This is a genomic window from Pseudohongiella sp. (assembly GCF_040877505.1).
Lineage (GTDB): Bacteria > Pseudomonadota > Gammaproteobacteria > Pseudomonadales > Pseudohongiellaceae > Pseudohongiella.
Map to the genome: position 1 here is coordinate 1 of NZ_JBBDNQ010000019.1, position 115,080 is coordinate 115,080.

Annotated in this window: 133 protein-coding genes and 1 pseudogene (1 of these 134 only partly in view); 47 read left to right on the top strand and 87 right to left on the bottom strand. The window is 52.5% G+C overall.

Translation table 11 applies throughout. From position 1 onward, the window contains the following. Positions 1-88 precede the first annotated feature (88 nt). From WD071_RS06745 to WD071_RS06780, 8 genes are all read right to left on the bottom strand, one after another. Entirely contained in the window at positions 89-469 is a 381-nt protein-coding gene (locus WD071_RS06745; protein ID WP_368047593.1) for a type II toxin-antitoxin system VapC family toxin, read from the bottom strand. After that, on the bottom strand, positions 466-672 hold the full coding sequence (locus WD071_RS06750) for an AbrB/MazE/SpoVT family DNA-binding domain-containing protein (protein WP_368047594.1): 207 nt from the start codon (positions 670-672) through the stop codon (positions 466-468). Before WD071_RS06750 ends, WD071_RS06745 begins: the two co-directional genes overlap by 4 nt. A gap of 157 nt (positions 673-829) precedes the next feature. Then, complete coding sequence (locus WD071_RS06755; protein ID WP_368047595.1) at positions 830-1,135, bottom strand: helix-turn-helix domain-containing protein; 306 nt, start codon at positions 1,133-1,135, stop codon at positions 830-832. Next, positions 1,128-1,310, bottom strand: a complete 183-nt coding sequence (locus WD071_RS06760) for a type II toxin-antitoxin system RelE/ParE family toxin (protein WP_368047596.1) — start codon at positions 1,308-1,310, stop codon at positions 1,128-1,130. Before WD071_RS06760 ends, WD071_RS06755 begins: the two co-directional genes overlap by 8 nt. Before the next feature lie 257 nt (positions 1,311-1,567). Further along, the gene (locus WD071_RS06765) at positions 1,568-2,005 is read right to left on the bottom strand and encodes a hypothetical protein (RefSeq protein ID WP_368047597.1); all 438 of its coding nucleotides are present in this window, start codon (positions 2,003-2,005) and stop codon (positions 1,568-1,570) included. Between the two features lie 113 nt (positions 2,006-2,118). Continuing rightward, on the bottom strand, positions 2,119-2,400 hold the full coding sequence (locus WD071_RS06770) for a type II toxin-antitoxin system RelE/ParE family toxin (RefSeq protein WP_368047598.1): 282 nt from the start codon (positions 2,398-2,400) through the stop codon (positions 2,119-2,121). Continuing rightward, entirely contained in the window at positions 2,401-2,601 is a 201-nt protein-coding gene (locus tag WD071_RS06775; RefSeq protein ID WP_368047599.1) for an addiction module protein, read from the bottom strand. It lies immediately after the preceding gene. Between the two features lie 194 nt (positions 2,602-2,795). After that, positions 2,796-3,569 carry a hypothetical protein gene (locus WD071_RS06780; RefSeq protein ID WP_368047600.1) on the bottom strand — a complete coding sequence of 258 codons (774 nt, stop codon included), beginning with the start codon at positions 3,567-3,569 and terminating at the stop codon, positions 2,796-2,798. 167 nt (positions 3,570-3,736) lie between these two features. Here WD071_RS06780 and WD071_RS06785 point away from each other — a divergent pair, with 167 nt between their 5' ends. Both WD071_RS06785 and WD071_RS06790 read left to right on the top strand, forming a co-directional pair. Further along, positions 3,737-4,159 carry a putative toxin-antitoxin system toxin component, PIN family gene (locus WD071_RS06785; RefSeq protein WP_368047601.1) on the top strand — a complete coding sequence of 141 codons (423 nt, stop codon included), beginning with the start codon at positions 3,737-3,739 and terminating at the stop codon, positions 4,157-4,159. 4 nt (positions 4,160-4,163) lie between these two features. Continuing rightward, complete coding sequence (locus tag WD071_RS06790) at positions 4,164-4,388, top strand: CopG family transcriptional regulator (protein ID WP_058020445.1); 225 nt, start codon at positions 4,164-4,166, stop codon at positions 4,386-4,388. A 91-nt stretch (positions 4,389-4,479) separates the two neighbouring features. On the opposite strand, the gene WD071_RS06795 is transcribed toward WD071_RS06790, so the two are convergent. The 9 genes from WD071_RS06795 to WD071_RS06835 all read right to left on the bottom strand — a co-directional run bounded on the left by WD071_RS06795 (position 4,480) and on the right by WD071_RS06835 (position 9,816). After that, a complete protein-coding gene (locus tag WD071_RS06795; RefSeq protein ID WP_368047602.1) occupies positions 4,480-4,827 on the bottom strand; it encodes a VOC family protein in 348 nt (115 codons plus the stop codon). A 9-nt stretch (positions 4,828-4,836) separates the two neighbouring features. After that, complete coding sequence (locus tag WD071_RS06800) at positions 4,837-5,139, bottom strand: antibiotic biosynthesis monooxygenase (RefSeq protein ID WP_368047603.1); 303 nt, start codon at positions 5,137-5,139, stop codon at positions 4,837-4,839. A gap of 112 nt (positions 5,140-5,251) precedes the next feature. Further along, positions 5,252-5,728, bottom strand: coding sequence for a hypothetical protein (locus tag WD071_RS06805; RefSeq protein ID WP_368047604.1), 477 nt, complete (start codon positions 5,726-5,728; stop codon positions 5,252-5,254). A gap of 284 nt (positions 5,729-6,012) precedes the next feature. Continuing rightward, positions 6,013-6,726: a hypothetical protein gene (locus WD071_RS06810; protein ID WP_368047605.1), complete on the bottom strand. Its 714-nt coding sequence runs from the start codon at positions 6,724-6,726 to the stop codon at positions 6,013-6,015. A gap of 72 nt (positions 6,727-6,798) precedes the next feature. Continuing rightward, entirely contained in the window at positions 6,799-7,287 is a 489-nt protein-coding gene (locus WD071_RS06815) for a hypothetical protein (protein WP_368047606.1), read from the bottom strand. 100 nt (positions 7,288-7,387) lie between these two features. Beyond that, complete coding sequence (locus WD071_RS06820; RefSeq protein WP_368047607.1) at positions 7,388-7,879, bottom strand: GNAT family N-acetyltransferase; 492 nt, start codon at positions 7,877-7,879, stop codon at positions 7,388-7,390. Between the two features lie 82 nt (positions 7,880-7,961). Next, positions 7,962-8,549 (bottom strand): hypothetical protein, encoded by a 588-nt coding sequence (locus tag WD071_RS06825; RefSeq protein ID WP_368047608.1) that lies wholly within the window; start codon positions 8,547-8,549, stop codon positions 7,962-7,964. Positions 8,550-8,990: 441 nt separating this feature from the next. Beyond that, positions 8,991-9,407, bottom strand: coding sequence for a GFA family protein (locus tag WD071_RS06830; protein ID WP_368047609.1), 417 nt, complete (start codon positions 9,405-9,407; stop codon positions 8,991-8,993). Between the two features lie 103 nt (positions 9,408-9,510). After that, entirely contained in the window at positions 9,511-9,816 is a 306-nt protein-coding gene (locus WD071_RS06835; protein ID WP_368047610.1) for a hypothetical protein, read from the bottom strand. Between the two features lie 139 nt (positions 9,817-9,955). Between WD071_RS06835 and WD071_RS06840 the strand changes: the two genes are divergently transcribed. After that, entirely contained in the window at positions 9,956-10,201 is a 246-nt protein-coding gene (locus WD071_RS06840; protein ID WP_368047611.1) for a type II toxin-antitoxin system CcdA family antitoxin, read from the top strand. Further along, positions 10,201-10,518, top strand: a complete 318-nt coding sequence (locus tag WD071_RS06845) for a CcdB family protein (RefSeq protein ID WP_368047612.1) — start codon at positions 10,201-10,203, stop codon at positions 10,516-10,518. The genes WD071_RS06840 and WD071_RS06845 overlap by 1 nt, the downstream gene beginning before the upstream one ends. A 60-nt stretch (positions 10,519-10,578) precedes the next feature. Here the strand turns inward: WD071_RS06845 and WD071_RS06850 are convergent, their stop codons facing one another. The 4 genes from WD071_RS06850 to WD071_RS06865 form a co-directional block, all read right to left on the bottom strand. Further along, positions 10,579-10,866 (bottom strand): HigA family addiction module antitoxin, encoded by a 288-nt coding sequence (locus tag WD071_RS06850; protein ID WP_368047613.1) that lies wholly within the window; start codon positions 10,864-10,866, stop codon positions 10,579-10,581. Positions 10,867-10,875: 9 nt separating this feature from the next. Further along, entirely contained in the window at positions 10,876-11,154 is a 279-nt protein-coding gene (locus WD071_RS06855; RefSeq protein ID WP_368047614.1) for a type II toxin-antitoxin system RelE/ParE family toxin, read from the bottom strand. Positions 11,155-11,273: 119 nt separating this feature from the next. Then, complete coding sequence (locus WD071_RS06860) at positions 11,274-11,924, bottom strand: glutathione S-transferase family protein (protein ID WP_368047615.1); 651 nt, start codon at positions 11,922-11,924, stop codon at positions 11,274-11,276. Between the two features lie 705 nt (positions 11,925-12,629). Then, positions 12,630-12,878 carry a cupin domain-containing protein gene (locus WD071_RS06865; protein ID WP_368047868.1) on the bottom strand — a complete coding sequence of 83 codons (249 nt, stop codon included), beginning with the start codon at positions 12,876-12,878 and terminating at the stop codon, positions 12,630-12,632. Between the two features lie 216 nt (positions 12,879-13,094). Between WD071_RS06865 and WD071_RS06870 the strand changes: the two genes are divergently transcribed. Next, positions 13,095-13,517: a putative toxin-antitoxin system toxin component, PIN family gene (locus WD071_RS06870; protein WP_368047616.1), complete on the top strand. Its 423-nt coding sequence runs from the start codon at positions 13,095-13,097 to the stop codon at positions 13,515-13,517. Between the two features lie 4 nt (positions 13,518-13,521). Continuing rightward, on the top strand, positions 13,522-13,746 hold the full coding sequence (locus tag WD071_RS06875; RefSeq protein ID WP_058020445.1) for a CopG family transcriptional regulator: 225 nt from the start codon (positions 13,522-13,524) through the stop codon (positions 13,744-13,746). Positions 13,747-13,818: 72 nt separating this feature from the next. Here WD071_RS06875 and WD071_RS06880 read toward each other — a convergent pair whose 3' ends face one another. From WD071_RS06880 to WD071_RS07065, 38 genes are all read right to left on the bottom strand, one after another. Next, a complete protein-coding gene (locus WD071_RS06880) occupies positions 13,819-14,397 on the bottom strand; it encodes a hypothetical protein (protein WP_368047617.1) in 579 nt (192 codons plus the stop codon). 246 nt (positions 14,398-14,643) lie between these two features. Beyond that, positions 14,644-15,099: a hypothetical protein gene (locus WD071_RS06885; RefSeq protein WP_368047618.1), complete on the bottom strand. Its 456-nt coding sequence runs from the start codon at positions 15,097-15,099 to the stop codon at positions 14,644-14,646. A gap of 107 nt (positions 15,100-15,206) precedes the next feature. Beyond that, positions 15,207-15,593, bottom strand: coding sequence for a hypothetical protein (locus tag WD071_RS06890; protein WP_368047619.1), 387 nt, complete (start codon positions 15,591-15,593; stop codon positions 15,207-15,209). 47 nt (positions 15,594-15,640) lie between these two features. Then, complete coding sequence (locus WD071_RS06895; protein ID WP_368047620.1) at positions 15,641-16,309, bottom strand: hypothetical protein; 669 nt, start codon at positions 16,307-16,309, stop codon at positions 15,641-15,643. A 168-nt stretch (positions 16,310-16,477) separates the two neighbouring features. Further along, positions 16,478-16,891, bottom strand: coding sequence for an ester cyclase (locus WD071_RS06900; RefSeq protein ID WP_368047621.1), 414 nt, complete (start codon positions 16,889-16,891; stop codon positions 16,478-16,480). Continuing rightward, positions 16,888-17,718, bottom strand: coding sequence for a MerR family transcriptional regulator (locus tag WD071_RS06905; protein ID WP_368047622.1), 831 nt, complete (start codon positions 17,716-17,718; stop codon positions 16,888-16,890). The genes WD071_RS06900 and WD071_RS06905 overlap by 4 nt, the downstream gene beginning before the upstream one ends. A gap of 156 nt (positions 17,719-17,874) precedes the next feature. Beyond that, on the bottom strand, positions 17,875-18,246 hold the full coding sequence (locus tag WD071_RS06910; RefSeq protein WP_368047623.1) for a DUF4440 domain-containing protein: 372 nt from the start codon (positions 18,244-18,246) through the stop codon (positions 17,875-17,877). Between the two features lie 123 nt (positions 18,247-18,369). Next, entirely contained in the window at positions 18,370-18,753 is a 384-nt protein-coding gene (locus WD071_RS06915) for a hypothetical protein (RefSeq protein ID WP_368047624.1), read from the bottom strand. Between the two features lie 81 nt (positions 18,754-18,834). Further along, complete coding sequence (locus WD071_RS06920; protein WP_368047625.1) at positions 18,835-19,716, bottom strand: hypothetical protein; 882 nt, start codon at positions 19,714-19,716, stop codon at positions 18,835-18,837. 190 nt (positions 19,717-19,906) lie between these two features. After that, complete coding sequence (locus tag WD071_RS06925) at positions 19,907-21,466, bottom strand: hypothetical protein (RefSeq protein ID WP_368047626.1); 1,560 nt, start codon at positions 21,464-21,466, stop codon at positions 19,907-19,909. Between the two features lie 172 nt (positions 21,467-21,638). Continuing rightward, on the bottom strand, positions 21,639-21,968 hold the full coding sequence (locus tag WD071_RS06930) for a hypothetical protein (protein WP_368047627.1): 330 nt from the start codon (positions 21,966-21,968) through the stop codon (positions 21,639-21,641). A gap of 92 nt (positions 21,969-22,060) precedes the next feature. Further along, on the bottom strand, positions 22,061-22,477 hold the full coding sequence (locus WD071_RS06935) for a hypothetical protein (protein WP_368047628.1): 417 nt from the start codon (positions 22,475-22,477) through the stop codon (positions 22,061-22,063). A 138-nt stretch (positions 22,478-22,615) separates the two neighbouring features. After that, positions 22,616-23,155 carry a hypothetical protein gene (locus tag WD071_RS06940; protein ID WP_368047629.1) on the bottom strand — a complete coding sequence of 180 codons (540 nt, stop codon included), beginning with the start codon at positions 23,153-23,155 and terminating at the stop codon, positions 22,616-22,618. Between the two features lie 23 nt (positions 23,156-23,178). Further along, on the bottom strand, positions 23,179-23,448 hold the full coding sequence (locus WD071_RS06945) for a CopG family transcriptional regulator (RefSeq protein ID WP_368047630.1): 270 nt from the start codon (positions 23,446-23,448) through the stop codon (positions 23,179-23,181). Beyond that, entirely contained in the window at positions 23,438-23,701 is a 264-nt protein-coding gene (locus WD071_RS06950) for a BrnT family toxin (protein WP_368047631.1), read from the bottom strand. Before WD071_RS06950 ends, WD071_RS06945 begins: the two co-directional genes overlap by 11 nt. Positions 23,702-23,830: 129 nt before the next feature. Continuing rightward, positions 23,831-24,145, bottom strand: coding sequence for a hypothetical protein (locus WD071_RS06955; RefSeq protein WP_368047632.1), 315 nt, complete (start codon positions 24,143-24,145; stop codon positions 23,831-23,833). A gap of 14 nt (positions 24,146-24,159) precedes the next feature. Beyond that, positions 24,160-24,600 (bottom strand): hypothetical protein, encoded by a 441-nt coding sequence (locus tag WD071_RS06960; protein WP_368047633.1) that lies wholly within the window; start codon positions 24,598-24,600, stop codon positions 24,160-24,162. A gap of 126 nt (positions 24,601-24,726) precedes the next feature. Next, the gene (locus WD071_RS06965) at positions 24,727-25,047 is read right to left on the bottom strand and encodes a hypothetical protein (RefSeq protein WP_368047634.1); all 321 of its coding nucleotides are present in this window, start codon (positions 25,045-25,047) and stop codon (positions 24,727-24,729) included. Positions 25,048-25,118: 71 nt separating this feature from the next. Next, positions 25,119-25,418: a type II toxin-antitoxin system RelE/ParE family toxin gene (locus tag WD071_RS06970; RefSeq protein ID WP_368047635.1), complete on the bottom strand. Its 300-nt coding sequence runs from the start codon at positions 25,416-25,418 to the stop codon at positions 25,119-25,121. Beyond that, positions 25,415-25,654, bottom strand: a complete 240-nt coding sequence (locus WD071_RS06975; RefSeq protein ID WP_368047636.1) for an addiction module protein — start codon at positions 25,652-25,654, stop codon at positions 25,415-25,417. Before WD071_RS06975 ends, WD071_RS06970 begins: the two co-directional genes overlap by 4 nt. Before the next feature lie 609 nt (positions 25,655-26,263). Then, positions 26,264-26,683 carry a GNAT family N-acetyltransferase gene (locus WD071_RS06980; protein WP_368047637.1) on the bottom strand — a complete coding sequence of 140 codons (420 nt, stop codon included), beginning with the start codon at positions 26,681-26,683 and terminating at the stop codon, positions 26,264-26,266. Between the two features lie 109 nt (positions 26,684-26,792). Then, the gene (locus WD071_RS06985; RefSeq protein WP_368047638.1) at positions 26,793-27,281 is read right to left on the bottom strand and encodes a hypothetical protein; all 489 of its coding nucleotides are present in this window, start codon (positions 27,279-27,281) and stop codon (positions 26,793-26,795) included. 80 nt (positions 27,282-27,361) lie between these two features. Beyond that, complete coding sequence (locus WD071_RS06990; protein WP_368047639.1) at positions 27,362-28,117, bottom strand: hypothetical protein; 756 nt, start codon at positions 28,115-28,117, stop codon at positions 27,362-27,364. Positions 28,118-28,238: 121 nt separating this feature from the next. After that, on the bottom strand, positions 28,239-28,781 hold the full coding sequence (locus WD071_RS06995; RefSeq protein ID WP_368047640.1) for a hypothetical protein: 543 nt from the start codon (positions 28,779-28,781) through the stop codon (positions 28,239-28,241). Between the two features lie 44 nt (positions 28,782-28,825). Further along, entirely contained in the window at positions 28,826-29,872 is a 1,047-nt protein-coding gene (locus tag WD071_RS07000) for an HNH endonuclease (protein WP_368047641.1), read from the bottom strand. Between the two features lie 699 nt (positions 29,873-30,571). Then, on the bottom strand, positions 30,572-30,925 hold the full coding sequence (locus tag WD071_RS07005; protein ID WP_368047642.1) for a hypothetical protein: 354 nt from the start codon (positions 30,923-30,925) through the stop codon (positions 30,572-30,574). A gap of 168 nt (positions 30,926-31,093) precedes the next feature. Further along, positions 31,094-31,732, bottom strand: a complete 639-nt coding sequence (locus WD071_RS07010) for a hypothetical protein (protein WP_368047643.1) — start codon at positions 31,730-31,732, stop codon at positions 31,094-31,096. Positions 31,733-31,839: 107 nt separating this feature from the next. Beyond that, positions 31,840-32,589 (bottom strand): DUF2321 domain-containing protein, encoded by a 750-nt coding sequence (locus WD071_RS07015; RefSeq protein ID WP_368047644.1) that lies wholly within the window; start codon positions 32,587-32,589, stop codon positions 31,840-31,842. 142 nt (positions 32,590-32,731) lie between these two features. Continuing rightward, the gene (locus tag WD071_RS07020; RefSeq protein ID WP_368047645.1) at positions 32,732-33,598 is read right to left on the bottom strand and encodes an alpha/beta hydrolase family protein; all 867 of its coding nucleotides are present in this window, start codon (positions 33,596-33,598) and stop codon (positions 32,732-32,734) included. Positions 33,599-34,232: 634 nt separating this feature from the next. Next, the gene (locus WD071_RS07025) at positions 34,233-34,607 is read right to left on the bottom strand and encodes a DUF4440 domain-containing protein (protein ID WP_368047646.1); all 375 of its coding nucleotides are present in this window, start codon (positions 34,605-34,607) and stop codon (positions 34,233-34,235) included. A gap of 88 nt (positions 34,608-34,695) precedes the next feature. Further along, the gene (locus tag WD071_RS07030) at positions 34,696-35,631 is read right to left on the bottom strand and encodes an alpha/beta fold hydrolase (RefSeq protein WP_368047647.1); all 936 of its coding nucleotides are present in this window, start codon (positions 35,629-35,631) and stop codon (positions 34,696-34,698) included. 130 nt (positions 35,632-35,761) lie between these two features. Beyond that, a complete protein-coding gene (locus tag WD071_RS07035; protein WP_368047648.1) occupies positions 35,762-36,508 on the bottom strand; it encodes a hypothetical protein in 747 nt (248 codons plus the stop codon). Between the two features lie 88 nt (positions 36,509-36,596). Further along, the gene (locus WD071_RS07040; protein WP_368047649.1) at positions 36,597-37,286 is read right to left on the bottom strand and encodes a TIR domain-containing protein; all 690 of its coding nucleotides are present in this window, start codon (positions 37,284-37,286) and stop codon (positions 36,597-36,599) included. Between the two features lie 71 nt (positions 37,287-37,357). Then, the gene (locus WD071_RS07045) at positions 37,358-37,942 is read right to left on the bottom strand and encodes an HD family hydrolase (protein ID WP_368047650.1); all 585 of its coding nucleotides are present in this window, start codon (positions 37,940-37,942) and stop codon (positions 37,358-37,360) included. A gap of 124 nt (positions 37,943-38,066) precedes the next feature. Further along, positions 38,067-38,678, bottom strand: coding sequence for a hypothetical protein (locus WD071_RS07050; protein ID WP_368047651.1), 612 nt, complete (start codon positions 38,676-38,678; stop codon positions 38,067-38,069). Positions 38,679-38,779: 101 nt separating this feature from the next. Further along, on the bottom strand, positions 38,780-39,271 hold the full coding sequence (locus tag WD071_RS07055; protein ID WP_368047652.1) for a GNAT family N-acetyltransferase: 492 nt from the start codon (positions 39,269-39,271) through the stop codon (positions 38,780-38,782). Between the two features lie 518 nt (positions 39,272-39,789). Then, the gene (locus WD071_RS07060; protein ID WP_368047653.1) at positions 39,790-40,419 is read right to left on the bottom strand and encodes a hypothetical protein; all 630 of its coding nucleotides are present in this window, start codon (positions 40,417-40,419) and stop codon (positions 39,790-39,792) included. Positions 40,420-40,573: 154 nt separating this feature from the next. After that, the gene (locus WD071_RS07065; RefSeq protein WP_368047654.1) at positions 40,574-41,077 is read right to left on the bottom strand and encodes a DUF2938 domain-containing protein; all 504 of its coding nucleotides are present in this window, start codon (positions 41,075-41,077) and stop codon (positions 40,574-40,576) included. Positions 41,078-41,327: 250 nt separating this feature from the next. On the opposite strand from WD071_RS07065, the gene WD071_RS07070 reads away from it, so the two are divergent. After that, complete coding sequence (locus WD071_RS07070; RefSeq protein WP_368047655.1) at positions 41,328-42,287, top strand: integron integrase; 960 nt, start codon at positions 41,328-41,330, stop codon at positions 42,285-42,287. Positions 42,288-42,524: 237 nt separating this feature from the next. Here WD071_RS07070 and WD071_RS07075 read toward each other — a convergent pair whose 3' ends face one another. The 7 genes and pseudogenes from WD071_RS07075 to WD071_RS07105 all read right to left on the bottom strand — a co-directional run bounded on the left by WD071_RS07075 (position 42,525) and on the right by WD071_RS07105 (position 50,192). Next, positions 42,525-42,923, bottom strand: coding sequence for a GFA family protein (locus WD071_RS07075; protein WP_368047656.1), 399 nt, complete (start codon positions 42,921-42,923; stop codon positions 42,525-42,527). Positions 42,924-42,952: 29 nt separating this feature from the next. Then, positions 42,953-43,225, bottom strand: a complete 273-nt coding sequence (locus WD071_RS07080; RefSeq protein WP_368047657.1) for a DUF2007 domain-containing protein — start codon at positions 43,223-43,225, stop codon at positions 42,953-42,955. A gap of 14 nt (positions 43,226-43,239) precedes the next feature. Beyond that, entirely contained in the window at positions 43,240-43,890 is a 651-nt protein-coding gene (locus tag WD071_RS07085) for a LysE family translocator (RefSeq protein ID WP_368047658.1), read from the bottom strand. Between the two features lie 128 nt (positions 43,891-44,018). Then, positions 44,019-45,212, bottom strand: coding sequence for a DbpA RNA binding domain-containing protein (locus WD071_RS07090; protein ID WP_368047869.1), 1,194 nt, complete (start codon positions 45,210-45,212; stop codon positions 44,019-44,021). A 6-nt stretch (positions 45,213-45,218) separates the two neighbouring features. Continuing rightward, positions 45,219-46,331: pseudogene (locus tag WD071_RS07095) on the bottom strand (DEAD/DEAH box helicase); the annotation flags it as partial. Between the two features lie 109 nt (positions 46,332-46,440). Then, positions 46,441-47,502 (bottom strand): glycerophosphodiester phosphodiesterase, encoded by a 1,062-nt coding sequence (gene glpQ / locus WD071_RS07100; protein WP_368047659.1) that lies wholly within the window; start codon positions 47,500-47,502, stop codon positions 46,441-46,443. A gap of 242 nt (positions 47,503-47,744) precedes the next feature. Beyond that, complete coding sequence (locus WD071_RS07105; protein ID WP_368047660.1) at positions 47,745-50,192, bottom strand: DUF5916 domain-containing protein; 2,448 nt, start codon at positions 50,190-50,192, stop codon at positions 47,745-47,747. A gap of 254 nt (positions 50,193-50,446) precedes the next feature. On the opposite strand from WD071_RS07105, the gene WD071_RS07110 reads away from it, so the two are divergent. Further along, positions 50,447-50,599, top strand: coding sequence for a hypothetical protein (locus tag WD071_RS07110; RefSeq protein WP_368047661.1), 153 nt, complete (start codon positions 50,447-50,449; stop codon positions 50,597-50,599). A gap of 86 nt (positions 50,600-50,685) precedes the next feature. Here the strand turns inward: WD071_RS07110 and WD071_RS07115 are convergent, their stop codons facing one another. Then, entirely contained in the window at positions 50,686-51,084 is a 399-nt protein-coding gene (locus tag WD071_RS07115; RefSeq protein WP_368047662.1) for a hypothetical protein, read from the bottom strand. Then, positions 51,081-51,836, bottom strand: a complete 756-nt coding sequence (locus WD071_RS07120; protein WP_368047663.1) for a cytochrome b/b6 domain-containing protein — start codon at positions 51,834-51,836, stop codon at positions 51,081-51,083. The genes WD071_RS07115 and WD071_RS07120 overlap by 4 nt, the downstream gene beginning before the upstream one ends. Positions 51,837-52,378: 542 nt before the next feature. On the opposite strand from WD071_RS07120, the gene gltB reads away from it, so the two are divergent. The 26 genes from gltB (at position 52,379) to argA (ending at position 82,190) form a co-directional block, all read left to right on the top strand. Beyond that, on the top strand, positions 52,379-56,947 hold the full coding sequence (gene gltB, locus WD071_RS07125; RefSeq protein ID WP_368047664.1) for a glutamate synthase large subunit: 4,569 nt from the start codon (positions 52,379-52,381) through the stop codon (positions 56,945-56,947). 82 nt (positions 56,948-57,029) lie between these two features. Beyond that, positions 57,030-58,463, top strand: a complete 1,434-nt coding sequence (locus WD071_RS07130; protein WP_368047665.1) for a glutamate synthase subunit beta — start codon at positions 57,030-57,032, stop codon at positions 58,461-58,463. Positions 58,464-59,082: 619 nt separating this feature from the next. Next, positions 59,083-59,286 (top strand): Flp family type IVb pilin, encoded by a 204-nt coding sequence (locus WD071_RS07135; protein WP_368047666.1) that lies wholly within the window; start codon positions 59,083-59,085, stop codon positions 59,284-59,286. 89 nt (positions 59,287-59,375) lie between these two features. Continuing rightward, positions 59,376-59,819, top strand: coding sequence for a prepilin peptidase (locus tag WD071_RS07140; RefSeq protein WP_368047667.1), 444 nt, complete (start codon positions 59,376-59,378; stop codon positions 59,817-59,819). Between the two features lie 97 nt (positions 59,820-59,916). Then, complete coding sequence (gene cpaB / locus WD071_RS07145; RefSeq protein ID WP_368047668.1) at positions 59,917-60,780, top strand: Flp pilus assembly protein CpaB; 864 nt, start codon at positions 59,917-59,919, stop codon at positions 60,778-60,780. 13 nt (positions 60,781-60,793) lie between these two features. Continuing rightward, complete coding sequence (locus WD071_RS07150) at positions 60,794-62,287, top strand: type II and III secretion system protein family protein (protein ID WP_368047669.1); 1,494 nt, start codon at positions 60,794-60,796, stop codon at positions 62,285-62,287. Between the two features lie 13 nt (positions 62,288-62,300). After that, positions 62,301-62,624 carry a hypothetical protein gene (locus WD071_RS07155; protein ID WP_368047670.1) on the top strand — a complete coding sequence of 108 codons (324 nt, stop codon included), beginning with the start codon at positions 62,301-62,303 and terminating at the stop codon, positions 62,622-62,624. A 37-nt stretch (positions 62,625-62,661) separates the two neighbouring features. After that, entirely contained in the window at positions 62,662-64,137 is a 1,476-nt protein-coding gene (locus WD071_RS07160) for a pilus assembly protein TadG-related protein (RefSeq protein WP_368047671.1), read from the top strand. 93 nt (positions 64,138-64,230) lie between these two features. Continuing rightward, positions 64,231-64,662, top strand: coding sequence for a TadE/TadG family type IV pilus assembly protein (locus WD071_RS07165; protein ID WP_368047672.1), 432 nt, complete (start codon positions 64,231-64,233; stop codon positions 64,660-64,662). Next, on the top strand, positions 64,652-65,239 hold the full coding sequence (locus WD071_RS07170) for a TadE/TadG family type IV pilus assembly protein (RefSeq protein ID WP_368047673.1): 588 nt from the start codon (positions 64,652-64,654) through the stop codon (positions 65,237-65,239). Before WD071_RS07165 ends, WD071_RS07170 begins: the two co-directional genes overlap by 11 nt. A gap of 48 nt (positions 65,240-65,287) precedes the next feature. After that, positions 65,288-66,484 carry a CpaE family protein gene (locus WD071_RS07175; protein ID WP_368047674.1) on the top strand — a complete coding sequence of 399 codons (1,197 nt, stop codon included), beginning with the start codon at positions 65,288-65,290 and terminating at the stop codon, positions 66,482-66,484. Positions 66,485-66,524: 40 nt separating this feature from the next. After that, positions 66,525-67,853 (top strand): CpaF family protein, encoded by a 1,329-nt coding sequence (locus WD071_RS07180; protein ID WP_368047675.1) that lies wholly within the window; start codon positions 66,525-66,527, stop codon positions 67,851-67,853. A gap of 38 nt (positions 67,854-67,891) precedes the next feature. Next, complete coding sequence (locus WD071_RS07185) at positions 67,892-68,878, top strand: type II secretion system F family protein (protein WP_368047676.1); 987 nt, start codon at positions 67,892-67,894, stop codon at positions 68,876-68,878. 10 nt (positions 68,879-68,888) lie between these two features. After that, the gene (locus WD071_RS07190; protein ID WP_368047677.1) at positions 68,889-69,872 is read left to right on the top strand and encodes a type II secretion system F family protein; all 984 of its coding nucleotides are present in this window, start codon (positions 68,889-68,891) and stop codon (positions 69,870-69,872) included. After that, entirely contained in the window at positions 69,869-70,657 is a 789-nt protein-coding gene (locus tag WD071_RS07195; protein WP_368047678.1) for a tetratricopeptide repeat protein, read from the top strand. The genes WD071_RS07190 and WD071_RS07195 overlap by 4 nt, the downstream gene beginning before the upstream one ends. Positions 70,658-70,756: 99 nt before the next feature. Continuing rightward, the gene (locus WD071_RS07200) at positions 70,757-71,710 is read left to right on the top strand and encodes an ABC transporter ATP-binding protein (RefSeq protein ID WP_368047679.1); all 954 of its coding nucleotides are present in this window, start codon (positions 70,757-70,759) and stop codon (positions 71,708-71,710) included. Beyond that, on the top strand, positions 71,707-73,299 hold the full coding sequence (locus WD071_RS07205) for an ABC transporter permease (protein WP_368047680.1): 1,593 nt from the start codon (positions 71,707-71,709) through the stop codon (positions 73,297-73,299). Before WD071_RS07200 ends, WD071_RS07205 begins: the two co-directional genes overlap by 4 nt. Positions 73,300-73,359: 60 nt before the next feature. Beyond that, the gene (locus tag WD071_RS07210; protein ID WP_368047681.1) at positions 73,360-74,403 is read left to right on the top strand and encodes an AI-2E family transporter; all 1,044 of its coding nucleotides are present in this window, start codon (positions 73,360-73,362) and stop codon (positions 74,401-74,403) included. An 84-nt stretch (positions 74,404-74,487) separates the two neighbouring features. Further along, positions 74,488-75,297 (top strand): pyrroline-5-carboxylate reductase, encoded by an 810-nt coding sequence (gene proC / locus WD071_RS07215; RefSeq protein ID WP_368047682.1) that lies wholly within the window; start codon positions 74,488-74,490, stop codon positions 75,295-75,297. A gap of 22 nt (positions 75,298-75,319) precedes the next feature. After that, positions 75,320-75,898, top strand: a complete 579-nt coding sequence (locus WD071_RS07220) for a YggT family protein (protein WP_368047683.1) — start codon at positions 75,320-75,322, stop codon at positions 75,896-75,898. A gap of 1 nt (position 75,899) precedes the next feature. Continuing rightward, positions 75,900-77,090, top strand: a complete 1,191-nt coding sequence (locus tag WD071_RS07225; protein WP_368047684.1) for a homoserine O-acetyltransferase — start codon at positions 75,900-75,902, stop codon at positions 77,088-77,090. Continuing rightward, on the top strand, positions 77,090-77,731 hold the full coding sequence (gene metW, locus WD071_RS07230) for a methionine biosynthesis protein MetW (RefSeq protein WP_368047685.1): 642 nt from the start codon (positions 77,090-77,092) through the stop codon (positions 77,729-77,731). Before WD071_RS07225 ends, metW begins: the two co-directional genes overlap by 1 nt. Then, entirely contained in the window at positions 77,715-78,338 is a 624-nt protein-coding gene (rdgB, locus tag WD071_RS07235; protein WP_368047870.1) for an RdgB/HAM1 family non-canonical purine NTP pyrophosphatase, read from the top strand. The genes metW and rdgB overlap by 17 nt, the downstream gene beginning before the upstream one ends. A 5-nt stretch (positions 78,339-78,343) precedes the next feature. Further along, positions 78,344-79,558 (top strand): radical SAM family heme chaperone HemW, encoded by a 1,215-nt coding sequence (hemW, locus tag WD071_RS07240; RefSeq protein ID WP_368047686.1) that lies wholly within the window; start codon positions 78,344-78,346, stop codon positions 79,556-79,558. A gap of 43 nt (positions 79,559-79,601) precedes the next feature. Beyond that, positions 79,602-80,780 (top strand): acetylornithine deacetylase, encoded by a 1,179-nt coding sequence (gene argE, locus WD071_RS07245; protein ID WP_368047687.1) that lies wholly within the window; start codon positions 79,602-79,604, stop codon positions 80,778-80,780. Positions 80,781-80,873: 93 nt separating this feature from the next. After that, complete coding sequence (argA, locus tag WD071_RS07250; protein WP_368047871.1) at positions 80,874-82,190, top strand: amino-acid N-acetyltransferase; 1,317 nt, start codon at positions 80,874-80,876, stop codon at positions 82,188-82,190. Here argA and folA read toward each other — a convergent pair. From folA to rppH, 5 genes are read right to left on the bottom strand one after another with little or no spacing between them, the layout of a single operon-like run. Beyond that, entirely contained in the window at positions 82,187-82,687 is a 501-nt protein-coding gene (gene folA / locus WD071_RS07255; protein ID WP_368047688.1) for a type 3 dihydrofolate reductase, read from the bottom strand. The genes argA and folA overlap by 4 nt on opposite strands. Before the next feature lie 34 nt (positions 82,688-82,721). Further along, positions 82,722-83,516 carry a thymidylate synthase gene (gene thyA, locus WD071_RS07260; RefSeq protein ID WP_368047689.1) on the bottom strand — a complete coding sequence of 265 codons (795 nt, stop codon included), beginning with the start codon at positions 83,514-83,516 and terminating at the stop codon, positions 82,722-82,724. Further along, the gene (gene lgt, locus WD071_RS07265) at positions 83,513-84,340 is read right to left on the bottom strand and encodes a prolipoprotein diacylglyceryl transferase (protein WP_368047690.1); all 828 of its coding nucleotides are present in this window, start codon (positions 84,338-84,340) and stop codon (positions 83,513-83,515) included. The genes thyA and lgt overlap by 4 nt, the downstream gene beginning before the upstream one ends. A 15-nt stretch (positions 84,341-84,355) precedes the next feature. Beyond that, positions 84,356-86,632 carry a phosphoenolpyruvate--protein phosphotransferase gene (gene ptsP / locus WD071_RS07270; RefSeq protein WP_368047691.1) on the bottom strand — a complete coding sequence of 759 codons (2,277 nt, stop codon included), beginning with the start codon at positions 86,630-86,632 and terminating at the stop codon, positions 84,356-84,358. Positions 86,633-86,654: 22 nt separating this feature from the next. After that, positions 86,655-87,143: an RNA pyrophosphohydrolase gene (rppH, locus tag WD071_RS07275; protein WP_368047692.1), complete on the bottom strand. Its 489-nt coding sequence runs from the start codon at positions 87,141-87,143 to the stop codon at positions 86,655-86,657. Positions 87,144-87,318: 175 nt separating this feature from the next. On the opposite strand from rppH, the gene WD071_RS07280 reads away from it, so the two are divergent. Then, positions 87,319-87,990, top strand: coding sequence for an HAD family hydrolase (locus tag WD071_RS07280; RefSeq protein ID WP_368047693.1), 672 nt, complete (start codon positions 87,319-87,321; stop codon positions 87,988-87,990). Here the strand turns inward: WD071_RS07280 and WD071_RS07285 are convergent. Genes WD071_RS07285 through WD071_RS07295 form a run of 3 tightly spaced genes read right to left on the bottom strand, consistent with a single transcriptional unit; the run spans position 87,971 to position 90,256 of the window. Then, positions 87,971-88,489, bottom strand: a complete 519-nt coding sequence (locus WD071_RS07285; protein ID WP_368047694.1) for a glycine cleavage system protein R — start codon at positions 88,487-88,489, stop codon at positions 87,971-87,973. The genes WD071_RS07280 and WD071_RS07285 overlap by 20 nt on opposite strands. 37 nt (positions 88,490-88,526) lie before the next feature. Further along, positions 88,527-89,711, bottom strand: coding sequence for a sulfite oxidase (locus WD071_RS07290; RefSeq protein ID WP_368047695.1), 1,185 nt, complete (start codon positions 89,709-89,711; stop codon positions 88,527-88,529). A gap of 38 nt (positions 89,712-89,749) precedes the next feature. Further along, complete coding sequence (locus WD071_RS07295; protein ID WP_368047696.1) at positions 89,750-90,256, bottom strand: peptidylprolyl isomerase; 507 nt, start codon at positions 90,254-90,256, stop codon at positions 89,750-89,752. A gap of 37 nt (positions 90,257-90,293) precedes the next feature. Here WD071_RS07295 and WD071_RS07300 point away from each other — a divergent pair, with 37 nt between their 5' ends. The 4 genes from WD071_RS07300 to WD071_RS07315 all read left to right on the top strand — a co-directional run bounded on the left by WD071_RS07300 (position 90,294) and on the right by WD071_RS07315 (position 92,395). Continuing rightward, complete coding sequence (locus WD071_RS07300) at positions 90,294-90,959, top strand: hypothetical protein (protein ID WP_368047697.1); 666 nt, start codon at positions 90,294-90,296, stop codon at positions 90,957-90,959. 152 nt (positions 90,960-91,111) lie between these two features. Next, positions 91,112-91,531 (top strand): rubrerythrin family protein, encoded by a 420-nt coding sequence (locus WD071_RS07305; RefSeq protein WP_368047698.1) that lies wholly within the window; start codon positions 91,112-91,114, stop codon positions 91,529-91,531. A gap of 27 nt (positions 91,532-91,558) precedes the next feature. After that, entirely contained in the window at positions 91,559-92,158 is a 600-nt protein-coding gene (locus tag WD071_RS07310; RefSeq protein WP_368047699.1) for a DUF3501 family protein, read from the top strand. A gap of 63 nt (positions 92,159-92,221) precedes the next feature. Then, positions 92,222-92,395, top strand: a complete 174-nt coding sequence (locus WD071_RS07315) for a hypothetical protein (protein ID WP_294131617.1) — start codon at positions 92,222-92,224, stop codon at positions 92,393-92,395. A 47-nt stretch (positions 92,396-92,442) separates the two neighbouring features. Here WD071_RS07315 and WD071_RS07320 read toward each other — a convergent pair whose 3' ends face one another. Next, positions 92,443-93,375 (bottom strand): TraB/GumN family protein, encoded by a 933-nt coding sequence (locus WD071_RS07320; RefSeq protein ID WP_368047700.1) that lies wholly within the window; start codon positions 93,373-93,375, stop codon positions 92,443-92,445. Between the two features lie 98 nt (positions 93,376-93,473). On the opposite strand from WD071_RS07320, the gene WD071_RS07325 reads away from it, so the two are divergent. Further along, on the top strand, positions 93,474-93,827 hold the full coding sequence (locus WD071_RS07325) for a DUF6164 family protein (protein WP_368047701.1): 354 nt from the start codon (positions 93,474-93,476) through the stop codon (positions 93,825-93,827). A 50-nt stretch (positions 93,828-93,877) separates the two neighbouring features. Here the strand turns inward: WD071_RS07325 and WD071_RS07330 are convergent, their stop codons facing one another. Further along, the gene (locus tag WD071_RS07330; RefSeq protein ID WP_368047702.1) at positions 93,878-94,813 is read right to left on the bottom strand and encodes a LysR family transcriptional regulator; all 936 of its coding nucleotides are present in this window, start codon (positions 94,811-94,813) and stop codon (positions 93,878-93,880) included. A gap of 145 nt (positions 94,814-94,958) precedes the next feature. Here WD071_RS07330 and metE point away from each other — a divergent pair, with 145 nt between their 5' ends. From metE to WD071_RS07350, 4 genes are all read left to right on the top strand, one after another. Next, positions 94,959-97,262 (top strand): 5-methyltetrahydropteroyltriglutamate--homocysteine S-methyltransferase, encoded by a 2,304-nt coding sequence (gene metE, locus WD071_RS07335; protein WP_368047703.1) that lies wholly within the window; start codon positions 94,959-94,961, stop codon positions 97,260-97,262. Between the two features lie 204 nt (positions 97,263-97,466). Next, a complete protein-coding gene (ahpC, locus tag WD071_RS07340; RefSeq protein WP_368047704.1) occupies positions 97,467-98,030 on the top strand; it encodes an alkyl hydroperoxide reductase subunit C in 564 nt (187 codons plus the stop codon). A 163-nt stretch (positions 98,031-98,193) separates the two neighbouring features. Further along, positions 98,194-99,747, top strand: coding sequence for an alkyl hydroperoxide reductase subunit F (gene ahpF / locus WD071_RS07345; protein WP_368047705.1), 1,554 nt, complete (start codon positions 98,194-98,196; stop codon positions 99,745-99,747). A gap of 93 nt (positions 99,748-99,840) precedes the next feature. After that, complete coding sequence (locus tag WD071_RS07350; RefSeq protein WP_368047706.1) at positions 99,841-100,938, top strand: diguanylate cyclase; 1,098 nt, start codon at positions 99,841-99,843, stop codon at positions 100,936-100,938. Positions 100,939-100,947: 9 nt separating this feature from the next. Here WD071_RS07350 and WD071_RS07355 read toward each other — a convergent pair whose 3' ends face one another. From WD071_RS07355 to WD071_RS07395, 9 genes are all read right to left on the bottom strand, one after another. Next, a complete protein-coding gene (locus WD071_RS07355) occupies positions 100,948-101,832 on the bottom strand; it encodes an SMP-30/gluconolactonase/LRE family protein (RefSeq protein WP_368047707.1) in 885 nt (294 codons plus the stop codon). A gap of 68 nt (positions 101,833-101,900) precedes the next feature. Beyond that, positions 101,901-102,629 (bottom strand): SDR family oxidoreductase, encoded by a 729-nt coding sequence (locus WD071_RS07360; RefSeq protein WP_368047708.1) that lies wholly within the window; start codon positions 102,627-102,629, stop codon positions 101,901-101,903. Positions 102,630-102,677: 48 nt separating this feature from the next. Beyond that, positions 102,678-104,000, bottom strand: coding sequence for an efflux RND transporter periplasmic adaptor subunit (locus WD071_RS07365; RefSeq protein ID WP_368047709.1), 1,323 nt, complete (start codon positions 103,998-104,000; stop codon positions 102,678-102,680). Positions 104,001-104,002: 2 nt separating this feature from the next. Beyond that, a complete protein-coding gene (locus WD071_RS07370; RefSeq protein ID WP_368047710.1) occupies positions 104,003-107,176 on the bottom strand; it encodes an efflux RND transporter permease subunit in 3,174 nt (1,057 codons plus the stop codon). A gap of 154 nt (positions 107,177-107,330) precedes the next feature. Then, on the bottom strand, positions 107,331-108,962 hold the full coding sequence (locus WD071_RS07375) for a cation:proton antiporter (protein ID WP_368047711.1): 1,632 nt from the start codon (positions 108,960-108,962) through the stop codon (positions 107,331-107,333). A 53-nt stretch (positions 108,963-109,015) separates the two neighbouring features. Beyond that, positions 109,016-110,815 carry an ABC transporter ATP-binding protein gene (locus WD071_RS07380; protein ID WP_368047872.1) on the bottom strand — a complete coding sequence of 600 codons (1,800 nt, stop codon included), beginning with the start codon at positions 110,813-110,815 and terminating at the stop codon, positions 109,016-109,018. A gap of 67 nt (positions 110,816-110,882) precedes the next feature. After that, positions 110,883-111,137: a Txe/YoeB family addiction module toxin gene (locus WD071_RS07385; RefSeq protein ID WP_368047712.1), complete on the bottom strand. Its 255-nt coding sequence runs from the start codon at positions 111,135-111,137 to the stop codon at positions 110,883-110,885. Then, positions 111,134-111,385, bottom strand: coding sequence for a type II toxin-antitoxin system Phd/YefM family antitoxin (locus WD071_RS07390; RefSeq protein WP_368047713.1), 252 nt, complete (start codon positions 111,383-111,385; stop codon positions 111,134-111,136). Before WD071_RS07390 ends, WD071_RS07385 begins: the two co-directional genes overlap by 4 nt. A 136-nt stretch (positions 111,386-111,521) precedes the next feature. Beyond that, positions 111,522-112,259 carry a class I SAM-dependent methyltransferase gene (locus tag WD071_RS07395; RefSeq protein ID WP_368047714.1) on the bottom strand — a complete coding sequence of 246 codons (738 nt, stop codon included), beginning with the start codon at positions 112,257-112,259 and terminating at the stop codon, positions 111,522-111,524. 423 nt (positions 112,260-112,682) lie between these two features. Between WD071_RS07395 and WD071_RS07400 the strand changes: the two genes are divergently transcribed. The 3 genes from WD071_RS07400 to WD071_RS07410 all read left to right on the top strand — a co-directional run. After that, a complete protein-coding gene (locus WD071_RS07400) occupies positions 112,683-113,426 on the top strand; it encodes a hypothetical protein (RefSeq protein WP_368047715.1) in 744 nt (247 codons plus the stop codon). Between the two features lie 36 nt (positions 113,427-113,462). Further along, a complete protein-coding gene (locus WD071_RS07405; RefSeq protein WP_368047716.1) occupies positions 113,463-114,092 on the top strand; it encodes a hypothetical protein in 630 nt (209 codons plus the stop codon). A gap of 105 nt (positions 114,093-114,197) precedes the next feature. Beyond that, positions 114,198-115,080: the 5' portion of a hypothetical protein gene (locus WD071_RS07410; RefSeq protein ID WP_368047717.1), read on the top strand. Its footprint extends 359 nt past the window's final position; only the first 883 of its 1,242 coding nucleotides appear in the window; the start codon lies at positions 114,198-114,200; its stop codon lies off the right edge, out of view.

A 115,080-nucleotide genomic window follows, 5' to 3' on the forward strand; every position in this document is an offset into this window, starting at 1 on the left:
CGAGATCCGAGACTTCCATTGCGCTATCCAAAGCAGCTAGCTGCATTCGTAGGCGCCCGGCACCGAAGGCGCGAACTGCATTAGATTGTTATGTGCTTTTCTTCGACATGTACCTGACATTCTCCAACCCCTCAAAATCATTGTCCTGAGTCCAGAGCACGGCTGCGTACTTTTGAGCTGTAGCGAAGATAATGCTGTCTGCCAGGGGAAGCTTATGAAAAACACCAAATTTAGCAGCATCCATTGCAAGCTCCGAGTCCAGAGGAATCACTTTGCCTTGCTTCATATGCGCAGTAACGATCAACGCAGCTTCTTCGCCACGTTGACGCAGCACATTCTTGAAAACTTCTGTGATCGTGATACTCGGTACAAGCAACTCAGCGAGTTGTTCGATTGGCTCGGAGAACACGGCCGCGTTGCCGTCACCAGCGAAGTATGACAGCCAAGCCGATGAATCAACGACATTCATATCCGGTCATCTTCTCTAACAACAGAGGTCTCAATGCCCTCAAGAAAGCCTTTCATTTCCTTCATGGGTTTCAGAGGGATTACCTCGATCCGGCCTTGATAAGACATGATCTGGACTTTCTGCCCGGATACAATACCCATGGACTCACGAATTTCTTTAGGAATTACAATCTGATACTTTGGGGAAACAGTTACTTCTGTCATGACGGCACCTATCGATAAGACTTTGGTATTACGATACCCCTATCGATCGTGACGGTCAAGACACATAACGCCCTTGTTCTGGTGCCAGGTGGATTGGCGCAGTGGTTGCGCAAGCAAGCGCCGTGACAATTTGCCTTGGTCGCTCAGCAACAGATTGTTATGTTCGCGCTTCATTATCTGGAACAAACTCGATTTTCAGTTTGTACCCCATTGCGGCTGCATAATCGGTAAGTGTTGAGAGTTTGGGAGAGATATTTGAGCTCACACTTTCCAACCTGGAGATATTGCTTTTCTTAGTCTGCAAGATTTCCGCAATTTGCTCTTGAGTAAGGCCGGCTTGCTGCCGGAGTGCGATGAGCTGCTTACGCACTTCGTACGCCGCAGAGAGTTCGTCGTAGCTTTTCTTGACGCCCTCACGCTTTAACGCTTCTTCCTTGAAGGATTTTAATGTTGGTCTAGTCATTTTTTAACTCCTTCTTTCGTTTACGAGCCTTATCTATCTCCTTCTTCGGTGTCTTTTGAGTCTTTTTGACGAAAGAGTTCAGGATGATTATCTCCTGGCCTTTGACCGTGCAGAAAAGTGACCGGCCTATGCCTTCTTTGCCTCGAGCCCGTATCTCAAACAGCCCTGAGCCCATAGGGCTTTCCAATGGCCGGGCCGAATTTCTCAATGATTTCTGCTATATGAAGAAAGTCAGCCAATATCCCATCCGGGAATCCTAGCGTTTCCTGTCTTACCTTTTCGCAGAAAAATGTGACGTTCCATGACATGAGAAAAAGTTATCATACATGATAACAAAGTCAAGGGCTGATGGGGAGAACATAACGATCTGAATAAGGGGCGTAGCGATAGCGACGTCCCAGCGAACGGCAGTGAGCGAACTTGATTTCCTTGTTATATGCTTTGCACTTCATCTAGCAAACTCTCTAGTTTTTTTCTATGTCCGCCTAAAGCTGTGCGAACTTTGGCTTTTGCATTGGTATAATCACCAGCCTTGTCTGACTTTTCCCACCTTTCATAACGAGCTAATGCACAATCAGCTTCTTGAATAAGAGCACTTAAAGCCATTATCTCTAGTGAGCGTCTGTTCGACTCCATTGATTTATTGAGATTGTCTTGATTAGTTTTCACATCAAGAGATTGTAGCCAGACTGTAAAAATAACACCGGCTAAAGCAAGACCAGAAAAAAGTGCGTTAATGCCACCAAACATATCTCCCGCTTCCGATGCATTTGATGGAATACCATAAATCTCTGTAATTATTATTATGGATACGCCCCAAAGAGCTATGACAACAAGTGAAAGAAAAAAGAAGCCTGCAAACCTTTTCATTAAGAAATATCCTTATTTATTACTGCATATAACCGCCGTTCATAACCGGCTCGGCCGTAGGCCGTGTCCGGCGCCGGAGGCGCGAAGTTGATGACTTGGTTATCTGCGGCTGCTCAAAGAGCTCGGATCTTTGCGTACATGAAAAATCGCCGTGACAGTGATTTTTGTCCGGTAACGAAATACATTACTCGGTATGGAAAACGGCGCAAGGAAACCCGTCTCAAATTTTGATGAAATTTGCGGTAAATGAGAGGGTTTCTTAGCAGCTTGTCCAAGGCCTCTTCGATGCACAAAACGAAGTCATGCCCTAAACCAACCCGTTTATCTTCGTAGGCTGTGTATTGCTCATCAATGTCAAATTCAGCCTCTCGCCGAACCGTGAGCGTGTAAGTCATTTACTTTGACAGAATTCTGGCTTTGACCACGGACCATGGAGACCCGGCATCCTGATCGATCTCAAAATCCGCAAGCCGGCGATCTAATTCCTCTCTCTGGGGTGTAGTCACGTCGATCTCGACGCCCTCAGCAACCACGCTGTCCCACAAAGTTTCGGCAGGAATGATGCGCTCACAAACTGTAAGCGATTGTATTTCCATAGATTAACACTCATTGAAAGCACATTGATGCCTGATTTTATCATAAATTTAGCGCTGCCACGGGTAGCGTAGGAGCACATAACGCCCGCTTCAGTAGCGCCGAAACTGGAGTGCTTTTGTGTGAATGTTTGAGCGTAGCGAGTAAAAAACGCGTAGGTTTTGGCGTCTGTCGTCTGGAAGCGCTTGCTAGGGCTTTAGTTTATACGATACCGCTTACCGTCTTTTTGAATGTAAATAGGTTTTTCAGTGGTTTGAGCAATATCGAATAGGCTTTCAAAATCTTTCATTTTTACTTTGCTTGAGATAAACGCCAAGTATACGACTAAGTTCCCATAGAACGCTAACCTAGCGCAACTTGAACCATGAGGATCTTCGGGACCCAATACCCACTGAAACACTTCCGAATTTTCACCTTCGACCTTACACGGAGATAACTCCCTAGCCATTTCTGCTACAGCAAACTCTCGGTAACCTTTCCGGCCACGTTTCGTAGTCGGGACATAAAGAACTTCACAAATAATGTTACCTTCGAATGCTTTTCCATATTTGTGTTTATAAAGCCCTCTAACAATTAATGAAAAACAGTCGTGTAGCCTTTTCAAATCAGGCTTCCCCCACGCCACATCCACTTCACTTCCATCACCCAGCTGATGTACTTGTATATTTTGCCCTTTGAGAACTTTTTCCATTAAACGGCCACCTGAGCGTCGAATTGCTCTATTCACCTTAGTAAATTTATGGGACAGACCTATCTCATTGCAACCAACAATACCAGCTAAGCTTGCAAGCAAAAACTCATCATCATCGGATTTTTTTCTGTTGTGAGCATCACACGAAGGAACTGCTATTAGATCTTTCCTTAGATTAACACCAAGCTCCGTTGGAAACAGACATTTCGGAGGAACATGTTCACGACTCGTTGCTACTTGATCACACGCATAGCATGTTTCAACTTTCTTATCAGCCATACCAATTTCCTGCGCAAGCCCTAACGCCCATGCTCAGGCGCCAAAGCATGTTGGCGTGACTTTTGCGAATGCAAATGGCATGACGATGTGCTTGGGTCGCTCTGAAGCGCTTGGTTAGTTGCTTTTCCAGTATTGCGAAGTGATAGCATATATGCAACCATAAATACATGAGCAATATTGTAGTCATAGACACAAGCGTGCTGATCAATGCCCTGCTTGGCCCTGCAGGACCAGCCAGGGAGCTGATCCGGAGGTGCTTACAAGGGCATTACAAGCCTTTGATTAGTAACACCTTGTTCATGGAGTATGAAGATGTAACAAACCGGTCTCATATTCTTGAGCTATGCCCGTTGACGCCCGACGAGCTTCGAGAACTGCTCAATGCATATTACAGCGTTTGCGAATGGGTGCCCATTTACTATCTATGGCGCCCAAACTTGCCTGATGAGGGCGACAATTTTTTAATTGAGCTTGCCGTTGCCGGCAATGCCTACTGTGTTGTTACCAATAACGTCAGGGATATCCAATCTTCTGAGCTGATATTTCCCGGACTGCAGGTAAAGACACCCGAACAATTGCTTAGAGGATAACAGCATGGCTACTTTGACTATTCGGCTACCCGACGACAAACATAACCGTTTAAAAGCGTTGGCTCGTCGCAAAAAAATGAGCGTGAACAAACTGATTGAAGAAATCTCAACTCAGACCTTGGCCGAGTTTGACAGCGAAACTCGATTCCGCACCTTTGCCGCATCCGGTGATGTGAAACGCGGCCTGGAACTGTTGGACAAACTCGACGCTGCGGCGCAGGGCAACTAATGCCCCGCAACAGCGGCGCGAACGAAGTGAGCGTCCGGGCGCGCAGCGCCGAACTGATTGCGATTGTTATGAGGCATTTGCTCCATATCGGTCACTCTGACCAAACTGCATACTCATTGCCGCTTGGATCTGTAAAATGGAAGCGGCGCCCACCCGGAAAGGAAAATATAGGCTTTATAATCTTTCCGCCGGCGCGCTCAACGTTTGCAAGCGACGAGTCCAGATTGACGCTGAATAGAACTACCAATGCACTGCCGGTCTCAGTAGTGGCACGCAATGTTGATTTATAGAAACCACCGTCCAGCCCTGCGCCAGAGATGGCTACATATTCCGGCCCGTATTCGATGAACTCCCAACCGAATGCTTTCGCGAAAAACTGCTTTGTGCCCTCTATATCCGTGGCTGGCAGTTCGATGTAGTTTATTTTTTCTGTTGCCATCTCGTGCCTCTAGTTTTTACTGTCAATAACCGATTTATAGTGCTCGACCGTCGGGAAGGGATCATAAAAATGGTGTAGCAACGCGCGCCACTTTTGATACTGCTCAGAACCACGAAAACCAATCGTATGGTCCTCTAACGTTTCCCAATTAACCAAGAGGATATAACAGTTGGTGTTTTCCATACATCTTTGTAGCTGATGGGACAGATAACCGTTCATGCTGACGATGATCGTTTGGGCCTCCTCAAAGGCAGACTCAAATTCTGTAGTCTGACCGGGCTTCACGTCTAGTATCGCTACCTCAAGTACCACTGAACTCTCCAATGCCTCATAACGCCTCAAACACCGGATTCGTGAAGTTGGCGGCGTTTTTGCGCAAGCGAAAAAAGGTGACAGCTTTACCAAGTCCGCGTGCTTTGACTGGTTAAGTTCGTCCCATTGAGGCGGTATATGCCTCTGTTAAAATATGACTTTGTATCCAAAGAGTACATAAGCGAATTAGGATCTTTAAATCTTCTACATCTTTGTCAGACCACTTTCTAACGTAATGAGCTTCGTCATTACCTAGCCAAGATGCACGACGTGCACATTCTTTAATCCTGTTGTCGTCAATGTATTCACCGATACACTTCGCCAAGGGCTTTCCCTTGATTTCTTCGGATTTCTCAGGATGGTTTGATATGCAAAAGTCTTTTATCAAGAACTCCAGTGACTTCCTGTAACCTATTCCTGATATTTGCTTCATATTCAATGCTTCAGCTTGATAGGACTGCGTATATATCTCTACAAAAAGTGGCGAAAGGTTAGCCACCTCCTCAACAATATCCGGCTTATCTGCACTATAAGGAACACACTCTACCAGTGCGTGGTAACCATTTACTGTTGTTGGTGACGGCTTCAATCTCTCGAATCTTGCGACAAATAAACTGCCGCAATCTTCACTGGGGCAGCCCTAAGCTACTTCTAAAGAGTTTTCTCGTGGTTCGGTGTAAATAGGAGTTTAAATCGCAGATATTCGACTTTTGCAGACGGGACAGTGGTTCGGGTAAGAATCCACCATGAATGAATGTCGTTCAAACTGAAGATTTAGCATATTACTCCTAGTGAACTTAACGCTCTTGTTAATAGGCAAGTGGCTCAGCCACTTGTCCTAAAGCCCGGTTCGGCGGGCGATTTAACTGATTGTTATTTTCCACCTTGCACGTCATATTGCTCAATGAACTCACATAATTTGTAGCCTAGCGAAGAAAGGCGGTAATAGGGTTTGACATAGACCCCGCTGTTATCGCCGTGAGCTCTAGGTGTTATAAGTTTCTTCTCCATTAAACCTTGCTCGTAGATTTCTACTAATTCACGATGTTCGATTGGCGAAAGATTCGTAATTTCATTTATCCATTCGTTTGCACTGAAATGTGTGCTTTTACCGTTATGCTTCCCGGCTTTAAACGCTCCCCATATAGAGGAAAGTAGAACAATTTCTCCATCGGAGAGTGATCTGGATATTTTCATAAGCTGAGCAGGTAGAAAACTATCTCTGCTGGAAATCCCTTCGCTAGCAGCTACAATAAATATGCTTTGAAGTAGTTTGAATCTCTCTTCGCTAGGTGAGTCATTGTCCAAGAAATTTAGCAATTCCTGTAAACAAACCTTGCCTTGCTCCGTAAATTGGTAGTCGTCCTTAATTTTTCCTTTTTTCCTAAAGCTATTCCACTCTACTTGGAATGATGAAAGGAATTCTCCTCCTCTCATTCGTTGGAATGCGTGCCCTAATGAGACCAGTAACTCACCTCGGTCAGATGCAGCTACTCCAGTTAATCCTTCTGCAAGTGAAAATATCGCTTTAGAAACGATGTTTTCCACTTCATCTTTGAACGGATCTGGAGTATCAGTATTGCTCATGATTTTCATCCAAGAACATAACGCCAAAATCAGCCGCGCGTTTTTCGCGTCGGCTGCATTTGATTGTTAGATCTATTTGCACATCTCATTGGGCTTAGCTTGCATAGGATTATCTTCAGACAATTCATCAAAACCACGGTCCCAGCTTTTCCCTAAAGATTTTCGAGCACACCTTGCAATTGATGATGCTAATGGCATTAGATTTCTCTCCCTGCAATCTCCCGACTCTATACACTCATCCAGTTCATTGATGAACTTCGCAGCAGGCACTGTTACGCTAGAGTCACCGACTATTTGTAACTCGCTGAGATAGACCTTTCGAAGCTTTTCTAATAGCTCTATCTGTTTATCGGTATCATCCACTGTAGCCGCATCAGAAGCAAGAGTTGCAGCTTTGCTGTACACTTCAACCTGCTTCTTCCAAATTGGCGCCATATATTCGTTTTCGACTTTTTCTTTATATTGACAGCTAGCAATAACGACGCTTGATGAAACCGCTATAGCAGTAGCAGCTTTTATTATTGTGTCCCAAAAGTGGTAACTTCCGTCAGTTTGAGTCAATTTATATTCCTTAATTGATAAAATCTAACGCCGCCAACACGCGCGGCTTTGTAGTGGAGGCGAAGCCGCAACGGAAAAGCTGTTGCTGTGATTGGCCTGGTTATGTTTTGACATTTCGCGCAACCATAATTACTTCGTCTGCTGAATAGAGGTTACTTAGGGTTGCCTCCACTTCAGCGCCCAAGACATCACTATACAGACGCTGCGCATAGTTGTCAGCTCGCGTCGTCACCAGGATATGCTTCAATACGGCACCCTGTTCATTCAATTTTAGTATGACTTCGGATAGTGTATCTATGATAAGCATTTTACCGATACCATTTCCTTGAAAGTCTGGAGATACGGCAATCTGCTCAAGCTCGAGGACCACGCTCGGCCTAAACCCCGCTTTCTGAGACCAGATGATGTATCCAATGCAGGACGCCTCAGCGTAGGCAACGTAGCAAAACGTTTTGGGGGCTGCATTGAGGTTGCTTTCCAGCCACTTCAACGAATGTTGCTGCCTAGTGAATGCCAGGCGATGAACATCGGCCGCCGCCTCTAGGTCCGCCGGCTCCATTGCCCTTAATGAAATATCCTTTTCAGATTGCACCTATTTCTCCAGAAAAACATAACGCCAGTGGTAATGGGCGACAGCGGAGCGCAGCGTAGTTGGCGTCCCGTTGACCACCTTGTTAGAGCTCTTTACGCAGTTTTCTAACCTCATACTCTGATACATTGAAGACCAGCGAAATTTCAAAATCTGCCATTCCTTCTTGCTTGAGCTGAAGGATTAGCCTTCTTTTCGTTTCTACCGAGCTCTTCTTATCGTAGTAATCCTGCATGACATCACCGCCGTTGGCGATGATTTCGGTGTAGTGCTGAGGAGGGGTTTGAAAATATGCGGGCGTAGCGATGTTGTACGGCCTTACCCCGAAATAGCCAACTAAAGAAGCTACTAGCCTCAACAAACACAACGTAAACACTGTTTCTTTAAAAGGACGCTCACTCAAAGAATCAAGCGCTCTTTCGCTCCAATAGCACAATTGCTCCTTATGCTTTGTGCTCGTTTCGATTTCCGAAACTTTATGGATCACCTTTTTGATTGCTTTTCGATACCAATCTTTCCGCGATTTTTCGGAATAGACCTGCCCTGCAATATGGAATGCCTTATCCCCTATGAAGGATCTAATAGTGGTTTCAAAGAGCATTTCGTAACCTGGATCCACAACTTGCCCCTTTTTAGCTCTAACGCTCGCATCAAGTGCGCGACTGCGCGTCACTTTGAAGGCGCTTGTTATGAGCGACCTCTTTAGCAAGTTATAATCCAACCGACTGTACTATCGTCGAGCACGTAAGTACCAGAAGAAGTTTGTCGGACACCTATAGCACTTTCTCCACAACGAACAATATCCGGTGCCGGGCGACACAGTAGCAATTGACCTGCAGGATTTATAAACAGGTCCAATCTTGGTGCTGCCCTAAAATAGTCCAGAGCAACATCGACACGGTCGTTCGCTCCACGCAAATCTAACAATCCTGAGTCAATACTGCGGCCGACTAGAGCCCAACCGGATTCTGGGACATTCTCGATACTGCACAAGTTCTGATGTGTTGAACAACCTACACTCAATAGTGCAATTGTTAGCAGTGCTAGACGCATCTTCTTAGCTCATAACGTTGCGAGCTGCGGCGCAGCTTTTTGCGTCCGCTGGCTTGCCTGGCTATATGTGTTTTGAAAAATATTCCATTATCTCGGCTTTTGTCATTTCTTTTGTTTCGTTTGAAAAACAGTAATATTCAGGCCGCTGATCACTGAAATATTGCATTTCCATTTCCAAGCCTTCTAAGTTCTGAAACATTCCCACTGGAATATTATATTCACCACTTTTCTTAAGCTTATAAAATAGATGAGTACCACAGTCTGAACAAAATCCACGGGAAGCCCAGGTTGATGATTCATACAACTTTATTTTTTCGCTACCTTCAATATCTACAGCCGTCCCGCACTGTACTGCAAAAAATGGCGCCCCACCCCAAGTTCTGCATGAGTCGCAATGGCAAACTGTAAATCTAGGATTAATCTGCTTTGCGGTGATTTTTACGCTACCGCAAAGACAGCTTGCTTTAGAATTTAACATTTAGTATTCCGTTAACCGATAAACATATAACGCCGCTAAGCACGCGCGGCTTTTTAGTGGAGGCACAGCCGCAACGGAAAAGCCGTCGCCGGGCCTTGCTGTGTTAGCCAATTCGCTCATCAAGAACGCGACCCAGAACTAAACCCTTTTCTCCCGCCGCTTTCTTTGCGCCCTCAAAAGAGCCATATACTCCGTCGAAGTGATGAATATCTGAGGCACGTTCATACCAACTGGCGGTGAAGACCTTATTCGGCTCTTCGATGTTACCGCGAACCTCAATGTCCACAATGTTTGGGTCACCTTGAGAATCTCTCTGCGAAAGATACTGTTGTGCTAATGACCTTGAGGAGAACACGGCCTCATCGTGTGATCCGCCCATGCCTCTCGTAACTATCACGTAAATATTCATGTTCTCCCCCAAATCTTTCTGGCTAACGCCCGTATTCACGCGCCAGCGCAGCTGGTCGCGTGTAATTGATGGTTATATGCCTTGCTCTGCATAGATGATGCGCATAATATATACGCATCATCTATGCGGAGAAACCAACATGAGTCACGCATTCAACTCCGAAGCCCCCAAAAAACCAACTAATGTCAGCATAAACAGCGACTTACTTAAAATAGCCAAGGGCCTCAATATCAATCTGTCGGCTACGCTGGAGCGCGCCTTGGCGGAGCAATTACGCACTGAACAACGCGCTCAATGGCTGCGTGAGAATGCCACCGCCATTCAAGAATACAATCGATTTGTCGAAACCAATGGCACTTTCAGCGACAGTGTGAGGAAATTCTGATGGGGCAGTTTTGCGTATATAAAAACCCCAACCCTATTACACGTACCCAGTATCCCTACCTGCTTGATATACAAAGTGATTTACTGAGCGAACTCAGAACTACTGTCGTCATTCCACTCTGTCCCTCTAAAACTGTTGCATCGATCCGCCTGTCGAGGCTTAACCCTGTCTTCGACCTAGATGACGAAAGCCTCACCGCAATGACACAAGATATTGCCGGCGTAGACCGACTTCAACTCGGCTCTCAAGTGTATGATCTTTCTTCATATCGCTCAGACATTATCGCTGCCATCGATTTTGTGCTCTCGGGCATATAACGCCCAGTTCAACGGCGCAGCCTTGCTGCGTCCGTTGCAACTGTTGGTTGTATGCTTTTCTCAAGCTGCCACCAGCTTTTTAACCTGTAGCTCGCCCCTATGTTGCTCCGCATGCCAGAGTTGATATTGTGACTGTTGATTAAGCCAACTCTCTGCAGATGTATCGAATGCAATGGAAAGCCGAACAGCCATTTCGGGGCTAATTCCCGCACGACCATTAAGTATTGCACTCAACGTTTTACGGCTTATGCCAAGAGCCACTGCTGCGTCAGTGACAGAAATACCTAACGGCTCAAGGCACAGCTCTTTAATGATCTCCCCAGGATGCGGGGGATTATGCATCAGCATGGTAATACCTCAATGGTAGTCTTCATAATTGACAACCTCGGCATCTTCACCGTTAATAATAAATGTGACTCGCCAGTTTCCACTTACAGTCACTGACCAGGTGCCAGAGCGATTACCGGTAAGCTCATGTAGGCGAAGCCCGGGCAGACTCATGTCCTTTGGCGAAGTCGCTGCGTGAAGACGACCGAGAATCAGTCGGAGTCGATTCGCATGGGCAGCTTGAATACCGACAGTGCTGCCGGATTTGAAGAATTTAGCCAAGCCCTTGTGTTTGAAGCTCCGTATCATACGGGGCAATGTAACCTATGTGGTATCAGGTGTCAACGCGGGCGCTGTGCGGCACATAACGCCTTGCTCACCGGAAATTTAGGAGCGAAGCGAGTAATTTTTCCACGTGGAGCAACTGGTTATATCCCAACCTCGGCCATTTCGATCGTTTCGGGCTCCGCACGAGCTTGCTCGACCCACTCCTGTACCTTCTCATGGCTAAGCAGACACCGCATGTATTGAGAGGCCATTTCTGAAAGACCGATGCCGTAAGTTTCAAACCGGGACGCCACTGGAGCAAACATACAATCGGCAATGGAAAACTCGCCGAAAAGCCAAGGCCCAAACCGTGAATAGGCTTCCCGATACTTCGACCAAATTCGGTCCATCCGGACCACCTCAGCTGCAAGGTCTGGGCTAAGAGAAACGTGGCGTTGGCTGGCACGGCAGTTCATCGGCAATTGACCGCGAATCGCCGGAAAGCTGGAGTGCATTTCAGCACTGCACGATCTCGCTTCTGCTCGTGCCCGCACCGAGCTTGGCCACCCGCGCCCCTCCAGGTACTGTTCTGAAATGTACTCGCAAATAGCCAGAGAATCCCAGACAGTTAAATTACCGTCCTGAAGGACCGGCACTTTCCCCGCTTCGGTATATTTCGCAAGAGTGGTGTAGGTATCGTCTTGGTCAAGGGGAATCCGCACTTCTTCAAAAGGCAATTCGTGATGCGACAACAGCAGCCATGACCTCAGCGACCATGACGAATAGTTTTTATTCCCTATTACGAGCTTCAAGGCTCACTCCTTTAGATATAACGCCGTTCTTCAGCGGACAAATCATTCCGGCGCGGCTTTTGAGTTAGCAAAAGGCGTGACGGAATGAATTGGTCCGACTGCAAGATTTGGTTATGTGGCATGACTAATTGTATTCGCCACCATAGTATCTATGGTGGCGGAAAGGGCAACTTCCTGGGCTTCAAGTTCATCTGTAAAAGGCGAAAGTACTATCATAAACACGTTCGCCCGATGAATCCCTCTCGTTTTGCGACATTTCCATCTTCGAGACGAACCAAAGCATGGCGAGTGAATCCACAAGGGATATAGTCCCTTCTGCCACTCAATATTACTCTGTAATCTCTTCCGTCGATCAACGGAGCATTAGGGTACAACAGCTTGGGGTCGTATACCTCCAAGTTCCTAAAACCTAAACTACTCAGCACAGCCTTTGCCTCATCGACGTTCATCCCGATATGAATCGAATCCTCGACTAGTGTATTAAGCTCCTCTTCGCTTCCTGGCAATTTCGCACACGATGACACTAGCATTGTCAAAATTAGCACTACCAGTACTCGCATGATGATATACCCGCCTAGTTGATTGGTGGAGAAGTGCGATCAGCCACATAACGCCTTTTCATCAGCGGCGCGCACGCAGCGCGCATCCAGCGCCGGAGGCGCGTGCTGCGTGTACTGGTTATGTGTGGTCGAAAATTGGGCACCTTCAATCTTTGCCTCCAACCACTATTAGCTCCGCTCGACCAGGAACTCGCGAACTGTGAAGCACGCCGGCTTGTACGGTGTATGATTCTCCTGGGCCCAGCCTCACAGAGCTTGACTCTAAATCGAGATAAACAACACCACTTAGTACAATGAACGTCTCATCAGTAGAGTTATGCACATGCTTTGGCCATTCAAAGTTTTCCATGACCCTGGCAAATGCCGGAATACCATTTGTCTGGCTCAACGGCATTGCAGTAAATGGACCTTCTGCACTCTCCAACTGAGGAAAAATTGTGGTCACGGTTCTCTCCGATTACGTATAACGCCCATGCTCAGGCGCCAAAGTATGTTGGCGTGACTTTTGCGAATGCAACTGGCTTGACGATGTGCTTTGGTCGCTCTGAAGCGCTTGGTTAGTTGCTTTTCCAGTATTGCGACGTGATAGCATATATGCAACCATAAATACATGAGCAATATTGTAGTCATAGACACCAGCGTGCTGATCAATGCCCTGCTTGGCCCTGCAGGACCAGCCAGGGATCTGATCCGAAGGTGCTTGCAGGGGCATTACAAGCCATTGATTAGTAACACCTTGTTCATGGAGTATGAAGATGTAACAAACCGGTCTCATATTCTTGAGCTATGCCCGTTGACGCCCGACGAGCTTCGAGAACTGCTCAATGCATATTACAGCGTTTGCGAATGGGTGCCCATTTACTATCTATGGCGCCCAAACTTGCCTGATGAGGGCGACAATTTTTTAATTGAGCTTGCCGTTGCCGGCAATGCCTACTGTGTTGTTACCAATAACGTCAGGGATATCCAATCTTCTGAGCTGATATTTCCCGGACTGCAGGTAAAGACACCCGAACAATTGCTTAGAGGATAACAGCATGGCTACTTTGACTATTCGGCTACCCGACGACAAACATAACCGTTTAAAAGCGTTGGCTCGTCGCAAAAAAATGAGCGTGAACAAACTGATTGAAGAAATCTCAACTCAGACCTTGGCCGAGTTTGACAGCGAAACTCGATTCCGCACCTTTGCCGCATCCGGCGATGTGAAACGCGGCTTGGAACTTTTGGACAAACTCGACGCTGCGGCGCAGGGCAACTAACGCCCTAGTTAATAGGCAAGCGGCACAGCCACTTGTCCTGAAGCCCGCCTTGGCGGGCGATTGAACAGATTGTTATGCGTCGTATTTGCCTTGAATCACATCTTCTATTAAAGTCTTAAATTCTTTTGCATGATCGGAAACGGACCCTGTAAAATCCCAATTCCCCATTAGCGTCCCGATCACGACATCGCCTCTAGCATTCATATCTCTTGCCGTAGTCTTTCTATCTTCATTTGCATTAACAAAGTATGCATACAATGAATTTAGCCGCCCAAGCTTCTTGTAGAAACTCCAGATCGACTCTATTTCTTGGTAGTCAAAATAACTTGGTACGTCTCCTAAATTTGATAACCATGCATCTTCATACAGTTGGGGAAAAGGAGCTTCAGACACTTCCGATGCCATAAGCGCATACTTAAATTCATTTTTGTCGTTATGCATCCCATTCATACTATCTAATATAGAACTCCAATATAGATTCAATTCACGCGCATTTTGCTCAAGTTCTATCCTAATTAGGGCTCTAAGTGATTCTCCCTTCCTCCTATGAAGGGAGCGAGCGTTGAAATAATCCGATAATTGACCAAGCACAAAACCAAGCAACACCGCACTGATGGTAATTATTGCTTGTCCGTAATTCACTGATGTCACAAATGGCTCCTAGTACCCTTAACGCTGTTGATCAGCGGCAATGCCATGCTGGCGCAGCTTTTGCGCAAGCAAAAGGTGTGACAGCTTGGTATTGTCCGTTTGCATCGCTTTGTACGATCGAACTTCCATTATATCCGTATCATTCACAAAGCGATAAAGTGAGGCCCATACCTGCAGCAACAGGTATTCAGCACAGCAGCCCGATGCTAGCGCTTGGAGCCGATTATCGAGCCCGTTAACAAGCTTTTAGCGCCTTGAACGAATTGCATGCAAAGACCAACTAAACTGTACCATGTTTAAGCGCACGTAGACGAAGCTACCCAGGATCCAAAGTAAAGCCAGGAAATGTATTTTAATAGGAAGATCGTTTTTGGAGCCAAAAAAGTAGGCAATAGATACGATGCTAGCGGACAGCACACCAATCAAGCCAAGATATATGGAGATCACTATGTTGAAGTAAGGCCAGATGCGCTCTCTCCAGGCTTTTGCTTCCCGTGGGTACTCTAGGGATTCTTTCGCATTTGCATAACATGAATACGCAATCCTCGCCAATGCACCTAAAATAGATTTACCTATAAGCACTCGTAGAGCCGCGACCACTGCAGCTACGAATACTCCAAATAGAAGAGCGTTTACCCACGCTTCGTAGGGTGTGCCCGTAAACCTGTCCACTCCCCATTGCATGATTTCTAAGGGCATCATACTTTCCTCCTTGTAACGGGTACTTCGCTCGCTAACGACCGCAGAACGCGCGGCTTTGTAGTGAAGGCGAAGCCGCAACGTAAAAGACGTCGCTGTGCCTGCGATGGTTATGTGTTTTCTATAGCATGCTGATAGACCTTATCACGTTCTAGTTGAGCTATCTCTCCCATTTGATCGAGCGTCAAATCATAGGCTTCGAAACGCTTGACGCCTGTAATGCTCAAATATTCTTCATGCCTGATATTTTTATAAATGTCATAGGAACCAGTAGACGGTAGATTAGTATCCTTCTTTGCTAGCAGAGCGCCATAAATAGCCTCTTCTGCAGGAGCAATTCTTCTGCACGCTTCTTCGAATGTTTCCCAGACATCACTTCTATGTGTGTTTGAGTCAAAAAAATTGAATACGGCGCTATAGCTAATGGCACTACGTCTACGCGCCTTATCCTTCAAGAACATCATCAAGCGTGGTACTTTTTCTTCGATTACATCCATTTCTTACACCCTGACCTATAGTTTTTAGTACGCCGACACATAACGCCTCAATCAGCCGCCGCGTTAGCGGTCGGCTGCATTGATTTGTTAGGCTTTCCTACGACGCTGGCGTGATGAATGTTGCCCTCGCCCCATATGCAATAGGCATTTGAAAATGCAGCTAATAGCCCTATAAGCAAGACAAATATGGCAAGATATTTAGCCATTCTGTAATTAAGCTCGCCAGATTTAACGCGCTTCCATTCATGTTTTAGGAGCGGTTTACTTACCTCTCTCAAAGGCTCACAAGCCTTTCTCGCCTCTGATAATTCGTTTTTATGATAGTGCTCTCTCGTTTTATAAAGCGCTGACAGGAAGGCATCATTTAATTTTTTTCCTTCTGAATTTTTTTCACTGTCATTAATTCGAAAGATTATGTCGTTGTATGATTCGTTGACCCTTGCATATATTTCTTCAACATCTCGGGCCATCTCGAACTTATCTCGCTTTTCTTCCGGCCGCGCTGAATGATGTATATACAGTGTTGATAGGTATGTAAGTGATGAAATATACCGCGCGATAGAATTTCTGAGCGAATTGATCCATTCCTGCCTAAATTCGGATATTTTATTTTCTTTTGATGCCACAAGATTTGTGAACGCGAAATATCCCGCAATTAAGGCTGCAAACATTGCTCCCAATAAAACAACAGCGTTTTTCCCAATTATTGCGTCCAATCTATTTTCCCCTCAAGAGCCTAACGCCCAGTTCAGCCGCAGCTGATACGGAGCAGCTTTTGTGTTAATGTTTGAGCGACAGCTAGTAACACAAAAGCTGCGTAGTACCAGATGTCGGACTGCAACTGATTGTTATGGCTGGACCCGAATTGTACACTGCATTTTGAGTTACCTCCGACTCTTACGCGAAAGAAGTAACTGTTCTGCCAGGTCAGTGCTTAGCCATTCCTCCTTGATACGACCACCTTCAATCTGGCTTACGACCATATCCCGCCAGATCAATTGTTGACCACTAGCAGGAAATCCCTTGTAAGCACCTGAATGGGTAGCCGACATTGTCCTTTGCCAGGCAATTCTGTCTACTCCTTCAATTAAAATTTCCACTTTGACTTCGATGTTGGAGAAAGCACGCATCTGCGCGCTCAGGGTACTCTGAATTGTGGAAAATCCTCCCGACAGCTTTTTGTTGGTAAGGTTTACGGAATAATCCGGTGTGAAATACTTCTCCACATCGTCCAGCATACCGTCTGCGATGATTTTCGCATTAGCATCCTTGATTATTGCTGAGAGCGATGAATTCATTTGCTAGCCTCCTTTGCTGCACGCGTAGCGACTGGGAACTCCAATTTAGTTTGTAGCTCATCCGGGCTAACCGTCCTGGGATCATTCAGATAGATTTCTCTAGGCGAGCCCGCTAATTCATAAGTGCTTTCTCCGATCCACGCAAGCATGCTGTGGTATGCGGATGACAGCTCTTCGTATGGACCGTAGTGCACGGTTGTTGCTACGTGATCAGCTTCCAGCATATGACATTGGTAGCCATCCCCTGAAGCGAAGGTAGTTTGCACTGGTATGCATACTTCTACCTCACCGTCACTCTCTTCATCAATAACATCGTGATAGACAAGCATGGGAGGACCAGCCGGAACGTATCGCTTCTCTCCTATGCCCTGCATGATTTTAGAAAATCCCTGACCGACATCTTCTTTTATAGTATTGAGCGCGGTGTGCATACGCACACCAGCGACCATTATCGGACTTGCAGAAATAACAGTGATTTTGTGTGGCATGATCCTCTCCTTGTTCTCGATTAATGATTCAAGGTAGACGAGCATGCGTTCCTGTATTCTGAGTCGATCTTCCATACGCTCACGATGAACGAGCAATATGTTCCCCGCCTCAGCAGGCCCTCCTGCGTCAAGAACTTCCAAAATCTCATTCAGAGGCATATCTACTGAACGCAATATTCGAATTATCTCGGCACGCTTGGCCTGGGATGCCTTGTAGTAGCGATAGCTGGTTTCAGAATCAGTGTAGGCAGGAAGCAGTAGTCCCCGATCGGCATATAGCCGAAGAGCTTTCACAGATAACCTTACAATTCTTGAAAACTGACCTATCGGTATCAGCATAGCATTCTCATCTCCCACCCGAGAGGATCAGGTCTGCCCCTGGGGGAGAGTCAAGGGTAGTTTATTGAGCGGCTTTGGAAGCCATAACGCCCGAAGATAACCGGCCCCGGCGAAGCCGGTGTTCGGCGCCCGCAGGGCGCGTAGTTAATTGAATTGTTATGTTGCTCCTCGCTCAAATGCACTTGTTGGAGTTCCTTGGTGATACCGCAGTTTCCAGCCCTCCTCTGTTCTTTCCCAAAGCGAGGAACTGCGAGAGAAGCGCGACAGAGAGTTGCATGGGCCTACGTGAGCACTTCGGTAAGTAAGTAACACCAAACCATCACTAATCAATTGATACCTGAAGTCTTGAGACCATGTTTTATGAGTCGCGTCGGTATCCAGCGAACTCAATATCCGGTCCTTGTCGTATATCTCTCCGGATCGACCTATCTCAATAAACGAAGCGTGCAGAAGTACGTCGAGTCGCGAGCGATTCTTACGTACAGACGGGTCGTGAAGTTCCTTCTCAAGCTTTACAATTTCGTCCACTGCTACCTCTGACTATCCACCGAAACATAACGCCCCTGATCTGGCGCGAAAGTATGTTGGCGTGGCTTTTGCGCCCTTTGCAAAAGACATGACGACATACTTTTGTCGCTCAGGATCGGTTTGTTATGTGTCGATTGCACTTTCTTGCCTTGCGATCTCGAGCTCAAGCAGCTGTCTCTGAATATCATTCGATTCTCTCATTGCACTGACAGATTGCCAGGTTATAAACGTATAAAGCGCCGTCGAAATTGCGATTACAATTGTTAGGGCAATAATGATGTTCTGTTGCTTCTTCTGTGCCTTTGCGGACGCGTCAAATCGATCTTTGAGTCCCTGGCTAGCTCTATAAATTGTTTCCATGAGCCCAGTGATCTTTAGATTGAGATTGTTGACGTTCTCAATCATCTTCTTCTGCATGATGCGCTCATATCTTGATATAAGGTTTGTTTGAGCGCCATCAAAATTTAGTAGCTCATCATCGGATATATCTTTCCAATCTTTCGGCATTCTCTATCCTTTAACTAGACACATAACGCCGTTCATAACCGGCGACGGCGCAGCCGTTGTCCGGCGCCGAAGGCGCGTAGTTCATGACTTTGTTATGCCGTTGTCGGAATGGATATCAACGCCTGAAAGTCTACTCATTTCATTATTGATGTCCGTTGCCGAAAACTTGACTGAATTATTCCCGCTTTTAATTCTGTAGACTGAATCGTTTGTGGCCGCAAAGTAATGCCGGAAAACAAAATAATCATGTACACCTTTGTCGTCAAAAAGCCAGAGCCTATCTAGCTCCTTTGAGGTTAACAGCTTAGTTTTCATCAAAGGATCTTCATAATCCTCCGGGAAAACTCTGAATCTGTAAACAACTGAAAGCGCCTCTTTCGGAATCCATGCACTTCCTTTTGAAGAAATTGTATTGAGGGCGCTATCGCCAATAGATCCGGGGACATACCCAGCGCCAAGGAAAAATTCGGTCGGAATGGGTGACCCATTCACTTTCAGCAAACTTCCGAAGCGATGCCGCTGGTAATCATGTTCTGACTCATAGATTGCCTTATGTGAAGGAATGCTAAGACGATTAGAAAGCTCTTCAGCTCTTTTCAAGAGCCTAGCGGCTGTAACCCAAGAGATTCTCTCACAGGTGAGGCCTGCTCCATTGCCATTCAGGACATCGTATGCCTTATTAATAAGATCAATCGATTTGTCTAGAAAAATTTGGGAGTCGCTATGCATCTCCTTGTGATACTGCACATATATCGAAACACATAGAGCGCTGGCGACAACTACCAGAACTAAAAATTGTAGATACTCCCCTATTGAAATATATGGTTCAGAGCTCCAAACTTTACCGAAATATGCGAGAAGTGCTAACAATAGAACTGCAACTACAACGCCAATTGCGTATTGAACTACCGGTACTACTTCACTTTTAAGAGTTTCAATCATTTCGGTTAATCCATGAGGCATAACGCTCGCCTCAAGTGCGCGACGCAGTCGTGTCACTTTGAAGGCTTTTGTTATGTTACGCCATCTGTTCAGCGTATCTTGTAGGATTTCTCGTCAAGAAAAAACCGGCCAATAATCCCGCGAGCGAACGCCTATGGGCACAACGACTTTGCTATTCCATAGAGATTGCTAGAAGCATTGACCAAAGTGATTAGTGATCAAAAATTACCAGCCTTTCACTATTTCTCTTCAGAGCCATTTCGAAACTGCCTTCCTTCCCTTTCAAATATTCATCAAAAAAAGCAAGTTCAAGATCTTTAACTATATCAGCCAATTCTTGTACCCCCATTTCACCCCCGAGGCCTGATATTTTCCAGATGGGAAAAGCCGTTAGGGCGTCGATAAGATCTCCATGTTCAGTGTCGGGAATATGCAAATCGAAGAAGTCATTCTGCACAGGATAATAGGCGTAGTCGTTTCCCCTGGCATTCGCATCAGTGTTAATCAGGAGAAACGGCGCCTGAACCGGCTTGTTCCAATTCGAACCGAACTGCGTTCCATCCAGATTTGACGCCGCTGCGCACCGGATGTCAGTTTTACAGAACTCACCCACCGCTGAGCCACCATACGAATGCCCGAGCGCCCCCACTTGAGATGGATCAATACTGGCACTGAAATTCGATACCGGTGCATCTAAATATCTTAACTGCTCTATGACGAAACTGATGTCTTCGACCCAGTATTGCGTAGACCTGTTGCGAACCTTGTCTCGTATTTCAAAGAACGATGTCAGATTAGCTTCATTTAACGCCCGACCCAATGGCCCCAAGGCTTCGTTTTCCACAGCATCCCTTACTACCGCTATCTTCTCTTCTGCGCTGGCGTCACGATAGCGATCTAACTGTTCATACAGCGTAGTCATAAGTTTCGAGTGTTCAAGGCCGGTAACGGTGCCTATTGTGTCTCCTATTCCACCATCATTTACCTCGTTGGCGTTAAATCCTACGTCTTCAGGATATCTCATAGAATAGGTTCGAACACCGCGATCCGGCAACAATACCTTTGCGCTCTCGAAAGGATGTGATACAGAAACAATTACATATCCATGACTGGCCAAATGTTCCATGAGTTGGGGATTCTGGTCACCCGTCATGAACAACCCATGGTTGAAGATAATTATCGGATAGGTCTCGGCATCCGCAATTGGTGCGTTGATGTAGGAATGAGTCTTAATATTTTGCAGATATCCAGTTAGGAAGCTGATCAAATCATATTCGCCTGCGTAGAGCTGCGAAAACAAACTCTGGCGCGCATAGTCATCCGGTTCCTGAGACGACGACGGATACCAGACTTGTATAGGGACTCCGCGATTAAACTCAGGCTCATACCGTTCCGCCCTGGTTTCATCAATCAAGACAGTACTGAAATTACCTACCAGATAGGGTCCAGTGGGCGGTGGCAGCGCGATTACGGGAAACAGCAAAACTAATAATATTGAAAAGGAAACGAATAGTATTCCAAGACTAAGGCCGAAAACTCGCCATACAAAATGAGACTGCGATTTCTTCAGGCAGAAAAGACAAACCAAAGCGAATACAATATACGCTGGTAGCACTTGCCAGCGAGGTCCTTCAAAAACAAGATGAAGAAGGCCAAAGCTTATCGCCAGCATTATTATAACTCGAAGTGATACTGGAAAAAGTTTCGGCGAGTTGATCTGCAGTAATGCAACCACTGTTATTATAATGAACAACATTTCAAATAGTTGCATTAAAGTCACCCAATTTAATCAATTCGTGTATAAAACATTCAAGTAGCACTTAGGTTTACCGCAATGTATAGACCCCGATAAGCCACTGAGTTGTCATAGAACATAACGCCGCGCACAACGGCGCGAGCTTGCGAGCGTCCGGCAGCTGCAGGCTGCGTATTGATGCGCCTTGTTATGCATGCGGCCGGCCCATTGCTTTGTGCTCAGTTAGGACTGCACTCATTTGAGCAAGGAACTCCTCGAACTCATTAGGTCTTGCTTCCGGAGCAGATGCCTTTAGGTTCACCCATTCTCCATCATCGTAAGATTGGATATAGCCACAACCATCCTTTCCATCCCAGACGATGCGGTAGGACAGACCACCACTCGAAAACTGGGTATATGCCGAGCCAAACACATCCGGCTCAAGGCGTTCCTCAACCTGACGGAATCCCCAGCCTTCAAGAATAGGGACCAACACTGATTTCATTCGATCGTATTCAGTCATAGCTAATGAATGCATAACGCCCCTGTTCTAGCGCCAAATTATGTTGGCGTGGCTTTTGCGCAAGCAAAAGACATGACGACATATTTTGGTCGCTCAGCAACGGTTTGTTATGTGGATGTGAGTATACGGAAGTCTTCCGATTTAAGCTGAGTATTAGATAAAACCTTCTTGCTTATGAGATCTTTTCGTATCGCAAGTATAAGCTCTCCGAGAGCCAGTTCCTTCTCCTCGTCGGAGCAGGTTCCACTTGTATGAGCCGTATCGATGAATGCATATGCTTTGAAAATGATCTCGTCGGGGCAGTACATCCAGCAAAGATTAAGCTGATCAATGAAATGATTCTTCATAATCTTACTTTCATCCGGACTCCAGGCTGAAAGATAAAACCCCTTCAATGCTTTGATGAGCTCTTGATACCGCACCTCTTTTCTTTGATATTCCTCCCATTGTCGCTTTCGCCACTCATTACCGAGCCAAGCAAGTAAGGCGACGACCAAGGGTATTAAAAGTTTTAGATAATCCATGAGAACACTCGATGTCTGACGCTATCCACATAACGCCCCTGATCTGGCGCGAAAGTATGTTGGCGTGGCTTTTGCGCGTTTTGCAAAAGGCATGACGACATACTTTTGTCGCTCAGGATCGGTTTGTTAATGGCGGATCTAATCCTCTGCGCTGACAACGACCATTTCGCCCTCATCATTCCTACGCATGTGAATTTTTGTGATTTCTGACTTTGCGATCGACCTAAAGACTTTGAGCAAGGTAGACACCTGAACCATATATAGTTCTCTGCTTTTGCTATTGTCTGAGTTGAATACAATGCTTTCGACACCACCATGCTGATCCATGAGCGAAAAAAATATGAAACTGTGAATAATCTGGTTGGCGACATAAGAGAATGGCTTCCTTGTCTCGGCTCCCTGCGGGATATCATAGAGTTCATCCAGCTTGTGAGAATTTAGGAGATCGACAACCCTCCCGTTACTTCTAAAGCAGCTTACTTCCACCACCTGCTCGAATTTTTTTCGTGGGATCTTATTCGACTCGACAAGCTTTCTAGATATATAGCACGACAACATTATGCTCTTTTCAAGTGCCGCATAGGACGAATCGCGCCAAACCTTTTGAGTCTGCTTTTTTGCGATTACGTTGACGTACTTCTTTAGTTCGTCTTTCCAGTATTGGGATTCTGCAATCATGCTACATGCCCATTAACGCCCCGCTAATGTGCGCCGCCTGCGGCGTCACCATTCAGCGGTTTGTTAGCAGCCTCTGCGTTCAAACGCTCAACCAGCCAAACCTTGATGATCGACTGCCGGGTAACGCCAATACGAGCCGCTTCCCGATCTAGCGACTCTACGACCCATGAGGGGAAGTCTACATTGATACGCTTATGTTCCTGGTTGGAGCGGCGCGCCGTGGACAAATCAAGATCATCAATGATGTCCTTTTTGTCCTGGTCAAACTTCTTGTCAAAATCTTTAGCTTTCATACAGCTCTACCTCACTTGTCCGAGAACGCCTTACAGAAATGAGCCGAATCGTTCCGTTTCTGTAGGTGACGACTGCAGACCAATGCTTTGGGCCAATAAGCCCTATGACCAGAAACCTGGGCTCATCGTCCGATCTGGCACGGATTTCCAGCAGATCGGGGTCTTTCCACAGAGCCTGGGCATCCAGAAAGTCGATTCCGTGTTTTTTCAGGTTGGCTTGGCTTTTGTCGTCATCGTACTCGAAATCGCTCATGAGTATAAAATATCCCTTTTTTACTCAACTGGCAAGGAAGGTCAAATCGTGATTGGCTGCTAACGCCCGGCTCACGCGCCGGTTTGGAGCCGCAACGCGGCGGAAAAACGGTCGCTGTGCAGCCGATTGTTAGCGATTCCACATGCCAAAAAATTCTAGAATTAGACTGCCGATAGCAACAATTAGCGCAGCAATTGCAACCCTGCGTGACTGCAAAGAATACGAAACCGACATTTTTGCGAGAAGCCTCCTCTCAAGCTCTGCCTCAGAAGCGACCGCCCGAAGAGGCGTATGGGCATTTTCAGTAGAATCATCTGCATAAATTGAAACATCTTTGCGTCCGCAAATCTCTATAAGTTTCGATTTCTTTGTCGCCGGAGGAAGATCGCCAAAGAACTTTACCCAATCATGTTCCGGATTCTTTTTGAGGAAATTAAACCTCATAATTTAAACCTCATTTATAGAGAGAGAAGTCGTTTCATGGACGTTGCGGCGACCTCGTCCTCAGACAATCCTTGGTGTCTTAACTCTGACTCAATCTCTTCGATTCTAGCTGAAATTATTTCCTTAGCTTGCTCCTCAGAACACGAATTTTCTTTCATTGTACGAGTTGTCAGTTCTGCCATCTTATTGCCCATCATGCCAATGAACTGCGCCATATCATTCGAGTTAAGAGCATCAACAGGGTTCAACCCACTAACCTTGGTCACCAAATCGTCGGCGCTCCGAGTTTTCCTCTTTTCTACCTCAGCCTTCACCTCTTCCAGCTTTTCAAAGTGTTTCTTGGCAGATTCATAATTGCCTGCTTTCGTTGCAGCGCTCCCTGTGTATTGCAATTTTGCTTGCATGCGATGCAGTTTGTCATCCGACCATGATGATACCGGTCGATTGTTATCCATACCCCCGACAATGAAAAGAATTACGACTACAACGACAATTACTATCAATATTTACATATGACTCTTCCTCTGGTTCGCTAACGCTCGCCTCAAGTGCGCGTTTGCGCGTCACATTGAAGGCGCTTGTTATGAGTTTTGTGCATTAAGAACACTCTTTAATCCCTTATGCAAAAGCTTTCCATACAGTCGTCTGTGCACAAAATAGCCGAGCGCAAAAACCAGAGCGTTCGCTAGTCCACCGTACAGCAAACCTAGATCGAAATAGAACTTTATAGCAGTGGTGAACACAAAAACTGATAGCGATAGAACCACAAAGTATCCGATTACTCTGGAGACAAGCCGTTGCACTACAAATGCTTCATATCTAGCTTTGGCTAAAATGTCGAGCTGCTCGGCTTTGCTTCTTCCTTTGATCTCATCAAAGTAATCAATATACTGTAAATCCATGTACGACTCCCCCTCGAAACTCATAACGCCCGCATTCACGCGCCAGCTTGCTGGTCGCGTGCAATCGATGGTTATGTGCGGCCTAATTCTTGCCACTTATCTGGCGCTTGTTTCGGGTGGAAAACAGCAAGAACAAGAACGAACTCGATTTCATCGCGGTAGAGTATTCCGTGTGGAAATGTTTCAAGAGGCCAACGACGAATGTCATTCTCCAATGCCTGCATGGCTAGAGGCTGGCTCGCTATAGATTTGACTGCAACCTCCACAGCATTTTGAAAACGCAGCGCCAACTCAGGATTAATCTTTCGGTAGTAACCCTTTTCCCGCCTGATATCCTCTCTCGCGGACTCGAGGAAACGAACCGGTTTCAACGATCATCAGCCCCAAGTTCGGCAAATACTTCATCAGCAGATATCGACTGCTCATCGCCATGAAGATATGCTAAATATCGCCTGTTTGCTTCGGCGACCCAGGCCAGCTCTACTTGCCGCGGATCAATACTCGGCCTTTCTTCGATGCTCTCCAAAAGGTGCATCGCCAGCCGGGTCCTTTCCTCTCTCGGGAGAGAAAGTGCTTCTGATTCAATATGTTGTGCCGAAATTGTCATGACAATGTCCTAATTCAAATTAAGTCATACTGTACTATTATAGATCGTATAAATGAAGCTGCGCTTGCTCGAAGCACATAACGCTCCGCTAAACGGCGCGGACGCAGCGGAACGAATTTGAGCGGCTTGTTATGTGTCGGCCCTTTAATCTACTTCAACACCTTTTTCAGTATACCCGCTAGGATTTCGTCGTCTTCTGCCTTCTTTTACATGTGCTGCGTCCAATATCCCCCGACAAGCAGAACCATTCCAGCAAGGATGCCTGGCATCAATATAGAGTTAACATTCTCTGCGCTCAGATTAGAAACAGTTAAGAAACATACAAATACAATGAGGAAACCGCCCAGAGCAAATGAAACCCAGCCTCCCCAGCTTGACCACATAACGGGATCACGTTCCTTTGAGCTCCTCATTATTTTCTCGATGTATCGTTTTTCTTTGAAAGTAAGCATTTTGTCCATGAGATACACCTCAGTAGTTGTTTGTTTTAGTGGAGTTTGCACTGCCGCCGGATCGGGACACATAACGCCTTTTCATAAGCGGCGCCTGCGAAGCAGGCGTCCGGCGCCAATAGGCGCGTACTTCATGTAATTGTTATATGCGGGCTCATTATAGCTTCTTGCAGAGCACTGTCATTTTCCCGTCTTGGCTTAAAATCGACCAATTCCTTTTTCCATACAACCCAGGAGCATCTGTATATACGAATAGCTCACTAGCACAAGCGACTCCTTTGGCGCATTGTTCCGCTGCAGCTATGAGGTCCAATGCATACCCATTTCCACGCGACTCGGACTCAACATATAACGTATTAATCCAAAGTGCCTGTTCCGATCTACCTGGATTTGGATACCAAGTGAACGAAATTCCACCAGACAGTTCACCCTCAGTCAGTGCTAGCAAAGGAGAAGGCAATGAGGGAGAGCCTTCTGGTGGATCAAAAGAATGTTCACTTCCCCATTCGCCTGAAACCCACTGACGATATATTTCAAGGTCTTCCGCACTGACGGTAGACGTAATGATTGCAGTCATCGCGATCCCCGAAGCATATAACGCCCCGCACAGGGGCAGACAAATAAGCGCAGCGTTTTGGCTTTCCCAGCGACCAACGGGAGCGATTGCTGCGGCTTGTTATACGTTTTCATGATTTCGGAATCATCCTCAAGGCCCGATTTCGCTCTTCACTAGCGGCCTCTGAACCTATGAAGGTATTGCTTATAAATGCCGACACAGCCGGACCAGAATGAATTTTTTTAATTCGCTCTTTTGCGGCATAGATAGGCTTTATACGGGTATAGACATCTTCCCACCAATCCCTGCCGTATTTATTTATCAGGCTGTCTTTAACTTTATACATTCTCTTTTTGCTCTCTGAGCCTTCATCAGACCCTAGGAGGCTCGCCCATATCATCTTATTTTGCACATCGCTCGGTTGCCAATTTTGTGCTTTTAGTTGATCAATTACATCTGGATGTAAAAATAGCTTGTTATCGGAAACCATTCTTTTCACCCACAGGGGTTGAGCCATTTTGTAGGCGGAAGCCACTTCAGATTTGGAATAGCCCTGAACATGGCTTTTCCAGGTTTCCAGTTCGTCAATATTACTAAGAATTTTGGCTAGTTCTTCCATGGTGTGATTACGTATAACGCTGCAATAACCGGCGCGAGGAACGAGCGTCCGGCGCCGCAGGCGCGTAGTTGATTGCCTTGTTAAACATCGCCGTCTTCGCGTCTTGGTGTAATTAAGGTGGCCCTTCCTATGCTTGGAGTTGTGGGCTCAGGCGAAGGCAATGGTGTGTTTCTCCTGTTAACGTCTGGCGAATAATAGATATGGTCCCGATGAAAATCTTCTTCAAACCTAAGATCAAGCACCCCCTTAGCAGGCTTGGGCAAATTATCTGGCAAGCTATTACTAATTAGGGTTGGCGAAGCGTCTATAACTAGCTTTCTGTCTTCTTCATGTTCCAACAAATAAATAATATCAAGTAATTCTTCTTCTAATTCAACAACAAGGTCATTACGTTGTTCGGCATTAACAGTCGAATCATCTAATCTATTCAGCTTTTTTAGGTAGCGTTGAATTTTACCAGGTATGCCTTGTCGACGGGCTGCATAGATTATCTCTTCGGAACTCACATCCTCATATTCGTAGAACTTCTCTATTACTCTCTCAGAGGCTGTTTGCATATCTTTCACCAAGTGGTCTATACCGCTTCTAAGAGAGCCGTAATTGGCCACGAGATTGAAAATGGTTAAGCTCCCATAAATAACGTAAGCCTTTACAGAGCCATCAACGACTTTTACATGAATAGATAAATCTTCAGATAACTTACCAGATAAAAGTAGTCTCGCCTCTTTTTGAAGATAGAGCTCTATTTCCTTCAGTGAGTGGCCGTCAACTTGGCGGTCAATATGAATATATGGGCCACCTAACCCCTTAGTTATCGTTTTTCTACTTTTTCTCATAGCCCCTCTATGGTGGGTGGTTTTGTACGTTTAACACCGCCAACACGCGCGGTTGTGTAGTGAAGGCGAAGCCGCAATGAAAACGCCGTCGCGGTGATTGGCCTTGTTAGCCCTCAATTCTTTAACGCGCAAATTGTGCCACATAGTCCTGCTTCTTCTCGTTCCAATGGAACCTCAGCTCTGTGACTGCCGAGGAGTCGTTGGCAAAGGTGCTGAAGAGGCTTATAAGGTCCTCTATCAGAAGCTGATAAGCCCACTTGGGCCGCATGAAATCTGAGAAGACAAGCATGCCCTTAAAAGCGGTACCTTCTGACCATGTTTGCATCCAGTAGTAGTGAATGAGCTGGTTGCAGACATCGAGGACGCCTAGTTCTAAAGGCTCCGGATTTTCCATGTCAAATCGATCCTCCGGGAATCCCGCACCAACATACGTGAAGGGCTTGCTCCCGATCTTTTTGTATCGGAGTACAGACATCCTTGCGCTACGAGCGCAATCATTTACTTTCGGACGCTCAAGCAAAGAGCGTACCTGGAACGCCACCAGCATCAGGCGCCGTTCATATAGCACAACCTGTTTCTCCGACCACCTACGGTACCTCCGATGCCTCTTGAGCCACACTAACTCCGCGCGCAGCTCCTGGCGCCAATACGTTGATTCGATCATCTGTTCAACTCTTGTGTGACGTGCTACGAAACCTCACCCGCCGGCTAACGCCTGCCAAAAACGGCGCGAGGTACGAGCGTCCGGCGACCGAAGGAAGCGGATTTAATGGCTTGGTTATATTTCAAGCTGTTTCCCTCCCAGCCAGCGATCTCATGATGTTTGGTAATACAATCTGCGTCTGGTCGTAATGCAGCTCTGTGAGGGACAAGCATGCATTTACCGTGAAGTTCAATCGTGAGACTACGCTCTATATCTGAGTAGGATCTCTCTTCTCCGTTTGGGTCGTAGTAGATAATCCGGTGATCGGTTGTCAGCGTGATGTAACCACGATCGAAGAGTTTGTGATGAAAGCTGTTTAGAAGCAACCCATTCCTTACGTCCAATCTCTCTGCTGGACTAGCTTGCGACCATGGCACTATATGACAAGCCTCAAGTGTTTCTAGTACTGCGATATTGGTGAAAGCGCAGCGGCTGGAATACGCTTTAAGTAATGCATTTCGAAAAATTATCTGCTTGATTCCCCTTGATTTCACCCGTGTGTAGATATCGGGGGCTGACGATGGATCGTGGGTTAGGGAGGTTACTATAGACTCGTAGGAATCACCCGATTCAGCGAAACTAAACGGGTTATCAAGGCTTCTCCAGTCAAAATCATAGACCTTATCCAGCCCTTCTTCGAAGTTTTCCAGATCAAATGCGATAAAGCCTGTTCCTGGCCTACCTGATGCATTGACAATCAGAATGGTTAGGGGCGGAAGTCGTTCTTCGAGGCAGTAATCTTGGAGCACACCAAGAACGTATCGAACTGCCCTGTGATACACCCCCAAGGCTTGGCCGAGTTCACCGTATGTAATGGTAGAGCGATTTTCGGCTCGCTTGATCAATATCGGCCAAGCTCGATAGGCCCTTTCAACTTGGTTCACTGACACTACGATGTCTCCCTTGAAATATAGCGCGTTTTCATCAGCGGCGCGGCCGAAGGCCGTGTCCGGCGCCGAGGGCGCGTACTGCATGTAATTGTTATAAGGTTTTACTGTTGCTTCTGTTTTCTTCGGATCAGGTACCAAAAAGGGTAAGCCAATGGGAGCCACAATGCAGCTGCCCAAATTAGGATGAAAAAGAAAAATAGTAGTTCCGCGACGCCAAGTTGTGAAAGAACTGTCACACCTTGCAGGATCCCCAATAGTGATTGATATTGCGCCCAATACAACCCAAGTACAAATTTAGCAATGCCAGCCCCGAAAAAGCCTCTACATTCTACATTGATCAAAAGCGCATCAGTCACATAACAAGCTTTCTGGTAGTTCTCGACGTCTCTCAAGTGTTGAATCCAATTTCGATTCACAATAAATGAGATGATCGATAGCACCCAATAGAAGGAAGTGCCTAAAAAGAAAAACTGGCGTCTCTTTAGATTCTTCGCGAACAATCTCAAAATTTCGTACGGACGCCTTAAATCCATGCATCATCTCGTCAAGGTTTGTACCTATATTTCAAAGCGGTTAGGAATTCGTGGGTTGGTGCCTCGCGAACCTTATAACACCCAGTTCAGCCGCGGCAGTTTCAGAGGGTCTTTCGTGTTAGTGTTTACGCGGCAGCGAGTAACACGAAAGACCCTCTGCATCTGATGCCGGACTGGAACTGATTGTTATGTGTGACCAACTAGAAATCCAATTTTTTGTATCTACAGATACGAATTACAATACGCTTTTACGAGTCCAAGCTCTATAGAGTTAATGTGCGGCCATATAAAAATATTTAGATATGTGACTGTTTCTAGCTTTAAAGCGTTATGCATAGGCTGATATTCCTAGGAACACAATAAGATAGCCTCCGACCAGGAAAGGAACTGAATGAACCAGGATCGAAGGACAAGTTTTCACCATCTTCCTCGTAGGAACGAAATAGTACGGGTCAATGCGCTCAAAGAACGTATTGACCCGCAGAATATACGGACGCGTCAGACTATAAATTGATGCTAATACGATAAGAATCTGGATTTGAAACAAGTATAGGAAAAACTCAAGCCCCAAGGTTTCTATAAGTAAACCAGCCAATCTTGCTTCCGGAGAAACTGAAACGACTAGAAAGAATACCAGTACCGCTGTCGCAAGTTGCCAGAATCGATTCCTGTTGAATTTCATTATCGCGGCTCTTTTGAGGTGTTCCAGGTCAAAGTCATACTCCTGCCAGCACATAACGCCCTTGTTCTGGCGCCGAGGTGAATTGGCGGGGAGTTTGCGCTAGCAAATGCCATGACAATTTGCCTTGGTCGCTCAGGAACAGTTTGTTATGTGACGTCTCCGATCGCATCATTGACTCACACCTACACAATAATCCATAGATTGCTGGAGTCTGCTCAAATCAGCGCCTTCAGCAACTACCTCGGATACCGGACGGCAGTTTCCATCCCCCGCCAGAAATTCGATAACTCGCCCCTGTATGTCCGTAATGGAGCTATACAAAAACACTTCACCAGAGTAACCCCGTTGTCCCTTTAATCGAATAAGAGGGTCCTCGGGATTGAAAGAAATTACTTCACCGATACCTGAACCGATCACAGACAATGTTCCATCCTCCAGGTCTAGTGTTGCAGTCGAGGTAGAAGTTGGAGTGCTCAAGACAATTAAAAGGTGCGAAGAATTAGTAAATTGAACTATGTCCATTGAGTCGAAATGGTCGGGAGTGTGTACCCACCATGATCTATTACCATCCTCGACGCTCAAGTAAATCTCTGATGGTTCGTACAGATTTTCATTTGGGGCTTCGACTGAAGCATGAATCGAAGCGACGACAGGGCCTGAAAGCATTTTACGGATCGTCAGTTCGACGCCTGGATCAGAATTTTCATGGGAGAGAAGAGCCGCGGTATATGCATTCTGTGTCACCAATAGAAAAGCAAGTAATATGCAATATTTCATCATTGACTCATTTAATGGCACTAGACACATAACGCCGCTCCTCAGCGGCGAAAGCATAGTGGTGTGGCTTTTGCGCTTTTTGCAAAAGGCGTAACACTATGATTTTGTCCGACCGTTGGACTTTGTTATGCGTGCCGTTAATATCCCTTGGGGACAATTAGAACCTCCACTTTAAAATCAGGTTCAACGCATTGGAGATCATTCTCCAATCCTCGCGGATTACTTATCCAACCCTCCGGATCGTAAACAAAGCACAGGAGCGTATTACAGTCTGGATGGCTCTTATATCTAGCTATATCAATAATTAGCTCTTCTCCTAGTTGCTTGGCCTTTAAAGTATTACGCGTCTTTTTTACCTCAACCACAATTTGGTGGTCTTTCAGCAAAAAATCTACGCGAGATGACCCACCGGCGTAGCTTGGAGTGTGCTCTTCGGCACGAATATCTTCAAAAAAGACATGCAACATTGCATGAAGAAGGTCTTGCACATCATATTCGTCCTGGACCTCCAAAGACTGTCTATCGCTATGCCGATTTCTCAGCTGTTTCGCGACGAGATGGAATCTGGAACATATTTGTCTGGCAACTTTCAAGAAATCCATTTCTGCACCTCCCGCTAACGACTTCGCCATTGCGCCTTCTCGCTTTGTCCAAGGAAATTGTTCACCGCAATTTTCACAATGAGTTGGAACTGGAGTGCTACCCATGACGAAAACACCGTCAACATGATAGTCTCCTTTTATGGGACGGTCACAATTCTCGCATTGGTGAATTGTTCGTTCGCCGCATTCATCGCAGAACTTCTTTCGAAACTCGGGCGACCTGTTGTAGTTATCTGTAATCTGGTGGCCATTAAGACAAACCTGTTGAACATCGTGGTAACCCAAAAGCTATCTCCTCGCAGTGGGTGGGCGCTTAATCGCATAACGCCCCTGATCTGGCGCCAAAGCATGTTGGCGTGGCTTTTGCGAAAGCAAAAGGTATGACAATATGATTTGGTCGCTCAGGATCGGTTGGTTATGTGCGGATTTATAGGTTCCCATCTAACCAGCTCCAAACTCGTTCGAGCGTCGCAAGTTCATCCCACTCCGGAGCACCAGGATCATGAGGGGCATTCGGTATCGTTATCAAAGTTGAGTTCTCTCCTGCTGCCAAGAGAGATTCATGCATCGAAATACTTTGATTTACCGAAACTCGCTCATCAGCTTCCCCGTGAAGAATCAGAACATTGGCCTCTATATCCTCGGCCACAAAGATTGGTGAGCGATCAGTCTTGGTCCCCGGCGTCGAGCAGGTCCCGTTCACATACTCGTTAATCATTTCTTCCGCAAGATCGGTTGATTCGTGCCATGTAGTGACATTTGTCAGCGGTGCGTATGCAACTACTGCTTTCACTTTTTTACTAATTGCAGCTGCTAACAAACCTACTTGGCCGCCTTGTGAGCCCCCTACGATTCCATTTCGATCCGGATCAATTCCAGGCTGTACCTCGAGCCAATCGATAATCTTAGAGATATCGGAAGGTTGTTGCAGCCCGCAATCGTTTTCGCCGCCTGTACCAGGCCACCCGCGTAAGGTCACGCCCAAGCCTACTATATTCCTTGCAGCTGAGAATGCTCGTGCATAGATCGCTGAATAGCGGCCAGTATGAATGCCCTCTTCGCTCCAACCATGTATGTGAATTAGGGCTGGCTTTAGGTCATCTATCTCAGGGCCAACGTCGAACCACCAACTATCGATATTGACATCGCCAACAGGAACGCTTATTCGTTGTCCACCAGCATTAATAAGAGCTTGCTCCGGTGGTTGGGCAGTGACAAGAGGCCCGAATAGACCCGAAGCAATTAAGATCAAGCATTGACCTATCGCCAGTGGATATACTCTGTTTCTATTCATTTATTACAGTTCCTCTGTACCACTGCGCCGGGCACATAACGCCCATGTTCAAGTGCCAAAGTACGCTGGCGTGCCTTTTGCGTCAGCAAAAGACATGACAGAATACTTTGGACACCTTGGAACTGTTTGTTATGCGTCGCTGCTTCAATTTCTATATACAATGTGAGGATCCGTGATATTTATTGAGGCTAGAGTTGATATGGCTTTCCAAGCGAACTAAAGTTCCGAGCATGGGTCCTGTTACTTCTCGAAAGCGTAGCGCCGGCTAGCAGAGTTAAGGCTATCGTTAAATGTCTATATGGTGCACATTACCCGTGTCATGCTGACGGTGGAAAATATGAACATGATAATAGCCCATCCAGATCGTAAGCAATCCAAGTAAAAAAGGCATCAATGCAGGCACCGGGCTCTTATATCCAAAGACCGCTGGCACACCGACAAGCACCAGCATCGCAGTTGATACCAAAGACATTGCAAGGACCCTCATCCTAAGGTTCTTAGTACTGCCTGACTTACTTTCTTGATTCGTCATTATTCGATCTCGCTAATCCATGTAATAGACGCATAACGCCCGGCTCACGCGTCAGTTTGGAGCCGCGAAGCGGCGGAAAATTGGTCGCTGTGAAGCCCATTGTTATGAAGCTGACGGTTCGAACGCACTGGTTGGTGTTCCTTGGTGATACCTCAATTTCCAGGTATTTCCTACCTTTTCCCAGAAGGAGGACCTGCGCGAAAAGCGGGAAAGAAGATCATCGCTTCCGATATGCGCGCTTCGGTAAATAAGCAGTACCAAACGATCGCTGATGATATGAGTTTCATAGTCCTGAGACCACACCATTTGTGTTGGCTCAGATTCCAAAGAACTCAATATCCCAGCTTTGTCATACACTTTACCAGACCGGCCAATTTCGACGAATGAATCGTGCAATAGCTGATTGAGCCTTTCTGCACTTTTACGCACAGATGGATCGTGTAACTCTCTCTCAAGCCTCACCAGCTCATCTAGCACTGTCTCTAATCCTTGGGGGCTTCATAACGCCTACCTCAGGTGCGCGGCGGAGCCGCGTCACTCTGAAGGTACTGGTTATGCGGTTCCTTCAATTCATGTTTCGGCTTAAAAATTCAAGCATCAAATTACGCACTTCTACCTCATGCGTAAGAGGCATAAGGTGGCTCGCACCATCTATTACATGCAACATAGCATTGGGAACCTGCTCAGCAAGTCGGATGCTATGTTCTACCGGCACCGTTGAATCTTCCGATCCGTGAATTATCAAAGTTGGAACCGTAACAGTGGGCGGCGTAGTAAGCCTATCAACCTGATGTAAATCATTTGCCCAACCGTTTTCTCGCATGGACCCTGGCCAGACTGACCACAGGAGATTCTCAAATCTTTGAGACTTACCGTGATTGGCAAGAACGTCCTCACGCTGCTCCTGATTTGGGATTTGCATACTCGCCATACCCTCTAATCCTTGCGTACCCAGCAGTATTCTGAACATGGCCCAGTAGAGATAGTCAGAGGTCATTAAACTCGACATTTCCCCATTGTTTGGAAATCTCTGGCTTATTGCCTCCATCATTATCAAAGCATCGGTCCGTTCAGAAAATTTGGCAGCGAACTCCAACGCCGAGGGCCCACCTCCAGAAACACCGAGCACGATTACACTGTCAATACCTAGATCGTCCAATAAAGCGAGATAGACTTCGGCTTGTTGTGCTGGCGTTACCCCCAGATCCAACGAAGTCCGCAAATATCCCGGGCGCGAAGGTGCAAGTAACCGGTATCCTGGCAAGTTATCTGGCGCTTGATCATAGCCGCCGGGCATTCCATGCAGGAATAGCACTATTGGTCCGTCACCACCCTTAATAATGTATTCGACAGGACCTAACTCGGTTGAAGCAATCATGCTCTCGGACTCTAGAACTGACAATATCTCTTGATGATCCTCATTGAACCGATAGTAGCTGTAGGCGAACACGCCTATGCCAGTTAGAATTATTACCAGTAGCATTCCTTTAATTATTTTCATAGTTCTCCATTGCAGCGAAAGCCGCATAACGCCCATGTTCACGAGCCAAAGTGTGCCGGCGCGGCTTTTGCGTCAGCAAAAGGCATGACAGCATACTTTGGTCTCTGTGCAACTGATTGTTATGCATGTTCTATGGTGATCCTGTTGTGAGGAATTCCAAGGCTTTACCTATTGGGCCGGAAAGCACTTTGTGAAGTCGCAAAGCCCTCGCGGTAAACGCATCCAGCTTCTCTACGAGCGAACCCAGCTTCTTTAGCATCGTTGGGTTCTTTTCTCCTACTTCAGAAAGAGCGTCTTTGTTAACGACGACGGCACCGAGTAGAGACTGAAGCGCCTCCTTTACACCTCGCCCCCCTTTTATTCGGTAAATCGCCAGAGACCTACGGATCTTTTCGAGTTCTTCTAGAAGCGCCATTCTCAAAGGGATTTCAATTTCACTTTGCGATATGGTGGTGAAGAGTTCCGAGATAAGGCTGTCTACTTCTTCTAGATCCTCATCACTCAAGGTCTCTTCTGAGTAATGCCGGCCAAGCTCTTCAGCACAAAATTGCAAGCGCGCGAGAAGATCATCGGAAAGAGCTTGCTGCTGTCCCTGCCAGTTTGTGTTCAAGTTCAGCGGGAAGATGGCTTTATCAATTTTTTCGTACGACTTTAGGTAAAGATCATGGTTCAGGTCAGGCAACAACTCAATGAGGCCCTTCACTTCCTTAGACAAACTGTAAACCTCTACTACCCGGCGAGATATCTCAGCGTCGTCTTTCTCGTCACAATTAAGGACCTCTGCCCACACTTGGCGCACATTTCGATTATGCGGCTGGGACCTTGCTTCAAGCAAAATGCGATACAGTCGCCCAGCTGGATTTGTTTCATCGATCATAATTCAAGTTTCCGTTTCGAATGCATAACGCTCGGCACACCGGCGGCGCGTAGCGCCGTCCGCGTGCTGCCGCTTGTTAAATGACAACTTAGATGCGCGCCACATCAATATTGTAACCTTGCGCGCACATTTCTTTTGCCAGTATTAATCCGGCCTCTTTAGCAAGATCATCTTTGAATGGGATATAGATTAACCCTTGGATATCTGAAGGACGCTCCATGTTTTCTTGTTGCTTTAGGAGAATTGCCACTCGTCTTCTGCCTAATTTTGAAAGCAACATGCCGAGTTCAAGCACCACATTTTGCCTTGCTCTGTACGCCGATTCATCTGGGTGCTCTGACCGATGGCCTTTGTCATCAGGTGTGGCTAAAATAACTGCGAATTGAACATCCGCTGTATAGGCTTCTAATTTTTCGATAATGGTTTGACCTTCCGACGGTAGCTGGTCAAGGATTAAAGGCTCCATACCCCAACGCCGCAACATGGCCTCCAGTTGAGTGCGAGCCGGCTCATCATGGCCATAAACAACGAAAACTTTGTTGTTGCCACGTACTATGCCGCCGGCCGGCACAGCCGCTGGTTGCCCACCTGGATTAAGACCAAGCAATGCTTTTACATTGTCTTGTTCTTTACCGCCGACGACTAACTTTCCTGAATCATATACATTCACCGATGAGCCATTCGTGAATTTAATTTGTTGACCATAGCCAATGGCTTTTATCTCATCGACCACGTATCCATTGGCAAGAAGTATTTCCTGTACTTTCTCTAAATTCACTCAAAACTCTCCTATTGTCATTTAACGCCCGTATTCACGCGCCAGCGCAGCTGGTCGCGTGCAATTGATGGTTAGGAGGCTCTTAGCCATCCTTGTTCCACAGCATACTCAACCTTTGCGAGAAACCATTTATGTATATCTGGTTGTTCTCCCTCAATAAACTTATGCATTTTTAGAACTTGGCTCTTCTGGATCCTATTGTCCTGCCATGCTCGCCCCTCACTCGTAATGTTGTGAAGAAACGGTAGCAGCCGATCAATGACCTTCAGCAACCTTGCCTCCTTGCTTTCTCCAATCTCCTGCTCATCCCAAAGCATCACTAGATTCGAAATTGAGTTACCGGGGTGCAAAGCGATCTTCTCGACACATCTACGTTCATCGGCATGTGCATTGGATCTATTATCGCTATAGAGAAATGTATCACCGGCATCAATCTCACCTAGATCATGCACTAGCGCCAGCTTGATTAGTTTTAAGAGGTCAAATTCATCTTTAAGTAACTCAGAGAACGCCCAACAAGCCATCGCCAAGTGCCAGGAATGTTCGGCGGAGTTCTCTACACGTTCGCCTCCATTGATATAGGTTCGACGGTTGACCGATTTCAGTCCGTCAAGCTGGAGTAGAAAATCTGATATTTGCGTAACGCTATCGGTCACGTTGCCTCCTAACGCCCTTGTTCTGGCGCCGAGGTGAATTGGCGGGGCGTTTGCGCTAGCAAATGCCATGACAATTTGCCTTGGTCGCTCAGGAACAGTTTGTTATGTGACGTCTCCGATCGAATCATTGACTCACACCTACACAATAATCCATAGATTGCTGAAGCCTGCTCAAATCAGCGCCTTCAGCAACTACCTCGGATACCGGGCGGCAGTTTCCATCCCCCGCCAGAAATTCGATAACTCGCCCCTTTATGTCCGTAATGGAGCTATACAAAAACACTTCACCAGAGTAACCCCGTTGTCCGTTTAATCGAATAAGAGGATCCTCGGGATTGAAAGAAATTACTTCACCGATACCTGAACCGATCAGAGACAATGTTCTATCATCCAGGTCTAGTGTTGCAGTCGAGGTAGAAGTTGGAGTGCTCAAGACAATTAAAAGGTGCGAAGAATTAGTAAATTGAACTATGTCCATTGAGTCGAAATGGTCGGGAGTGTGTACCCACCATGATCTATTACCATCCTCGACGCTCAAGTAAATCTCTGATGGTTCGTACAGATTTTCATTTGGGGCTTCGACTGAAGCATGAATCGAAGCGACGACAGGGCCTGAAAGCATTTTACGGATCGTCAGTTCGACGCCTGGATCAGAATTTTCATGGGAGAGAAGAGCCGCGGTATATGCATTCTGTGTCACCAATAGAAAAGCAAGTAATATGCAATATTTCATCATTGACTCATTTAATGGCACTAGACACATAACGCCGCCAACACGCGCGGCTTTGCAGTGGAGGCGAAGCCGGAACGAAAAAGCTGTCGCTGTGCTTGGCCTGGTTATGTTTTGACATTTCGCGCAACCATAATCACTTCATCTTCTGAATAAAGGTTTGCTAGAGTAGCTTCCACTTCAGCGCCCAGGACATTCCTATACAGACGTTGCGCGTAGTTGTCAGCTCGCGTCGTCACCATAATGTGCTTCAACACGGCACCTTGCTCCTTCAACTTTCTAATGACATCAGGCAATGTATCTGTGATAAGGATTTTACCGACACCATTCCCTTGATAATTCGGAGATACGGCAATCTGCTCAAGCTCGAGGACCACGCTCGGCCTAAACCCCGCTTTCTGAGACCAGATGATATACCCAATGCAGGCCGCCTCAGCGTAAGCAACATAGCAAAACGTTTTGGGGGTTGCATTGAGGTTGCTTTCCAGCCATTTGAACGAATGTTGCTGTCTAGTGAATGCCAGACGATGAACTTCGGCCGCCGCCTCTAGGTCCGCCTGCTCCATTACCCTTAATGAAATATCCCTTTCAGATTGCACCTAATTCTCCAGAAAAACATAACGCCGCTGTTCTGGCGCCAAAGGATGTCGGCGTGGCTTTTGCGCCAGCAAAAGGCAGGACGACATGCTTTGGTCGCTCAGGAACGCCTTGTTAGGCATGTTATTCACGGAAAGTTCGTTCACTTGATCACGCTCGCTTCAAATATGGCATGAAAATAAAGATATCGTTGTCCTCATTTTGGCCGCAAATCTTGGCCGACTTCGTGTCAACTTGCCGGATGAGAAACAAGTCTTTGGAGGGCGCAAACTTTCGCTTGAGGGTCTCCGTCAGTGTATCGATGCTGCTGCTCGATTCGATTATGTAAAAAGATGTGGTCTGTGCCCAATAATTGGAAGCATTAGCAACAATTGCCTCAGTAAATGCGTCATATCGGTCATCATACGACCTACCACCTACTGATTCATAAGCGATACGAAATGTAATCCAGTATGTTGCCATATAGCCTCCCATTGATAATAGTGCCTACCGACACACTTTGGTCGCTTTTAAATGTTTGTTAGCCATTGTCCTGGTCCTGTTCTCTCATGAAGAGGGCTCTCTCCTCTTCCCATTCTTTTGCTTCACGTTCTCGGTCTTCATGGTCATACATAGACACCTTAAGTTTGCTGAATCCCGTTGCTAGATTTCCTATATCCTTCTGAATCTTCTCCAAGCTTTTGGCCATGGAATAGAGATGGGGAGCTCCTAGCCTACCGGCACCCTCAAATTCGGAAAACTCTATGCGGAACGAATCGGAATACCGCTTTCCCGTGGCTCCTTTGTAGGAGACGTTGGCGATGACAATTGCTTTTATTTTTTCCTGATAGTTTTCGACGAACGAGGAATACTGAGATCTAATTTCCTGACCTGGTCCTAGATATGCTGCTCCCTTGGATACTGCTTTGACTTTCTTGAAATCGGATATAAACGCTTCAGCTCCTTCCTTGGATCCACCTGGGAGCAGTTCAATGGCAATTTCCGAGGCTGGACCTTGGCCAATATTTTTTATATGGAGACAGCCAAAGTTCATATACTCCTCGAAAGGCTCAAAGTACACGGATACTTTTGGTTCAGTCTGAACCTGCCGCATTTTTCGGGTTTCGGAGACAAGTAAAAAGGTCAGAAACGCGTATACAACCGTGGACAACGTGACCACTCCTGTGAAGAGCAAGGTTACAAACCCTTGGTTGTCGACTAACCACTGCATAGTTAATTTCTCGGTTGCCTAACGCCGCCAACACGCGCGGCTTTGTAGTGGAGGCGAAGCCGCAACGAAAAAGCCGTCGCCGTGATTGGCCTGGTTAGGCATGGGTAGGTAGTATGTCGCTGAATATTAGTGCGGCAATATAAAGCCCCACTCCAAAGGATGCATGCGCCATAAGGCTTCTAAGTCTGGCTTGGTTCGGATTCGGCGTCTTAGATGCCGCCACTCCCAATCCAAATGATGGTTGCATCAAAAAGAACGGTACCGCCACTGTTGCCAAGCCAAAAATTATAGACGGGATTATCGTGGGCTCTTGCAACCAGGTAGGCGACGTGATTGCGATTAGAGCAGCAGCGAATGCCACGCCAATTGCGTAGTGCGCAACCCAGCCGACATGGCACTCAAGAAATTTTGGCTCAGACTTTCCGATGCCCTGATGAGCGAAACGACCATTGGGCATATGCGCAAGCCAGCGACCAACGAGGCAATAATTTAGTGATGGAATCTCAAAAGCCTTCTTTAGAAACAATGCCCAAAGATCCATTATCAAAGTTGCACCTACCCCTACACATATGATGCTGACAAGCAAACTGATTTCCATGACACCTCCTGATGTCTGCTACTGATTAATGCCTAACATTTGTATCGTGCGCCAGCACGATTAATGGGCGTTCCTGCACGACATGTCAATACAGCCCCATCTAAGAAACTCATCATAACCCTCTGATATTCAACAATCACTTCATTTTACCTTGAGAGTTGGCTTGTTCAGCGTGCCGCCGCATATCTTGATATGCGTGCTATAACACTAATTCGAAACCTAAAAAGCCAGACTGAACAAGGAGGTTCAGATGACCAGCCCATTCTTACAGGAGCTTAGCCGCGATATGCGCTTGCGCGGCTATGCCTTGCGCACCGAGAAGACATATATTCTCTGGATACGCCGCTATATCTACTTCATCGACAGGCGGCATCCTGCTGATGCCGGTGCCACTGAAGTCCGCGGGTTTCTTACCTATCTGGCGGCGGATCGTAAAGTCGCTATCAATACACAGAAGGTTGCGCTTAATGCGCTTGTCTATTTGTACCATAAGTTCCTTCAACGCGAACTTGGCGAGCTTGGTTTTACTCTGGCGTCAAAGCAGCGACATTTACCGACTGTACTCTCTGTGAACGAAGTCCGACGTATACTCGATCAACTAAGCGGCCGTAACAAACTCATTATCCAAATGCTCTACGGCAGCGGTCTGCGCATCAATGAATGTCTCAGGCTGAGGGTCCAGGACGTCGATTTTGATCGCATGTCAGTAACCATACGTGACGGCAAAGGCCGTAAGGATAGGCAAACCTTGCTCGCCGCCAGCACAGTCAATTTGCTGGAACCTCAGATTGAACATGCCCTGGTGATTCAGGCGCGGGACAACCTTCAGGGCGTCGGTGCATCAATGCCAACCGCCCTGGCTCGCAAGTATCCGAGCGCCTTCCGCACGGCAGGCTGGGCTCATATCTTCCCGGCGAACAATCTTAGCACTCACCCGATCGACGGCACCTTGTGTCGCCACCATCTGCACGACTCCGTTGTACGCAAATTTCTTGCAATCGCTGTCCGTCAAGCACAGCTGGACTGTAAAAAGATCAGCACACACACGTTCCGGCACTCCTTTGCCACGCATTTACTACAAGGGGGTGCTGATATACGAACAGTTCAGGAGTTACTGGGTCACAATGATCTGAATACAACACAAATTTATACACATGTGCTGGGACGCCACTATGTCGGCACTTCAAGCCCGTTGGATAGGCTGGGGTAGCCTGTGGCGGCCAATCTCCAGACACGCTACCGCCAGTAAGGTGCATAACACCTTATTGGGGGATAACGTTTAATTTTGGCGCGTTTGTACCAGAAAACGCGAATTCAAATAGCTTGATAGCATATTCCGGCAATGACGGATACTAGCCAAATGGGGCAATGCGTCGATTTTTTATCCTGATACGCTTTAGCAAAGAACAGTACCAGATCGACGTACCCGGCATCGTCAGACAACGCCCTACTTCCTGTCAGACGGATGATTCACGCCATCCATCACCTCAACCTCGCCCAGCGCAAACGGGTTGACGCCTTCCAGGCAGGCAATGTTGTAGCCGTACTCGGCGGGGTTGGAGCGCCGCTGGTGGTGGGTATAGATACCACAGACCTGACAGAAGTAGTGTTTGGCGACACGGGTGTTGAACTGGTACAGGCGAAGCTGGTCTTCACCCTTGATGATGCGGATGCGATCCAGCGAGGTGGTGCCGGCAATGGCGCCACGGCGGCGACACAGGGAGCAGTCACAGCGCCTGGGCGCGACCACACCGTCGGGCAGGTGCATCTCCATCACCACGGCGCCGCAGTGGCAACTGAGGCGGTGGTGTTCCAGTATGTCGGTATCGCCAATACGCTTGATCATGCAGGGGCCTCTTTATTGCTACGGGCGGGTCAGGCAAGCCAGGGCTTGTAAGGTTCCGCGGCGCTATCCTCTTCTTTGCCATCGTTCTGCGCAGCAGAAGCATCATATTCGCGCACCAGCTGGATGGCGGCATCATAGTCATCTTCGGCCACCAGCACATTGGCGAACCCATCCATGGCCAGGTCGCCGACGGCGCCTTGCAGGTAGTGCCCGCCAACATGGGGTTCGATATCATTGGCGCGCAGCATGCCGGCCACGATATGAGCTTCGATGATGTCATTGGCGCGGTAAACGATTTTCACTTGGCCTCCTACTGTCAGAATCTCAGAATCACCATGGCGGCGGCCAGCACCAGGATCAGCGCTGCCAGACCATTGAGCAGCCCCGTCAGCTGGCGGGCGCGCCTGGTTTGTGCCAGCGCTCGCCCTGCCCGACTGAACAACCAGGCATACAACAGTTTGACGCCACCGACGGCGATAATGGTAATCAGCACAATGACAAGGATATCGGCGAGGGTGACCGCGTTGAGATCAACAAAAGCGGGAAAGAAACCGAGGTAGAAGAAGATTGCCTTCTGGTCCCCGAGGGTCAGCAGCAGACCACTGGTGAAACTGGACAGCAATGATGCCGCAGCAGTCGTGCTTTGCTGTGCGACATCGGGAGCGCCGCCGGTGTCGTTACGCGAGCGCCAGATCGCCTGTGCCATCCACAGCAGATAGGCCGCTGCCAGATACTTCAGATACACGCCCCAGTCGCCGGCGGTGTCCTGCAACAGACTCAGCCCGAACAAGGCAACTACAATGAAGATTATGTCGCCAGTCACAACACCCGCGCTGACGGCAGCGCCGTGACGAAAACCGCCGCTTAGTGCGCGCGAGGTGACGGCGAGCACGCTGATGCTGGGCAGTGCCGCCAGTACCAGCATGGCACTGGACAATGCGATCAGGCTGGCGAGTGTCAGGCTCATCGGTTGCTCTCTTTGGTCAGGCGCTCAGCTCAGGGCTTTCCTATTACGCTCAAGGCTGTTCCACTACGCTCAGGGCTGTCCATTACGCTCAAGGCTGTTCCATTACGCTCAAGGCTGTTCCATTACGCTCAAGGCTTTTTGCTGGGCGTCCTGCGCTTGCCTTTGTCCTTATCCATTCTGACCTTGGGGCCGCCGCGCTTTTTCGCTTTGGGTTTGGGCGTAAAGCGCTTGTCACCGGCCTCACCTGTTGGCGCTGTCGCTGGCTCGCTGAAGTCCTCGCGCGGACGTCGCGCGGGTCGTTCACTGGCGGCCGCGGGGGCACCGTCGGATCGGTCGGGGCGGTTTTTTCGGAAACCTTCAGGTTTGGCTGTGTCGGACTTGAACCCGTCCTTTTTGAAGCCTTCCTTTTTGAACCCCTCTTTCTTAAAACCTTCTTTTTTAAAGCCTTCTTTCTTGAAACCCTCTTTCTTGAAACCCTCTTTCTTGAAAGCAGGTTTCCTGGCATCGCCACCAGCAGAGTCGCGACGATCTTTGTTAAAGGCCGGGCGCTTGCGTTCGGGTCGGGTGTCTTTTTCCGCGGCAGTTTCGGCCGCGCTCATGCGCTCCAGGTCCAGCGCCTGGTTGCAGACACGCGTGCGTTGCAGGGTCTGGAACACCTCATCGGGCATGCCGTGCGGCAGATCGATGGTGGTGTGGTCGTCATAGATCTGGATGCGGCCGATGTAGCGGCCTTCGATACCACCTTCGTTGGCAACGGCGCCGACTATCTCGCGCGGCGTCACGCCATGCTCGTGACCGACCTTGATGCGGAAGCGCTCCATGGCCACGTCTTCACCATCTTCGAACTGGCGTTCCTCACGGCGTTTGCGCGCCGGACGATCAGACACCGGATCGCCGGTAAAGTCGTCATCGTTTAACGAACCAAACAGATCCTGCATCGGCGGTTTGCTTTTGACTTTGCGCGCGGGCTTGTCTGCAGGTGCGCTGGTGTCGGCGACACGGGCGCTGGCAACAAAAGCATCAACATCCGGTACGTTGGCAGCGGCCTTGTCTGACTTGCCGGCTTTAACTGCAGGCGTTTTACCGTAACCGGATTTGGCAACACCCACATCTTTGAACGAAGGCTCCAGCGGCCGGTCTTTCTGCAGCAGCCAGGCCATGGCGGCGGCGGCTTCTTCCACGGTGCAGTTGTGTTCGCTGCAAAGATCAGCAATCAAACCCTGGAAAAAATCCAGGTTGTCATTGGCCAGGGCCGCGGCAATGGTTTCCTTGAACTGCTGACTGCGATGCAGGATTAACTCGCCACGAGTAGGCAGCTCCATGCGGGTGACTTTTTTACGCGTGGTACGTTCAATGGACTGCAGCATGCGCTGTTCGCGCGGGGCGACAAAAAGAATCGCCTTGCCACTACGGCCGGCGCGGCCGGTACGGCCTATACGGTGAACGTAGGTTTCGTTGTCGTAGGGGATGTCATAGTTCATCACGTGACTGATGCGCTCGACATCCAGACCACGGGCAGCGACGTCGGTTGCCACCACGATATCCAACTGACCGTTTTTCAATTGCTCGACGGTACGCGTGCGCAGCTGCTGGTTCATGTCACCGTTAAGCGCCGCGGCAGAAAAACCACGGGCGTTAAGTTTGTCGGCCAATTCCTGCGTGCTGTTTTTGGTGCGCACAAAAATGATCATGCCGTCGAACTCTTCGACTTCCAGCATGCGCGTCAACGCATCCAGCTTGTTGGTGCCCTGCACCAGCCAGTAAAACTGCTCGATATTGGCATTGGTACTGGTCGCTGTTTTGATGCTCACTTCAATCGGGTTGTTCAGGTATTTTTCTGCCACGCGCCGGATCACAGACGGCATGGTGGCAGAGAACAGCGCGACCTGACGGGTCGGTGGTGTTTTCTGTAAAATCAGTTCCACATCATCAATGAAACCCATGCGCAGCATTTCATCGGCTTCGTCCAGTACCAGCGTCTTGATACTTCCCAGATCCAGCGATTTGCGATTCAGGTGGTCGAGCAGACGACCGGGCGTGGCCACCACCACATGAACGCCGCGGCGCAGCGCCTGCAGCTGACGTCCCATCTCCTGCCCACCGTATACTGGCAGTACATGAAAGCCGCGCATGTTCTGCGCGTAGGTCTGGAACGCTTCCGCGACCTGAATTGCCAGCTCACGCGTGGGACACAGCACCAGCGCCTGAGTTTTGGGATTGGTGACGTCAATATGCGCCAGCACTGGCAGGGCAAATGCCGCCGTTTTACCGGTACCGGTTTGCGCCATGCCCACGATGTCGTTGCCTTGCAGCAAGGCCGGGATGGTCGCCTGTTGAATTGACGAGGGTTTTTCGTAACCCACTTTGCTAAGTGTTTCTAACAGAAATGCGGGAAGATCAAGCTCAGCAAAACTGAGATCCTGAACGGGTGTGGTCGACATAATGGTGCCTGCAGGCGCGGGGAATTCAATAAAAGGGCGGCGATTATACGCCAGAAGCACTCTGACGTACAGCCGTTACCCTGGCGCGAACCCTGCGCTGCCCGCGCTGTCAGTCGTGGTCGCGCAAAAACTCGACCGCCCGGTCAGGGAAGTCGGTGAACAATCCGTCCACATTGGCTTCAAACAGGAACAGTTCCAGCATGTGTTCAAAATTGTCGGCATAGGGCGGAATATGGCCCTCATCTTTGCGGAACGTGTAGGGATGTACCTGCATGCCGGCCTGATGTGCGTCACTGACCAGTGAGCTGATGAGCAGGCCATTACGCGTGGAGTCGGGGCTGATGATCATGCCTTTTTCCGGTCCCACGCCATCGGCGTATTGCGCCAGATCACGCATGCCACTGGCACTGAGCATCCATTGATAGACCTCATCATCGCCCATCAGTTGCACCAGCTTCAGCTCCACGCCCAGCGCCGGGAACACCTCGTCATGCACCCGCTTGAGCTCGTCGAACTCAAACGTCTGCAGGTAGGCATTGCTGTCCTTGCTGGTGTAACCGAAGTGCTTGAGCTCACGGATGATGGCGGTGCTGATGTCCTTGCCGTTGTCGTGATGGAAGGCGGGCGACTTGATTTCCGGGTAAATGCCAATGTCCTGGCCGGAGGCGCGATTCATGCCCTGCACCATCTGCAGTTGCTCGGCAAAGGTGTGAATCTGGAAGCTGCCCTGCCACAGCGGGAAACGCTGGGGATATATCTGCTCTTCCACCCCGTTGTCATTCAGCCGGTAGCCTTCAGTGACCTTGAGCTGACGCAGTTCGGCCAGATCAAAGTCAACCACATAGTGGCGACCATCTTCGCGGGCGCGCCCCGGAAACTGGTGGCGAACGTCCGTATTGCGATCCAGGGTCAGGTCATGCCACACGATCAGCTGGTCGTCGCGGGTCATCACCACGTCCTGCTCCATGAAGTCGGCGCCCATGGCGTAGGCCATGGCAACGGCAGGCAGGGTATGCTCGGGCAGGTAACCGCTGGCGCCACGGTGCGCCACCACAATCTTGTCGGCCGCTTCGCGCTGGGCGTAGGCAGGCTCTATCGGCACCACATTCCCCATGACCGTTCCCATTATCAGGACTCCGCTCAGTAATCGCTTGATCGATGCTGTTGCCATCAGTGTATCCCTTTTAGCCCTAAATGTTGATGCTGTCAGCCGACCAGTCTACAACAATTCTGTGTCCAATAGATGACACACCAGAACCCCTCTGCGCCGCATCCACATCACTCAAGAAGCGTCAGCGAGGCAGTCAGTGCGAGGCAAAAACAGGCGCAAGCGCGGAGCTTACTATAAGTAAGTGAGCATCTTAAGCCTGTTTTTAACGAAGCAATGGCAACGACGCTAGCTTCCCTTGCTCACTAGCTTCCTAACCTGTAGCGCAGTTTGACAACCCAGGTATCGGTAATCCGCTCACTCCAGGCATCAAACAGCAGATCCTGGTAATCCCCCTGCGCAGTTCGCGGCAGATTGCTGCCCCGGGTATAAACAATAAACAGGTCAGACAACGGCGCGATCTCCCAGCGATAACGGGCCTGAAAACTCATCTGGCTGACATTAAAATCACCCGACGCCCAGCCTGGCCGGGCAACCTGATTCAGGTGCCGGACATCGCTCTGATCAATCAGGTAGAACTCATCCTCCAGCGCCTTGATGCCGGTCCATTGCATGGACACCCGAAATTGCTGGCGGGCGCTGATAAAGTAACTTGCGTTCCACTCCGGAAACCAGCCCATCGCGGTGAATGCTGTCAGGCGGTTATCGCCCTGATGCACCAGCCACGAATCGCGCTCCCGGTATTCGACTTCCAGTTCAGTGGCGAACCGGTCATTGGGCTGCCACTCCACACCCACAGTGTAGCTGATGTTGTTGACGCCCAGGTCTTCCTGGGAGTTGCCAATACCCACGCTGTAGCTCAGCGGCCGCGAGCGGTCACTGCGCCAGGTGAAATCGTAGGCCAGCCGGTGCGGTATCTTGTAGGTTCCATTGCCACGGCTGAGCCGATCGTCCACGCGCGGCGGAAAGTAACGAAAGTTCAGGTTCAGCGAGGTGTTGTCCTGATAGGTGACATTCTGCCCAAAGAACAGCCCCAGGCGCACCGGCCTGCCCTCGCCGTTCCACTGGTTGATCACATTCATGGTGCGCTCACGGCTGCGGTAGCGCGCGAGCCCGGATTCGGTGACACTCAGGCGATAATCCAGCACATAATGATCGTTGCGCTGCACGTATCCGACATCATTAATGTTCAGCGTGTCGTCCAGAAAGGTGCCGGTGAAGGCATGATTAATCCCCCGCGAAGGCCGGTAGTTGAGATCAAAGAAGCCGCCCTTGCCGGTCACGTCGTCGACATCACTGTGCAGCAACTGGCCGTCGAACACCCAGCGTGTGTCGCGCGAGAACCAGGCCACGTCGACACCGTTGACGCTGGCGTCACGGTCCGGATGCTGCAGACGCGTGCCGATCCAACCGATGCCGCGACGGCCACCGCCGCTGGTGTCCTCATATAACAGGCGGCCGATGGCAAAGTCACGCCCCTGCGCCTGCACGTTCACGCGCGAACCGTCAGCGGCGGTACCGCGAATCACGGTATCGTCCTCGCTGGCCAGCAGCGAGCCGTAACGCCAGTTGCCCTGTGAACCGGTGATCTTGACCGCGCCCAGCAGTTCGGTGGGGGTGTTGCGCTCGGTGGTGCGGGTCTGCACACCATCAGGAATGTCAAAATCCGGCGCCGCGCCGATGCGCCGGGTATTAAGCACGGTAGTGGGCCCGAACGGACCCCCGCTGGCGCGGGGCGAGGCGGTAAACACGTCCTGGCCTTCCAGAAAGAAGGTGCGTTTTTCCGAGAAAAAGGTTTCAAACGCGCCCAGATTGACCACGATGTCGTCGGATTCGACGGTGCCGAAGTCCGGATTCAGTGTCGCGGAGAGCTGGGTATTGGAGTTCGGTCGCCAGTACAGGTCGGCGCCGACCCGGCCGTCGGTTTCGCCGGTAATATTGTTGTGTGTCGCCGATGCGTAGGGATAAAAGGTGAACTGGGTGCTGGGGCTGACACCCTGCAGCTCGAAAGTCTGAAAGGCAGACAGATACTCGGGATTGGTGCCGGGCAAGGCGGGCCATGACCAGGTTTCATTGTCGGCCGCAACCATGCGTTCGGTGTAAATACCGATCTGCCGGGTGTCGCCTCGATCGGGCAAGGCCATCATGCTCCAGGGAATAAAGATCTCGGCTGACCAGCCATTGTCCAGCTCCTGGGTCACCGCCTGCCAGGGGCCGTCCCAGTCCCGGCTGATCTGCTTTTCCGGCAAAATGGTACCGTCAGACAAGGTGCCACCCAGATTGACGCGCAGATAGTAGCCGTACAGCCCCTCGCCGGAGGCATCAATGGAGATCACATAACCGTCACGCTGCACGCCATCGTCGCGTGAACTCATGCGCGCGACCAGTGTCTCTGGTGACTGATAATTCATAACGCCGACGTAAATGCCGCGATCATTGTAGAAAATGCGGCTATCGGTGGATAAAGGCGCCGGTTCCAGTGTATCGGGGCTGATCACCCGCATGCCATCAAAGGACGGCAGCGTCTGCCAAACCGCTTCGCTCAGAAAACCATCCAGCTCGATGCCCGCGACGTCGTCGCCAACTTGTGCCATCTGGATCACCCCGGCGGCACCGGAATCCTGCGCGCGCGCTGACGGAACAATACCTGCGACCAGCAGAACGATGGCGGCCAGGAGAATGCTCCCCGGGTTGAGTAACGAATGCGAAACAATCGCGGCCCGAGAGTAGGCAGGGACAAAGAGATTCTGCATGATGGTTTTTGGCCTTGTTATTTTAATCGGCACAAGTATATCAGTTTGAATTCAAGCGGCTAGCTGACAGCACACACAAACGCAGGGCATTTCAATTTGTCACAATGCTGCACAATTAAGATCTCCCGTCATGATTGGGCACGGCATTGCCATAATTCATCGCAAATTTTTAGCCCCCGCTGTTGTCCAACAAACAGTACTCAAGCAGTCCATGAGCAAGCAGTCCACGAGTAAGCAGTCCATGAGGTAGTCAAATGAGATTTTTCAAGCGCAACAGCAATCCGATCTTTATAGAGGAGGAGCAATACAATTGGCGGGGGGAGCGCAGCCTGGGCTTGCGATTCCTGGTATTAGTGGTCATTACGGTAATAGTGGCGGCAGGCGTAATGGTACTGATGAACCAGTAATTGCAGAGCAAACGCCATGCAGGGAGTGATCTGTCTGCGGCACCATCGGGGCGCCGCAGGAGACCATTTGAGGCCGGACCAGCGAGTCAGGCCTTTTTGTACAGTGTTTCTTCCTCGGACGCAGGTTTGAACAATTCGCTGTACAGGAAGAAGTCCGTCAGCACTGCGCGCAGATGAATGGATGCGTTCAGGTTGTCAACCAGCTCCGAACTCATCTTTGGCTGCGCCAGCACAAAACGAATGGTCGCGCTGGCCTTGCGGATATCTTCAGCCACCACCAGTTCATACTCATGCTGAGTCTCGCCCAGGGCTGCCAGCACATTCTCCATTGACGACAGCATGTCCTGCAACGTCGGTCTGGCGTGAGGTGGCGGGTAATCTGCCTCGTCATGCGGCGGACGCCCCTGAGCAGCGTACGCCAGCAGGAATTCGTAGCCAGACTCGACTACTTCGATATCTTTTTCCAGGTTCTTAACGTCGGTCAATCTTTCACCTTCCATTTGCTTGAGTCATGGTTCGCGCGCATTTCATCTTCGGAGATCCAGCCTTTGACCATGGAGCGTGTGTAGAAGATCTTCTCCGGGCGGACAGCAAAGTAGATGTGAATCGCAGTAAAGGCGACCAGCGCCAGTGTAGCCAGACCGTGCAGCAGGAACATCAGACCCAGTTGCGCTTCATCGGCTACCGACGGGCGATCCCAGAACGGCGTGCGGATGTTCATGAACAGAATCACACCGGTGACAATCACCAGCAGCACCAGCACGGTCATCGCCCAGTGCATACCCTTTTGTTCGAAGGAGTATTTGCCCGGCTTACGGGTTTCATCAAAGGGCTCGGCAAAATCGGCCGGCGTCATGATCATGGACTTGAAGTCCTGCCAGAACGAGGCGCGAATAATGTGGAAGATCACCACAAAGGTCAGCAGCAGACCGGCAATCCAGTGGATGTCCAGCCAGGCGAAGCGGATGCCAATGATGGGCATGACACCGGTAGCGATCAGCACCAGCACAGAGCCGGCCATGATCCAGTGAAAGGCACGATCGATGGTATCGTGACGGTGTACTTTCGGACCGGCAGCGGAGGGTTTGGCTTTCTTTTTGGCCAGTGCCGCCATGAAGATGGCATGCGCCGCGAGCAGCACCAGAATTGCCACGGCAACGACCCAAAGCAAATCCCAGGACACACCCAGAATGACTTCATCACCCCATACATCCCGTTTATAACGTACGATTTCCACGCGATTTCCCCTCATTTATAAAATATTGTTTTTTAAGGCGCTTTCCAGACACCATGTGACCTACCACGCACGCAGCGACATCATGTCCGCCACGCCTGCTTGACGCTTTCCGGGCCGCCCCGTAAAAACCACGCTGACGCCGACCGCCATCACTGGCGTTAAGAATGAGTATCATTACCCCTTAAAAGACCTGTTTAACCTAGAGATTCAGGGGCATACAGGAGAGGAAGGTTAATCCAGACATGAACATTTATCAAGCCAAGATGCGTCCCTGACAGGGATCGTCACAGCTTGACATATTTTCGTTCGGTGGTATTGTGTCCAGCCCCCGTAAAACAGCGTACTGTGGTTTTACGACCGTCCGGAACTTGTCGGACACGCCGTCCGGGGTGCAGGCAGCGTCATCGAGCCGCGTCAAATCAAAAATCCAAAACCCACGCATCTCCTGGCTTGCAACGCTTGAAGATCGATCGTGTCGGCCAGGAACGTTAATGAAAGCCGAAGCGGAAACAACATAACGATATAACGAGACTTAGCGACTTATGACTGATCAGGCCCAATACCCCTACAAGTTTGGTTTCCCGGAAAAGACCGGGCTCTATGACCCGGCGAGCGAAAAAGACTCCTGCGGCGTAGGCTTTGTTGCAGACATTAAAGGTCGTCCCAGTCACCAGATCATGCTGGATGCCTATCACCTGAACTCGCGCATGGATCACCGCGGCGGTTGTGGCTTTGAAGCCAACACCGGTGACGGCGCCGGCATCCTGATGGCACTGCCCCACACCTTTTTTGCCAATATCGCCAGCGAAGAGCTGTCGACTCGCCTGCCGGAGAAAGGCAAATACGCAGTCGGCAACATCTTCCTGCCCCAGATCAGCAAAGAGCGCGAATTCTGCCGTGACGCCATCAATCAGATCATCGCCGAAGAAGGCCAGACCCTGCTGGGCTGGCGCGAAGTGCCCGTTGATGCTGATGGCGCCGATGTGGGCCCGGCCGCGCGCATGGCGCAGCCGCAGATCGAGCAACTGTTTATAGGCGCTGCAGAGGGCCTGGACAAAGAAGCCTTCGAACGCAAGCTGTACATCATCCGCAAGCGCTTTACCCACAAGCTGCGTGGCGACAAGTCGCTGCGCGAAGCCAAGATGGTTTACGCCTGCAGCCTGTCCACCAAGGTCATTGTCTATAAAGGCATGCTGACCCCGGGCCAGCTGTTCCCGTTTTACCAGGATCTGACCAACCCCGCCTGTGAAACCCACATGGCGATGGTGCATTCGCGCTTCAGCACCAACACCTTCCCGTCATGGGATCGTGCGCAGCCTAACCGGTTCATGAGTCACAACGGCGAAATCAACACCCTGCGCGGCAACGTCAACCAGATGGTGGCACGTGAAGGCACGCTCAATACCGACCTGTTTGGCAACAAGCTGAAAGACCTGTTCCCCATCATCGACTCGGATTGCTCCGACTCCGGTTCGTTCGACGCCGTGCTCGAGTTCATGCTGCTGTCGGGTCGCTCGCTGCAGGAAGCGGTGATGATGATGATCCCTGAAGCCTGGCAGTCAGACGTCAACATGACGCAGGACAAAAAAGACTTCTACGAATTCCATTCAGCGTTGATGGAGCCCTGGGATGGCCCGGCCTCCATTGTATTCTCTGACGGCCAGTACATCGGCGCCGTGCTCGACCGTAACGGTCTGCGCCCCAGCCGTTATTATGTCACTCACGACGACAAGGTCATCATGGCTTCGGAAGTGGGCGTGGTCAAAGTTGACCCGGCCAACGTCAAGGAAAAAGGTCGACTACAGCCGGGCCGTATGTTCCTGCTCGACTTTGAACAGGGCCGCCTGATTCCGGACGAAGAACTCAAGCACAGCATTGCCGCCAAGCGCCCTTACGGTGAATGGCTGAGTAATCAGAGGGTCACGCTGGACAAATTGTCCGACGGCAATGAAGCGCATTCCCTGGATTCTGAGGACGTGCTGGCGCGCATGCAGGCTTTTGGTTACACCACCGAGACCATGCAGTTCATGCTGCTGCCGATGATCACCGAAGCGCGCGATCCGCTGGGCTCCATGGGCAATGACTCGGCGCTGGCCTGTCTGTCCGACAAGCCACGCATGATCTACGACTATTTCAAACAACTGTTTGCCCAGGTCACCAACCCGGCCATCGACTCCATCCGTGAAGAAGTGGTGATGTCGCTGGAGTGTTTCATCGGGCCGGAAGGCAATCTGCTGGAAACCCGCGAAGACCAGGCTCACCGCCTGAGCCTGAAGCACCCGATTCTGTCCAACAAGCAATTGCAGACCATTGCCAACATGGACTACAACGGCCTGCGCAGCAAAGTGATCGACATCACCTATGACGTGAATGCCGATGAAGGGTTCCAGGACGCACTGAAACGCATTTGCAACGATGCCAGTCAGGCCATTGCTGACGGTTATGCGTTCATCATTCTGTCCGACCGCAAGATCAGCAAAAACCGCGCGGCCATCAGCGCCCTGATTGCCACCGGTGCGGTCCACCATTACCTGATCAAAACCCACGAACGCACCCGTATCGGTCTGATCGTGGAAACCGGCGAAGCCCGCGAAGTACATCACTTCTGTCTGCTGACGGGTTACGGCGCAGACGCAGTGAACCCTTACCTCGCGTTTGAAGCAGTCTGGCAGGCGCAGCTGGACGGCCTGATTGGCACGGAATACAACACCGAGGACAAAGTGGTGTATGCCTATAAAAAGGCAGTCGCCAAAGGCATGCTCAAGGTGATGGCGAAGATGGGCATTTCCACACTGCACTCCTATAAAGGCGCGCAGATATTTGAAGCCGTGGGCCTGGCCGACGACATCGTCAACCGCTGCTTTGTCGGCACCGCCAGCCGGGTGCAGGGCGTCAACTTTGCTACCCTGATCGAGGAAACCGAACGTCGTCACCGTCTGGGCTTCCCGGCCAACGATGAAAATCGTATTCCGGTGCTCAACAACCCGGGCGATTTCCATTGGCGTAACGGTGGCGACAGCCACATGTGGGATCCCAGCGCCATCTTCAACCTGCAGAACGCAGCGCGTACCAACAGCCCGGATGCCTATAAAGTATTCGCCAAATACACCAATGAACAGACCACCCGCGCCTGCACTCTGCGCGGCCTGCTGGATTTCCGCAAGGACACCGCTGCGATTGCGCTGGACGAAGTAGAGTCCGCCAAAGACATCGTTAAACGCTTTGCCACCGGCGCCATCAGTCTGGGCGCCATTTCGGAAGAAACGCACGAAACCCTGGCGGTGGCGATGAACCGCATGGGCGGTAAGTCGAACACCGGCGAAGGCGGTGAAGATCCGGCCCGGTTCACGCCCATGGCCAACGGTGATTCCAAACGCTCTGCGATCAAGCAGGTTGCGTCGGGCCGGTTTGGCGTCACCATCTGGTATCTGACCAATGCCAATGAGCTGCAGATCAAGATTTCACAGGGCGCCAAGCCCGGCGAAGGCGGTGAATTGCCCGGCGGTAAGGTGGACGATTACATCGCCAAAATTCGTCACTCAACGCCAGGTGTCGGCCTGATTTCGCCGCCGCCGCATCATGACATCTACTCCATTGAAGACATGGCGCAGTTGATCCATGACCTGAAAAACACCAACCGGGACGCGCGTATCAGTGTCAAGCTGGTGTCGGAAATCGGGGTCGGGACGGTTGCTGCGGGTGTCACCAAGGCTAAAGCGGATCATCTGGTGATTGCCGGTCACGACGGTGGCACCGGCGCATCCGCGCTGACCTCCATCAAACATGCCGGTCTGCCATGGGAGCTGGGTGTGGCCGAGACTCACCAGACGCTGGTGATGAACAACCTGCGTTCGCGCGTGGTGATTCAGACCGACGGCCAGCTCAAAACCGGCCGTGACGTTGCCATCGCCGCTTTGCTGGGCGCTGAAGAGTTCGGTTTTGCCACCGCGCCGCTGGTCACGCTGGGCTGCATCATGATGCGTAAATGCCACCTTAATACCTGCCCGGTGGGCATTGCCACTCAGGACCCGGAACTGCGCAAGAAGTTCAAAGGCCAGCCCGAGCACGTGGTCAACTACCTGTTCATGGTGGCCGAAGAGTTGCGTGAGATCATGGCGAAGCTGGGTATCCGCACGCTGAACGAGATGGTGGGTCGCGTAGACCTGCTGGAAAGCAATATCGCCATCGATCACTGGAAGGCCAAAGGCCTGGATCTGAGCAAGATTCTGGCGCCGGCCAAGGCCGTGTTCCCGAACACCGGCACTTATCAGACCATCGCGCAGGACCACGGCCTGGACAAGGCGCTGGACAACCAATTGATTGAAATGGCAGCGCCGGCGCTGGAGAAAGGCGAAAAAGTCGATATCGAACTGCCGGTGATCAACATCAACCGCGTGGTCGGCACCATGCTGTCCAACGAAGTGGCCAAGCGCTGGGGCGAGCAGATGCTGCCTGACGGCACCATCAACATCAAGCTCAATGGCTCGGCGGGTCAGAGCCTGGGCGCCTGGCTGGCCAAGGGCATTACCATCACGGTGGAAGGCGACTGCAACGACTTCGTGGGCAAGGGCCTGTCCGGCGGCCGCATTGTGGTGTACCCGCCGAAAAACAGTACCTTCAAGGCAGAAGAAAATATTATCGCCGGTAACGTCAACCTGTATGGCGCCACCGGCGGTGAAGCTTACTTCCGCGGCATTGCTGCCGAGCGTTTCGCGGTGCGTAACTCCGGTGCTTCGGCGGTTGTTGAAGGCATCGGCGACCACGGTTGTGAATACATGACCGGTGGCCGCGTGGTCATTCTGGGCAAAACCGGTCGCAATTTCGGCGCCGGCATGAGCGGCGGCGTCGCCTATGTCTGGGACCAGGATGAGAGCTTCGCTCGCCAGTGCAACACCGAGTCCTATGAGCTGGAAGGCGTCAGCGATGCCGCCGATCTGGCCGAACTGAAAACACTGATCAGCAACCACCTGCAGTACACCGGCTCTGCGGTGGCACAGCAGATTCTGGATAACTGGGATCAGGCCATCAAACAGTTCGTCAAAGTCATGCCCAGCGACTACAAACGTGTGCTGGCAGAAATGGCGGCAAAAGAACAGGCGGTCGCAGTTTAACGGCGAAAGCGAACAGGATCATCGGGTACGGCCGTTTCGTGACAGCCTGCCAGGATATAAATTTCGAAGAATGGGTTAAGACATGGGTAAACCAACTGGTTTTAAAGAATTTGAGCGCAAGACTGAACCATATCGGGCGCCGGCGGAACGACTCCTTGATTACAAGGAACTTTACTCCGAACACGACGAAAAGCACCTGGCCACCCAGGGTGCACGGTGCATGGATTGTGGCGTCCCGTTTTGCCAATCGGAAAACGGCTGCCCGGTCTACAACCTGATTCCCGAATGGAATGATCTGGTTTACAAAGGTCAGTGGCGCGACGCGCTGGATCGTCTGCACAAAACCAATAACTTCCCCGAGTTTACCGGCCGCGTGTGCCCGGCGCCGTGCGAAGGATCCTGTGTACTGGGCATCAATGAACCCGCGGTCACCATCAAGAACATCGAAAACGCCATCATCGACAAAGGCTTTGAAAACGGCTGGGTGGTCGCCAACCCGCCGAAGATCCGCACCGGTAAAAAAGTGGCGGTCATCGGTTCCGGCCCGGCCGGGCTGGCTGCCGCCGCGCAGCTGAATCAGGCGGGTCATGAAGTAACGGTTTACGAGCGCGCCGACCGTATCGGTGGTCTGCTGATGTACGGCATCCCGAACATGAAGCTGGAAAAGGATGTGGTGGATCGCCGCGTTAAATTGCTGGAAGAAGAAGGCGTTAAATTTGTTACCGGCGTTGATGTCGGCGGCAAGGGTGTCAATGGCATGCCTGCTGACGAATTGCTGGGCAAGGTCGATGCCATGTGTCTGGCCACCGGCGCCACCACCGCACGCGATCTGGGTATCCCCGGCCGCGAAGGCCCAGGCGTGCACTACGCCATGGAATTCCTCACCGCCAACACCAAGAGCCTGCTGGATTCCGAGTTGAAAGACGGCCAGTACATCAATGCCAAGGATAAAAACGTCATTGTTATCGGTGGCGGTGACACCGGTACCGACTGTATCGCTACATCGCTGCGTCACGGCTGCAAGTCGCTGGTCAACTTTGAGATCATGCCCAAGCCGCCACGCGAGCGCCCCGCTGATAACCCCTGGCCGCTGTGGCCAAAGATTTTCCGTTCTGATTATGGCCATGAAGAAGCCGCCTACCGCGACGGCAGCGACCCGCGCGTCTACTCCATCAGCGGCAAGGAATTTGTCCGCGACGAACACGGCAAACTGCTGGGCATCAATACCGTTGAGGTCGACAGCAATTTCAAGGAAGTGCCAGGCACAACCAAATTCTGGGAAGCCGAGCTGATACTGCTGTCCATGGGTTTTCTGGGGCCGGAGCACTACGTCAGCAACCCGCTGGGGCTGGAGCTGGATCAGCGCTCCAACTACAAAGCCGAGTACAAGGACTTCCGCACCAGCCACCCCAAGGTATTCGCCGCAGGCGATTGCCGCCGGGGACAGTCGCTGGTGGTACGGGCCATTGATGAAGGTCGTCTGGTGGCTGATGCCATCAACAAGTATCTAGCTTGATGCAGTAACGCGTTTGCCCGTGCAGCTTTTGGCTGCCGGGCGGGCGCGTAATCTTTTGGTTTTTCCCACTTCCCCGTTATCACCCGCACTTTTGTGTATTCAGTGCCCCTCTGAGCGCCAGAAACTCACGTCTGGCAAAAGTCTTTAGCTGATGTTTGTAAACCTGTATCTGTGAATCCGTTGGACCCGCCACAGGTAACGGATGAGCAACAAATTCATAACGTTTCTGTGACACAGCTCACGGTTCATCATCAATTTAACCGATTTAAGACAAATGTTTGCAAATTTTGTGACCCGGGTTACATGCTTTTCTATTCCAAAAGGTGCATACTGAATGTGTTGCGGTCAATGGAGCGACGAAAAATGTCAGTCCTGCGGTTGGATGGCATAATTTTGTAACGATTTGCCTGACTGGTTAGTGATAGCTTTTCACTAAGTGGAAGGAAAATGGATTAAAGGTTTGAACTTTTGCTGATGACAGCTTAATGTCAAACTGAACAAGTGTGAATCGGGAGCGTTTTAACAGGGAGTAACCCCCGACTGTGCGCTGGCAGACCATTGCCGGTTTCAAAAACCTTATCGTCTTACGATGAACACTGAACAACAAGGAGTTACCCCCATGAAAAACCTGCTGAACAACTTACTCAAGCGTTTTGCAAAAGAAGAGTCCGGGGCCACGATGGTGGAATATGCCATTCTGGTAGCCTTGGTCTCTGTTGCCGCGATCGCGGTGATCACCCTGATCGGCCCTGCCATAATAGAGGCATTCCAGACAGCGGTAGATGCACTTCCTGCTGCCGCCGAAGGCGGAACGACGGAGTAACGATCGGCGATAACCCGAATCCCCGGTGACATAAAATGCCATCGGGGTTGTGGTTGCGCCAGACCTCCCGGAAACAGAGACTCAGTTCCATGGACCATTTGGCACAATGGGCACCGTTGATAGTGGCGGCGTCGATTATGGTTCCTGCGCTGATTTGTGATCTGCGCCAGCGCCGTATACCCAATTTTTTAAGCCTCGCCGGGTTTGGCGCAGGACTAGTGCTGCATGGCTGGCTGGCTGGCTGGCACGGCGCCGGATTTGCGCTGCTCAGCGGCCTGACATTACTGGCAACCATGTTCGGCCTGTTTGCCCTGGGCTGGCTGGGCGCCGGTGATGTCAAACTGCTGGCAGCTGCCGGTGCCATTGGCGGCAGTCTGAACACAGCACTGAACATTGTGCTGGTTACTGGGGTGACTGGCGGCGTGCTTGGCCTGATCATGCTGCTGCGTTACGGCCGCAGCGCGCATTCAGTGCCTTACGCCGTCGCCATTGCCATCGGCACATTGCTGGCCGTTGGCTACCCATTAGTATGAGCGCGTGTAATAGACGTGTTTAATTGAAAAGCCACCAGGGAGGTAGCACCATTACTGAGAGCCGATAACAATATCGAATTAGTACAGGAGATTGACCATGAGATCCAGAGCGCTTCTGTTTCTGGGATTAGCCCTCGCCCTGGGCGGGGTGGCCGCTTACCTGGTCAATCAAATGCTGACCAACCAGACTGCACCCACTGTTGTTGAAGCTCCGGCACCTCGAATTGAAACTCGCGCCACCGTGGTCGCAGACGTCGATTTACCCATCGGTACCGAACTGAACGAATCGCATTTACGCGTCGTTGAGCTGCCGCTCAATGCCTTTCCGGTCAACAGTTTTATCCGCGTTGAGGATACCCTTGCAAACCCGCCGGTAACCGTCATGACCCCAATCAGCGAAGGCGAGGTGGTCATCGCCCCCCGCCTGTCCACCGGTATTTTGTATCGCGGTATTACCGGGCGTATCACCGAGGGCAAGCGCGGCATTTCCATACCGGTGAATGCCGTACGCGGCGTTGGTGGATTTGTGTTGCCGGGCGATCGTATCGATGTGCTGCACACCACCACCATTGGACGCCGTGACAATCAACCGGTCACCCGTACCTTACTCCAGGATCTGACCGTGCTGGCCATTGACCAGACCAACGCCGAAGATTTTGCCGAACCGACACTGGTCAACGTCGTCACGTTGCTCGCCACCCAGGAAGAGGCCAAGACGCTGACCCTGGCACTGGAAGTGGGCACCCTGACGCTGACCCTGCGCAGCGGGCTGGATCACGAAGAAGACGAATCACGCACCATTGCCTTGAGTAACCTGTGGACCTGGGGTCCGCAAGATCTGGGTTCGGCTGCCGGCCAACAAGGCCGCGCGCCCGCGCCGCCCCCCAGCAACCAGGTGCAGGTTATCCGCGGACTCATCGTCAATGAAGAAACCGTGACGCCCGACGACACGAGCAACTGACCTCAAAGGAACCATGATGCCCTTAGTCAACAACAATAACAGACTCGCCGGGAGCTTTCGAAGCTGGCTGTCCGTGTGCAAAACGCTGATGCGACTTACCGTCTGTGCCGCAATGATCGCAACACCGCTGGCTTTGGCAATCTCAATGGCCCAGGCACAAACAGAGGACTTCACACTGGGGTTCAGCGACAACAGCGCTACTCGCGAACTGACCCTGCCCATCGGCAAAACGCAGATCATTAGCAGCGCCCGGGCGCTTGAACAGGTTATTGTTGGAAATGCCAGTATCGCCGATGTCGAGCTACTTAACGACCGGCAGTTCCTGATCATGGGCCTCAGTGCCGGTACCACCAATCTCGCATTCCGCGATACTAACAACCGGGTCATCGCTGTCATGGACGTGGTGGTGGGGTATGACATGGACAGTCTCAAACGCAACTTTCACGAAGCCCTGCCCGGCGAACCCAATATCGAGGTGCGCTCCGCCAATGGCAAGATCCTGCTCAGCGGCCAGGTTGGCAGTGCCGCGACCATGGACACAGCCCTGCAGCTGGCCCGCAGTTACGCCGCCGGGGAAGGTGAGGTTATCAATCTGATGCAGGTGGGCGGTGGTCAACAGGTAATGCTGGAAGCCCGCATCGCCGAAGTTAAACGTAACGCTCTGCGCAATCTTGGCATCGAAGCTTATGGCGGTGGCAGCGCCGGCGACAATACCGTGTTCAATTTCCTCACTGGCAATCCGGTGCAATCCGCTTTTGGCGGCGGCCTGGGCATTGAGACCACGTCGTTTGGCTCCATACCTGTTGGTGTTGTGTTGCAGGCACTGGAGCAAGAGGGTTCGGCCAAGGTTCTGGCTGAGCCCAATATCGTTGCACTGTCAGGCCAGGAGGCCAATTTCCTTGTGGGCGGTGAGTTTCCGGTACCCATTGCCCAGACCGGTGGCGACAATGCCGGCACCATCACCATTGAGTGGAAGGAATTTGGTGTAGGCCTGCGTTTTACGCCTACCGTGCTCTCAGACCGCCGCATCAATATGCAGTTGACGACAGAAGTGTCAGATCTCGATTTCACCACCGGCACCGCCATTCTTGGCACGACCATTCCCGGTCTGCGCACACGCCGTGCGGGCACCACCGTGGAGCTGGGTGATGGCAACAGCTTTGCCATTGCCGGTCTGCTGCAAAGCGATATCAGCACCGTGGCCCGGGAATTCCCGGGACTGGGCAGTATCCCCATTCTGGGCGCACTGTTCCGTAGCAGTGAATTTCAGCAGGATGAAACCGAACTGGTCATCATCATTACCCCGCGTCTGGTGCAATCCTCGGGGGATGGTGCACTGGTCCTGCCCACCGAGGGTTACCAGGCGCCGAGTCGGATCGAACAGTATATTGAAGGCCGGGTGGAAGGCGCACCGCCGATGGATGCCCAGGGCAATCCGGTTTCCCCGCAAACGCCCGCAGACCGGATCGAAGACGGCCTGGACGGCGCCAGCGGTCACCAGTTCTGAAGGAGATCACACCATGTTCAACATCACACAGACACGGCGTTACCAGGATCGGAGTACAACAACATCGGCGACATTGTTTGCTGCAGTCACGCTGATGCTGCTGCTGAACGCCTGCACCTCATCGGGTGCCCCCCGGCCGCTCAATCTTGCCGACAACTTTGGCAACGCCGTGCGTCAGAATATGGCGGTGCAGGTGATCAACCCGGATGCCACTGGCCCGGATGAATCTGACCGCATTGACGGTCAAAGCGCCGAGCGCGCGCTGGAATCCCAACGCGCACGGTCTGTTGAGTCTGAACCTGAAAGCCTGATCCTCAGCGTTGGCGGTGGCAGTTAAGCCCCACGCCTGATCAGGCTAAATCGAGTAATGGACAATGAAAAAAGACAAAGGCAATTTTTTGGTTTTCACCGCCCTCATGGCTACCGCGCTGGCGGGCGTGGGCGTATTGTCATTGGACCTGGGTCGCCTGTTTGTGTTGCGATCGGAAATGCAGAATGCAGCCGATGCTGCGGCACTGGCAGCCGCCGCTGAACTGACGGGAAAGCCCGGTTCGCGCGCCAACGCCGAAGCCGCTGCGCGCAATCTGCTGCAGCATGACAGCCGCTTTGCCGATATTCGGCCCTTGCTGGGCAACACCCTTCAGATAGATTTTTATTGTTCCATCGGGTCGCGTGCAGATCCTGCGGATATCCAGGTGTACTGCAGCGAAGACGAAGTGGATGGACGTCGCCTCGCGGCTGACGACACCGAAGCCTCCTACGCCCGGGTCCGACTGGAACCGGGGGATAACAGTGACGCTTATTCCCTTTCCCTGCTGTTTTTACCCGTACTCAATGCCACCATGGACAACGCGCAGTCTCGCGTCTTTAGCAGCGCCCGTGCCATGGCCGGTCAGCATTTCTATGCCTGTAACTACCCCCCTATCCTGATGTGTAATCCGCATGAGCCATTGCCGTTTGCGGACAACATGATCGAGGGCGCGCAGGTGGCGTACCTGAATTCCGGCGACGGTTCTGACGCCTGGGCACCGGGCAATTTTGGCTGGATGCAGCCGCCCGGCGCGGGCAACGGCACCCCGGAGGTCACCGCCTACATGGCCGACCCGACAGCAACCGGTTGCACACGTCCCCTGCTCGATACCCGTACCGGTAATTTTGGCAATGCTGTCGCCAACGCCATGAACACCCGGTTTGGTCTGTACAACAATCCGCATTTTGGCGATCAGGCAGCCCGTAATGCCTACAAGGCCGCTCCCAATGTGATTTCCTACCCGCGCGACTCAGCCTTTGACGCTGTAGCGGGTCGCAATAATTATGGTAACGGTGTCTGGGATCGGAACGGTTATTTCAGCACCTACCATGATCATCAGCCCGCCGGCCGACCGGTGAGCTGGGAGACCATGACGCGCTGGGAAGTCTATTTGTGGGAGCTGTGGGGCAACAACTATGCTGATGCGGATCTGGATGCTTACCCCTCGTCACCACATCAATTGCCCAGTCGTGAGCCGCAGTTCAATCCGAATTCGCCGGCTGGCCAGCATCCGGACAACAGCGATGGCAGCTACCACGGTTACCCGCCGCCCGACACCGTGAATACCACCAGCACTTCGCCCCCCACGCTGAGCAACGCCAACCGGCGCTCCATGCTGGTAGCCGTGGTCAACTGCGGTATTCGTAATATCAATGGTAACTCGGTATTCACCATGGTGCGTCCGGAAGGATTTGCGCGGTTGTTCCTGACCGAGGTTGTCGATGATTCAACCAACTCGCTCTATTATGAGTATGTAGAGTGGGCTGCCGATGCCGAGACAGTGGCGGAATATTACAGCGAAACCCAGTTATTCGAATAAGGAGTTCGACCCGAATTAACCATGAAGCAACGCGACGCTATCGATCATAGACCGCATCAGTCAACGCTGCCCAGACAGCAGCGCGGCACTGCTATGATCGAATTCAGCATTCTGTCACCGCTGCTGTTTTTGTTATTGTTCGGGTTTACCGAAATGGGCCGCTTGCTGTATCAGCAAAACCAGCTCACTAAACAGGTCACGACGGGGGCCCGCTATATCGCCCGCATCCCGGATGCCGTCAACACGGATGACTGCAGTATCGGTCCGGGCTGGGCCGATGCCGTGACAAGCGCGCAGACACTTGTGGCCCAATCAGTTAACGGCGACCCTGTGCTGCCCGGCCTAAATCCGGGTGACGTCAGTTTCACGATAATTGCACCGAATGTCAGCACCCCAGCCTGCGTCATCCACGTCGAAGTGGAAACCGGCTATATCACCCTTTTCGGGGATTCATCTACGCCTCTCTTTAACATTGGTCCGATCATGCTGAACACGTCGGCCGAGGAGCGTTTTCTTGGGCTCTGATAAAGCATTTGAACGTTTTGCAGGGCGACGCGGCCCAAGCCGACAGCGCGGTGCCACCATGGTCGAATTTGCAGTGACACTGGGCCTGTTCTTCCTGCTCATACTGGCCATTTTTGAATTCGTCATCATGGTGCTGGTCATCTCACGTGCCAATGAGGCAACCCGCGACATGGCCCGCCTGGCCATCGTCAGTGACCCTATATGCAATATCTGGGGCACTTCCTGCCCCGGTGGTGCTCCTTTGAGCTGTCCGGCAGGGACGCCTGTCACGGTCACTCTGGCAGGCGCCAGCAACTGCACGGCGAATTCGACCGACACCGCCTGCCGGATGCTGAACCGCGCCCAGCTGCATTTGCCTGATATCCTTGGCAATCAAATTGAAGTACGCTATGCCTGTTCGGGCACCAGCCGATCCAATCGGCCGGAACCAGTGCCGCTGGTGACAGTCGCGTTGCGTAATGTAACGCACACATTAGCTGTACCTGCCTTTCTGGGCCTGAGCCCACAGCTTAATATTCCTGCGTTTGAAACCACGCGCGTGGCCGAAGATATCAACACATCACAGAAACAGTACTAGCGGATTTTTTCTTTATAAATTGACGCGTTACACAGAGATAGAAGTTATATGCAAAACCAGTTAAGCGTCGTCAGTCTTGTGCTTAACCAGAAAACCGGTGACGATCTGAACAATGCGATGCATGGCATCGACAGTCTGACGCACAAGGTACAGCGCTATCAGGGACAACAACCTCTGGCTGATCTAGCCAGGCTGGCCATGCTCCCGGATGTGGTGGTACTGGAACTGGATAACGAAAACAAGGATTCACTAGACGATATCGCGTTTTTCGTGGAAAAGCACGGTGAAGTGACCCATGTCTTTGTCACGGTGCAGGATGCCAGCGTCAACCTGATTCGACAGTTGATGCGCAATGGCGTTCGCGATGTACTGGCCCAACCCATCACTGCCATCGACATTACCACGGCATTGGAAAGCACACGCGCACGTCGCCGCAAAGTCATCGCTACCAGTACCGCTCATCGCGGCAGAGTCTGCGCGTTTCTGAACACGCGTGGCGGTGCCGGCTCCAGTTTTCTGGCCCTGAACGTGGCGCATCAGCTCACCACCGAATTCAACAAAACGGTATGTCTGGTAGACATGGATATTCAGTTCGGCACCATTACCGTGGATCTGGATGTGCGCGCTGATGCCGGTGTGCTGGAGGCCCTGCGCAACCCGTCACGCATCGACCAGGTGTTTATTGACTCACTTATGGTACGTCATCCCAGTGGCCTGTCTTTCCTGCCATCACCAGGCGACTTGAGCCATACGGATGACATCAAGGCCGACGCAGTCACCAGGCTGATCAATACGTTGGCAGATTCGTATGACCTGGTCGTTATCAGCATGCCGACCTGCCTTAACGAATGCAATGAGCAGGTTTTGCGCATGTCGGACCCGGTGTTCCTGGTGACGCAGAATACCCTGTCCATGCTGCGGAATCTGAAAATTATGATCGAGCGCCTGCCCCTGCGCGACATCCCCAAAGCGCACCTGGCGGTGATTCACAATCGCACCGACACCGTGGTTCATGACCCCATCTTCAGGAAAATGGAAAAAGTCATGGATGGTGTACCCCTGTATCGCGTGCGCAGTGACTTTAAACTGGCGGCACAGGCAGCCACCGAAGGCAAGACCGCCAATGAGCTGTCCACCCGTGCCGGTATTATCAAGGATATTCGCGTCATCTCGAGCATGCTCGCAGGAAAAGAGACGCCTGATGCAACACAAAAAAGACGCGGCCTTTTTGGCTGGTTCTCCTGATTGAGCACGTTTATCTGACTGAACACAGAGAAGCAGAATTATGGATTCACCCAAAACAGAACAGCCTTATGACCCGCTCGCAGACCAGGGCATGCGCCGTGAATTAATTGAGACCAAAACCCGCATTCACCGTGATTTGCTCAACCGCATCAATCTCGAACTAATGGATCAACTGACTCCGGATCAGGTGCGCCGCGAGATAGCCTCGCTGGCCAGCAACCTTATGGATCAGGAGAATCTGCGCCTGAACAGCAGTGAGCGTGATACGGTCATTCGGCAAATCCAGGATGAAATCCTGGGCCTTGGCCCACTTGAGCCACTGTTGGCCGACCCCACCGTTTCCGATATCCTGGTCAACACCTGGGCCAAGACCTATGTGGAACGCAAAGGTCGTCTGGAAGAAACCAATGTACAATTCCAGAACGACAAGCATCTGCGTCGTATCATTGACAAGATCGCCTCTTCCATTGGTCGTCGTATTGATGAATCCATGCCCATGGTGGACGCACGCCTGCCTGACGGCTCCCGGGTCAACGCCATCATTCCACCAGCAGCGGTCGATGGTCCGATCCTGTCCATTCGTAAGTTCAGTGCTGATCCGCTACGCATGGAAGATCTGGTCAATTTCCGCGCCCTGACACCGCCCATGGCGGAATTTCTGCGCGCCTGCGGCAAGGCCCGCGTCAATGTGATCATCTCTGGTGGTACCGGTTGTGGTAAGACGACTCTGCTCAACGCTCTGTCCGGTTATATTCCGTCAGATGAACGCATTGTAACCATCGAAGACTCGGCGGAGTTGCAGTTACAACAGCCGCACATCGTACGCCTGGAGACCCGGCCAGCGAATATTGAAGGCCATGGTGAAATCACTCAGCGTGATCTGGTCAAAAACGCCCTGCGTATGCGCCCCGATCGAATCATTCTGGGCGAGGTGAGGGGCAGCGAGGCCATGGACATGTTGCAGGCCATGAACACCGGTCACGACGGTTCCATGACTACCATTCACGCCAATTCGCCGCGTGACGCACTAACCCGTATGGAACACATGATAGGCATGACCGGATTATCTGTTCCACCTGTCGCCATTCGTCAACAGATCGCAGCCGCGCTGCACATTCTGGTGGATGCCGAACGGATGATTGACGGTCGACGCGTGGTGACCAGTATCCAGGAAATCACCGGCATGGAAGAAAATGTAGTGGGCCTGCAGGAAATATTCATGTTCGAAAAGCAGACTGTGGATTCCGCAGGCAAGGTGATCGGACGCTTCCGGCCCACCGGCATTCGACCCAAGATTGCGAAACGTATCAGCGAGTACGGTGTTGAGCTGCCTGCCGACCTGTTCGACCCGAACAAAATTTATGAATAACCGGCGTTCGCAGTACTATATGAGGCTAGCCGTGACCTATGAATAATATAACTGTAATGTTGATATCGGTGCTGGTGTTTGTTGCCGCTGTACTGTTTTTGATCAGTGCATATCTGTTAATCACGGAGAGACAAATGCACAGCGCCTCGTCTTTAAAAAAACGTATCGACAAGGTCAGTGCCAAACCCTCAGGTCGACTCGATTTCAAACCACAGGTGTCTCTGATACGTGAGCAGCACAGTGATTCACGTTTTGCGTTTTTGCTTAGGTATTTTGATATTGGCCGACTGGAGGCCTTTCTTAAGTCGGCTGGGAGCAAGCTGACGCCTCACGCTTTCATTGCCATCAGTCTGACCTGTGGTCTTGGCGGCGCCCTTGCTAGCACTCTGCTGCTGCGCAATCTGTCCGCATTGTCACTGGCGCTTGGCCTGTTGCTGGGTATCGCAATTCCCTACATGATGATAAAACGGAAGGGACGCAAGCGCAGGGATAAAATGGTGGAGCAACTCCCCGATGCCATGGACTACTTTGCCCGCGCATTGCGAGCCGGCAATCCTTTTGTAGGGGCCATCAAGGCCGGGGCCGAAGAGACCCCCGCACCGCTGGCGGACGAGTTGGCAGTCACCTTTGACGAAATGAATTTCGGCATCGATTTTGACGAGGCCATGCGCAATTTTGCCAACCGCACCAATGCCGAGGAAATCCGGTTATTTGTGACCGCTGTGCTGGTACAAAAGAACACCGGTGGCAATCTGGCTGAACTGATGAACCGCATTTCCAGCCTGTTGCGTGAACGCGCGCGAACTCGCGGTGAGATCCGGATTCAGGCGGCGGACATGCAATCTTCGGCCAAGGTACTGATCGGCCTGCCCTTCGGCATTGCCGGTGTGATGCAGTTACTGAATCCGGATTATTTCACGGTACTGCTGGAGTCGGAACTTGGGATGATTCTGATCTTTGTACAACTGGGCATGATCGGCGCTGGCTGGCTCATCATGCAACGCATGATCAATTTCAGGATATAGGACACAGACTATGGCAGCTTTGCTCGCGTCTCCGGTTACCTTTATCGTCATGGTGCTCGTCGTGCTGGCTATTGGGCTGGTTGTGGCCGCGGTTTATCAGATTTTTGGCAGTAACGCTAACCATGAAAAAGTGCTCCGGCGCCTGGAAAACCTGACTGCCGCTCCCGAATCGAATGTCCCGGACAAAGACAAACAACCCGGTTTTGAAAAAGACGGCGCCTTTATGGTACGCGTGCTGGAGCCGGTAGGCGGCCTCATTCTGCCTAAAGAAGACTGGCAGAAATCCGGCATGCAGAAAAAACTGGTTCACGCCGGATACCGCAGTGCAAAAGCCATTGTCGTGCTGCTGGGCGCCAAGGTGCTGATTGGTCTTGCGCTGCCGATTGTCACGGGTGCATTGTGGTCGTTGTACGGCAGCGCCGACTACCCCATGGGCAGTCCTGTTTCTTTGGCGGCACTGATCCTGACCAGCCTGATTGGTTTTATTCTGCCCGACTATATCTTGCAGAAGCGCATCAATACGCGCCGACTGAAAATGACCGAAGGTTTCCCCGATGCCCTGGACATGCTGGTGGTGTGTGTGGAAGCCGGCCTGGGGCTCGACGCAGCAATCAGCCGGGTTTCTGCCGAATTGCGTCTGAGCCACCCGGAACTGGCCAATGAGCTGGAATTGAACTCGCTGGAAACCCGTGCCGGCAAGAGCCGTGATGAAGCCCTCAAAGCACTGAGCGAGCGCATGGGTGTGGAGGAGGTACAGGCCATGGTGACGCTGCTTATACAGGCTGACAAATTTGGTACCAGTGTTGGTACCGCGCTGCGCAGTTATGCCGAAGAAATGCGGATCAAGCGCATCCAGCGCGCCCGCGAAAAGGCCGCCAAACTGCCCGTGAAAATGCTGTTTCCGGTGATGGTGTTCATTTTTCCGGCACTGTTTCTGGTGATTCTGGGACCGGCGGTAGTCAGTATTTCCAATACGCTGGTTGGTGCGTTTTGACGTCACTCGAAACCCGGCGCTTACTGCGTCGACTATGCTTCACCATTTGCCTCAACTTGGGGCTGGCGCTGACCGCCTGTGTCACGCAGCCGGCCATACCCATTGAGGACCGTCTTGGCGCCCTGCAGGAGGCTGCGGGCCAGGCGCTGAGTCTGGGCGACCTCAACAGTATGGAAACCATTGTCCTTCAGATCATGCAGCTTGACCCGGACAATGCCCTCGCCGTGGAGAGTATGGGTATGCTGGCACTGCGCCAGAATCGCCTGCTCATTGCCCGTGATTATCTGACCCTTACCACCGAGCTGGATCCCGGTCGCTGGTCGGCCTGGAACGGACTCGGCATTGTCGCTGACCGGGAAGAACAGCATGACGAAGCCCAGAGGCATTTTTTGCGCGGCCTGGCGCTAAGGCCCGGACACCCCCAGATACTTGCCAACCTGGGCTGGTCGTTGTTACTTGACGGTCGTTACGAGGAAGCCGAGATGCAGCTGCGCGCTTCACTACAGACGGCACCGGAGGTGGCTACCAGCCGCAGCAACCTGGCCCTGGCCATTGCCATGCAAGGCCGATATGACGAAGCGCAAGAACACTATCTGAGTCTTTACAGTGAAGCGGTAACTGCCAATAACCTGGGCATTGCTGCCCAGCGGCGAGGCGACACCAATCGGGCGCGTGAATTTTTCCAGCAGGCCATCAGCCTGAGCCCGACCTTTTACACGCGCGCTGCCAGTAACCTGCAGCAATTGCAGCGAAGTAACCCGACCCCGGTACTTGTATTACCGTAGTCAGAGGCAACTTCAAAACGCTTTCACATTGGTTGTGCTACAATTCCTGAAACCCCGGATTCAGCCGAACTGATGGATCCACGACGGCGGATTTGCAGGATGAGCACACCAGTACTGGAACTGATTGACGTCACGAAGCGTTACGGCGATTTCACCGCCGTCAACAAGATCAATATCAGCATACCGCAAGGTTCAGTCTACGGATTTCTGGGCCCTAACGGCGCCGGCAAAACCACAACCATCCGCATGATACTGGACATTCTTCGTCCCGATGAAGGGCAGATCCAGGTGTTTGGCGCCAGCTCTGCCATGCAGGTACGTGACCGTATCGGTTACCTGCCGGAAGAAAAAGGCCTGTACAAGAAAATGAAGGTGTGGGCGATCATTGCCTACTTCGCTACGCTGAAAGGCATGAGCAGGCGCCAGGCCAAAGACAAAGCCTATTTTTTGTTGGATAAATATGGCCTCAAGGATTTTGCCAATTCCAGTGTCGAATCCCTGTCCAAAGGAATGGGACAAAAGGTTCAGGTGTTGTCCGCGATTGCGCATGATCCTGATCTGGTCATTCTGGACGAACCCTTTTCCGGACTCGATCCGGTAAACCAGGAAGTGCTGGAACAACTGATTCGTGATCTGTCAGCAAACGGCCAGACTGTCATTTTTTCAACTCACATCATGCAACACGCCGAGCGCTTGTGCGAACGCCTGTTATTGATCACTCAGGGCAGCAAGGTCTTTGACGGCACGGTTGATGAGGCTCGTGCCATCATTCCCCGGCGCATTGTTCTGGAGACGCGTGATGATATCAACTCCATTCGGTCGCTGAGTGGGGTGTTGTCAGTGCAAGAGCACAGGATCGACGACGAAACTTATCTTCCTGGCACGCGACAATGGGAACTGTATGTCAAAGAACAAACCGATCCGCAAATAATTTTACAGCATTGTTTTGAAATCGGAGTAACGCTCAGTCGTTTTGATTTCACTCAGGCAAGCTTGCATGATGTTTTTATGCATCTGGTCGGCCAGGAAGCCAGGGAGCACAATTTCCGATGAGAGTCACTCTGCTGATCGCCTGGCGCGAATACATGGAAAACATCAAAACCAAAGGTTTCTGGCTTGGCGTATTGTTGGTGCCCATTATCTTCTTTTTGATTTATTACGCTTCCAGTCGTCTGGCAACTGCGACACCAACACGCTATTACATGCTGATTGATCAGTCCGGCGAATATGCCGCAGCTGTTGAAAACGCAATCCGACGTGAACATCAACGCCGGGTCATGCAGGACTTCATGCGCTACCTGCAGGACAACCTGACTGACGTCAGCGCCGTCCCTGTCAGCGCCGAACCCTCCTCACAGCTTGATCAGCTGATGGAAAGCTTCGCTAATGACGAAGTTGCCGCACTTGACGAATGGCTGTCCAACGGTAGCTTGAACTTTGCCCTCACTCTGGTTCAACCCTATTTGCGAGAAGGCGCAGCCGAATTTATCGAACCACGCCCGCAGTTTATTGCCGTCACACCACCACCTGACGTGGATCCGGGCGCCGATGCGCAGGATATAGTCGCACAGCTGAGACCATACCTAAACGGAGAGCGCGGCATTGACGTTGACGGTGAGCAGGTCAGTCTGTTTGCCCTGATACTGATCCCCACAGACGTCGATCAGGATATTGTACGGCCTGCGACAATCGAAAATTTGATGACGCCGGACGATGGCCCGCGCGGCGTACAGTACTGGGCGGGGAATCTGACGGATGCACGGCTGTCGAGCGCCATACAGAACAGCATCAACAGTGCCATTCGCGAGCAGGAGTACACCGATCGTGACATAGACGTGAACACTGTGCGCAACGTGCAGCGGACCCGCCTGCCGTTGAATCGACTGGACCCGAGCAAAGCTGCCGGTCAGGAAGAAGTAAGCCGAGCTGACACCTTCCGGCAATGGGCGCCCATGGGCTTTGTCTACCTGATCTTCATTTCTCTGATGCAGAGTGTACAATATCTTTTGAGCAACACCATCGAAGAAAAATCTAATCGAATCATAGAGGTGCTGCTGGCTTCAGTAACACCCGGTGAATTGTTGATGGGTAAACTGCTGGGCATTGGCCTCACCGGCATCACCACGATACTGGCCTGGATCGGCTCATTTTTTGTGTTTATCCGTTTATACCAGACGGTCGAGACAGCCATGATTGTGCAGGTACTCGATGTCCTGCTCAGCTCAGACCTGATCCCCTATTTTGTCTTCTACTATCTGTGTTGTTACGCCTTGTACGCCGGCATCTTTCTCGCCATCGGCAGCCTGTGCAATACGCTCAAGGAAGCCCAGAGTCTGATGATGCCTCTGATGGCAGTGCTGGTCGTGCCCATCCTCACCATGAGCTTTATCGCTCAGGACCCTAACGGTACGCTGGCACGCGTCATGTCATGGATTCCCCTGTTCACACCGTTTACCATGATGAACCGGGCCGCTGCGCAACCGCCCATGTTTGATGTTGTCGGCACCACTGTTGTACTGGTGCTGACCACCGCAGCGGTGCTCTGGTTGTCAGGACGCGTGTTCCGGCAGGGAATTCTGCGCTCCGGGCAGCCGCCTCGCATCATTGAGCTTTGGCGCATGTTGCGCCGCACGGCAGGCTGATCGCAGCACACGGAAGCCACCGGTCGGATTCAGGAATTCAGGAATTCAGGAGCGCATACCATGTCACGTCAAGACGTTCAAAGCCGGGCCTTTCTTATCGTTCTGGGCCTGATAAGCCTGGCATTCCTGACCATTTTGCAGCCGTTCTGGAGCTCAATCTTCTGGGCCTGCGTCATGACCTTGCTGTTCTTCCCCCTGCAGCGAAAACTGCGGCTCAAACTCAATGGCAGGGAAACGCTGGCAGCCTTGCTTACCCTGCTGGCCGGTATCTTTCTGGTGGTCATCCCGGTGACGGTTATTGCCTTTGCCTTTGTCGCCGAGGGTGCCCAGCTGTATGAGCTGATTGAAAATCAGGAAATCGAGCCCGAACAGTTTCTGGAGCGCATTGGCAGCGCGGTACCCATCATCCCTGATGTGCTGGATCGTCTTGGCATTGACATGTCCAACGTACGATCGTATCTGTCTGATTCGGCTGTTTCTCTCAGTCGCCTGTTATCGCAGGAAGCACTTAACTTCGGACGCAATACCGTTAGTTTTACCGTCGGTATCGTGCTCATGCTTTACCTCACATTTTTTCTCCTGCGCGATGGTGACAAAATGATGGGCTGGCTGGGCACCGCCGTGCCGCTGGAAGATGACCGCCGGCAACTGCTGTTTCGCAAGTTCACCGAGGTCGTTCGCGCCACCGTCAAGGGCAATCTGGTGGTTGCACTGGTGCAGGGCGCCCTGGGCGGGCTGATCTTCTGGATTCTGGGCATTACTGCGCCGGTTCTGTGGGCCGTGGTCATGGCCTTCCTGTCGCTGGTACCGGCTGTCGGGGCAGCGCTGGTCTGGGTGCCGGTGGCAATCTACCTGTTCGCCACTGGCAATGTCCTGCAGGGCTCCATTCTGGTGGCTTACGGCGCCATCATCATCGGTCTGGCGGACAATGTACTGCGTCCCATTCTGGTAGGCCGCGACACCAAACTGCCGGACTATATTGTGTTGTTCTCCACGCTCGGCGGAATCAGCCTGCTGGGCATCAATGGTTTTGTCATCGGGCCATTGATAGCAGCCCTGTTTATCAGCTTCTGGGCCACGTTCAGCCAGGACCTCAACCGCTGAACGACATCGGCACATTAGCTGCAAGCGGGCGCCGGGTGAGTTAGAATACCCGTTTTGCAATACGACACACGGCAGGAGCACACCTTGGATAACCGCCAGATCGCATTTATCGGCGCCGGCAATATGGCCAACAGCCTTATTCACGGCCTGCTGGCCAAAGGCGTCGCTGCCAGCCACATTCATGCCAGTGACATTGACAGCGAAAAACTCCGGTCTCTGCAGTCACAATGCGGTATCCAGACCGGCGACACGGCCAGTATGGCCGCTGTCGCCGATGTCATCATCCTGGCTGTCAAACCCCAGGTCATGGGTGAGGTGTGCGCTGCGCTGAAACCGCAGATCGCCAAACCCGACTGTCTGATCATTTCCATCGCCGCCGGCATACCGGTGCTTGCACTGGAACAGTGGCTGGGACCAGACCGGGCTATCGTGCGCTGCATGCCAAACACGCCGTCGCTGGTCGGTGCAGGCGCCACCGGGCTTTATGCCAATGGCAGCTGCAGTGTCAGCCACAAAGCTCTGGCCGGCGACATCATGGCGGCGGTCGGCATCGCCTGCTGGTTGCAGGCTGAAAAAGACATTGATACTGTGACCGCGCTTTCGGGCAGTGGCCCGGCGTATTATTTCCTGATGATGGAAGCCATGGAAAAAGCCGCCGTTGCCATGGGGCTGGCGCCCGATATTGCCCGGCAACTGAGCATACAGACAGCCCTTGGGGCCGGCAAGCTGGCCGCCAGCAGCGATGTGGCGCCAGACGAACTGCGGCGCCGGGTAACCTCGCCGGGCGGCACCACGGAACAGGCCCTGCTGTCATTCAAAAATCAGGGATTTGAAGAAACCGTAGCCAAAGCCATGCTGGCAGCACAACAACGTGCAGCCGAGCTGGCCAAATAATTCGACGGCAAGAGACCACATTATGAACTCAATTGGCAGTATCGGCACCTTACTGATCACCACGCTGGGCTCGCTGTATTTGCTGGCGATCCTGTTGCGCTTCCTGTTGCAATTGTCCCGCGCTGATTTCTACAACCCCATCACACAAATGATCGTGAAAGCCACCGACCCGGGTGTGCAGGTGTTTCGCAAATTCATTCCCGGCTTCCGCGGTATCGATTTTTCGTCGCTGATATTTGCCATCCTGGTGCAGTGCATATTGATCAGCGCGCTTATTCTCCTCGCCGGTATTGCGCTGCCGGGGCCAGGCCTGATCCTGACCTGGGCACTGGTCGGACTGCTCAGTTTTATACTTAATATTTATTTCTGGGGACTGCTGATTTCCATCGTCGCCAGTTTCATTGCCCCGTTCAGCGCGCACCCGGCGCTGGTGCTGGTGCGTCAGCTGGTTGAACCGGTGATGGCACCTTTCCGGCGTCTGCTGCCATCGATGGGTGGCCTGGATTTGTCGCCGATCTTTGTTTTCCTGAGTCTGCAGATTATCCGTATCGTGCTGATTGTGCCGGTCAACGCCAATCCCGCGTTTGTCCCAGGTCTGTAATATGCCCGACGCCCTGCCGGAAAATTCCGTTGGCCTTGTCACTCCCGAGCTGTATCGCTTTGAGGAGCCGTTGACGCTGCGTAGCGGCAAAGTCCTGAAAGCCTACGACCTGATGGTGGAAACCTACGGCACCCTGAATGCCGCAAAATCCAATGCCATTCTGATCTGTCACGCTCTGAGCGGTGATCACCATGCGGCAGGCTATCACAGCATGGATGATAAAAAGCCAGGCTGGTGGGACGTCTGTATCGGGCCGGGCAAACCTATCGACACCAATCACTTTTTTGTTGTTTGCCTGAACAACCTGGGCGGCTGCGCCGGCAGCACCGGACCGGCATCCATCAATCCGGATACCGGCACCTGGTACGGTCCCGATTTTCCGGTGGTGACGGTGCGTGACTGGGTCAACAGTCAGGCGCGGCTGGCAGACAGACTGGGCATTCAACAATGGGCGGCAGTGGTTGGCGGCAGTCTCGGTGGCATGCAGGTCATGCGCTGGTCTATCAGCTACCCGGAGCGCGTGCGGCACGCCATCATGCTCGCCGTGGCGCCCAAACTGTCGGCGCAGAATATCGCCTTCAATGAGGTTGCACGGCAGTCCATCACCGCAGACCCGGATTTCCATGCCGGGCGTTACCGCGAGCACGAGGTGCTGCCTAAAAAAGGTCTGATGCTGGCGCGCATGGTCGGACATATCACGTATCTGTCCGATAGCGCCATGCGTGAAAAGTTCGGCCGCGTGTCCGACGAACTCAAGCAGGCGTCTCTTAACCTGGGGCGCGATCTGAGGGCGGGCAAACTGAGTTTCGGATTTGACGTCGACTTTCAGGTGGAAAGCTACCTGCACTATCAGGGCGAGCGTTTCTCGGAAACCTTTGACGCCAACACCTATCTGCTGATGACCAAGGCGCTGGACTATTTTGACCCCAGCGTTGACTACGATGGCGACCTGAGCAAGGCCTTCGCCAACAGTGATTGTCGTTTTCTGTTGATGTCTTTCAGCACCGACTGGCGCTTTCCCCCCGAACGCACCCGGGAAATTGTCACTGCACTGCTGAAAGCAGGCAAGCAGGTCAGTTATCTGGAAATCGAAGCTGATCAGGGCCACGATGCGTTTCTGTTGCCGGTGCCGCGTTACATGCAATCGCTGACCACGTACCTGAATGTCATCAAAGACGAGGTGGGCGCCTGATGCGAGCGGATCTGGACATTATTCGTAACTGGATAGCACCGGGCAGCCGCGTGCTTGACCTGGGCTGCGGCGATGGCAGTCTGCTGCGTTATCTGCAGGATAATCTGCAGACGGTGGGCACCGGCCTGGAGATTGATGAAACCAAAATCAATGCCTGCCTGGCCAAAGGCATACATGTTATTCAGCAGGACCTGAATAAAGGTCTGCAGAATTTTGAATCACAGAGTTTCGACACGGTGCTGCTCACACAAACACTGCAGGCTGTGCATTATCCGGACCTGCTGATCGAAGAGATGCTGCGCATCGGCAAGAACTGTATTGTGACCTTTCCCAATTTTGGCAACTGGCGGGCACGCATGCACCTGGCCATCAAAGGTCGTATGCCGGTGTCAGAGTACATCCCTTACGAATGGTACAACACACCGAATATTCATTTCTGCACCGTGCGTGACTTTGACGTATTCTGTCTCGACAAAAGCATCGACGTCATCACGCGCACCGTGGTGGATTACAAACACCGCGACAGCTGGTTCATCCGGGCGGCACCGAATCTGTTAAGTGAAATCGCGATCTACCATTTCTCCCGCGACGCTTCCATCAGCGCCAAGGGCGCCATGACTCAACCTGACCATGAGCACTAAAATCGTACTGGCCTCGGGCAACGAAGGCAAACTCCGCGAACTGCAACAGCTTCTCCGGGCGCTCGACGTCGAACTGGTGACGCAAAAATCTCTAGGCATAGATGATGCAGACGAAACAGGTCTCACATTTATTGAAAATGCCATTCTGAAGGCACGCCACGCCAGTGCCGCGAGCGGGTTACCGGCACTGGCCGATGATTCCGGTCTGGCTGTCGACGCCCTGAGCGGTGCACCCGGAATATACTCGGCGCGATTCGCTGATGCCCCTGCCGGTGCTGACCGCCCGGCGCGCGACGCAGCCAACAATCAGAAATTATTGCAATTGCTGGACGGAACACCGGAGAGCGAGCGCACAGCGCACTTTCATTGTGTGCTGGTTTATTTGCGCCATGCCGCAGATCCCACACCGGTTGTGTGTCACGGCAAGTGGAGCGGCCGTATCCTGCAAGCGGCAGCAGGCGAGGGCGGTTTTGGTTACGACCCGCTGTTTTACGTGCCACAGATGGCGTGCAGTTCAGCACAGTTAAGCGCTGAACAAAAAAACACAATCAGTCATCGTGCCAGAGCCATGCAGGATCTGATGCAACACCTTCAATCACTATTGTGAGCGACATGCCCCCCGATAAGCCATCACCAGGCCTCGAGCTGCCGCCGCTCAGCCTGTACATTCATGTGCCCTGGTGTGTGCGCAAATGCCCGTATTGCGACTTCAACTCGCACGAACAGAACGGCCCGCTGCCAGAGGACGACTACGTTGATGCCCTGCTTGACGATTTTCGTCACGACAGACGCTACTTGCAGAAACGTGAGATCAGCACCATTTTCATCGGCGGCGGCACCCCCAGCCTGTTGTCAGCCCGTGCCTACGATCGCTTGTTCAACGGCCTGCAGGCCATGGCCAGTTTTGCCAGTGACATCGAAATCACCCTGGAAGCCAATCCCGGCAGCGCCGAACGCGAGAAGTTTGCGGACTATCACAGCGCGGGCATCAACCGTCTGTCTCTGGGCATTCAGAGTTTTGACCCGCAACAACTACAGCAGCTGGGGCGAATTCACGATGCACACGATGCCGAGCGCGCCATCGATTTCGCCCACAAGGCCGGTTTCAGCCGCCTGAACCTGGACATCATGTACGGCCTGCAGGCACAGTCGCAGTCCTCGGCAATACACGATCTGCGGCAGGCCATCAACGCCGCGCCCCAGCATATCTCCTGGTATCAGCTGACCATTGAACCAAACACGGTGTTCTTCAAACATCCGCCGCCGCTGCCCCCGGAAGATACCCTGATTGATATTCAGGACAGCGGCCTTGCATTGTTGGAAGACAGCGGTTTTGCCCGATATGAGATTTCGGCATTTGCCAGACCCGGCGGTCAGGCCCGGCACAACGTGAATTACTGGCAGTTTGGTGATTATCTGGGCATCGGCGCGGGCGCCCACGGCAAGATCACCCAACCCTCGCGCCAGCGCATACTACGCATGCACAAACGCAGGCAACCCGCGCACTACCTGCAGGCCGCCGCGGCAGTGAAAAAACAGGCGCAAGCCAATGCTGCCAATCTGCTGAATCGCTATCCCTACCTGGCTGATGCCGGACCCATCGAACCCGACCAGCTGCCCCTGGAGTTCCTGCTCAACGCACTGCGATTGCGTGACGGCTTCACCCGGGAGCAGTTTGAAGGGCGCACCGGCCTGTCTTTCAGCTTGCTGACAAAGCAGGTAGAATCTTTGCAACAGCGGCAGTTACTGCGCGTGGACGGCAACCATATCGCTGCCACCGACAAGGGTTACCAGTTCCTCAACACAGTACTGGAAGCATTTGTTTAAAATATTTCTGCGTACCTGCTGGCCCACACCGACTGAGGCAATCATGGCAAACAACACCCGAACCCTGATGCAACACATGGATGCGGTGCTGCGTTTACCCAGCATCAGTTCAACCAACAGCAGCATCGACATGAGCAATCTGCCGGTTATCAACTATCTGGCCGAACAGTTCACCGCGCTGGGTTTTCAGTGCGAAATCATGCCCTGTGAATCCAGCAGCGAGCAGGGCAAAGCCAACCTGATCGCGACCCTGGGCAGCGGCCCCGGCGGACTGGTGTTGGCCGGACATACCGATACTGTGCCCATGGATGAGGCACTGTGGTCAGTCAATCCGTTACAGATGACCGAAAAAGACAACCGGATTTATGGCCTGGGCAGCACCGACATGAAAGGTTTTTTTGCCTTGATCCTGGAAGCGGTGCGCCACTTTGTTGAGTCGCCCCTGCAACAACCACTGATCGTGCTGGCAACCTCCGATGAAGAGACTTCCATGTTCGGCGCGCGCAAACTCGCCGAACTGGGTCGCCCCAAGGCGCGATATGCCGTCATCGGCGAGCCCACCGGCATGAAACCTGTGCACGCCCACAAAGGGGTGATGATGGAATCCATCCGGCTGCAGGGCCGCAGCGGGCATTCCTCCGACCCAAGCCTGGGCATCAACGCCATGGAGGCCATGCACGATGTCATCGGCGAGTTGCTGCGCTTTCGTGCTGAGTTGCAGGAGAAATACCGCAATCCACTGTTTGCCATCGAACTGCCCACCATGAATCTGGGCTGCATCCACGGCGGCGACAACCCCAACCGCATTTGCGGACATTGTGAACTGGAGTTCGATATTCGTCTGTTGCCGGGCATGGAAGTGGAAGTCATGCGCAGCATGATCGATGAGCGTTTGCGTCCGCTGGCGCAGCGCTGGCAGGTCGGTTTTGAGCTGACGCCGCTGTTCCCCGGTGCACCGGCTTTCCTGTGTCCGGCGGAAAGCGATCTGGTCAGAACCGCTGAGCGCCTGACCGGCCATAGCGCTGGCACCGTCGCCTTTGGTACCGAGGCACCGTGGTTGCAGAAGATCGGCATGGACACTATTGTGCTGGGGCCGGGCGACATCGAGCAGGCGCATCAACCAGACGAGTACCTGGGACTGGACCGGATCCAGCCCTGCATAGATCTGTTGCGCGAACTGATCACTCACTATTGTGTTAAAGGCAACGCCACCGCAAGCTGAAATCGCGTTACAATTGCCCAGCTGCGACATCAGCATACAAGGATCACACGGAACCGCCCGGCAGGATAAGCAGGAACAGAAGGCATGGAAAATCTGGCGCAATACATCGACTGGTTCAGACACTCATCCAGTTACATCAATGCACACCGGAAAAAGGTGTTTGTGGTGTTGCTCACGGGCGAGGCCATCGCACACGAAAACTTCAGCAATATTGTGCACGACATTACGCTGCTGCACAGCCTTGGCGTGAAGCTTGTGCTGGTGCACGGCGCCCGCCCGCAAATCAACCAGGCGCTGGACGCGGCAGGACTGGCACTGCGCTACCACAATGCATTACGGGTGACCGATGCCGATTGCCTGCACGCCATCAAGCAAGTGGTCGGCGGCATGTCGATTGATATCGAGGCACAGTTTTCCATGGGACTGGCCAATTCACCCATGCACGGCGCCGACATCAAGGTCAGCCGTGGCAATTTCATTACCGCCAGGCCGCTGGGCATCATTGATGGCGTGGATTTTTCCCTGACCGGTGTGGTCAGGAAAGTGAACGCCACCGCCATTCAGCAACACCTGGACAAAAACAGTATCGTGCTGTTGTCCAATCTGGGTTATTCCCCCACCGGGGAAGTATTCAATCTGTCTGCCGAGGAAGTCGCCACCGAAGTTGCGATCGCCATGCAGGCTGACAAACTGATCCTGTTCGCACCCCAACGAGGGGTCATGGATGAACACAATCATCTCATCAGCACCCTGATCCCCACTGCAGCAGCTGCATTGCTTGAAACCATCAGCGATGATCATGAACAGGCCAGGAATGGCGTGCGGGAATCGCTGGCTGCAGCGATCAAGGCCAGTGGCAAAACCGTCCACCGGTGTCATCTGATCAATTTCGCCGACAATGGCGCGTTGATTGAAGAGCTGTTTACCCGCGACGGTAACGGCACGCTGGTGTCGCGCGATCATTTTGAACTGTTGCGACAAGCCACCATCGACGACGTGGGCGGTATTCTGGAACTGATTGCCCCACTGGAAGCCGCAGGCGTGCTGGTGCATCGCTCACGTGAACTGCTGGAAGCAGAAATCGATTACTTCAAGGTCATCGAGATGGAAGGCACAATCATCGCTTGCGCGGCCATTTATCCACTGGACGAAGACAGCGGTGAGATCGCCTGCATTGCCATTCACAAGGACTACCAGGAAACCGGTCGCGGTGATCACCTGCTGCGCGCACTGGAAAAAGAAGCCCGCAAACAGGGCATGAACAAAGTCATTGTACTCACCACGCAGACTGCGCACTGGTTTCTGGAGCGCGGCTTTACGCTGATTGAAATTACTGACCTGCCTATCAAAAAGCAGGAAATGTACAACTATCAGCGCAATTCCAAAGCGTTTCGAAAAATCCTGTCCTAACGTTCCAGTACAACAAAACTGTAATCATAGGGGTTAGCATCGGACGCGCTGAAATCTTCGCGGGCGAGCTCGTACCAGGCGGCCAGTTCGAATTCAGGGAAATAGGCATCACCGTCCACATCAGCGTGCACCTGCGTCATGTACAGGCGGTCGGCCATGGGCAATGCCATCTCGTAGATCTGCGCACCGCCCATGACCACCGCTTCGTCACCGCCATCAATCACGGTAACGTGTTCGGCCAGGGTAATAGCAGCCTCCAGTGAATTCACCACCTTGACACCCTCGGCACTGAATCCGGGATCGCGACTGATCACAATATTGGTACGACCGGGCAGGGGACGACCTATGGACTCCCAGGTTCTGCGTCCCATGATAATGGGTTTGCCCATGGTGACCTTTTTAAAATACTTCAGGTCTTCGGGCAGGTACCAGGGCAGGGCGTTATTGCGGCCAATCACGCGGTTGCGGGCCATGGCCCAGATCAATGCCAGTCTCATAAATTTTCCAGGTTATCCAATTTTTTCCAGGCAACTACACTGCTACCGGCGCTGATATATGTGGATGTGCCTGATATCCCACAATTTCAAAATCCTCGAACTTGTAGTCAAAGATGCTGTCCGGCCTGCGTTTGATTTCCAGGCGGGGTAGCGGCAGAGGCTCGCGACTCAATTGTAGCCTGGCCTGCTCCAGGTGATTGCTGTACAGGTGGACATCCCCGCCGGTCCAGATAAAATCGCCCACCTCAAGTTCGCACTGTTGCGCTACCATGTGCGTCAACAAGGCATATGAGGCAATATTGAACGGTACACCCAGAAAGGTATCGGCTGAACGCTGATAAAGCTGACAGGACAACTTGCCATTGGCAACGTAAAACTGAAACAGGGAATGACAGGGCGGCAAGGCCATTTCGTCGACGTAGGCAGGGTTATAAGCGACCACCATCAACCGGCGCGAGTCCGGACTGGTTCTGATCTGATGGATAAGCTTGCTTATCTGATCGACGGACTTGCCGTCTTTTGCCGGCCACGAGCGCCACTGAAATCCATAGACCGGCCCCAGGTCACCGTTCTCATCGGCCCATTCATCCCAGATTGAGACGCCGTTATCTTTCAGATACCGGATATTGGTATCGCCGCTGAGGAACCATAACAATTCGTGAATGATGGAGCGCAGGTGCAGCTTCTTGGTGGTCAGCAGCGGGAATCCTTCCTGCAGATTAAAGCGCATCTGATGACCAAAAACCGACAAAGTACCGGTGCCGGTGCGATCGGTTTTGACAGCGCCTTCGTCAAGAATGTGCTGTAACAAATCCTGGAACTGTTTCATGATTCGCCTCGCCTGGGTTCAGGTTTTTTTCGATACGCCACAACCAGCAGAATGGTACCGGCAATAATCATCGGCACGGACAATACCTGACCCATGGTCAACCAGTCCAGGGCGACAAACCCCAGCCATGAATCGGGCTCGCGATAGAATTCAACAAAGAAGCGCTGCACACCGTAACCAACGGCGAACAAACCGGACACGGCATAACGTGGGCGCGGACTGGACGAGAACCACCACATCAACCCGAACAGCACAACACCTTCCAGTACGGCCTGGTATAACTGTGAGGCATGCCGCGCCACCTGGTCCACGTGGGGGAACACCATGCCCCAGGGCACATCGGTCGGTCGACCCCAGAGTTCGCCGCCAATAAAGTTGCCGATACGACCAACACCCAGTCCGAACGGCGCCAGCGGCGCAATAAAATCCAGCACATCAAAGTAGTGTTTATTGATGCGTCGCGAATAAAAATAGAACGCCAGCATGACGCCCAGAAATCCGCCATGGAAAGACATACCGCCTTCCCAAACGCGCAGCAACCACAACGGGTCGCCCAGGAAACGATCAAAATTGTAGAACAGCACTGAACCGAAACGACCACCCAGCACGGCGCCCAAGGCGCCATAGAAAACCAGGTCGGCAATCTGTTCATCAGAGAACCTGAATTTGTCTTTGCCGGGCTCGCCTGCGGCAGCGCGCCGCGCACGCAGGCGGGCCAGATACCACGCACCGGTGAACGCCACGATATACATGATGCCGTACCAGTGCACCGTCAATGGTCCCAGGGAGAACGCGACGGGATCAATATCAGGGTATGTCAGCATCAAATGTCCTCAGTGTCAGTTGGTTCGCGACGAACGCAGCAATCGGTCCACGCCGGCATTGTACAGCGCCAGGTCTACGCAGCTGCGTATACTTTCGGCGTCACTCATCTGCATCACATCATGCAACAGACTTTTGGCAGAACTCAGCGTAATCGAACGGATCACGGCTTTCACCTTCAGCAGGGTCGAGGCATTCATCGACAACGTATCAAAGCCCATGGCCATCAACAGAATGGCGGCACCGGGATCACCCGCCATCTCACCACAGATGCTGACCGGCCGGTTTTCGGCATGGGCTGCCGTTACCACATGTTGCAGGGCATTCAGCACGGCCGGATGGAACGCGGAATATAGATCAGCAACGCGCGGGTTATTACGATCCACTGCCAGCAAATACTGCGTCAGGTCATTGCTGCCCACCGACACAAAATCAACGATCTGGCACAGGGCACGGGTCAGGTACACGGCCGCCGGCAGCTCGATCATCACCCCGATGAGGGGCATTTTGACGTCCAGCCCTTCTTCCTGCAGCTCGCGCAAGGCGCGCTTGATAATCTGTATGGAACTGGTGACTTCTTGCAGGTTGGACACCATTGGCAGCATGACCTGAAGATTGTCCAGGCCTTCGCTGGCACGGATCATGGCCCGTGTCTGCGCAATAAAAATCTCCGGGTGGTCCAGTGTCACACGTATGCCACGCCAGCCCAGAAACGGGTTGGCTTCTTCAATCGGGAAGTACGGCAGGGACTTGTCACCGCCAATATCCAGCGTGCGCATGGTCACCGGTTTAGGCGCAAAGGCCTCTAGCTGCTCGCGATAAATGGCAGTCTGTTCCTTCTCACTGGGAAACTGCTCGCTCAGCAGGAAGGGTACTTCAGTACGAAACAGCCCGATGCCTTCCGCACCATGATCCAGCGAGCGCACCACATCGGACATCAAACCAGTGTTCACCCACAGACTGACCCGGTGGTGATCCGGTGTAATGCAGGGCAGATCAATCAGCGCTTCCAGGCCACGGGTAAACTGTTCTTCTTCTTTTAACACTTCGCCATAACGCGCCAGGGTGGCGTCGGACGGACTGGTGAATACTGTGCCGTTGTAGCCATCAACAATCAACTGTCGGCCATCAAGCTTGCGGTAAGGCAAATCCACCGCACCCATCACGGTAGGTATGCCCATGGTGCGGGCGAGAATTGCCACGTGTGAGTTACCTGACCCTTTCACCGAGATCATGCCCACCAGTTTTCCCCGCGGCACTTCCATCAACATTGCTGGCGCCAGGTCTTCGCCGACCAGGATGGTGTTATCGGGGTATTCGCGGGGTTTGGTGCTCTCGGTTTCCTGCAGGTAGGCCAACACCCGACTGCACAGGTCCTTGATATCCGCTGCGCGCTCGCGCAGGTACGGATCCTTCATCTGCTCAAAAGCTTTGACGTGATCGGTTGCAACGTCCGCCAGTGCCCCTTGGGCCCAATTACCCTCCCGAATCAGTTCGTTAACCTCACGTCCCAGCGCGTCATCATCCAGCATGCGCAGGTAAACGTCGAACAGTTCCCGCTCTTCCGGGCGCAGCTGCTGCCCGACGGTTTCACTCAGGGTGCGGATGTCGTCGCGCACGGAAGACAGGGCCATTGCAAAGGCGCGCAGCTCAGCATCAATGTCGGCGACCTGCCGACTCGGAATAATGCTCAGATCGGCACGCGGGAACACCACCACCGCATGACCGATAGCAACACCAGACGCGCCGGAGATACCGGCAAACGTACTGTCAGCGCGCCGTTGACCCGAGGGGCTGACGCCCTGAATGGCCCCGGTGGCTTCGGCTGCGGCGATGACACCTGCCAGTTGCGCGGACAGGGTGATCAGGAATGCTTCTTCACCTGCATCAAAGGAGCGTTTGTCGCGGTGCTGCACAACCAGCACCCCAAGCACCTTGCGATGGTGAATAATGGGCACGCCCAGGAAGGAACTGAACGCTTCCTCGCCGGTTTCCGACAGATAGTGATAATTGGGATGTGACTGTGCATCCTCAAGATTGACCGGCTCGGCATTGCGCGCCACCAGGCCGACCAGACCTTCATCCAGTTGCAGACTGACATGTCCCACCGATTCTTTGCGCAGCCCTTCGGATGCCATCAACACGTGGCTGCCAATGTCGCTGTCCAGCAGGTACACAGAACAAACCTGCGTATTCATAGCTTCGCGCACGCTCGATACTATTACGTCGAGCGCGGACTGGAGGTCCCGGGCGGAGTTCACCGCCTGAACTATGTCACGCAATCTATCAAGCATATGGGGACTGTTTAACAGTGTCTCACGAGTTAATGAACCGGTTCAGGGGCTTGACCAGTTGCTTCAGTGCCTGGCGATAGACTTCTTTTTTAAAATCAATCACCTGGCTAAGAGGATACCAGAAACTGACCCACTGCCAGTCATCGAACTCCGGCGTCATGTTCCTGTTGGCCAGACAGATACGCGACTCATCTCCTCGCATTCCCAGCAAAAACCATTTCTGTTTTTGTCCGATACACACCGGATTGGAATTCTGCCGGATATAGTGCCGCGGCAACTGGTAATACAGCCAATCCCGCGTGCTGGAGAGAATCTCCACGTCCCTGGCCTCAAGCCCGACTTCTTCTTTTAATTCCCTGTACATCGCCTGCTGCAAGCGCTCACCCTGACGAATCCCGCCCTGCGGGAACTGCCAGGCATCCTGGCCAATGCGTTTGGCCCACAACACCTGCCCTCTGGGATTACAGATGATGATACCGACATTTGGTCTGAAACCTTCAGCATCGATCATGTTGGTGTCTCATTGATTCCCGTTGACGCAGTGGTAGAGCAGTTGCCCAGTGTCGTTTTGCAGTGCTATATCAGCTATGCATTGTTTCACAGATTCGTCCGGCAAAAAAGCGCCGGTCTCAGGTTATAATGACCGCCCGTTAAACCCGTCGCAATTGATAGCAGGGACTGACTTCATGACAAAACTGGCCATTTTTGACCTCGATAACACCTTGCTGGCAGGCGACAGTGATCACGCCTGGGGCGAATTCCTGTGCCAGGCTGGCCTGGTTGATGCCGAAGCGCACCGGCGCCGCAATGATGCCTTCTACCAGCAATACAAGCAGGGTGTGCTGGACATGAACGAGTATTGTGAGTTCGCCATCGCGCCAGTGGTCGGTTTGCCGGTCACCCGTCTGGCTGAGCTGCACGCCCAGTTCATGACCGAATTTGTTGAACCCATGCTGCAGGCCAGCGCGCAAAAACTGATCGACGATCACAAGGCGGCGGGCGACATCTGCCTGATTGTGACGGCCACCAACCGCTTTATTACCGGCCCTATTGCAGACCGGTTGGGTATCACTCATCTGATTGCCACAGATCTGGCACAGGTGGCGGGTGTGCTGACGGGAAAAATCGAAGGCAAGCCCTGTTTCCAGGCTGGCAAGATCGACAAATTTCAATCCTGGTTGCGCGAACAGAACGATGCAGCGCTGTCCATGCAGGACGCCGTGTTCTACAGCGATTCGTTCAACGATATTCCGCTCATGGAGGCCGTGGGTGAAGCCGTGGCCGTGGACCCGGACGACAGGCTGCGGCAACACGCCAGCGACCGGGGCTGGCGTATCATCAGTCTGCGATCAGGCTGATATCCACAATCAGGTCATCTGCCAGACGTTCGAGCTCGGTGCGCAGGGACTCGATATCAAGATCCGCCGGAATATGCAGGACCGCTTCGGCGCGGAACAGAATATCCGACGACATGGGCGCTGGCACGCATTCAGTATCCAGATCGTCGACGTTCACGTTATGACGCGCCAGGGCGCCCGAGATGTCGCGGATGATACCCGGACGGTCATTGCCGACCAGACTCAGACGCAAGGCACGCTGCGATTTTTCCGTTTCCGGCTGGGCAGAGCGTTCAACAATAAGTTTCAGCCGTGGCGACAAGGCACCCAGCGCTGATACCAGCGCCTCAGCTTTGTCTTCCTCCACACTGACCCGCAGGATACCGGCAAATTTACCCGCCAGCCGGGACATGTTGCTCTCCAGCCAGTTGCCCTGGTGTTGCGCCACGATCTGCGCCAGCGACTCCACCAGTCCGGGTTGATCGTTGCCGATCAGCGTCAGCACCAGATATGTTTTCATAAGCAAAGGCTCTCTTCAGGGCATGATGAATATTGGCTCATGTAATCATGACACGGCGCGGGAACTGGCCAAACTCTTCCCAGTAACTCACACGCTCGGGCAAATCCTCTGCCACCGCCTGTGTATTGCCATTGATGTCAGTGACGCGCGACACAAGTGTGTGCTCACCCGGGGCAGCGCTCTGCCAGTCAAAATGGAAGGGTTTCCAGCTGTACGTGGAAGCCTGTGGATCAATGTCAGCCTGCTGCCAGGCACCGCCATCTATACTGATTTCGACACTTCGCAACGGCGTCCCATCGTTCAGGGCAAACCCGCTGATGCGATGGCTGTTGCCGCGGCGGGTGACACGGGCTATGACCGATTTGAGGTTCATGCGTGCCACTGAATTTTCCACCCAGCGCGCCTGACCGCCCACCATCTCCTTTTTCAGGGTCACGTAATCACGGCCCATGAAGCGCCCCATGTACCGCGTATCCTGGACATGAATCTGGGTCAGCCATTTCACGTTGGCAACGCCGTAGAAGCCGGGCACCAGCAATCGCACCGGGCGACCGTGGTGTACAGGCAATGGCTGGCCATTCATTTCAAAGGCGATCATATTGTCATCGCGCATGGCATCTTCCAGTGACAGGCTGCGGGCAAAAGCCTTATCGACTTCGCGGCCACGAATTTCCTCCTGGCCGATATCACCGCCAAAAAACACCACTTCACGCCCGTTTTCCTGCACACCCGCGCGTTCCAGCAATGCCTTCAGGTTGATGCCGCGCCAGCGCGCATTGCCGACCAGACCGTGATACATGCGATTGCCATTGCCGCCGCACTCAAAACCAACATCCAGAGTCTGATCGGGCAGGGCCATCAACTCGTCCAGCGTGAAGCTCAGGGGCCGGTCTACCAACCCGGTCACGGTCAGGCGGTAACTGCTCACATCCAGTTCCGGTTGACCATAGTGCTGCACGACATAAAAGTCGTCGCTGTAGAAGTTGTTAATCTGGCGGGTATCAATGATGTGAGTCATGCCCGGGCGGCGTGGGCCCGGGTCATAACCCTCGGGCACGTCCAGAAACGGTACCAGTTCTTCCCCCTGGGCCAGGGCCCGCCACGGAAAGCCGGCGCTGGCGGCCATGACCCCGGCGCCCAGTCCGGCCTTCAACATATTTCTGCGGCTTTCGCTTGTTACGGCCTCTTCGTTTTTCAGTGACCCATCGCTCTTTCGTGACATAACCCCACCTGTTCTCGTTTTTGTTGTGTTTTCACAAATCAGTGCTGATGCCCGCCGGGTCCATGCACGTGACGGTGTGCCACCTCTTCCGCGGACGCCTGTCGCACACCCAGCACTTCAATCTGGTAATGCAATGTTCTGCCGGCATACGGATGGTTGGTGTCCAGGTCAACGTTGAATTTTCCGACCTTGATGACCAATGCATTCTTGGCGCCACGATTGGTTTTAACCGACACGATGGTTCCCGGCACCAGATGTTTGCGCTCCGGGGCGCGATGCAAATGCTTGATCGGGACTCTCAGCAACTCGTTAGAGGTGCGCGGGCCGTATGCCTGTTCCGGCGTCAGCGTGATCTCAATGCGATCTCCCGCACGCTTGCCCGCCATCGCCTGCTCAAGGCCCGGCACCACATTGCCGTGGCCATGCAGATACAGCAGAGGTTGACGGCCAAACGATGCCTCCAGCCATTGCGAGCGGTTGCCATCAGGGCGTACTTCGCACAGGCGGTAGTGAAACGCGACCACCCGGTTGGTTTCCACACGCATGGTCAGATGTGAGGGCGGCTCCTGGACACTGCTGAAGTTGACGGACGCGCCTTCTACCCGCTCTTTCTCTACAGGTTTCTCCGCAGGTTTCTCCGCAGGTTTCTCAGTGACTTTTTTGCCGGATTTTGCAGCAACTTGCTTGGTGGTTTTCTTGGCAACGCTCGACGCTGGCTTGGCTTTGGCTGCAGTTGCGGCCTTGCCTACCGGCTTTTTCGGCGCACTGCTTGCCGCAGTTTTTGTTGCCGCAGTCTTTGTAGCTTTGGCCGGTTTCGCCGCTGTGGTCGCTTTCACCGAATTAGCGGCTGGTTTGGTCCCTGTCTTGGCGCTGGTTTTATTGGCTGGGGCTGGCTTAGTCGCGGTTTTAACCGGCTTTGCAGTCGCCGCCTTGCTCGCCGTTTTGGGCGTGGCTTTTGTTGCAGTTTTTGCTGCAGCCTTGACCGCTGTTTTGGCAGCAGGCTTCCTGGCTGCCGCCTTCGCTGGCTTGGCGGCGGCTGCTTTTGCTGTTGTTTTGCTGCCCGATTTGGCGGCAGGTGCTGACTTGCTGACGGGTTTGGCCGTCTTCGCTGCAGGTTTGGTTGTCTTCGCTGCAGGCTTTGGCGTCTTAACAGGTTTTTCAGCGCTGGTGTCGGCTTTTTTGGTGCGTGTTGCTTTGGCTTTAGTGTCAGTCATACCGATCTCTCTCTGTCTGGATGATCGATTCTAGCAGATTGCCCCGAGTATGAAATACGTCTCACCGCTTAGATTGCATCCGATCATGAGGATCAACAAAAAAACCATTAGAATCGTGCAGATTACTGCGATATGTTCACACGCTTGGCGTACGCTCACTACCTGCCAGGACCCGGAGACAAGACCATGTCACTGAAAGACACCAAAACGGAAGCCAACCTCAAGCTCGCATTCGCGGCTGAGTCTCAGGCAAACCGTCGTTATCTGTACTTTGCCCAGAAAGCCGATATTGAAAGTCGCAGCGAAATCTCGGCGCTGTTTCGCTCCACCGCGGAAGGGGAAACGGGTCACGCTCACGGCCACCTGGAGTACCTGGAGGCCGTGGGTGATCCGGTCACCGGTCTGCCCATCGGCAGCACGGCTGACAACCTGAAGTCAGCCATTGCCGGAGAAATCCATGAATACACAGACATGTACCCTGGCATGGCAAAAGAGGCGCGCGACGAAGGTTTTGATGAGATCGCAGACTGGATGGAAACCCTGGCCAGGGCCGAACGCTCACACGCCAACCGCTTCCAGAAAGCGCTCGACAACCTGGAAGATTAATCCAGGCCACAGCGCCAGGGCAGAACCATGAAAAAACTGACGGTTGCGGACATAGGATCGCTGGACCAATATCAGCAACAACGTTCGGCTTTTCGCCAGGCCATCATTGCGCACAAACGCAACCGGCGTATTGCGCTGGGGCCAAATGCCACACTGCACTTTGAAGATTTCATGACCATGAAATATCAGGTGCAGGAAATGATGCGCGCCGAAAACCTGAACAGCAGCGAGGCCATTGCCCAGGAGCTGGCAGCATACAACCCCCTCATTCCTGATGGCAGCAACCTGAAGTGCACATTCATGCTCGAATATGCCGACGAGAACGAGCGCCGTCAGGCCTTGCGCGAGCTACTGGCTATTGAGCAGACTGTTTCAATGCAAATTGAAGGTCATCCTGCAGTGTTCGCCATCACCGACGAAGACCTTTGCCGAACAACGCAGGAGAAAACCTCAGCGGTGCATTTTATGCGCTTCGAATTCACCAGCGACATGATTGCGGCTGCGCAGAACGGAGCGCATTGGTCAGTGCGCTGCGATCACCCGGCGTACCGGTACTGCGTTGACCCGATACCGGACAACGTCACCCGCGCTCTGTGTCGCGACTTCGGGGCTGACAAGGCGCGCTGACAGCAAGGGCCGGAATGGTGTATACTAACGGGCTCACAAATAGTAAACCCCAAGGTTGACAGTATGTCCAAGTCTAAAAAAGATCTGCCCGTTTGCGACAGAGATGATCTGGCCCGCCAGATGGCGGCCTTCGTAAAATCGGGTGGAAAAGTACAACAGATCCCAACCGGCACCAGCGGCCAGACACATACCCGCGGACCGCGTCAGATTATTCTGAGCCATAAAACCGCAAACTGATACGCAACGCGGAGCCGACATCACGCCGGATCCGCGACCAGGCCGAACTACCCGTCAGACGCCCCGGCGCCAACCTTGCTGACCTCGTAACCGCGCGCTGAGAGCATCGCCAACAAGCCATGCTCTCCGATCAGGTGCGCCGCGCCCACCAGCACAAATTCAGTGCCTGCCTCATCAAACATCGCTTCTACCTGTGGCAGCCAGTTATTGTTGCGTACCACCAGCATACTGTCGTAAAGCTCCGGCGCCTCCTCCAGCATGGGCCTGATGAACTGATCTTCCAGCGCCGCCAGATCGCCCGTGCGCCAGGCGGTGATCATCTCCTCCATGGCCTCCCCGGCTGTTTCCAGATCACGCAGGGAATACATCACAAACTCGCTCTCGTAACCTTCCCCCATGGCCGCCAGCAACTCAATCTGCTGGTCAATGGTTTCCAGCTCGCCGCGCGCCTTGCCATCCCCCACGGCACGGGTGTTGTAGTAGGCATCCACGCCCTGGGGCGTAAAACCCATGCTTTGGAATTCGATCACGGTCAGGGTGCTGAGCAAAAGGCCGGGCTTGAAGTTCTGAATCATCGCCATCGGCAAACCCGCTTCCCCGGCATAGGCAGACAATGCTGTATAGGTCTCCTCATCCAGCACAGTTTCCAGCGTGCGGCCATCCTGATACATCAATTGCTGCATCATGCGTGCCTGCACCGACATATCTGCCATCTGGGCCTGATCAATCTCGAAGAACAACCGGTCCGATGCCTGATAGGCCGTTTCAAAGGCCTCCGGTAGCGGATAATCCCCGGGACGCAGCAAGTGGATCGTGCCACCAAGGAACACCGTATCGTCGCCCTTACTGGCTTGCCAGACCGAGGTGTCAGCGCTGGCCGGCAGAACATGGGCAAACAGCAATAACGCGACAGCTGCAACCCGGGTCACCCGGCACACATACGTTTCGTGGCCAGCCACCCTTTCTGTTAGACTGCGCATTGTTCGTTTCACTGATAATCGCTTATCCATTGCTGCTCCTGAACTATTTGTGAACTATTTGTTCTTCATTCAATTAAGCCCCTGCAAGGCCGGAATCCATGGCAAAGCTGCTGTTTCGACTGCGAAATGTACCCGAAGACGAGGCCACCGAAGTCCGCGAGCTGCTGGAAACCAACAAAATCCCGTTTTATGAGACCAGCGCCGGCAACTGGGGCATCTCCATGCCCGGCCTGTGGCTGCACCATGATACGGACTATACACAGGCCCGGGCACTGCTGGATGACTACCAGCACCAGCGCCTGCAACGTATGCGCGCGCAATACCTGGCTGACAGAGCGGCAGGAACTGCCGACACCATGTTCAGCATGTTGCGCCGGGAACCGGCCCGGGTCATCGGTTATCTGGTCATCATCATTGCTGTGGCAGCCATTTCCATTCTCATCTTCTACTGACTGTTTCATCTGCTTCACTTTGTGACTTTAGTTCACCATGACCGAATCAGTCATATGATTTTTGTATCATCGTCAGCAGCAACCACATTCGGCAGATGACGCAGGCAATGCGCTCTGGCCAGCGTCAGAAAGTCCTGCAGGAATACCTGGCGTTTCTGCTCACTTCGAATCGCGGCGTAGAGCACCGGCCATACGCCATCCGCCCCCGCCCGGCGAACAGAGATTAATCCCTGGGCCAGATAGTCCGCCAGGACCCAATTGGGCAACGCACACACACCCAGACCACTGGCGGCCAGCTGTACCATCATTAATGTCAATTCAGTGTTGCGTACCGTTTTGGGGCTGATCCCTGCAGGATCCAGAAATTGCCTGAAAATATCCAGACGTTCACGTGACACCGGGTACGTAATCACGGTTTCCTCTATCAGATCCTGTGGCGTCAGGTAGTCTCTGGTCAGCAAATGATGGTCATTGGCCAGTGCGACCTGCATCTCATAAGCAAACAAGGGCAGATAACTGATACCGCTGATGGGCTGGGGATCCGATGTAATGACCAGATCAACCTCACCACGCGCCAGCGCTGGCAACGGTTCGAAAATAAACCCGCCGGAAAAATCCAGAACGACTCCGGGCCATTGCCGACGGTAAGTTTCCAGCACCGGCATCAGCCAGTTAAAACAACTGTGGCATTCAATCGCCAGGTGCAGTCGGCCCGCCTCGCCATGCAACAGCTTTTGAATGTCCCGCTCAGTGTCTTCCACCCGAACCAGGACGTCATCGGCCAGCGCCAGCAAACGCTGGCCTGGCTCAGTGAATCGCAAGGGCCGACTCTTGCGCACAAACAGCTCGCAGGACAGCCGGGATTCCAGATCCTTCAACTGATGCGAGAGTGCAGACTGGGTCACACAAAGACGATCCGCAGCCTCAACCAGGCTCCCGCTTTCACGCAGCGTGATCAGTGTTCTCAAGTGACGTAGCTCCAGCATTCAACACCTCTGCGCTTGACGGTACACCATTCTAATCAAATTTAATTCATATTAAAAATGAAAATCTTCAGTTTGATTCATGATCATCTCTGCCCCAGAATGCGCTCGGTCAGATAGACAACGACGTGCAGCATCAGGAGTTTTCATGAGCAAACAGATACAGACACACAGCCTGGGTTTCCCACGTATTGGCGGCGACAGGGAACTGAAAAAGGCTCTGGAAGCCTATTGGCGAGGCGACCTAAAACAGTCCGGACTGGAAGATATCGGACGCCAGCTACGGCGGCAGCACTGGCAATTGCAGGCTGATGCAAATCTGGATCTGATTCCCTGTGGCGACTTCGCCTGGTATGACCAGGTGTTAACGCTATCCGCTACAGTCGGCAACATACCGGCGCGCCACCGCAATCAGGACGGCAGGGCAACCGACCTGGACACCCTGTTTCGTGTGGCTCGTGGCCGGGCACCCACAGGCGCCCCGGCATCCGCCAGTGACATGACCAAGTGGTTCGATACCAACTACCACTACATCGTGCCCGAGTTCAGCCCACAACAGACCTTCGCGCTGGAATGGCGTCAGATCATCGATGAAACCCGCGAAGCAGTAGCGTTGGGCCATGCAGCCAAGCCGGTTCTGGTGGGGCCGGTGACCTACCTATGGCTGGGCAAAGGAACATCACCGGATTTCGACCGACTGACGCTGTTGCCGGCTTTGCTGAAAGCGTACCAAGCACTGTTGCGGGCCCTGAGCGACGCAGGTGCGCAGTGGGTGCAGATTGATGAACCCATACTCAGTCTCGATTTATCAGCGAAGTGGCAACGCGCTTTTGACAAAGCTTACAATCAATTGCAAAGCTGCCCGGTAAAAATTCTGCTGGCCAACTACTTCGGTGGGTTTGAAGAGAATCTGCAAACTGCTCTCAATCTGCCCGTCGCCGGCATACACATCGATGCGGTGCGAGCGCCGACAGAAATACAACCCATCCTGGACTGGCTGCCGCAGAACAAGGTCCTTTCCGTCGGCATCATTGATGGCCGCAATGTCTGGCGCAACAACCTGCGACAATCCCTGTTGGCGCTGGAATCTGCCCAGGATAAACTGGGTGAGCGCCTGTGGCTGGCGCCGTCCTGCTCCTTGCTGCACGTGCCCGTTGATCTGGTCACTGAGACAAGTCTGCCCCCCGCGCTGCATGACTGGCTTGCCTTCGCCACCCAGAAACTGCATGAACTGAGCACTCTCAATAGTTTACTGCGCGCAGATGACCACCCAGGCGCCCAGGCCGCGCTGGACAACAGTGACCGTATTGTCCGGCTCCGGCGCAATTCGGACCTGCGACACAACCCGGATGTACAGGCGCGATTGCGCAATATCCAGACCACTGACGGACAGCGCGACAGTTTATTCCCGGTGCGCTATCAAGCCCAGCAACAGATCCTGCAGTTGCCGACATTCCCCACGACCACTATCGGATCATTCCCGCAGACGCCTGCCATCAGACAAGCCCGCCAACAATTCAAGGCAGGGCAGCTTGCACCTGATGCGTATCAGTTGCGTATGCGAACGGAAATTGCCGAAGCCATACAGCGCCAGGAGTCTCTGGATATCGACGTCCTTGTGCACGGCGAAGCAGAACGTAATGACATGGTGGAGTACTTTGGCGAACAACTTGACGGTTATCTGTTTACACAATATGGCTGGGTGCAAAGTTATGGTTCGCGCTGCGTCAAACCACCCATCATTTATGGCGATATTCGTCGGCGACAGGCCATGACAGTGGACTGGATCAGCTATGCACAATCACTGACCCAAAAACCGGTGAAAGGCATGCTTACCGGCCCCATCACTATGCTGAGCTGGTCATTTGTGCGCGATGACCAACCCCGCGAAACTACGGCCATGCAAATTGCGCTGGCGCTTCGTGACGAGGTGCGCGACCTGGAAAGCGCAGGCGTTCACGTTATCCAGGTGGACGAACCGGCCATTCGCGAAGGCCTGCCGTTGCGCAAAGCGCAGCGTCAACGCTATCTGGACTGGGCCGTTAAGGCGTTCCGGCTGACAACCTGTTGTGTGCGCGATGACACCCAGATTCATACCCACATGTGTTATTCCGATTTTAATGACATTATCGACGCCATTGCCGCATTGGACGCCGACGTTATTACTATCGAGACTTCGCGCTCCAACGGTGACTTGTTACAGGCTTTCGAAGATTATCGGTACCCCAACGCAATTGGACCTGGTGTCTACGACATCCATTCACCCAACGCACCAGAATATGACGCCATGATGGATATCATGCATCGTGCCGTCACGCGAATCCCCCCCGAACGTCTCTGGGTAAACCCCGATTGTGGCCTTAAAACCCGAAGCTGGCCCGAAACTGAAGTGGCGTTGCGCGGTATGGTCGCCGTTGCCAGGTCGTTACGACAGCAGTATCTCCCTGACTGAACCTGCCGGACCGGGGCGCGACGCAGAGCCCCGGTCCCTATTCGCCCGTCTGCATCCATGTGTCGCCGCTAACGATTCACTTTATCTATCGTTGTGCAATAAATATTTCATTTTACCTAAGCAGCCTTCGCCGTTATCATGGCGCTCGTAAACTTAATCAGCCACCCCCACACTGGAACGGCTAGACGACAAAGGAGCATTAACGTGTCATTGATCAACACTGAAGTAAAACCATTTAAAGCGACTGCTTTCCATAACGGCGAATTCGTGGACGTCTCTGAAGCGGATCTCAAGGGCAAGTGGTCAGTCGTATTTTTCTATCCGGCTGACTTCACTTTCGTGTGCCCGACTGAGCTGGGTGACCTGGCTGACAACTACGAAGAACTGAAAAGCCGCGGCGTTGAAGTATACAGCGTGTCTACCGACACTCACTTCACCCACAAAGCCTGGCACGACAGTTCAGAGACCATTGGCAAAATCACCTACCCGATGATCGGCGACCCCACCGGCATCATCAGCCGCAACTTCGAAGTCATGATAGAAGAAGTAGGCCTGGCTGAGCGCGGTACCTTCGTGATCGACCCCGAAGGTGTTATCCAGATCGTGGAAATCTCCGCCGGTAACATTGGCCGCGATGCTTCCGAGCTGCTGCGCAAGGTCAAAGCGGCGCAGTATGTTGCCAAGCACCCTGGCGAGGTCTGCCCGGCCAAGTGGAAAGAAGGCGAAGCCACACTGGCACCGTCACTGGATCTGGTCGGCAAGATCTGATCCACCCGCTTTGATCACCAACGCTGTCTGATCTTAGCCCGAGAGCCCGGGCGCGAACCGTCCGGGCTTTTTTGTGCCCGAATTTTGTCGACCGTACCGGATTCACAGAATCCCAAGTTAACCAAACGCTTGTTAAGGACAGTCTTAGAGAGGAATTTCTTAAATGTTAGACACCAACATGAAAGCCCAGTTAAAGACCTACCTGGAAAAAGTCACACGGCCTTTCGAGATTGTTGCGTCATTGGACGACAGTGCCAAGTCCGCCGAATTACGCGCGCTTGTTCACGACATCGCGAGCCTGACCGACAAGATTACAATACGCGAAGATGGTGACGATGCGCGCAAGCCGTCGTTTGCCCTGCAGCGCCCGGACGCCGAGATGCACCTGCGCTTTGCCGGCATTCCCATGGGTCACGAGTTCACCTCACTGGTGCTGGCGCTGCTGCAGACCGGCGGCCATCCGCCCAAACTCAGCGACGAAAAAGTTGAGCAGATCAAAGCCATCAAAGGCGAATTCGTCTTTGAAACCTACTTCTCGCTGTCATGCCAGAACTGCCCGGACGTGGTGCAGGCATTGAACCTGATGGCTGTGTTGAACCCCAACATCAGACATGTTGCCATTGACGGCGCACTGTTCCAGAACGAAGTGGACCAGCGCCAGGTGATGTCAGTGCCCAGCATTTATCTGAATGGTGAGGCCTTTGGCCAGGGCCGTATGGGTATTGATGAAATCCTGGCCAAAATCGATACCGGCGCCGTTGAACGCGAAGCAGAAAAAATTAACAACAAGGAACCCTTTGATGTGCTGATCGTGGGTGGCGGCCCGGCCGGTGCCGCCGCCGCGATATACGCAGCGCGTAAAGGCATCCGCACCGGTGTTGCCGCCGAGCGTTTCGGCGGTCAGGTGCTGGATACCATGGCGATTGAAAATTTTGTATCCGTGCAGGAAACCGAAGGCCCGAAACTGGCGCGGGAACTGGAAGAGCATGTCAAACAGTACGACGTCGATATCATGAATCTGCAGCGCGCCTCAGCCCTGATTCCCGCAGCCGAAACCGGCGGCCTGCACGAGATCAGGTTCGACAACGGTGCCTCGCTGCGCTCAAAGACCGTGATTCTTAGCACCGGCGCGCGCTGGCGCGAACTCAATGTGCCCGGCGAAACCGAGTACCGCAATAAAGGTGTTGCCTACTGCCCGCATTGCGACGGCCCTCTGTACAAAGGCAAACGCGTGGCCGTCGTTGGTGGCGGCAACTCCGGTATCGAGGCCGCCATCGATCTGGCCGGTCTGGTGAAACACGTGACAGTGATTGAGTTTGCCGACACCCTGAAGGCTGATGACGTACTGCAACGCAAGCTGCACAGCCTGCCCAATGTCAGTGTCATCACCTCGGCACAAACCACTCAGGTGCTGGGCGACAAGCACAAGGTCACCGGCATCGAATATAAAGACCGCAACAGCAACGAGCTGCACACTGTCGAGTTGGAAGGCATTTTTGTGCAAATCGGCCTGCTGCCAAACAGCGAGTGGTTAAACGGTGCAGTGACCACCAGCAAGCACGGCGAGATCGAGATTGATGCCAAAGGCCAGACCAATATCCCCGGTGTTTTTGCCGCCGGTGATGTCACCAATGTGCCTTACAAACAGATTATCATTGCCATGGGTGAAGGCTCACGCTCTTCTCTTAGCGCCTTTGATTATCTGATTCGTCATTGATTCAGACAACAAACAGGGATTGCCATATGCGTTGAACCGCTGCATAGTTGTGATCGTAGTCAGGTGTTTGACGATTGGACCAGGAACAAAAGGATGCGTGAACCAACTAACCAGTCCCGCCACACAGACCCTATCCAGCAGATTCGCGGCAAGCGCATAGGCCAGGGCATTCTGGTCATGCTGCTCGCGGTGAGTGCCCTGTCACTTGTCAACTTTTTCGACAACCAGAGCGTTGTAGTGGCGTCGCTCTTATTTACTATGGTCTTTCTGCTGCTGGCGCTGCTCCTGTTGCGTAAGGGCCATGCACAATCTGCCGCCGCGCTCACCGTTGTTGTCATGTTCGTTTGTGTTGCGCAAGCCATGTGGGGCGGTGCAGGACTGCGCTCTTCAGCATTGACGGGTTACCCTGCGGTCCTCTTGTTTGCCATGATCATGCTGGGTAAACGCACCTTTTATATTGCGCTGGCTGCCATGGCGGCATACATGATTATTCTGATTTACGCGACCCAGAATGGCTGGCGGGTTGGTACGGAAGAACCCATGGGTTATCGCTGGCTGGGGGACTATGGCGTCATCCTGATCGCCGCGGCCTTCATAATCCGGGTACTGGCCTCCGATCTCCTGGCATTACTGGATGCGCTCCACATTCAGATGGACGACGCCACGCAGTCCAGACTTCAGGCCGAGCACCTGGCCAATCACGACAATCTGACCGGTCTGCCCAACCGCCGCATGGCCGAGCATTATTTTAAGGAACTGCTGAGACTCAGTGAGCAAGAAGATGCCGGTGTCGGTCTGGTTTTTGTTGATATAGACAATTTCAAAATTATCAATGACTCTCACGGCCACCATCTGGGCGATGAGCTGCTTTGCCACCTGGGGGAAACAATCGGATCTCAACTGCGAAAATCCGATCGCCTGGTCCGCATCGCCGGTGACGAATTTTTGATCCTGCTACCCGGCATAGCCAAAGCCAAAGATGTTGAATATATTCTCGAAAAAATCAACCACGCAATCTCCCTCCCGATTACGCTGCAGGGAGAAACCCTGGTACCGGCCGTCTCCATGGGGGTAGCGCTGGCGCCACAGCACGGCCAGGACTTCAAGGACCTGATGGGCAAGGCGGATCTTGCCATGTATCAGGCCAAAGCTGACGGGCGTAATCAGTACCAGTTCTACCGCCCGGCATAATCTGGCTTGTCAGTACATGCCTTTAACGTTCATTTGCAGAGCAAACAGACTGCTGCGCGCGGTGACAAACAGCACATCACGATCAGAGCCCCCGAACGTCATGTTGGCAGGTGCCAACGGGAATGTCAGTGTGTCCAGCAACTCACCTGCCGGGCTGTAAACGGTAATATTGTTGCCGCCGGTCAGGTAAAGGTTCCCGTGCTCATCCAGCGTTAAACCATCAGAGCCCTGTTCTGCCAGCAGACGCTTATTGTCGACCTGACCTGGCGCAGTAATGTCATAGGCGTAGGTCTCGTTACCCAGATGGTCCGCGACATACAGGGTCTGTCCATCGCGGGTACCGATAATGCCATTGGGTTTTACCAGATCGGTAATGATGGCCACGGCTTCATCGGCACCTGGCGCCAGATAGTACACATAGTAGCCGGGCTGGGGATTATTGGACTCATCACCGTAACGTGGGTCAGTGAAATAGATGCCACCTTCGGCGTCGAGCCAAAGATCATTGGGGCTGTTAAACGGCTCGCTTTCGTACTCGTCGACAACCACCGCGGCCTGACCATCACTGTTGAGAGCGGTGATACGACCGGCGCCACCTTCCGCCGCAAACAATTGCCAATCGCGATCAAAGAACAGACCATTGGTACCGTTACTGTTCTCGCGAAAGGTCTGCAACTCGCCTGCATTGGTCCACACATAGTTGGTGCTGGTCGGAATATCAGAGAAATAGACATTGCCCTCGGCATCGGCCGCAGGACCTTCAGTAAATACGAACCCATCCGTCAGCAATTCCGCTTCGACACCGGGGGCCACCAGCTCAGCGTTTTGGGCGAACGCCGATCCTGCCAGCAGGGCAAATGTACCTGCGATTGATCGCAATATTATTTTATTCATAGTCAGTCACTCCGTTAAATCTTTTGGATTAGTCTGCTGTTGGCTGGTCATTCTATCCACGACCTGGGTTAGCCACGCCCCAGGAAAGGCTGCCGCGGGTCCAGCACAGTAGCATCAATAATCGTGGCGTTCTTCGGCATGCTGAGCATCAACACGGCAACACGAGCGATGTCTGCGACCGCCATCTTGGGTTCATCAACCACAGATTTGGGTGCCTTGTCCCAGATGTCCGTGTGGACATTGCCCGGGTGCAGGCAACTCACCATAATGCCCACTTCGCGGCCTTCAATAGCCAGTGCCCGGGTCATGCCCTGCAGACCGAACTTGCTGGTGGTATAAGGCACCGATCCGAAGCGGGGAGTTTCGGCAGAAATACTGCCGATATTGAGAATGCGGCCACCGCCAGTGTCTTTCATGACCCGGAAGGCTTCGCGGCTATACAGGAAGGCACCGTTCAGGTTGGTATCCATGACCATCTGGAAATCTTTCAGGCGCAGATTGTGCACTGCACCGGCACGAGCAATGCCCGCGTTATTGACCACCGCATCCACTTTCCCGAACAACTCCAGCGCCCGTGCGAATACTGCCACGGTATCGTCTTCGCTGGCCACATCGGCTGGCATACCAAACAGGGCGGGGTGATCGACGGCGCCCAGCGCTTCATCAACACTGGCCTGTGAGCGGCCGGTAATCAACACACGGGCGCCTTCGGCAAGCACGGCTTCGGCGATCGCCTTGCCGATACCGCGGGTACCACCGGTAATAATTATTCCTTGCTGTTCCAGCAACTGCGCCATTGACGGATCCTCTGATGGTCTGTTTATGGCGCAGACCTTATCACTTCACTACCAGCTTGACCACTGTCCCGCCAGCGCCGGCGTCTGACTGGTCTCTGCCAGGGTCGGCCTGACCAGAAGACCGGTCATGGCCGTCGGCAACTGTGACACCAGCAATTGATCGCCCCGGCCGAGCTCCGATGAGCGCACCAGCACGCGGAAATTACCGGCCTCATCCATGTGCTCACCTACGCGCTCGATTGTCACCGCCTGCAGACGGCTGTCGGTAATTCGATACACCCGGTTGTTGTCATACACCGCATGGATGGGCAGCGCCACCACATTGGATTGCTCAGGCAACGCGACGGTCAGATCAACGACCGTACCCAGTGCCATCACCGAGTCCGGCGCGACATGGAAAAAGGCATCAATACCACTCTGACCTGCCTTGACCTCTCCTGCCAAACCCCGCAGTTGAAAACCAAGCCGTTCACCGGCAATCGTGGTGGCAGCCACAACCGGCTTGCCTCTATCCAGATTGCGGCGCAATTGCTGAGCCACATCCACAGGTACCGGCGCACGCACCTGCAACCCCGCGTAGTCAGCAACCGACAGCAAGGCACTGCCCGCACTGATGCGATCTCCGGCAGCCACATCAAGTGCCACAACCCGACCTGAGAATGGTGCACGCACATCGGTATGCTGCCGATCCAGTTCAGCCTGACCCAGGCGCGCAGAGGCTTCTGCTACCACGGCTTCTGCCTGTTGTTCCTGATTGGGAAAGTCACGCAAACGCGACTGGTGCTGCGCCAGTACCATGGCACGCTCCGTGGCTTCGTGGCGAACATCATCAAGCTGCGCGTCGGCAATCATGCTTTTTGCATGCAGGGATTCGAAGCGCTGCAGTTTCTCACGCGCCAGTTGCGACTGGGCTTCATGATGAAGGCCCAGATCCTGCGCCAGCTGGTGGTCATTCCTTATCGAGCGTAACGCCGCCTCCGCGCGGGCCAGTTCAGCGCGGGCCGACTGTTCCGCCAACAGAACCTCCGCATCGTCCAGTTGCACCAGGGTTTCACCGGCGTTGACCCAGTCGCCTTCACGACGCAGGACCTGTGCTACCGTTGCCGTTACACCCGCACGCAATGTGGCTGACTGATCGGTTTCCAGTTTGCCGTACACCTGTATGGTCGGCGCCATGGAAACCGGAGTCACCTCCCGGTAGGACACCGGCCACTCGCGCTCGGCGCGTTCAGTCGGTGCCGCCTCGGGACCGGTGGCAATAACCAGCATACTTAACATCAGGAATATGCCAAAAATCAGCAATCCGGCCGCTTTGCCTCCCAGATAACGAAAACGCGCCAGGGTTCTGCCCGGAAAATATTGTGCTTTCATGTTCACATCCCTTCTTGTGGTGTTACGTTCAATTTATGTGCGCGTGGCATCAGCCGCGACAATGACGTTTTAGTATTTTCAATCAGTATGATCAGCGCGGGCACCACAAGCAGCACCAGCAGTGTTGCGAATGCCAGACCAAAACACAGCGTGATGGCAATAGGCACCATATAAATCGCGAGACTGAAACTTTCGAACATCAGCGGCGACAAACCGGCCACCGTGGTCAAAGAGGTCAGCATGACCGCCCGGAAACGTGACAGTGCCGCACCGCGCACTGCTTCACGCAAAGGCGTGCCCGCTGCCAGTTCCCGACGCAGGAAACTGACCAGCACGATGGAGTCGTTAACCACCACGCCGGTGAGCGCAAAAAACGCCAGCATGGTCATCACACCCAGGTCTACGCCCATGACCCAGTGCCCCGCTATGGCACCGGTCAGGCCCAGAGGTATGGCAACCAGCACGGCCAGCGGCCAGGTGTATGACGCAAACGACCATGCCAGAATCAGATAGATAAATATCAATGTCAGTACGGCGCCCATCTGCATGGCCGCCATCAGTTGCTGATTAAACAAGCTGGATCCGCCCAGACCTGAGCTCAGACCATAACGCTGATTGATTTCCTGCAAGGGCCCCTCAGTGACGCCGGCCAGAACCCGCTCGGCGTTGTTTTGCCGACTATCCACCGATGCGCTGACCATCACCGACATAGACCCGCCGTTGTGATTGATCACATCGATACCACGACGGGTAGTCAGTTCGGCAACCATTCGCAATGGCACGATTTCGCCAGCGGGCGTTCGCACCGGGAACTGATTCAATGACACGATGTGGTCACGCTCCTCATCGGGCAGCATCAGCATCACTTCCAGCTCCGCGTTGTCCTGATTGAATATCTGCACCCGGCTGCCGTAGTAGGCCGCTCGCAGCTGCTGACCCAGTGCCGCCGTGGTCAATCCCAGCGACTTGCCCTGCGGTGTCAACGAGAAGATCATCTGATCTTTGCCGTAGGGCAGGTTGTCGTGGATATTGCTCACGCCATCATAACCACCCAGCACCATCTGCAGTTCCTCGGACGCCTGCTTCAGGTTGTTAAGGTCGTCACCGCGCAGCACCAGGGAAATATCCGGTGCTCCGCCATTAGCGCCACCTCGCACTTCCAGCACCAGTTGCTCCACATAGGGCGGTGTCACCACCCGCTCACGCCACTGGTCAACAAAAGGTTGCGGCGCCAGAGAATAGGCGTCCTCCCAGGCATACTCGACTCGCATCGAACCATACTGCAGACCGGTTTTACGCTCCTGATTCAACTGAGCCGAGTTCAGCCGCACAAAATACCCGTTGATGTTGTTGTCCCCGTTACCGGCATTGGTCTGCTGCAGCGTCTGCTCCAGGTGACCCATAAAGGATTCCCGCTGTTGCGGCGTTGCATCCACCGTAAAGTTGACGTTGGCTTCCAGCATCTGCAGGCTGACGCCGGTCACAAAGTTCATGCCTACCCGGCCACTGACCACCAGACTCATGGCAAGAATCACGCAGCCGAAAGCGGTCAACAGCGTCGCCACCGGCCGCGCCAGCGCCAGCTCCAGCACCGGTCGGTAGTAGCGGTCACGCAGGCCATAAAAGAAGCGATCAAATTTTATCCGGAAAGCGGATCGCTGATCCCGGTCCATGCGCGCAAAACCATGTTTCAAATGCGCCGGCAGTACCAGGAAGCACTCCACCAGCGACGCCACAATGACGCAGAACAACACCATGGGCATGGTCGCAATCACCGCGCCCATCTCACCACCGGAAATCAGCAAAGGCACAAAGGCCGCCAACGTCGTCAGTGAAGAGGTGACCACAGGCATGAACATGCGTTTGGCAGCACCCGACGCGGCCTCCTCAGGCGAATGGCCCTGTTCAAACAGGCTGACGGCATCCTCGCCAACCACGATGGCATCGTCCACCACAATGCCCAGCGCCATGATGAAAGTAATCAACGCCAGAATGTTGATGCTGCCATCAAAAATGTAGAAATACAGTAAGGTGGCAAACAGAAAGCTGACCGGTATTCCCGCCATCACCCAGAACGCGGTGCGCGTATTCAAAAATACAAACAGGGTCAGGACGACCAGTACCAGCCCTGACCAGGCGTTGCTGGCAATGACCTCCAGCTGTTGTTTCAGCAAAAGCCAGACTTCCTGGTACACGTCGATGCTGATACCTTCAGGCAACTGTGGACGGGTATCATCCAGCCAGGCCTGCAATGCCTGCGCCGACAACATGGCATCAGAGTCGGTGATGCGATACAGATTCATTTCAATGGCAGGCTGGCCATTCTGACTCAGGACGGGCTGGCCGGCACGCGGCCGCTTCTCAATCTGCGCGATGTCACCCAGCCGGACCAACTCACCGCTTTCCGGCACCCGTACGTCAAGTTGTTCGAACTGATAGATGTCGCGACGCTGGTCCAGCGCGCGCAGCTGCATCTCGCCCTGGTCACGGGCAATGGTCCCGGCCGGCACGTCGGCGCTGCGCTGCCTGACTTCCGTCGCCAGGCTGTCCAGGGTGGTATTCATCGCCATCAGATTGGCGCTGGACACCTGGATCGCCAACTCGTCTTCCGGCAAACCGCTGAACTCGATACGGTCAACACCAGCCGCATAGAGTTCGCGTTCAAACTGTCGCACCAGCGGTGCCAGCTCCGATACCGAACGCCCCCCGGTAACCAGCAGTGATGCGATATTTTCATAGTCGGTACCGCGCCGTGCCACCACAGGCTCCATGTCCGCGGGCAGATTACGCACCTGAGCGATGCGATCATTGACGTCATCAACGATTTTGCCCATGTCCGAATCGAAGGTGAACTCCAGACGGATGCTTGCCGAGCCCTGTGTGCTGGTAGAATACATCTGCTGCAAACCTACCAGTGTACGCAGCTGTTGCTCAATCGGCACCACAATCAATTGTTCCACATCTTCGGCCGAGGCACCGGGCCAGGTAGCATTGATAATGATGCCTGGCCAGTCGACAGACGGGTCCAACTGGGTATTGATGCGAGTGGATGCCCACAATCCCGACAGGATCATCATGATCATGACCAGATTAGCAGCCACCTTGTGGCGGGCGAATAAATCGATAATGCCTGTTTTTACCATTTTCAACACAACCTGTGTTTGTTCTTGACCCAAGGGTTACTTCCGTTGGTAACCCTTAGTGTCAATACACAGATCGTGCCAAAATTTAAGTCATTGATTTATAAATAGATATCGAGGGCGTGGCGAATATAACCAAACGGCATCGCACGCTATTCTGCTAACAGGTGGTGGTTCTCGCCACGTGCGCTCAGGTCTCCAGCAACCACTCCACCGCCTGATTGGCGGCATCCGCGAAGGGCCTCAGCACAAGATCAGCACCGGCACTGGTCAATAATGCTGCGTCACGGGTGTTGTGGGCAGTTACCGCAATTTTTCCGGTAAACCCCTCGCGCTTCAGTGTTTTCAACATACTCATATTGACGTCGCGTTCACGCGCCGTACTCACTATCCAGGTCACCTTGAACAACGGCAGGGTTTCCAGAAATTCAGGGTCCTCAGCATCACCAAAGCAAACCTGCATATGTTCGCTGGCCTGCAGGCGTACAACTTCAGGATCGATATCCACGCCCAGAACCTTGCTGCCACGGGCCTTCAGTTTGTCGGCAATACCACAGCCATAGCGCCCCAGACCAAAGATCACGATGTCGGGCCGCACAGCCTCATCGGTATCATATTCGCCTTCGCGGTAGGGGTGTTTGCGTTCGAAGACCGACAGCAGTGGTGCCAACCGATCGTAAAGCGGGTGCGAGTACAGGATCATGTAGGTAGAACCACTGATGGTAATCAGCCCCACCAGCGTGATGAGCCCTACGGTGTCGCTGTCCAGATGCCCCAGGCTCAAACCCAGCGCGGCCAGAATCAGGGAGAACTCGCTGATCTGCGCCACCGTCAGACCGGCGAGAAAAGCGGTGCGTTTGCGATAACCCATGATTCCCATGATGATGACCACAATCAGCGGATTACCCAAAAGCACAAAGGCCGAAAAAATCAGTGCCGGGCCGATTTGTGCGCCCAGGCTGGCAATTTCCAGCCCCGAGCCCAGCTCGATAAAAAAGAACAGCAACAGAAAGTCCCGCAGACTGACCAACCGGGCGCCAATGACTTCCCGGAACGGTGTCGAGGCCAGGGACACACCGGCCAGGAAGGCACCCACTTCCTTGCTGAATCCCAGCATATCCCCCAGCGTTGCCAGCGCTACCGCCCAGGCAATGGCAAACAACACCAGCAGCTCGGAGGATTGCGCCATGTGACGGGTCACCATCGGCACCACATACTTCATCAGCAACGCCACCACGCCGAGCATGGCAATGCCCTTGAGCAGCACCCACAACATTTCCACGGCCAGATTGCCTGCCTCGGCATCGGTGCCAGCGCCCAGGGCGGTCAGGCCGATCATCACCAGGACCACCACAATGTCCTGCACAATCAGGAAACCGACAGCAATGCGCCCGTGCAGGGCGTCAATTTCTTTTTTGTCGGACAGCAGTTTGACAATGATGATAGTGCTGGAGAAGGTCAGGGCGACGCCGACATAAAGCGCCGCCACCGGTGACATGCCCAGCCCCAGGGCAATCAGAAAGCCAAACACCGAGGTGAACAGTACCTGGCCCAGCCCCGTGGCCAGCGCCACCGGCCCCATGGTGCGAATGATGTGCAGGTCCAGCTTGAGGCCAACCACAAACAGCAGCAGCGCAATGCCCATCTGCGCCAGCAGTTCCACCTCATCAGTGGACTCGACCCAGGACAGGCCCGACGGCCCCAGCAGAATACCGGCAGCAATAAACGCAACTATCAAGGGTTGTTTCAGCATCAACCCGACCGACGCGATCAGGGTGACCACGGCCAGCATGGCGGCTATTTCGACAAATACACTTTCCATCGTTATACGGACCCCGTTGAGACAGACATCACAGGCCGGAAAAGTATCGGGTGTTATTGATAACCTTTGGCCTGCAGCTCGAACAGGGTTGCGTATTGCCCCCCCAGGGCAAGCAGGCTGTCATGATCACCCTGTTCGGTTATTTTGCCTTGATCCAGCACAATAATGTGGTCAGCAATGCGGACCGTGGAGAATCTGTGGGAAATAATGATGGAGATACGATTGGCGGTCAATTCGCGGAAATGCGCAAAAATGTCCGCTTCCGCCTTGGCATCAATGGCGGCAGTAGGTTCATCCAGGATCAGCACCTCAGCCTTGCTACGCATAAAGGCGCGTGACAGGGCGATCTTCTGCCATTGCCCGCCCGACAGCTCCTTGCCATCACGGAACCAGGTACCGAGCTGGGTGTCGTAATCGGCCGGCATCTGTTTGATAAAGTCCGCCGCCAGGCCTTTTTCCGACGCCTCAGTAATCAACGGACGCTCGGTCAGATAATCCACGTCACCTACACCGATATTTTCGCCGACTTTAAGCTGGTATCGGGCAAAATCCTGAAAAATAACACCAATTTTCTGCCGTAACGCGTCAATATCCCAGTCCTGCAGATCCAGGCCCTGAAACAGGATGCGGCCCTCGGTGGGCGTGTACAGGCGGGTCAGCAACTTGATCAGCGTGGTTTTGCCGGAACCGTTTTCACCGACAATGGCCAGACTCTCGCCAGCTTTGATATGCAGGTTGATCCGGTCCAGCGCGGGCGCGGCAGTGCCCGGATAATGGAAGCTCACATTCTCGAACCGGATACCGTCATCCGGCAACGAACCCTCATGCTTGTCACCCGTGGTTTCCGGTACATTGTGGCCCAGGTATTCGGTGAGATTGGACAGATAAAGATTGTCCTCGTACATTTTGTTGATGGAGGTCAGGCAACTGGTGACGGCGCCTTGGCCCTGCCGGAACACCGCAATGTACATGGTCATCTGACCCAGCGTGATGGCACCGGCCACGGCGGCAAATGCTACCCAGCCAAAAGCGATATAAAACGCCACACTGGCAATCAGCCCCAGCGCATAACCCCAGAAACCCCGACGCAACACCAGGTTGCGGTCTTCTTGGTAGATATTACGGAAGATGTCGACATATCGCTGCAGAAACAGCCGCCCAAGCTGCATCAACTTGACTTCCTTGACGCCGTCTTCGCGGGTCAACACCATTTCCAGATAGATCTGCATGCGGCGCTCAGAGGATCGCCGACGCTGGTTACGGAACGCTTCACCCGCATATTTGGCCTCGGCCATGAACGCCGGCACACCGGCCAGACCCAGCAGCAACACCGCCCACGGTGAAAACTGGAACAGCAGAAAACCGTAGCTGACCAACGAGATGCCGTCGCGCAACAGATCAAAGGTGGCAATCACCAGGCTCAACGGCCGACTGGAGGCTTCGCGGCGGGCGCGCACCAGTTTATCGTAGAATTCGGAGTCTTCGAAGTTGGTCAGCTCAAGCGTCAAGGCCTTTTCCAGGATCATGACGTTGACCTGATTGCCGAGCAGCGCACGCAGTACCGACTGGCATACGGTATTGGCCTTCTGCGCCCCTGTCATCAGCACCACCAGACCCAGCTCAAACAGGATATAACGCAGCAGGTCGTCAGTGGCCGCGTCGCGGGCAGCACCCTCGCTATCAATGGCGGTGACCACCGCATCCACAATCAGCTGACCCACCCAGGCAATGGCCGCTGGCAACACCCCGGCCATCAGGGTGACCAGCGCCATGACGATGGTCAGCCCGGCGCTGCTGCGCCAGACGATATCAATGGCAACGCCGCTGTAGCGGAAGACAGAAACGAAGCGCATGAGCCAGGCGACCGGCCTTGCCTGTGACAAGGTATTTTTCACAGTAGTACGTCTTTCAAGGTCAGGTTCAGTAGTGGTACCTCAACTGAACAATAAGAAGTGAATCCTGATGAATTCTGTAGACGATTCGGTGTTCGTCGTTGATTCGCCGGGACCAGTATCCGGACAGAGCATGCTTTAACGGTTCTGGCTTGCCGATGCCCTCAAACGGCTCACGTTTGACGTCCTTGATGAGTGTATTGATTCTGTTAAGGATCTTTTTATCGGTTTTCTGCCAGTACAGATAATCTTCCCATGCCTTTTCTGCGAAAATCAGCTTCACTCAATGAGTTCTCGCTCTTGTCCTCTGCCATCTTCAAGCTCGGCAATTGACTCTATCAGCCTGCGGGTGTTCTTCGGGCTTCTGAGCAGATATGCAGTTTCCTCAAGCGCCTGGTAGTCATCCATCGACATCATCACGACTGCGCCTTCACCTTTACGGGTTATGGCAACCGGCGCATGATCATCGCAAACTTGTGCCATCGTTTTGGCGAGGTTACTGCGTGCAGCAGTATAGCTGATGCTGTGCATTATATTAAACCTGTACATGTACAAAAATATGTACGCATGGTACCAGCGCATATGAGGGTGGTCAAGTCACCTTGCGAACGCTGGCCTGCCAGCCAGCGCCGTTTGCGGCGGCGCTGGCACAGGTCTCAGCAGTTGCTTACATGCCAGGGTTATAGGCGCGCAGCAGAATACGATCGGTGTTGCGACCCAGGCTGGGATCAAACGGTCCCGTGGTGCGCGGATCGTCTTCGGCCGCAAGCAGATCACTGCTGGCAACACTCTCAAAACCGGCATCGGCCAGCGCCTGCTCGATTTCTTCCTGGGTGATACGGTGCAGCGACGCATTGTCCGCGCCGGCATTACCCCGGTGATCAATAATGCCCAGGATGCCGCCCGGCTTCAGCGTGTCTTTCACTGCCAGCAACATGGCCTGGGCCGCAGCCGGATCATTGTTGTACAGATCATGGAAGTTCAGCGCAGTCAGCGCAAAATCCACCGAACCGGACTCAATGCCCAGGTCACTCATGTCGCGATCCACGCGCTGCACATTGGGCAGGCGGTCACCGGCCAGACGGGCCTGCACGGCCTCCTCGGTATTGCGCATACCCAGCGAACGCGGGCTGTTCTGCATCAGCACGGTACCTTCCGGGCCCACTGCGTGCGACAGCACTTCAGTGTACCAGCCACCAGAGGCCATGATATCCAGCGCCGTCATGCCTTCTTCCAGGCCCAGGAAGCTGAGCACCTGCACGGGCTGGCGGGCCGCATCACGGGCCTTGTCTTCCGCTGCGCGATCAGGGCCATTCAGCGCCGCCGTCAGGCGCGCTTCGTCAATGGCATAGGCTGACGTCGCCAGCAGCATCAGTGCCGCCAATATGCTTGTCACTTTTTTCATTGCGATTCCCCTTCACTACGTTGTTGTTTGGGATACGTCGTTGTCACACACGACCTGGCCTGATGCATTCATTGCAAACAGGCAGACACCACCATTGCGGACAATCGTGGCCAGAGAATCAACAGCATAGGGCAAATTGGCGATAACTGGAAGGTGGGTGAGGTACGGGGCCTGCATTTCGAGACTGGCGATAGCACCCGAACATCCAATATCTGCGAAAAAATCCCAACCGTGATCTTGCTCACACTCTGGAATATTAATGGGATTTTTCTATTGATTGTTATTTTTTTTTTGCGTAACAATCTGTTCTGTTCGATCAATAAGATCACCTTTAATCAGAAGATTAAAAATAAAAGCTTGCCATACCCTCGTGAGCTTTGAGGAGAATTAAACACACCCCAGAAACAGAAAAAGGAGTTCACCATGAAAGCAGAAATCTCTCCGTCCGTTGGCAAAATACGCGCCTCTTCTATACGTAATATCATATCAGCGTCGATTCTCGCTCTTACTTCCAGTGCAGTGTTAGCAACGGAAAATCCTTTTGACTTCTTGTTAGAAAAATACTCTGCCGATCAGCTACAGATGGCGGTAGCCAACCACACTATCGTTGCGACCAGCGAAGATAGTATTCATCAGATTCCATCCTCGTATCTGTATCGATCAGCTTTCCTGAGGATTCTTCTCAACGTCGACAATTCTCGTGAAGATTTCAGTGCTAACGACTGGGCTATTATCGAAGCGCTACCTGATCATAATGACAATCGATTTGCAAAGCTTAACTTGGAAAGAATGAAAGCGAATTGCTCTCGAATCCGAGAACTAAGCCGTAGCAGTAGCGGACACAAAATAAGCAATATGGCCGCCCTTGCCGCCGAGTCCGAGCGCCAACCACTTATCGATCTCGATAATCACTACGCAGAGGTTTTGTCGTCTCTGTCACCAGAAGGGCGCTCCCGAGTCGAGGCGGAAGTAGAAAATCTTCCTAACGTCTCCAATATGACTTGGTCGACTGTCGATCTCGTTAATTTAAGCGATGAGATTCCGGAATACGTTGAGTTCGTGGTCACACAGTCATGCGAACGCCTCAGAACGACTACACAGCCAGACTATGAAACTCAACTTCTAAAAGATGCCCACCTCAATTGGGATCGCATGGAAACGCGTTGAGCTGTTACAGACTGAATTATAAGGAGATGACTCGTCATGAAAATACTTAAAAATGTGCCAATATCACTCTGCCTGACTTTGATTGTCGGTTCGGCTATGTTTAGCCCCAGGCCAGCCCACGCTTTGCTCGCGCAATGTGCCTGGTTCGAATCTGCTGGTTCTCCATGGCTTTATTCAGACGTTTCTTATTCGTCACTCGATGCGACAACCGGCGTCGAATTGCAAATTCTTACTCAATTGACTCAGCCGATCTCAGACTCCGCCCTCGATTATTGGGTTGTTTCTCCCTCAGGAGGGTCTGCGGGCCATCAACTCGAGGCATCTGTGGGACCAACCTACAGCTTCTCTGCATATGGTGCCATTGGATACATGAGTGGCGGAACGTTTTACTCGTCTATTGCTACGGATTGTTCTGGCAATTTTCAATTTAATGCACCAACAAATCTATCGGTAAATATCAGTCCGGCTACAGTCAATGTCGGCGATCCTGTGACCATCACCTGGAGTTCGCAGGATGCAGACTCGTGTCTATTCGATGGTGCGCCAATTGCGACCGGTGGTACTCACAACTTTTTGGCAGCGCTAAGCGATTCACGAAGTTATGTACTCCAGTGCAGTAATAACTGGGGCTCTTCGTCCGCAAGCGCAACATTAACTGTCAATTAATTCAAAGCTGGCAAGCGTCAGGAATCTCTATCAGCTGCGCCGCTATTCAAGAATATTCTTGCTAAGGATTTAGGTGTCTTGAATGCACACTTAGAGGATAACAAGATGAAAAAATCGATAAAATTCAGGTTCTCTTTTTTTCTTATGCTACTACTAAGCCAGGCAGCCTTGTTTGCACCAAGCAAAGCAATGGCCTTGTATAGTGTCTGCAGCTGGTACGAATCTGGCGGTACGCCATTTTTGTATGCTGATGCTCATTATTCTTCTGCCGATACGTTCTCTCACAACGCTATCGAAATCAGCACAAGTCTGACGCCGGCCATCTACCCACCCGCCCTCACGCACTGGCTCGTTAGTCCGAGTGGCGGCTACTTCGGCCATGCTGCACCTGTGACAACAGGAACTACTTACACAGTTTCGTCCCAAGGGTTGATGGGAAATAAGGTAGGCGAGTACTTTAATCCCGGCTCTCTGCCTGCATCAAGTTGTAGTGGCTCCTTTCTGTTTGAACCGCCAACAAATGTTTTTGTTGACATCAACCCTGCTACCGTAACAGTCGGAGATTCGGTAACAATTACATGGGGTTCTCAGAACGCGACGGCCTGTTTATTCGACGGCGCACCTATAGCGACAAGCGGTGTTCATAATTTTACGGCCGCGTTGAGTGACTCGCGTACTTACACCTTGGAGTGTGAAAATCTGTGGGGCGAGTCGATCACAGGTTCTTTGTTAACCGTGAACGAATGTGGACCTGATGACCCTGCTTTTGTGTCTCCAGGACCGGCATCAATACCTGGAATCTCCCAGGTTCCATATGTAAATAGCGGTGCCTCGTGGGGTAGTACGCGAATTGATGCTGACTATTCAGCCCTGGCTTGCAACCAAATTTGTGTGAATGGAAGTTACAAGTATCGAATGGAGGGGGATATATCGGTCGATAGCTTCGAATCTTACGTTCGCGTCGCGACAATGCTGCCGGACATAGCAA

Coding starts and splice junctions, on each gene's coding strand:
- WD071_RS06745 (WP_368047593.1), bottom strand. CDS start 469: ATGAATGTCGTTGATTCATCGGCTTGGCTGTCATACTTCGCTGGTGAC.
- WD071_RS06750 (WP_368047594.1), bottom strand. CDS start 672: ATGACAGAAGTAACTGTTTCCCCAAAGTATCAGATTGTAATTCCTAAA.
- WD071_RS06755 (WP_368047595.1), bottom strand. CDS start 1,135: ATGACTAGACCAACATTAAAATCCTTCAAGGAAGAAGCGTTAAAGCGT.
- WD071_RS06760 (WP_368047596.1), bottom strand. CDS start 1,310: ATGGGCTCAGGGCTGTTTGAGATACGGGCTCGAGGCAAAGAAGGCATA.
- WD071_RS06765 (WP_368047597.1), bottom strand. CDS start 2,005: ATGAAAAGGTTTGCAGGCTTCTTTTTTCTTTCACTTGTTGTCATAGCT.
- WD071_RS06770 (WP_368047598.1), bottom strand. CDS start 2,400: ATGACTTACACGCTCACGGTTCGGCGAGAGGCTGAATTTGACATTGAT.
- WD071_RS06775 (WP_368047599.1), bottom strand. CDS start 2,601: ATGGAAATACAATCGCTTACAGTTTGTGAGCGCATCATTCCTGCCGAA.
- WD071_RS06780 (WP_368047600.1), bottom strand. CDS start 3,569: ATGGCTGATAAGAAAGTTGAAACATGCTATGCGTGTGATCAAGTAGCA.
- WD071_RS06785 (WP_368047601.1), top strand. CDS start 3,737: ATGAGCAATATTGTAGTCATAGACACAAGCGTGCTGATCAATGCCCTG.
- WD071_RS06790 (WP_058020445.1), top strand. CDS start 4,164: ATGGCTACTTTGACTATTCGGCTACCCGACGACAAACATAACCGTTTA.
- WD071_RS06795 (WP_368047602.1), bottom strand. CDS start 4,827: ATGGCAACAGAAAAAATAAACTACATCGAACTGCCAGCCACGGATATA.
- WD071_RS06810 (WP_368047605.1), bottom strand. CDS start 6,726: ATGAGCAATACTGATACTCCAGATCCGTTCAAAGATGAAGTGGAAAAC.
- WD071_RS06830 (WP_368047609.1), bottom strand. CDS start 9,407: ATGTTAAATTCTAAAGCAAGCTGTCTTTGCGGTAGCGTAAAAATCACC.
- WD071_RS06835 (WP_368047610.1), bottom strand. CDS start 9,816: ATGAATATTTACGTGATAGTTACGAGAGGCATGGGCGGATCACACGAT.
- WD071_RS06840 (WP_368047611.1), top strand. CDS start 9,956: ATGAGTCACGCATTCAACTCCGAAGCCCCCAAAAAACCAACTAATGTC.
- WD071_RS06845 (WP_368047612.1), top strand. CDS start 10,201: ATGGGGCAGTTTTGCGTATATAAAAACCCCAACCCTATTACACGTACC.
- WD071_RS06850 (WP_368047613.1), bottom strand. CDS start 10,866: ATGCTGATGCATAATCCCCCGCATCCTGGGGAGATCATTAAAGAGCTG.
- WD071_RS06855 (WP_368047614.1), bottom strand. CDS start 11,154: ATGATACGGAGCTTCAAACACAAGGGCTTGGCTAAATTCTTCAAATCC.
- WD071_RS06865 (WP_368047868.1), bottom strand. CDS start 12,878: ATGCCGTTGAGCCAGACAAATGGTATTCCGGCATTTGCCAGGGTCATG.
- WD071_RS06870 (WP_368047616.1), top strand. CDS start 13,095: ATGAGCAATATTGTAGTCATAGACACCAGCGTGCTGATCAATGCCCTG.
- WD071_RS06875 (WP_058020445.1), top strand. CDS start 13,522: ATGGCTACTTTGACTATTCGGCTACCCGACGACAAACATAACCGTTTA.
- WD071_RS06885 (WP_368047618.1), bottom strand. CDS start 15,099: ATGATGCCCTTAGAAATCATGCAATGGGGAGTGGACAGGTTTACGGGC.
- WD071_RS06890 (WP_368047619.1), bottom strand. CDS start 15,593: ATGGATGTAATCGAAGAAAAAGTACCACGCTTGATGATGTTCTTGAAG.
- WD071_RS06900 (WP_368047621.1), bottom strand. CDS start 16,891: ATGAATTCATCGCTCTCAGCAATAATCAAGGATGCTAATGCGAAAATC.
- WD071_RS06905 (WP_368047622.1), bottom strand. CDS start 17,718: ATGCTGATACCGATAGGTCAGTTTTCAAGAATTGTAAGGTTATCTGTG.
- WD071_RS06915 (WP_368047624.1), bottom strand. CDS start 18,753: ATGCCGAAAGATTGGAAAGATATATCCGATGATGAGCTACTAAATTTT.
- WD071_RS06920 (WP_368047625.1), bottom strand. CDS start 19,716: ATGCCTCATGGATTAACCGAAATGATTGAAACTCTTAAAAGTGAAGTA.
- WD071_RS06925 (WP_368047626.1), bottom strand. CDS start 21,466: ATGCAACTATTTGAAATGTTGTTCATTATAATAACAGTGGTTGCATTA.
- WD071_RS06930 (WP_368047627.1), bottom strand. CDS start 21,968: ATGCATTCATTAGCTATGACTGAATACGATCGAATGAAATCAGTGTTG.
- WD071_RS06935 (WP_368047628.1), bottom strand. CDS start 22,477: ATGGATTATCTAAAACTTTTAATACCCTTGGTCGTCGCCTTACTTGCT.
- WD071_RS06940 (WP_368047629.1), bottom strand. CDS start 23,155: ATGATTGCAGAATCCCAATACTGGAAAGACGAACTAAAGAAGTACGTC.
- WD071_RS06945 (WP_368047630.1), bottom strand. CDS start 23,448: ATGAAAGCTAAAGATTTTGACAAGAAGTTTGACCAGGACAAAAAGGAC.
- WD071_RS06950 (WP_368047631.1), bottom strand. CDS start 23,701: ATGAGCGATTTCGAGTACGATGACGACAAAAGCCAAGCCAACCTGAAA.
- WD071_RS06955 (WP_368047632.1), bottom strand. CDS start 24,145: ATGAGGTTTAATTTCCTCAAAAAGAATCCGGAACATGATTGGGTAAAG.
- WD071_RS06960 (WP_368047633.1), bottom strand. CDS start 24,600: ATGGATAACAATCGACCGGTATCATCATGGTCGGATGACAAACTGCAT.
- WD071_RS06965 (WP_368047634.1), bottom strand. CDS start 25,047: ATGGATTTACAGTATATTGATTACTTTGATGAGATCAAAGGAAGAAGC.
- WD071_RS06975 (WP_368047636.1), bottom strand. CDS start 25,654: ATGACAATTTCGGCACAACATATTGAATCAGAAGCACTTTCTCTCCCG.
- WD071_RS06980 (WP_368047637.1), bottom strand. CDS start 26,683: ATGACTGCAATCATTACGTCTACCGTCAGTGCGGAAGACCTTGAAATA.
- WD071_RS06985 (WP_368047638.1), bottom strand. CDS start 27,281: ATGGAAGAACTAGCCAAAATTCTTAGTAATATTGACGAACTGGAAACC.
- WD071_RS06990 (WP_368047639.1), bottom strand. CDS start 28,117: ATGAGAAAAAGTAGAAAAACGATAACTAAGGGGTTAGGTGGCCCATAT.
- WD071_RS06995 (WP_368047640.1), bottom strand. CDS start 28,781: ATGATCGAATCAACGTATTGGCGCCAGGAGCTGCGCGCGGAGTTAGTG.
- WD071_RS07005 (WP_368047642.1), bottom strand. CDS start 30,925: ATGAAATTCAACAGGAATCGATTCTGGCAACTTGCGACAGCGGTACTG.
- WD071_RS07010 (WP_368047643.1), bottom strand. CDS start 31,732: ATGTGTCTAGTGCCATTAAATGAGTCAATGATGAAATATTGCATATTA.
- WD071_RS07020 (WP_368047645.1), bottom strand. CDS start 33,598: ATGAATAGAAACAGAGTATATCCACTGGCGATAGGTCAATGCTTGATC.
- WD071_RS07030 (WP_368047647.1), bottom strand. CDS start 35,631: ATGAAAATAATTAAAGGAATGCTACTGGTAATAATTCTAACTGGCATA.
- WD071_RS07035 (WP_368047648.1), bottom strand. CDS start 36,508: ATGATCGATGAAACAAATCCAGCTGGGCGACTGTATCGCATTTTGCTT.
- WD071_RS07050 (WP_368047651.1), bottom strand. CDS start 38,678: ATGATGAAATATTGCATATTACTTGCTTTTCTATTGGTGACACAGAAT.
- WD071_RS07065 (WP_368047654.1), bottom strand. CDS start 41,077: ATGGAAATCAGTTTGCTTGTCAGCATCATATGTGTAGGGGTAGGTGCA.
- WD071_RS07070 (WP_368047655.1), top strand. CDS start 41,328: ATGACCAGCCCATTCTTACAGGAGCTTAGCCGCGATATGCGCTTGCGC.
- WD071_RS07075 (WP_368047656.1), bottom strand. CDS start 42,923: ATGATCAAGCGTATTGGCGATACCGACATACTGGAACACCACCGCCTC.
- WD071_RS07085 (WP_368047658.1), bottom strand. CDS start 43,890: ATGAGCCTGACACTCGCCAGCCTGATCGCATTGTCCAGTGCCATGCTG.
- WD071_RS07090 (WP_368047869.1), bottom strand. CDS start 45,212: ATGGAGCTGCCTACTCGTGGCGAGTTAATCCTGCATCGCAGTCAGCAG.
- glpQ (WP_368047659.1), bottom strand. CDS start 47,502: ATGGCAACAGCATCGATCAAGCGATTACTGAGCGGAGTCCTGATAATG.
- WD071_RS07105 (WP_368047660.1), bottom strand. CDS start 50,192: ATGCAGAATCTCTTTGTCCCTGCCTACTCTCGGGCCGCGATTGTTTCG.
- WD071_RS07110 (WP_368047661.1), top strand. CDS start 50,447: ATGAGATTTTTCAAGCGCAACAGCAATCCGATCTTTATAGAGGAGGAG.
- gltB (WP_368047664.1), top strand. CDS start 52,379: ATGACTGATCAGGCCCAATACCCCTACAAGTTTGGTTTCCCGGAAAAG.
- WD071_RS07130 (WP_368047665.1), top strand. CDS start 57,030: ATGGGTAAACCAACTGGTTTTAAAGAATTTGAGCGCAAGACTGAACCA.
- WD071_RS07135 (WP_368047666.1), top strand. CDS start 59,083: ATGAAAAACCTGCTGAACAACTTACTCAAGCGTTTTGCAAAAGAAGAG.
- WD071_RS07140 (WP_368047667.1), top strand. CDS start 59,376: ATGGACCATTTGGCACAATGGGCACCGTTGATAGTGGCGGCGTCGATT.
- cpaB (WP_368047668.1), top strand. CDS start 59,917: ATGAGATCCAGAGCGCTTCTGTTTCTGGGATTAGCCCTCGCCCTGGGC.
- WD071_RS07150 (WP_368047669.1), top strand. CDS start 60,794: ATGATGCCCTTAGTCAACAACAATAACAGACTCGCCGGGAGCTTTCGA.
- WD071_RS07155 (WP_368047670.1), top strand. CDS start 62,301: ATGTTCAACATCACACAGACACGGCGTTACCAGGATCGGAGTACAACA.
- WD071_RS07160 (WP_368047671.1), top strand. CDS start 62,662: ATGAAAAAAGACAAAGGCAATTTTTTGGTTTTCACCGCCCTCATGGCT.
- WD071_RS07165 (WP_368047672.1), top strand. CDS start 64,231: ATGATCGAATTCAGCATTCTGTCACCGCTGCTGTTTTTGTTATTGTTC.
- WD071_RS07175 (WP_368047674.1), top strand. CDS start 65,288: ATGCAAAACCAGTTAAGCGTCGTCAGTCTTGTGCTTAACCAGAAAACC.
- WD071_RS07180 (WP_368047675.1), top strand. CDS start 66,525: ATGGATTCACCCAAAACAGAACAGCCTTATGACCCGCTCGCAGACCAG.
- WD071_RS07185 (WP_368047676.1), top strand. CDS start 67,892: ATGAATAATATAACTGTAATGTTGATATCGGTGCTGGTGTTTGTTGCC.
- WD071_RS07190 (WP_368047677.1), top strand. CDS start 68,889: ATGGCAGCTTTGCTCGCGTCTCCGGTTACCTTTATCGTCATGGTGCTC.
- WD071_RS07200 (WP_368047679.1), top strand. CDS start 70,757: ATGAGCACACCAGTACTGGAACTGATTGACGTCACGAAGCGTTACGGC.
- WD071_RS07205 (WP_368047680.1), top strand. CDS start 71,707: ATGAGAGTCACTCTGCTGATCGCCTGGCGCGAATACATGGAAAACATC.
- WD071_RS07210 (WP_368047681.1), top strand. CDS start 73,360: ATGTCACGTCAAGACGTTCAAAGCCGGGCCTTTCTTATCGTTCTGGGC.
- WD071_RS07220 (WP_368047683.1), top strand. CDS start 75,320: ATGAACTCAATTGGCAGTATCGGCACCTTACTGATCACCACGCTGGGC.
- WD071_RS07225 (WP_368047684.1), top strand. CDS start 75,900: ATGCCCGACGCCCTGCCGGAAAATTCCGTTGGCCTTGTCACTCCCGAG.
- metW (WP_368047685.1), top strand. CDS start 77,090: ATGCGAGCGGATCTGGACATTATTCGTAACTGGATAGCACCGGGCAGC.
- hemW (WP_368047686.1), top strand. CDS start 78,344: ATGCCCCCCGATAAGCCATCACCAGGCCTCGAGCTGCCGCCGCTCAGC.
- argE (WP_368047687.1), top strand. CDS start 79,602: ATGGCAAACAACACCCGAACCCTGATGCAACACATGGATGCGGTGCTG.
- folA (WP_368047688.1), bottom strand. CDS start 82,687: ATGAGACTGGCATTGATCTGGGCCATGGCCCGCAACCGCGTGATTGGC.
- thyA (WP_368047689.1), bottom strand. CDS start 83,516: ATGAAACAGTTCCAGGATTTGTTACAGCACATTCTTGACGAAGGCGCT.
- lgt (WP_368047690.1), bottom strand. CDS start 84,340: ATGCTGACATACCCTGATATTGATCCCGTCGCGTTCTCCCTGGGACCA.
- ptsP (WP_368047691.1), bottom strand. CDS start 86,632: ATGCTTGATAGATTGCGTGACATAGTTCAGGCGGTGAACTCCGCCCGG.
- rppH (WP_368047692.1), bottom strand. CDS start 87,143: ATGATCGATGCTGAAGGTTTCAGACCAAATGTCGGTATCATCATCTGT.
- WD071_RS07280 (WP_368047693.1), top strand. CDS start 87,319: ATGACAAAACTGGCCATTTTTGACCTCGATAACACCTTGCTGGCAGGC.
- WD071_RS07285 (WP_368047694.1), bottom strand. CDS start 88,489: ATGAAAACATATCTGGTGCTGACGCTGATCGGCAACGATCAACCCGGA.
- WD071_RS07290 (WP_368047695.1), bottom strand. CDS start 89,711: ATGTCACGAAAGAGCGATGGGTCACTGAAAAACGAAGAGGCCGTAACA.
- WD071_RS07295 (WP_368047696.1), bottom strand. CDS start 90,256: ATGCGTGTGGAAACCAACCGGGTGGTCGCGTTTCACTACCGCCTGTGC.
- WD071_RS07305 (WP_368047698.1), top strand. CDS start 91,112: ATGTCACTGAAAGACACCAAAACGGAAGCCAACCTCAAGCTCGCATTC.
- WD071_RS07310 (WP_368047699.1), top strand. CDS start 91,559: ATGAAAAAACTGACGGTTGCGGACATAGGATCGCTGGACCAATATCAG.
- WD071_RS07315 (WP_294131617.1), top strand. CDS start 92,222: ATGTCCAAGTCTAAAAAAGATCTGCCCGTTTGCGACAGAGATGATCTG.
- WD071_RS07320 (WP_368047700.1), bottom strand. CDS start 93,375: ATGCGCAGTCTAACAGAAAGGGTGGCTGGCCACGAAACGTATGTGTGC.
- WD071_RS07325 (WP_368047701.1), top strand. CDS start 93,474: ATGGCAAAGCTGCTGTTTCGACTGCGAAATGTACCCGAAGACGAGGCC.
- WD071_RS07330 (WP_368047702.1), bottom strand. CDS start 94,813: ATGCTGGAGCTACGTCACTTGAGAACACTGATCACGCTGCGTGAAAGC.
- metE (WP_368047703.1), top strand. CDS start 94,959: ATGAGCAAACAGATACAGACACACAGCCTGGGTTTCCCACGTATTGGC.
- ahpF (WP_368047705.1), top strand. CDS start 98,194: ATGTTAGACACCAACATGAAAGCCCAGTTAAAGACCTACCTGGAAAAA.
- WD071_RS07350 (WP_368047706.1), top strand. CDS start 99,841: ATGCGTGAACCAACTAACCAGTCCCGCCACACAGACCCTATCCAGCAG.
- WD071_RS07355 (WP_368047707.1), bottom strand. CDS start 101,832: ATGAATAAAATAATATTGCGATCAATCGCAGGTACATTTGCCCTGCTG.
- WD071_RS07360 (WP_368047708.1), bottom strand. CDS start 102,629: ATGGCGCAGTTGCTGGAACAGCAAGGAATAATTATTACCGGTGGTACC.
- WD071_RS07365 (WP_368047709.1), bottom strand. CDS start 104,000: ATGAAAGCACAATATTTTCCGGGCAGAACCCTGGCGCGTTTTCGTTAT.
- WD071_RS07375 (WP_368047711.1), bottom strand. CDS start 108,962: ATGGAAAGTGTATTTGTCGAAATAGCCGCCATGCTGGCCGTGGTCACC.
- WD071_RS07380 (WP_368047872.1), bottom strand. CDS start 110,815: ATGCGCTTCGTTTCTGTCTTCCGCTACAGCGGCGTTGCCATTGATATC.
- WD071_RS07390 (WP_368047713.1), bottom strand. CDS start 111,385: ATGCACAGCATCAGCTATACTGCTGCACGCAGTAACCTCGCCAAAACG.
- WD071_RS07395 (WP_368047714.1), bottom strand. CDS start 112,259: ATGAAAAAAGTGACAAGCATATTGGCGGCACTGATGCTGCTGGCGACG.
- WD071_RS07400 (WP_368047715.1), top strand. CDS start 112,683: ATGAAAGCAGAAATCTCTCCGTCCGTTGGCAAAATACGCGCCTCTTCT.
- WD071_RS07405 (WP_368047716.1), top strand. CDS start 113,463: ATGAAAATACTTAAAAATGTGCCAATATCACTCTGCCTGACTTTGATT.